General features: G+C 73.7%; 92 protein-coding genes and 4 tRNA genes (1 of these 96 running past the window's edge). 40 read left to right on the plus strand and 56 right to left on the minus strand.

All coding sequences use genetic code 11. From position 1 onward, the window contains the following. The 3 genes from BLT76_RS18750 to BLT76_RS18760 all read left to right on the plus strand — a co-directional run. Positions 1–1,128: HNH endonuclease signature motif containing protein (locus BLT76_RS18750; protein ID WP_090859662.1), on the plus strand; the 1,128-nt coding region annotated here is incomplete at its 5' end. A 187-nt stretch (positions 1,129–1,315) separates the two neighbouring features. Next, a complete protein-coding gene (locus BLT76_RS18755) occupies positions 1,316–2,944 on the plus strand; it encodes a DUF1800 domain-containing protein (RefSeq protein WP_090859664.1) in 1,629 nt (542 codons plus the stop codon). 9 nt (positions 2,945–2,953) lie between these two features. Further along, entirely contained in the window at positions 2,954–4,222 is a 1,269-nt protein-coding gene (locus BLT76_RS18760; protein ID WP_090859666.1) for a DUF1501 domain-containing protein, read from the plus strand. A 296-nt stretch (positions 4,223–4,518) separates the two neighbouring features. Here the strand turns inward: BLT76_RS18760 and BLT76_RS18765 are convergent, their stop codons facing one another. Both BLT76_RS18765 and BLT76_RS18770 read right to left on the minus strand, forming a co-directional pair. Beyond that, positions 4,519–4,755, minus strand: a complete 237-nt coding sequence (locus BLT76_RS18765; RefSeq protein WP_090859668.1) for a hypothetical protein — start codon at positions 4,753–4,755, stop codon at positions 4,519–4,521. A 71-nt stretch (positions 4,756–4,826) separates the two neighbouring features. After that, a complete protein-coding gene (locus BLT76_RS18770) occupies positions 4,827–5,309 on the minus strand; it encodes a thioredoxin family protein (protein WP_090859670.1) in 483 nt (160 codons plus the stop codon). 53 nt (positions 5,310–5,362) lie between these two features. Here BLT76_RS18770 and BLT76_RS18775 point away from each other — a divergent pair, with 53 nt between their 5' ends. Beyond that, the gene (locus BLT76_RS18775; RefSeq protein ID WP_090859672.1) at positions 5,363–5,563 is read left to right on the plus strand and encodes a hypothetical protein; all 201 of its coding nucleotides are present in this window, start codon (positions 5,363–5,365) and stop codon (positions 5,561–5,563) included. Positions 5,564–5,589: 26 nt separating this feature from the next. On the opposite strand, the gene BLT76_RS18780 is transcribed toward BLT76_RS18775, so the two are convergent. The 12 genes from BLT76_RS18780 to BLT76_RS18830 form a co-directional block, all read right to left on the minus strand. After that, complete coding sequence (locus tag BLT76_RS18780; RefSeq protein ID WP_090859674.1) at positions 5,590–6,156, minus strand: hypothetical protein; 567 nt, start codon at positions 6,154–6,156, stop codon at positions 5,590–5,592. Then, entirely contained in the window at positions 6,153–6,740 is a 588-nt protein-coding gene (locus tag BLT76_RS18785) for a phage tail protein (protein WP_244509483.1), read from the minus strand. Before BLT76_RS18785 ends, BLT76_RS18780 begins: the two co-directional genes overlap by 4 nt. Continuing rightward, positions 6,737–8,689, minus strand: coding sequence for a putative baseplate assembly protein (locus BLT76_RS18790; protein WP_090859675.1), 1,953 nt, complete (start codon positions 8,687–8,689; stop codon positions 6,737–6,739). The genes BLT76_RS18785 and BLT76_RS18790 overlap by 4 nt, the downstream gene beginning before the upstream one ends. A 13-nt stretch (positions 8,690–8,702) precedes the next feature. Further along, positions 8,703–9,140 (minus strand): GPW/gp25 family protein, encoded by a 438-nt coding sequence (locus BLT76_RS18795; protein ID WP_090859676.1) that lies wholly within the window; start codon positions 9,138–9,140, stop codon positions 8,703–8,705. Further along, a complete protein-coding gene (locus BLT76_RS18800; RefSeq protein ID WP_090859678.1) occupies positions 9,140–10,900 on the minus strand; it encodes a phage baseplate assembly protein V in 1,761 nt (586 codons plus the stop codon). Before BLT76_RS18800 ends, BLT76_RS18795 begins: the two co-directional genes overlap by 1 nt. Beyond that, entirely contained in the window at positions 10,900–11,556 is a 657-nt protein-coding gene (locus tag BLT76_RS18805; RefSeq protein WP_090859680.1) for a CIS tube protein, read from the minus strand. Before BLT76_RS18805 ends, BLT76_RS18800 begins: the two co-directional genes overlap by 1 nt. Continuing rightward, positions 11,556–15,719, minus strand: a complete 4,164-nt coding sequence (locus BLT76_RS18810) for a hypothetical protein (RefSeq protein WP_090859682.1) — start codon at positions 15,717–15,719, stop codon at positions 11,556–11,558. Before BLT76_RS18810 ends, BLT76_RS18805 begins: the two co-directional genes overlap by 1 nt. Before the next feature lie 65 nt (positions 15,720–15,784). Further along, positions 15,785–16,261, minus strand: coding sequence for a phage tail protein (locus BLT76_RS18815; RefSeq protein ID WP_090859684.1), 477 nt, complete (start codon positions 16,259–16,261; stop codon positions 15,785–15,787). After that, entirely contained in the window at positions 16,254–16,427 is a 174-nt protein-coding gene (locus tag BLT76_RS25835) for a DUF6760 family protein (RefSeq protein ID WP_170867144.1), read from the minus strand. The genes BLT76_RS18815 and BLT76_RS25835 overlap by 8 nt, the downstream gene beginning before the upstream one ends. A gap of 11 nt (positions 16,428–16,438) precedes the next feature. Next, entirely contained in the window at positions 16,439–16,972 is a 534-nt protein-coding gene (locus BLT76_RS18820) for a hypothetical protein (protein ID WP_244509484.1), read from the minus strand. Between the two features lie 45 nt (positions 16,973–17,017). Beyond that, the gene (locus BLT76_RS18825) at positions 17,018–17,488 is read right to left on the minus strand and encodes a phage tail protein (RefSeq protein WP_090859686.1); all 471 of its coding nucleotides are present in this window, start codon (positions 17,486–17,488) and stop codon (positions 17,018–17,020) included. Positions 17,489–17,520: 32 nt separating this feature from the next. Further along, the gene (locus tag BLT76_RS18830; RefSeq protein WP_090859688.1) at positions 17,521–19,092 is read right to left on the minus strand and encodes a phage tail sheath family protein; all 1,572 of its coding nucleotides are present in this window, start codon (positions 19,090–19,092) and stop codon (positions 17,521–17,523) included. A gap of 169 nt (positions 19,093–19,261) precedes the next feature. On the opposite strand from BLT76_RS18830, the gene BLT76_RS18835 reads away from it, so the two are divergent. Next, entirely contained in the window at positions 19,262–20,260 is a 999-nt protein-coding gene (locus BLT76_RS18835) for a helix-turn-helix domain-containing protein (RefSeq protein WP_170867145.1), read from the plus strand. 3 nt (positions 20,261–20,263) lie between these two features. Here BLT76_RS18835 and BLT76_RS18840 read toward each other — a convergent pair whose 3' ends face one another. Genes BLT76_RS18840 through BLT76_RS18850 form a run of 3 tightly spaced genes read right to left on the minus strand, consistent with a single transcriptional unit; the run spans position 20,264 to position 21,747 of the window. Next, complete coding sequence (locus tag BLT76_RS18840; RefSeq protein ID WP_090859692.1) at positions 20,264–20,653, minus strand: DUF4280 domain-containing protein; 390 nt, start codon at positions 20,651–20,653, stop codon at positions 20,264–20,266. A 33-nt stretch (positions 20,654–20,686) separates the two neighbouring features. Continuing rightward, positions 20,687–21,175: a septum formation family protein gene (locus BLT76_RS18845; RefSeq protein WP_090859694.1), complete on the minus strand. Its 489-nt coding sequence runs from the start codon at positions 21,173–21,175 to the stop codon at positions 20,687–20,689. Beyond that, positions 21,172–21,747: a Pvc16 family protein gene (locus BLT76_RS18850; RefSeq protein ID WP_170867146.1), complete on the minus strand. Its 576-nt coding sequence runs from the start codon at positions 21,745–21,747 to the stop codon at positions 21,172–21,174. The genes BLT76_RS18845 and BLT76_RS18850 overlap by 4 nt, the downstream gene beginning before the upstream one ends. Before the next feature lie 249 nt (positions 21,748–21,996). Here BLT76_RS18850 and BLT76_RS18855 point away from each other — a divergent pair, with 249 nt between their 5' ends. The 5 genes from BLT76_RS18855 to BLT76_RS18875 all read left to right on the plus strand — a co-directional run bounded on the left by BLT76_RS18855 (position 21,997) and on the right by BLT76_RS18875 (position 41,628). Then, the gene (locus BLT76_RS18855) at positions 21,997–24,399 is read left to right on the plus strand and encodes a carboxypeptidase-like regulatory domain-containing protein (protein WP_090859698.1); all 2,403 of its coding nucleotides are present in this window, start codon (positions 21,997–21,999) and stop codon (positions 24,397–24,399) included. Position 24,400: 1 nt separating this feature from the next. After that, the gene (locus BLT76_RS18860; protein ID WP_090859700.1) at positions 24,401–27,097 is read left to right on the plus strand and encodes a carboxypeptidase regulatory-like domain-containing protein; all 2,697 of its coding nucleotides are present in this window, start codon (positions 24,401–24,403) and stop codon (positions 27,095–27,097) included. Next, entirely contained in the window at positions 27,090–33,269 is a 6,180-nt protein-coding gene (locus BLT76_RS18865) for a carboxypeptidase regulatory-like domain-containing protein (protein ID WP_090859702.1), read from the plus strand. Before BLT76_RS18860 ends, BLT76_RS18865 begins: the two co-directional genes overlap by 8 nt. 44 nt (positions 33,270–33,313) lie before the next feature. Then, entirely contained in the window at positions 33,314–41,383 is an 8,070-nt protein-coding gene (locus tag BLT76_RS18870; RefSeq protein WP_090859704.1) for an Ig-like domain-containing protein, read from the plus strand. 62 nt (positions 41,384–41,445) lie between these two features. Beyond that, a complete protein-coding gene (locus BLT76_RS18875) occupies positions 41,446–41,628 on the plus strand; it encodes a hypothetical protein (protein WP_090859706.1) in 183 nt (60 codons plus the stop codon). Between the two features lie 18 nt (positions 41,629–41,646). On the opposite strand, the gene BLT76_RS18880 is transcribed toward BLT76_RS18875, so the two are convergent. Further along, positions 41,647–41,940, minus strand: coding sequence for a hypothetical protein (locus BLT76_RS18880; protein ID WP_090859709.1), 294 nt, complete (start codon positions 41,938–41,940; stop codon positions 41,647–41,649). A 255-nt stretch (positions 41,941–42,195) separates the two neighbouring features. Between BLT76_RS18880 and BLT76_RS18885 the strand changes: the two genes are divergently transcribed. Together BLT76_RS18885 and BLT76_RS18890 are read left to right on the plus strand one after the other, a co-directional pair. Next, positions 42,196–43,776 carry a sensor histidine kinase gene (locus BLT76_RS18885; protein WP_170867147.1) on the plus strand — a complete coding sequence of 527 codons (1,581 nt, stop codon included), beginning with the start codon at positions 42,196–42,198 and terminating at the stop codon, positions 43,774–43,776. Positions 43,777–43,905: 129 nt separating this feature from the next. Next, positions 43,906–45,504 (plus strand): sigma-70 family RNA polymerase sigma factor, encoded by a 1,599-nt coding sequence (locus BLT76_RS18890; RefSeq protein ID WP_170867148.1) that lies wholly within the window; start codon positions 43,906–43,908, stop codon positions 45,502–45,504. Between the two features lie 30 nt (positions 45,505–45,534). On the opposite strand, the gene BLT76_RS18895 is transcribed toward BLT76_RS18890, so the two are convergent. The 3 genes from BLT76_RS18895 to BLT76_RS18905 all read right to left on the minus strand — a co-directional run bounded on the left by BLT76_RS18895 (position 45,535) and on the right by BLT76_RS18905 (position 52,350). Then, complete coding sequence (locus tag BLT76_RS18895; protein ID WP_090859714.1) at positions 45,535–47,685, minus strand: helix-turn-helix domain-containing protein; 2,151 nt, start codon at positions 47,683–47,685, stop codon at positions 45,535–45,537. A gap of 129 nt (positions 47,686–47,814) precedes the next feature. Continuing rightward, entirely contained in the window at positions 47,815–51,870 is a 4,056-nt protein-coding gene (locus BLT76_RS18900; protein WP_090859716.1) for an Ig-like domain-containing protein, read from the minus strand. Between the two features lie 177 nt (positions 51,871–52,047). Continuing rightward, positions 52,048–52,350, minus strand: a complete 303-nt coding sequence (locus BLT76_RS18905; protein WP_211753069.1) for a MoaD/ThiS family protein — start codon at positions 52,348–52,350, stop codon at positions 52,048–52,050. A gap of 84 nt (positions 52,351–52,434) precedes the next feature. On the opposite strand from BLT76_RS18905, the gene BLT76_RS18910 reads away from it, so the two are divergent. After that, positions 52,435–53,181: a response regulator transcription factor gene (locus tag BLT76_RS18910; RefSeq protein ID WP_090859718.1), complete on the plus strand. Its 747-nt coding sequence runs from the start codon at positions 52,435–52,437 to the stop codon at positions 53,179–53,181. 50 nt (positions 53,182–53,231) lie between these two features. On the opposite strand, the gene BLT76_RS18915 is transcribed toward BLT76_RS18910, so the two are convergent. Continuing rightward, on the minus strand, positions 53,232–54,182 hold the full coding sequence (locus tag BLT76_RS18915) for a type IV toxin-antitoxin system AbiEi family antitoxin domain-containing protein (protein ID WP_211753071.1): 951 nt from the start codon (positions 54,180–54,182) through the stop codon (positions 53,232–53,234). A gap of 126 nt (positions 54,183–54,308) precedes the next feature. Here BLT76_RS18915 and mshD point away from each other — a divergent pair, with 126 nt between their 5' ends. After that, positions 54,309–55,109: a mycothiol synthase gene (gene mshD / locus BLT76_RS18920; protein ID WP_244509486.1), complete on the plus strand. Its 801-nt coding sequence runs from the start codon at positions 54,309–54,311 to the stop codon at positions 55,107–55,109. 51 nt (positions 55,110–55,160) lie between these two features. Here mshD and ygfZ read toward each other — a convergent pair whose 3' ends face one another. The 3 genes from ygfZ to BLT76_RS18935 are packed head-to-tail and all read right to left on the minus strand — an operon-like array spanning position 55,161 to position 57,036. Then, a complete protein-coding gene (gene ygfZ / locus BLT76_RS18925; protein WP_090859722.1) occupies positions 55,161–56,120 on the minus strand; it encodes a CAF17-like 4Fe-4S cluster assembly/insertion protein YgfZ in 960 nt (319 codons plus the stop codon). Next, a complete protein-coding gene (locus BLT76_RS18930; protein ID WP_090859724.1) occupies positions 56,117–56,530 on the minus strand; it encodes a Fur family transcriptional regulator in 414 nt (137 codons plus the stop codon). Before BLT76_RS18930 ends, ygfZ begins: the two co-directional genes overlap by 4 nt. An 11-nt stretch (positions 56,531–56,541) precedes the next feature. Further along, entirely contained in the window at positions 56,542–57,036 is a 495-nt protein-coding gene (locus tag BLT76_RS18935) for a heme-binding beta-barrel domain-containing protein (RefSeq protein ID WP_090859726.1), read from the minus strand. Between the two features lie 22 nt (positions 57,037–57,058). On the opposite strand from BLT76_RS18935, the gene BLT76_RS18940 reads away from it, so the two are divergent. After that, entirely contained in the window at positions 57,059–57,421 is a 363-nt protein-coding gene (locus BLT76_RS18940) for a DsrE family protein (RefSeq protein WP_090859728.1), read from the plus strand. A gap of 41 nt (positions 57,422–57,462) precedes the next feature. Further along, the gene (locus BLT76_RS18945; RefSeq protein WP_139175685.1) at positions 57,463–59,241 is read left to right on the plus strand and encodes a CotH kinase family protein; all 1,779 of its coding nucleotides are present in this window, start codon (positions 57,463–57,465) and stop codon (positions 59,239–59,241) included. A gap of 18 nt (positions 59,242–59,259) precedes the next feature. On the opposite strand, the gene BLT76_RS18950 is transcribed toward BLT76_RS18945, so the two are convergent. Next, the gene (locus BLT76_RS18950; protein WP_090859731.1) at positions 59,260–61,545 is read right to left on the minus strand and encodes a carboxypeptidase regulatory-like domain-containing protein; all 2,286 of its coding nucleotides are present in this window, start codon (positions 61,543–61,545) and stop codon (positions 59,260–59,262) included. A 199-nt stretch (positions 61,546–61,744) separates the two neighbouring features. Here BLT76_RS18950 and BLT76_RS18955 point away from each other — a divergent pair, with 199 nt between their 5' ends. Together BLT76_RS18955 and BLT76_RS18960 are read left to right on the plus strand one after the other, a co-directional pair. After that, positions 61,745–64,522 carry a hypothetical protein gene (locus BLT76_RS18955; protein WP_139175687.1) on the plus strand — a complete coding sequence of 926 codons (2,778 nt, stop codon included), beginning with the start codon at positions 61,745–61,747 and terminating at the stop codon, positions 64,520–64,522. Positions 64,523–64,532: 10 nt separating this feature from the next. Then, entirely contained in the window at positions 64,533–65,249 is a 717-nt protein-coding gene (locus BLT76_RS18960; RefSeq protein WP_090859735.1) for a YdcF family protein, read from the plus strand. Here BLT76_RS18960 and BLT76_RS18965 read toward each other — a convergent pair. Next, positions 65,227–66,249 (minus strand): alpha/beta hydrolase, encoded by a 1,023-nt coding sequence (locus tag BLT76_RS18965; protein ID WP_244509487.1) that lies wholly within the window; start codon positions 66,247–66,249, stop codon positions 65,227–65,229. The genes BLT76_RS18960 and BLT76_RS18965 overlap by 23 nt on opposite strands. 68 nt (positions 66,250–66,317) lie before the next feature. Between BLT76_RS18965 and BLT76_RS18970 the strand changes: the two genes are divergently transcribed. The 3 genes from BLT76_RS18970 to BLT76_RS18980 all read left to right on the plus strand — a co-directional run bounded on the left by BLT76_RS18970 (position 66,318) and on the right by BLT76_RS18980 (position 70,208). Beyond that, positions 66,318–68,477 (plus strand): RNA degradosome polyphosphate kinase, encoded by a 2,160-nt coding sequence (locus BLT76_RS18970; protein WP_090859737.1) that lies wholly within the window; start codon positions 66,318–66,320, stop codon positions 68,475–68,477. A gap of 89 nt (positions 68,478–68,566) precedes the next feature. Next, on the plus strand, positions 68,567–69,184 hold the full coding sequence (locus BLT76_RS18975; RefSeq protein WP_090859739.1) for a DUF47 domain-containing protein: 618 nt from the start codon (positions 68,567–68,569) through the stop codon (positions 69,182–69,184). A gap of 4 nt (positions 69,185–69,188) precedes the next feature. After that, complete coding sequence (locus BLT76_RS18980; protein WP_090859741.1) at positions 69,189–70,208, plus strand: inorganic phosphate transporter; 1,020 nt, start codon at positions 69,189–69,191, stop codon at positions 70,206–70,208. A 73-nt stretch (positions 70,209–70,281) separates the two neighbouring features. Here BLT76_RS18980 and BLT76_RS18985 read toward each other — a convergent pair whose 3' ends face one another. The 6 genes from BLT76_RS18985 to BLT76_RS19010 all read right to left on the minus strand — a co-directional run bounded on the left by BLT76_RS18985 (position 70,282) and on the right by BLT76_RS19010 (position 76,514). Continuing rightward, positions 70,282–71,175, minus strand: a complete 894-nt coding sequence (locus BLT76_RS18985) for a hypothetical protein (protein WP_218856841.1) — start codon at positions 71,173–71,175, stop codon at positions 70,282–70,284. 262 nt (positions 71,176–71,437) lie between these two features. After that, complete coding sequence (gene pstB, locus BLT76_RS18990) at positions 71,438–72,217, minus strand: phosphate ABC transporter ATP-binding protein PstB (RefSeq protein WP_090859745.1); 780 nt, start codon at positions 72,215–72,217, stop codon at positions 71,438–71,440. Positions 72,218–72,235: 18 nt separating this feature from the next. Further along, complete coding sequence (gene pstA, locus BLT76_RS18995; RefSeq protein WP_090859747.1) at positions 72,236–73,294, minus strand: phosphate ABC transporter permease PstA; 1,059 nt, start codon at positions 73,292–73,294, stop codon at positions 72,236–72,238. Beyond that, positions 73,291–74,253: a phosphate ABC transporter permease subunit PstC gene (gene pstC, locus BLT76_RS19000; protein WP_244509488.1), complete on the minus strand. Its 963-nt coding sequence runs from the start codon at positions 74,251–74,253 to the stop codon at positions 73,291–73,293. The genes pstA and pstC overlap by 4 nt, the downstream gene beginning before the upstream one ends. A 105-nt stretch (positions 74,254–74,358) precedes the next feature. Further along, on the minus strand, positions 74,359–75,471 hold the full coding sequence (gene pstS, locus BLT76_RS19005) for a phosphate ABC transporter substrate-binding protein PstS (RefSeq protein ID WP_090859751.1): 1,113 nt from the start codon (positions 75,469–75,471) through the stop codon (positions 74,359–74,361). Between the two features lie 170 nt (positions 75,472–75,641). Beyond that, on the minus strand, positions 75,642–76,514 hold the full coding sequence (locus tag BLT76_RS19010; RefSeq protein WP_090859753.1) for an NUDIX hydrolase: 873 nt from the start codon (positions 76,512–76,514) through the stop codon (positions 75,642–75,644). 19 nt (positions 76,515–76,533) lie between these two features. Here BLT76_RS19010 and BLT76_RS19015 point away from each other — a divergent pair, with 19 nt between their 5' ends. Further along, positions 76,534–77,577: a hypothetical protein gene (locus BLT76_RS19015; protein WP_139175689.1), complete on the plus strand. Its 1,044-nt coding sequence runs from the start codon at positions 76,534–76,536 to the stop codon at positions 77,575–77,577. Positions 77,578–77,601: 24 nt separating this feature from the next. On the opposite strand, the gene BLT76_RS19020 is transcribed toward BLT76_RS19015, so the two are convergent. From BLT76_RS19020 to BLT76_RS19045, 7 genes are all read right to left on the minus strand, one after another. Then, positions 77,602–79,770: a heavy metal translocating P-type ATPase gene (locus BLT76_RS19020; protein ID WP_090859757.1), complete on the minus strand. Its 2,169-nt coding sequence runs from the start codon at positions 79,768–79,770 to the stop codon at positions 77,602–77,604. Continuing rightward, entirely contained in the window at positions 79,754–80,653 is a 900-nt protein-coding gene (locus BLT76_RS19025) for a hypothetical protein (RefSeq protein WP_090859759.1), read from the minus strand. Before BLT76_RS19025 ends, BLT76_RS19020 begins: the two co-directional genes overlap by 17 nt. Before the next feature lie 5 nt (positions 80,654–80,658). Continuing rightward, a complete protein-coding gene (locus tag BLT76_RS19030; protein WP_090859761.1) occupies positions 80,659–80,865 on the minus strand; it encodes a heavy-metal-associated domain-containing protein in 207 nt (68 codons plus the stop codon). 23 nt (positions 80,866–80,888) lie between these two features. Further along, positions 80,889–81,182 carry a metal-sensitive transcriptional regulator gene (locus BLT76_RS19035; RefSeq protein WP_090859762.1) on the minus strand — a complete coding sequence of 98 codons (294 nt, stop codon included), beginning with the start codon at positions 81,180–81,182 and terminating at the stop codon, positions 80,889–80,891. 72 nt (positions 81,183–81,254) lie between these two features. Further along, entirely contained in the window at positions 81,255–81,419 is a 165-nt protein-coding gene (locus tag BLT76_RS25840) for a hypothetical protein (protein WP_170867149.1), read from the minus strand. A gap of 239 nt (positions 81,420–81,658) precedes the next feature. After that, positions 81,659–81,862, minus strand: a complete 204-nt coding sequence (locus BLT76_RS19040) for a cold-shock protein (RefSeq protein ID WP_056863399.1) — start codon at positions 81,860–81,862, stop codon at positions 81,659–81,661. A 294-nt stretch (positions 81,863–82,156) separates the two neighbouring features. Then, on the minus strand, positions 82,157–82,942 hold the full coding sequence (locus BLT76_RS19045; RefSeq protein WP_090859764.1) for a hypothetical protein: 786 nt from the start codon (positions 82,940–82,942) through the stop codon (positions 82,157–82,159). A gap of 105 nt (positions 82,943–83,047) precedes the next feature. Here BLT76_RS19045 and BLT76_RS19050 point away from each other — a divergent pair. Next, a tRNA-Lys gene (locus tag BLT76_RS19050) sits at positions 83,048–83,123 on the plus strand. Positions 83,124–83,138: 15 nt separating this feature from the next. Here BLT76_RS19050 and BLT76_RS19055 read toward each other — a convergent pair. Further along, positions 83,139–83,480, minus strand: coding sequence for a hypothetical protein (locus BLT76_RS19055; RefSeq protein ID WP_090859766.1), 342 nt, complete (start codon positions 83,478–83,480; stop codon positions 83,139–83,141). 105 nt (positions 83,481–83,585) lie between these two features. Then, entirely contained in the window at positions 83,586–84,665 is a 1,080-nt protein-coding gene (locus BLT76_RS19060; protein WP_170867150.1) for a hypothetical protein, read from the minus strand. A gap of 63 nt (positions 84,666–84,728) precedes the next feature. On the opposite strand from BLT76_RS19060, the gene BLT76_RS19065 reads away from it, so the two are divergent. Beyond that, on the plus strand, positions 84,729–85,916 hold the full coding sequence (locus tag BLT76_RS19065; protein ID WP_090859768.1) for an acyl-CoA dehydrogenase family protein: 1,188 nt from the start codon (positions 84,729–84,731) through the stop codon (positions 85,914–85,916). On the opposite strand, the gene BLT76_RS19070 is transcribed toward BLT76_RS19065, so the two are convergent. After that, the gene (locus BLT76_RS19070) at positions 85,894–88,152 is read right to left on the minus strand and encodes a SpoIIE family protein phosphatase (protein WP_170867151.1); all 2,259 of its coding nucleotides are present in this window, start codon (positions 88,150–88,152) and stop codon (positions 85,894–85,896) included. The genes BLT76_RS19065 and BLT76_RS19070 overlap by 23 nt on opposite strands. Before the next feature lie 98 nt (positions 88,153–88,250). Beyond that, positions 88,251–88,406 (minus strand): hypothetical protein, encoded by a 156-nt coding sequence (locus BLT76_RS25845; protein WP_170867152.1) that lies wholly within the window; start codon positions 88,404–88,406, stop codon positions 88,251–88,253. Between the two features lie 218 nt (positions 88,407–88,624). Here BLT76_RS25845 and BLT76_RS19075 point away from each other — a divergent pair, with 218 nt between their 5' ends. Beyond that, positions 88,625–89,296: a PaaI family thioesterase gene (locus BLT76_RS19075; RefSeq protein WP_090859773.1), complete on the plus strand. Its 672-nt coding sequence runs from the start codon at positions 88,625–88,627 to the stop codon at positions 89,294–89,296. 12 nt (positions 89,297–89,308) lie between these two features. Here the strand turns inward: BLT76_RS19075 and BLT76_RS19080 are convergent, their stop codons facing one another. Then, the gene (locus BLT76_RS19080) at positions 89,309–90,805 is read right to left on the minus strand and encodes an NAD(P)/FAD-dependent oxidoreductase (protein WP_090859774.1); all 1,497 of its coding nucleotides are present in this window, start codon (positions 90,803–90,805) and stop codon (positions 89,309–89,311) included. 385 nt (positions 90,806–91,190) lie between these two features. On the opposite strand from BLT76_RS19080, the gene BLT76_RS19085 reads away from it, so the two are divergent. From BLT76_RS19085 to BLT76_RS19095, 3 genes are read left to right on the plus strand one after another with little or no spacing between them, the layout of a single operon-like run. Beyond that, positions 91,191–92,057, plus strand: coding sequence for an ATP-binding protein (locus BLT76_RS19085; RefSeq protein ID WP_244509489.1), 867 nt, complete (start codon positions 91,191–91,193; stop codon positions 92,055–92,057). Then, complete coding sequence (locus BLT76_RS19090; RefSeq protein WP_090859777.1) at positions 92,054–92,431, plus strand: fluoride efflux transporter FluC; 378 nt, start codon at positions 92,054–92,056, stop codon at positions 92,429–92,431. The genes BLT76_RS19085 and BLT76_RS19090 overlap by 4 nt, the downstream gene beginning before the upstream one ends. Further along, positions 92,428–92,760, plus strand: a complete 333-nt coding sequence (locus BLT76_RS19095; RefSeq protein ID WP_090859781.1) for a fluoride efflux transporter FluC — start codon at positions 92,428–92,430, stop codon at positions 92,758–92,760. Before BLT76_RS19090 ends, BLT76_RS19095 begins: the two co-directional genes overlap by 4 nt. On the opposite strand, the gene BLT76_RS19100 is transcribed toward BLT76_RS19095, so the two are convergent. The 3 genes from BLT76_RS19100 to BLT76_RS19115 all read right to left on the minus strand — a co-directional run bounded on the left by BLT76_RS19100 (position 92,751) and on the right by BLT76_RS19115 (position 93,490). Further along, a complete protein-coding gene (locus BLT76_RS19100; protein ID WP_090859783.1) occupies positions 92,751–93,107 on the minus strand; it encodes a metallopeptidase family protein in 357 nt (118 codons plus the stop codon). The genes BLT76_RS19095 and BLT76_RS19100 overlap by 10 nt on opposite strands. 59 nt (positions 93,108–93,166) lie before the next feature. Continuing rightward, positions 93,167–93,243: transfer RNA gene (locus tag BLT76_RS19105), tRNA-Asp, on the minus strand. Between the two features lie 174 nt (positions 93,244–93,417). Beyond that, positions 93,418–93,490, minus strand: a tRNA-Glu gene (locus BLT76_RS19115). Between the two features lie 98 nt (positions 93,491–93,588). Here BLT76_RS19115 and BLT76_RS19120 point away from each other — a divergent pair. Continuing rightward, positions 93,589–93,662 (plus strand) — tRNA-Phe (locus BLT76_RS19120). Positions 93,663–93,836: 174 nt separating this feature from the next. Then, positions 93,837–95,306, plus strand: coding sequence for a hypothetical protein (locus BLT76_RS19125; protein ID WP_090859785.1), 1,470 nt, complete (start codon positions 93,837–93,839; stop codon positions 95,304–95,306). Position 95,307: 1 nt separating this feature from the next. On the opposite strand, the gene BLT76_RS19130 is transcribed toward BLT76_RS19125, so the two are convergent. Continuing rightward, complete coding sequence (locus BLT76_RS19130) at positions 95,308–96,228, minus strand: LysR family transcriptional regulator (protein WP_090859787.1); 921 nt, start codon at positions 96,226–96,228, stop codon at positions 95,308–95,310. A gap of 115 nt (positions 96,229–96,343) precedes the next feature. Between BLT76_RS19130 and BLT76_RS19135 the strand changes: the two genes are divergently transcribed. Continuing rightward, a complete protein-coding gene (locus tag BLT76_RS19135; RefSeq protein WP_139175691.1) occupies positions 96,344–96,649 on the plus strand; it encodes a CBU_0592 family membrane protein in 306 nt (101 codons plus the stop codon). 7 nt (positions 96,650–96,656) lie between these two features. On the opposite strand, the gene BLT76_RS25850 is transcribed toward BLT76_RS19135, so the two are convergent. From BLT76_RS25850 to BLT76_RS19150, 3 genes are all read right to left on the minus strand, one after another. Then, positions 96,657–97,649: an ROK family protein gene (locus tag BLT76_RS25850; RefSeq protein WP_280139655.1), complete on the minus strand. Its 993-nt coding sequence runs from the start codon at positions 97,647–97,649 to the stop codon at positions 96,657–96,659. Then, complete coding sequence (locus tag BLT76_RS19145; RefSeq protein WP_139175693.1) at positions 97,583–101,767, minus strand: glycoside hydrolase family 97 N-terminal domain-containing protein; 4,185 nt, start codon at positions 101,765–101,767, stop codon at positions 97,583–97,585. The genes BLT76_RS25850 and BLT76_RS19145 overlap by 67 nt, the downstream gene beginning before the upstream one ends. Positions 101,768–101,934: 167 nt before the next feature. Then, positions 101,935–103,101 (minus strand): ROK family transcriptional regulator, encoded by a 1,167-nt coding sequence (locus BLT76_RS19150; protein WP_090859794.1) that lies wholly within the window; start codon positions 103,099–103,101, stop codon positions 101,935–101,937. A gap of 304 nt (positions 103,102–103,405) precedes the next feature. Here BLT76_RS19150 and BLT76_RS19155 point away from each other — a divergent pair, with 304 nt between their 5' ends. After that, the gene (locus BLT76_RS19155) at positions 103,406–104,155 is read left to right on the plus strand and encodes a hypothetical protein (protein WP_090859796.1); all 750 of its coding nucleotides are present in this window, start codon (positions 103,406–103,408) and stop codon (positions 104,153–104,155) included. Between the two features lie 13 nt (positions 104,156–104,168). After that, a complete protein-coding gene (locus tag BLT76_RS19160) occupies positions 104,169–104,978 on the plus strand; it encodes an Fpg/Nei family DNA glycosylase (RefSeq protein WP_090859798.1) in 810 nt (269 codons plus the stop codon). A 113-nt stretch (positions 104,979–105,091) separates the two neighbouring features. On the opposite strand, the gene BLT76_RS19165 is transcribed toward BLT76_RS19160, so the two are convergent. Together BLT76_RS19165 and BLT76_RS19170 are read right to left on the minus strand one after the other, a co-directional pair. Next, entirely contained in the window at positions 105,092–105,874 is a 783-nt protein-coding gene (locus tag BLT76_RS19165) for an SDR family oxidoreductase (protein WP_090859800.1), read from the minus strand. A gap of 10 nt (positions 105,875–105,884) precedes the next feature. Further along, positions 105,885–106,484, minus strand: a complete 600-nt coding sequence (locus BLT76_RS19170; protein ID WP_170867154.1) for a TetR/AcrR family transcriptional regulator — start codon at positions 106,482–106,484, stop codon at positions 105,885–105,887. A gap of 90 nt (positions 106,485–106,574) precedes the next feature. Between BLT76_RS19170 and BLT76_RS19175 the strand changes: the two genes are divergently transcribed. Genes BLT76_RS19175 through BLT76_RS19195 form a run of 5 tightly spaced genes read left to right on the plus strand, consistent with a single transcriptional unit; the run spans position 106,575 to position 111,392 of the window. Further along, the gene (locus BLT76_RS19175) at positions 106,575–107,330 is read left to right on the plus strand and encodes an SDR family NAD(P)-dependent oxidoreductase (protein WP_090859805.1); all 756 of its coding nucleotides are present in this window, start codon (positions 106,575–106,577) and stop codon (positions 107,328–107,330) included. A gap of 31 nt (positions 107,331–107,361) precedes the next feature. Continuing rightward, entirely contained in the window at positions 107,362–108,699 is a 1,338-nt protein-coding gene (locus BLT76_RS25855; RefSeq protein WP_090859807.1) for a MurL-like N-terminal domain-containing, read from the plus strand. Beyond that, positions 108,696–109,988: a UDP-N-acetylmuramoyl-L-alanine--D-glutamate ligase gene (gene murD, locus BLT76_RS19185; protein ID WP_090859809.1), complete on the plus strand. Its 1,293-nt coding sequence runs from the start codon at positions 108,696–108,698 to the stop codon at positions 109,986–109,988. Before BLT76_RS25855 ends, murD begins: the two co-directional genes overlap by 4 nt. After that, positions 109,981–110,754 carry a purine nucleoside phosphorylase YfiH/LACC1 family protein gene (locus BLT76_RS19190; RefSeq protein WP_090859811.1) on the plus strand — a complete coding sequence of 258 codons (774 nt, stop codon included), beginning with the start codon at positions 109,981–109,983 and terminating at the stop codon, positions 110,752–110,754. The genes murD and BLT76_RS19190 overlap by 8 nt, the downstream gene beginning before the upstream one ends. Further along, entirely contained in the window at positions 110,751–111,392 is a 642-nt protein-coding gene (locus BLT76_RS19195) for a hypothetical protein (RefSeq protein WP_090859813.1), read from the plus strand. Before BLT76_RS19190 ends, BLT76_RS19195 begins: the two co-directional genes overlap by 4 nt. A gap of 8 nt (positions 111,393–111,400) precedes the next feature. On the opposite strand, the gene BLT76_RS19200 is transcribed toward BLT76_RS19195, so the two are convergent. Next, the gene (locus BLT76_RS19200) at positions 111,401–111,784 is read right to left on the minus strand and encodes a hypothetical protein (protein ID WP_090859815.1); all 384 of its coding nucleotides are present in this window, start codon (positions 111,782–111,784) and stop codon (positions 111,401–111,403) included. Positions 111,785–111,842: 58 nt separating this feature from the next. Here BLT76_RS19200 and BLT76_RS19205 point away from each other — a divergent pair, with 58 nt between their 5' ends. Beyond that, positions 111,843–112,655: a glycosyl hydrolase gene (locus BLT76_RS19205; RefSeq protein WP_211753073.1), complete on the plus strand. Its 813-nt coding sequence runs from the start codon at positions 111,843–111,845 to the stop codon at positions 112,653–112,655. On the opposite strand, the gene BLT76_RS19210 is transcribed toward BLT76_RS19205, so the two are convergent. Then, entirely contained in the window at positions 112,648–113,130 is a 483-nt protein-coding gene (locus BLT76_RS19210; protein ID WP_090859819.1) for a hypothetical protein, read from the minus strand. The two genes, BLT76_RS19205 and BLT76_RS19210, sit on opposite strands and share 8 nt — an antisense overlap. 107 nt (positions 113,131–113,237) lie before the next feature. Here BLT76_RS19210 and BLT76_RS19215 point away from each other — a divergent pair, with 107 nt between their 5' ends. Beyond that, a protein-coding gene (locus BLT76_RS19215; RefSeq protein ID WP_170867155.1) for a hybrid sensor histidine kinase/response regulator crosses the window boundary here: on the plus strand, positions 113,238–115,343 show its 5' portion. The gene runs 1,068 nt beyond the window's last position; only the first 2,106 of its 3,174 coding nucleotides appear in the window; it begins with the start codon at positions 113,238–113,240; its stop codon lies beyond the right edge, outside the window.

Below are 115,343 nucleotides of genomic sequence, written 5' to 3' on the forward strand. Positions count from 1 at the left end.
GAGCTGCGGCTGCGAGTCGCCGCGGACGCCTGCGACGTGGCCGAGGAACACGGGGCACGCGACGTCGGGGCCTGGACCGCGCACGCCGTACGACGCCGGCGGGCGGACTGTGCGCGCGAGCTGCGGCTCGCGCTGGCGCTGGCCGACCGGCCGGTGCTCGCGGCCGCGGTGCGTGAGGGGGCGGTGAACCTCGATCAGGCCCACGTGATCGCCGACGCCCTCGCCGCGCTGCCGGGTGACGTCGACGCTGAGGTGGTCGACCGGGCCGAGGTGGCGCTGGTGGGGTACGCCGCGGACTTCGACCCCACCGACCTGCACCGCCTCGGCAAGCGGATCCTCGACGTCGTCGCACCCGAGATCGCCGAAGCCGTCGAGGCGCGGCACCTGGCCGACCTCGAAGCCTCCGCCCGGCAGCGGATGCGCCTCGGACTCCGCGCCTGCGGGGACGGGACCACCCGCATCAGTGGGCTGATCCCGGACGCCTCCGCGGCCCGGCTCGCGACCTACCTCCACGCGTTCACCAACCCCCGCCGAGACGCCGACCCCTCGGTGGTTGAGGAGCGAGCGCCGAAAGCCGGCGAGCCGCCCCACCACCGCACCCCCTACGGGCGCCAGGCCGCTGCCGCGTTCTGCCAGCTCCTCGAAGCCGTCGACCCCGACCGGCTCCCCCTGCACGGCGGCGACGCGACCACGCTGGTCGTCACGATGACCCTCGACTCGCTCCGCTCGGAGATCGGGACCGCGACGCTGGGCAACCCCGGGCCGGGTGACTCACATGATCGGATCACCGCCGGTGAGGCCCGCCGGTTGGCGTGCACCGCGAACCTCGTCCCCGCCGTCCTCGGAGCGAAGTCCGAGATCCTCGACCTGGGACGTTCCCAGCGGCTCTACAACCGGTCCCAGCGCCGGGCGATGGGACTCCGCGATCGGGAGTGCCGTGCCGAGGGGTGCCATGTCCCGGCGCCGTGGTGCGAAGCGCACCACCTCACACCGTGGTCGCGGGGCGGTCGGACCGACCTCGACGACGGCGTACTGCTCTGCAGCCGACACCACCACCACGTGCATGACGTTGGCTACGAGGTCGAGCAGCTGGCCGGCGGGGGCGTTCGGTTCCATCGGCGGGTCTAGGGGGTGGTTGAGGTCGGCTCTCGGGTGCGGGGGTTTCGACACGGTCGCTAGCGCGACCTGCTCAACCACCGGGAGCGCGCGACCTGGTCAACCACCGGAGGGTGCGGGTTCACCCCTGGGGGTGCTCAGGTCGGGGCGGCCGAGGCCGATGGGGTCCGTTGCACGCCATCAGCCACGGAGGGCACCCATGACGAGCAACCTGCTGACCGAGCGCCGGCGGCCGAAGAAGAAGCGGAAGCGGAAGAAGGACGAGGGCAGGAAGCCCGCCAAGTCCAAGAAGCCGAAGAAGCCGAAGCGGCCGACCAAGGCCAAGCCGAAGCCGACGCCGACCCCCGCGAAGCCGACTCCCGCGCCGAAGCCGTCCCCGGCGTCGCCGTACGCCCCGGGGTCCTTCCCGGCCACGCCGGTCCTCGCGACCGCGGCCCGGCACCTGGTCAACCGGTTCAGCTACGGCATCACCCCCGCTCTCACCGCCGAGGTGCGGGCCGCGGGCGGGCACCTGGCCTGGTTCGACAAGCAGCTGGAGCGCACGCCGAGCGCGGACCCGTACGCCGAGTGGTGGCCGGACCTGACCCTCGACGCGAAGACGATGTACCAGCGCCAGGTCGACCAGGTGCGCGGCACCTGGGAGGTCAGCTACGACATCGGCCGGCGCACGATGATGCGACGGATCTGCTCGACCGACCAGGTGCTCGAGGTGATGACCGAGTTCTGGGAGAACCACCTCCACGTGCCGACCAACGTCGACAACATCGCGGTCTACCGCGCGGCGTACGGCGAGGTCGTGCGGGCCGGGGCCCTGGGCCGGTTCGCCGACCTGCTGCCCGCGACGGTGCTGCACCCCGCGATGCTCTGGTACCTCGGCAACACCTCCTCGACCAAGAAGCACCCGAACGAGAACCTCGGGCGCGAGCTCCTCGAGCTGCACACCGTCGGCGTCGGCCACCACACCGAGGACGACGTGAAGAGCTCGGCGCGGATCCTCACCGGCTACCGGGCCAAGACCTACGGCACCTGGGAGCCCTACTACAGCGCCACCGACCACTGGACCGGCACCGTCACCGTCAAGGAGTTCACCGACCCCAACACCGCCACCGACGGCCGCGACCTCACCCTGCGCTACCTCACCTTCCTGGCCCGACACCCCGACACCGCACGACGAATCGCCACCAAGCTGGTCCGCCAGTTCGTCACCGACAACCCGCCCACCGCCCTGGTCGACAAGCTCGCCGCCGTCTACCTCGCCCACGACACCGCCATCAAGCCGGTGCTGAAGGCCCTGGTCCGCTCGACCGAGTTCGCGGCCTCCGTCGACACCCGGCTGCGCGACGCCGACGAGGACGTCGCGGCGACGTACCGGATCCTCGGCTCGGTCCCGCAGCGCCCGGCCAGCGGCAACTCGTCGGCCAACCAGCTCTACTGGCAGGTCGGCACCCTCGGACTCAACCCGTTCACCTGGCCCCGCCCCGACGGGCAGCCGGTGCGCAACACGGCGTGGGCGTCCCCGACCCGGGCGCTCGCGTCGCTGTCGCTGCACTGGAACATGGCCGGCGGCTGGTGGCCGAAGGCCGAGATGACCTACCGGGCGCCGACGACGTACCTGCCCACCGCGAAGCTGACCTTCCGCGACCTCGTCGACCACCTCGCCCGCGTCTTCCACCAGCGCCCGTCGAGCGAGGCGCTGCTGAAGGCCTGCTGCCTCGCCGCCGAGCAGAGCCCGACCACGGTCGTCACCGCCACGTCCGACGTCTTCACCTGGCGCTGGCCCCGGCTGTGTGCGGTGTTCCTCGACAGCCCCGACTTCTACTACCACTGAGGATTCGCGATGACGCTCACCGAAACCGCCGCCTGCGGCTGCCCGGAGGGTACGGCGCTCGCCGCCACCCGGCGCAGCCTCCTGGGCGCAGGTGCCGTCGCCGGGGCCAGCGTGGTCTTCGGCTCGACCGTGCTCACCACCATCGGGGGCGGCGCCGCGGCGGCCGCACCCGCGACCGGCGCGCCCGTCGTCGTCGTGGTCTCGCTGCGCGGCGCGGCCGACGGGCTCTCGCTCGCCGTGCCGTACGGCGACCCGGCGTACTACGCGGCCCGCCCGGGCATCGCCGTACCGAAGTCGGCACTGCTGGCGACCGACGGGTTCTTCGGCCTGCACCCGGCGCTCGCGCCGCTGGTCCCGCTGTGGAACGCCGGCAAGCTCGCCGCGGTCCAGGCCACCGGTCTCCCGGTCGCCAACCGCTCGCACTTCTCCGCCATGGAGGAGCTGGAGGACGCCGCCCCCGGGTCCGCCGCCCGGGTCGGCTGGCTGAACCGGATGATCGGCGCCGACCAGATCACCGGCCGACTCCAGGCCGTCGCCGTCGGCAGCTCGCTGCCCACCTCGCTGCTCGGCCCCGAGACCGTGATGTCGTTCCGCACCCTCGAGGCCGCCGTCGTGGCCGGCGCCGACAAGTGGGACACCAACGGCACCCGGACCCGGTCGCTGAACAGCCTGTGGGGCGCCGGCGGCCGCGAGATGGGCACCGGCATGCGCACCGCCCTCGGGGCCGTCGTCGACCTCGACGCGGCCAAGAAGCAGGAGGACCGCGCCTCGACGTACCCGAACAGCGAGCTCGGCAGAGCCCTCGCCTCGACCGCGCGGACGCTGCGCGCCGACCTCGGCGTCACCGCCGTCACCATCGACACCCAGAGCTGGGACATGCACACCGGCCTCGGCTCGGCGACGTCCGGCTGGATGGTCCGCAACGCCACCGAGCTCGCCTCCGCGATCGCCGCGTTCTTCACCGATCTCGGCCCCGTCGCCGACCGGGTCACGCTGGTGACCATCAGCGAGTTCGGCCGCCGGGTCCAGGAGAACGCCAACCAGGGCCTCGACCACGGCTGGGGCAACGTCATGTTCCTCGCCGGCGCGGGGGTGAAGGGCGGGAAGTACTACGGGACCTGGCCGGGGCTGCAGAACACGCTCGACGCCGACCTCAAGGTCACCACCGACTACCGCAGCGTGCTCGCCGAGGTCGTCGCATCCCGTACGACGGCCTCCACCGCCACAGTCTTCCCCGGGTTCGCCCGCGAGCGGGTCGGGGTGATGGTCGGGCAGTAGCCCTGCCGGTGGTCGAGCAGGAAGGCGCCCTGGCCCACCCGGAGGTCGAGCAGGAAGGCGCCCTGGCGCCTGACGATGTCGAGACCCCCGCAGCCCACACGCCACCTCCACCGGCGTCACCTGTCGGCTGCGGGGGTTTCGACACGGTCGCTAGCGCGACCTGCTCAACCAACGGTGGGAGCCCCCGGAGGTCGAGCAGGAAGGCGCCCTGGCGCCTGACGATGTCGAGACCCCCGCAGCCCACACGCCACCTCCACCGGCGTCACCTGTCGGCTGCGGGGGTTTCGACACGGTCGCTAGCGCGACCTGCTCAACCAACGGTGGGGCTCGGCCACCGGGCTCGCGGGCTCCCAGGCGCGGCGGTGGGCGGCGTTGCGACAGCCGCAGTCGTTGTCACCCGGGTAGCCCAGCGGGTCGTGGACCAGGGTGTGGCAGCAGGGGTCGCGCCAGACCAGCGGCTCGAGGAGCCGGGCGAGCAGGCCGGTGCCGGGGTGCTGGCAGGACGGGCAGGGGCGGGGACGGATCGGGGCCATGACCCATTGACCTCCCCGGCCCGCGGGCCGGACGGGCGCGGCCGTCGTACATCCCCGAGATCGGGTATCCGTCAGGGCAGCGCGCTGAGCACCTGCTCCTTGCGGGGCGCGCCGGCGGCCCGGGCGACCACGTGGCCGGTGCCGTCGAGGACCAGCGTGGTGGGGGTGCGCAGGATGCCGAGCTCGCGGACCAGCTCCAGGTGGTGCTCGGCGTCGACCTCGAGGTGGACCACCCCGGGGACGACGTCCGCGACGTCGGCGAGGGTACGGCGGGTCGCGCGGCACGGCGCGCAGAAGGCGCTGGAGAACTGCAGCAGGGTGGCTCGCTCGCCGCGCTGCGCATCGGGGATCGCGGCGAGGACGGCGGACCAGAGGTCGGCGGTCGGATGACCGGGTTTCGAGACGGGACTTCGTCCCTCCTCAACCACCGGGAGGGGGGCCGCGGCCGGCGGCGCGGACCGGGAGCGGAAGCGGCCGTCGGCGTACTGCCGGTAGAGGCCGAAGGCCACCGCCACCACCACGGCGGCGAGCGCCACCCCCAGACCGAACGTCATGCGGGGACAAGGCCGGGCGGGGAGCCGGTATTCCGCCGCCCTAGGATCGGAGGATGCGCCGGGAGCTCGCGATCGTCGTCGCGGCGTGCCTCACCGGACTGATGATGCTGCTCATCGCCGGCCACGGGCCCTGGGCCGGCAGCGTGATCTGGCGGGTCAGCCCCGGCCACGGCCTCAACAACGGCGACCTGCCCGTGCTCGGGCTGTGGGTCGTCGGGATGGGCGCGGTCGTGCTGTTGGCGCGGAGGGACTGATCGTCCCTGTCGGCGTTGCTCGTGGGCTACAGGACGAAGTAGAGGATGAGCGCGATCGCGAGGAGGACCGTCAGGCCGACGCCGACGTAGAGCAGCCACGGCGTGCTCTTCTCGGGCACCGGCTCGGGCTCCGGCGGCGGGGCCAGGACCGCGGGCGGGGGCGGGGCCGGCGGGAGGACGGGGTGCAGGTCGCCCTGGCAGCGCAGGCAGCGGGTCTCGGTGACCGGGTTGGACTCGCGGCAGTGCGGGCAGTCGAGCTTGCCGACGGTCACCCGTCCGGCGGTGCCGGGCAGTCGGCGCAGCGCGTCGGAGGAGGGACCGCTGGAGGTGTCGAGCACGATCGCGGCCGGCGTCCAGAAGAGCGGGAAGTCGCAGCGGCGGCAGAAGTCCTCGGCCTCGCGGCGGTTGACGGTGATGGTCGCGACGGTGCCGCACTCGGGGCACACGACCTCGCGGCGCGCGCCCTTGGTCTCGGCGACGACGATGGTCGGCTGCTCCTCCGGCGCGGGCTCCGGGACGGGCGTGAGCGCGGTGGTCTCGTCGGGGTCCCCGGCGTCACCGAGGTGCTTGCCAGCACTCATCGTGTCGCTCACCAGTCCTCGTCCTCCTCGGAGCTCCACACGCGCTCGGAGCCGACGTACAGCTCGGCCCGCACGTGCGCTGGAACCTCATCCTTCACCATGTCGACAAACGCGTCCCGCTCCAGGGACCCGGTGTCCGCGACGCTCATCGAGACCCAGGCCGTGTCCTCCGGGACGTCACCGGCGCGCCAGACGCCACCGCCCTCCCGGACCTCCGCCGGACCGCCGCTGAGCAGCTCGAGGAAGGAACGCAGACCGTCCACCGTGCCCCGCGTCGCGAGGGTGTGGGCGGCGGTGGCCACGATACGGCGCCGCAGCGCCGCCGGCATGGAGTTGTCGAGACTGTCCACGCCGATCCACGAGCCCAGCCACGCGATCGAGTCCTCCGGCGCGACCGACAGGTCGGCGACGTGGTCGACGTTGTCGGCGTCCTCGAGCAGCGTGGTGCCGATCTCCTGGAAGATCGAGACGAACCGGACGAAGAAGTCCTGGCTCAGCATCTGCACCGGCAGCTGGCGCAGCAGCCAGTCGTCGGCCCGGCGGGGCTGCCGGTGGCCGCTGGTCAGCGCCGCGGACGCCCGGACCAGGGAGGTCACCGCACCACCACCTGGTGCACGGCCGAGAGGAACAGCGACTGCCGGTCCAGCCGGATGACGTCCTTGGCGGCGCCGAGGCGGCGGCCCGAGCGGAGGTCGTACTCGAAGAGCAGCGCCTCCTCGACCCGGTCGACGCCCTCGACCGACTCCAGGATCTGGGTCACCGTCGCGACGTTGAGATCGGCGTCGAAGGGCCAGCCGGTGCCGTCAGGGCCGCCCACGAGCGGGTTGACGTAGCGGTTCAGCGCGTCGACCGCGCGCTGCCGGACGATGCCGGGCGGGCGCCCGGGAGCGCCGTACACGCGGGCGACGACGGAGACGCCCTGGTAGAACGGCGTCGTCACCTCGACGGCCGTCCCGATCACCCGGTGCCGGTCGAGGTGGTCGGAGATCTCCTCCATCAGCGGCTGCGAGATCGCGTAGTCGTCGATCTGGTGGCCGCCGACGTCGCCGCGGGCGTGCGGGACGACCAGCAGCTGCACGGTGCCGTTGCCCCGACCGGCCGAGCGGCAGCGGGCACGGGCGACCTGGGGCGAGGCCTCGAGGGTGAGCCGCTCGTAGTCGCCGGCGGTGACCGCCCGCCGACCGGTGCGCAGCGACAGCGGGCCGCGGACCTTGGCCTCGGCGACGCTCTCGGCGTCGACACCGCCGGTGGCCGCCTCCAGGTTCACGACACCGCTGACGAACGGCAGCGTCGAGCGGAGCAGGCTCAGGGTCCGGGCGCCGACGTTGCCGCGCGTGCCGCCGCCGTGGCGGTACGACGTGACCTCGATCCGCGCGCCGTCGCGCGGGATGGCGCCGTGCTGACGCACCGAGCCGTCGGGGTAGCGGACTCGGGGACCGAAGTGGACGGTGCCGGTGCCGCTGTCCCAGACGTAGTGCTGGTCGCCGGCGTGCGACTCCGAGAAGTCCGCGACCTCGGTCCAGGCGTACCCCTGGTCACCGTCGACGACGCGCACGACCTCGTCGGCCCGGCGCGGCAGGACCGGCGTCCGGGAGACCCCGAACACCTGGCCGGCGCCGCCGTCGCTGCGGCCGATGACCTCCCCGGGAGCGGTCTCGGCGTGCTCGGCGCGCACCGTGCCGCCCAGCGCGGCGACCTCGATGCTCTGCACGCGCGGCGAGGCCTTGTACGTCGGCTGGCCGCTGGCCGGCGACAGCAGCCGGGCGCGCAGCCAGTACGCGGAGGTGTTGCCGACGCTCATCGGCACGTGGACCGTCGGGACCATCAGGACGATCTCGCCGGCCCGGTTGAGCCCGCCGGTGGTGTCCTCGTAGACGTCGGTCGCGATCCAGGCGTCGCCGTTCCAGACCTCCCAGGCGAGCGGGGGCCGGCGCGGGTCGACGCCGATGCCCTCCGCCTCGGCGGCCACCGAGATGCGCAGCACCATGCCGGCGAGCGAGTCGTGGAAGCCCAGGCAGAACGCGTCGCCGGGGGTGAGCTGGTCGGAGGCGAAGATCGCGACCCCGGCCGGGTTGAACCGGAGGTCCTCCCAGACGTCGCGGGTCCGGCCGTCGCTGACCGTGACCACCTGCGCCGACTCCAGGACCGGCGGCGCGATGACGAGCTCGGTGTCGGTGCTGAAGACGACCGCGTCGGCCCGCTCCGCGGCACCGGCGACCGTCATCACCTCGGTGTTCGCGGGGACCACGACGGGCGAGTCGAGGACGGCCGAGAGCCAGAAGGTCAGGTCGGTGCTCGCGACCGCGGGCGGGAACGGCTCGATGCCCACCATGTTGAGGAAGTGCGTGTAGAGCCGCTCGGGCACCTGGTTGACGCGGAAGAGCACCATCTCGCTCATCCAGGCGAACAGCTCGATGAGGGCGACGCCGGGGTCCGAGACGTTGTGGTTGGTCCACTCGGGGCAGTACCGCGGGATCAGCCGCTTCGCCTCGTCGACGATGTCCTGGAAGGTCCGGTCGTCGAGGCCGGGGGTCGGCAGTGGCATGGGGGCTCGCTCTTCACTCGGCGTCGTGCGGGATGACGTAGAACGGGTAGACCAGGTTGCGGCGGTCGTTGGTGGCGCGCACCCGGTAGGTGATGCCGATCCGGACCAGGGAGGGGTTGTCCGCGTCCGGCTGCGGGTCGACGTCCTCGACGATCACCCGCGGCTCCCACTGGGCCAGCGCGTCGCGCACCGCCTGGGAGATCAGGCCGAGGAGGTTGGCGGTCACCGGCTCGAAGAGCAGGTCCCAGATCCGGCAGCCGAACTGCGGGCGCATCAGTCGCTCGCCCGGCGCGGTCATCAGCACGATCTCGATCGAGCGGTCCAGCTCGGGGATGCCGTCGGAGAGCCGGATCGAGCCGGTGTGGTCGACGCCCAGGGGCCAGCCGAACCCGCGGCCGACGAACAGGCTGCTGTCGCCGTCGTTGCTGCCGGGCAGCGCGATCTCGGACATCAGTTGATCGCCACCATCGCGCCCTTGATGGTCAGCGGGCCGCCCGCCTCGACCTTGCCCATGCCGTCGGCCTTGACCTCCACCTGGGCGCCGCCGAGGGCCGCCTTCGTGGTGCCCTTGATGCCGACCTCGGTGCCGCCGGAGATGTCGACCTTCTGCTTGGCCTTCAACGTGATGTTGTTGCCCTCGATGGTGACGTCGCCCGAGTCGCTGAACTTGATCGTGGCCTGGCCGTTGGTGATCGTCACCGGCTTCTTGTCGATCTCGATGTCGAACTTGTCCTCGCCCAGCCGGATCTTGTGCTTCTTGCCCTTGAGGGTGATCAGGATGTGCTGCTCGGCGGGCTGGTCGCCGTCGGCGAGCTCGATCAGGTGGCCCAGCCGCGAGGTGATCCGCCGGTACTTCACCTTGTTCTGGTCGACGTCGTCGGCGGTGGGCAGGCCCTTGTTCTTCGAGAACAGCCCGCCCAGGATCACCGGCCGGCGGGTGTCGCCCTGCTCGAAGGCGATCAGCACCTCGTCGTTGACCTCGGGGGTGAAGACCATGCCGCGCTTGTCGCCGCCGCCCAGGGTCACCAGGCGGGCCCAGTGGGACTCGACGTCGCCGGAGATGGTCGTGTACTTCACCTTGGCCCGGCCGATCTTGTCCGGGTCGGCCAGGTCGGTGACCAGGGCCGGCAGCACGCCGCTCATGGTCAGGCCCGGGTCGCGACGGCCCGCGCCGAGCACGTCGACCATGTCGGCCGGCCGGTGCGGACCGGCGGTGAACTTCGTGAGGAAGCCCTGGCTGTGGTTGTAGGTGTGCTCGACCTTCGAGACCAGGTAGCTGCCGGACGTGGGCCCGGCGTTGGCGACCGTGACCGTCACCCCGGGCGCGATCGCGCCGTTGGCCTGTCCGGCACCGCGGGCCAGCACCCCGGCGGCGCGCACGTCCGCCAGGAACGACTTGGCGAGCGTGGTGGCCTCGGCGGAATTCAGCGGCGGCGGGTCGGCCACCAGGGCGTCCTTGCTCCATCCACGCGAGCCCGCTCCGCTGCGGCCGGGGACGTGGGTGACGAAGTCGGACTCCGCCGAGGACTTCACCTCGGACTCGCCCTTGATCGCGGCCTGCTGCGACTGGTCCCACCCGGTCACCGACACCTTGTCGGGTCCGGCGGCCGAGGCCTTGACGGAGAACGACCACAGCTCCGTCGTACCGAGCTCGAGGGTGACCGTGGCGCTGGAGGTGCCGGCGGCCTGGACCTTGAGGCTGGTGCCGTCGACGAACCAGACCAGGCCCCCACGGGAGACCAGCGCGTTGAGGTAGTCGAGGTCGGAACCGGCCTGGAGGAGGTAGGGGTGCGAGCCGGTGGCCCCGCTGACCGAGGCGCTCAGCCCGGTGCCGGCGACCAGCTTGGAGATGATGTCGCTGTAGGTCTGGTTGAGGAAGGCCCGGCTCTTGACGCTGCCGCCCATCCGGTGCGCCTTGTCGTCGACGGTGACGATGAGCTCGGGGGTGTGCAGGCCGTCCTGGTCGAGGGCGATCCCGGTGACCTCGCCCTTGAACAGCGACTTCGTCCCGGCGAGGATCTCCACCTCCGCGCCCACCTTGAAGGCCGCCGAGGTGGCCAGCGCGTAGCCGTTGTCGACGAACCGCAGGGTCGAGCGACCGACCAGGCCGAGCGCGCGCTCGACCCGGACCGACATCAGGTTCTCCAGCCACTTCTGCGCCAGCGACGCGCCTTCGAGCTTGATGGACGGCGCGGTCAGCACGGCCGGCATCAGGCCTCCAGCCGCGGGATGTCCAGGAGCGCGCCGGCCTTGATGGCCAGCGGGTCCTCGAGGCCGTTGGCGCTGGCCAGCACCCGCCAGCGGGTGGCGTCGCCGTAGTAGCGGGCGCTGATCCGGTCGAGGGTCTCCCCCGGCTGCACCCGGTGCACCCGGCTCGGGTTGGGGGTGCCGGACGTCGGGTTCTGCGGACCGAACGCGTTGGACCGCTCGTACTGCATCAGCTCCAGGTGCAGCTGCGCTCGCAGCGGCACGCCGGTCGAGGAGAAGTAGGTGAAGGTGAGTCGCAGGTCCTGGACGACGGCCTTGAACGAGTGCAGGTCGCCCCAGTGGAACGTCACCGTCGGCGGCCGCGCGTTGTTGGTGGTCTCGTCGGAGCCGGGCAGGCTCGGGTCGACCTCCATCAGGCCCAGGATCTTGCCGGTGTGGGCGGTGACCGCGGTGCCGACGTCGGTGGTGTCGAAGATCAGGTCGAGGGCCATCCAGCCGGAGCTGGCGCCGGCGTACTGCAGGGTCGGGACGCCCTTGCCGGGCATCGGGTTGGACACCCAGTTGTTGCGGCGCCCGATGCTCAGGGTCTCGGGGTTGTAGAGGCAGGGCACCCGGGTGCCGTCCTCGGTCTCCAGGAACGCCTTCTCGAGCTCGGCCATCAGAACGCCGCCCAGTCCTGGCGCCGACCGCGCCGCTCGAGCTCGTCGATGACGCGCTGCTCGACCCGCTCGACGACCGCGTCGACCAGGCCCTCCAGGGCCCCGCCCGGCTGCAGGGCCTCGCGGAAGCCACCGTCGCCGCCGCTGGAGATGGCGGTGGGGCTGGACTCCTCGAGCGTCGACAGGGAGCGACGGATCACCGGTCCGGAGGACGACGGGCCCCCGGCCGACCACGAGTGCTGCTGGTGACCGGACATGGAGGATCCTCCCTCGTCGAGGAGACGTCGTACGACGCCCTCGGGGACCGAGCTGAACAGGTGGGCGGTGGACTCGACCAGCGACTGCGGGGCGCCGCTCGGGCTGGTCGGGGAGGTGGACGGGCTGCTGGTCGCGCTGCTCGCCGGGGCGCTGCTCGCCGGGGTGCGGCGGGCGACGTCCGGGACGGGCGGCGCGTCGGACGCACCGTCGACCCGCGACGGGCTGATGCTGATCCGGGGCGGGGCCACGGTCATCCGGCTGATCCGGCCCGCCGGGGCCGCGCCGGGTCCGCCGGTCGGACCGGCTCCGGGCGGGGCGATCAGGCCGACGGCCGGGACCGGAGGGGCGGAGTCGACCGAGCGGAGGACGGTGCCGGGGACCGTGACGGGAGCGGGCGTGACCCCGACGGTCGGGGTCGCCGGCGTCCACGGGCCGGCGCTGCTGGCCGCCGGGGCGGACGGCGACCCGGCAGGGGTACGGCGCAGCACCTCGCCGCCGCGGTCGGCGCGCGCGAGCAGGCCGGGGACCGGGACGCCGCCCGGGGCCAGCGGCGCGGCGTACGACGTCCGGCCGGCGCCGAGCACCGGTCCGCCGGCCAGCGACGCGGAGGCGCTCGCGGCCGTGGAACCGGGGGCGCTGGGGCGGGCCCAGCGGAGCACGGTGGTCGGCGAGGCCGCCGGGGTGGCCACCTCGCGGGGCGCGGCCGGGATCGGGTAGACCGGCGCGGGGGCGGCCGAGGCTGCTGGGGCGGTCGCCGCGGTGGCGGCACCGGCCCGGCTCGCCACGGCCGGGGCGGCCTGCGGGTTGAGCGAACGTTCGATCAAGCGCGCCGGAGAGGTCGCGGCCGGAGACGGGACCGGGGCGGCGGCCTGCGTCGACGCCGGGATCGCGGTGGCGGGCGCTGCCGTCGCGGCCGCCGGTGCCGTCGGGCGAGCAGGTGCTCCTGCCGGGACGCCGGCGGGACGGGCCGTGGGAGCGGTGGCGCTGCGGCGCAGCGGCGCGGCGCTCGCGGCGGCCGCGGTCCGAGCGGGCGCCGCACCGGAGCGCGGGGTCGGGGTGGTCAGCGGCCGAGTGGCCGCGCCGGAGGTGGTCGCGCCGGTGACGGGCCGGATCGCCTCGGCGCCGGCGAAGCCCGACGCCAACGAGCGGCGCGCGTCGACGCCGAACGCCGTCCGGCGCCGCACGGTCATCAGCTCGGGCATCGCGATGGAGCCGCTGGTGGTCGCCGTGGCGGGCGAGAACGACCCGGACAGCAGCGAGGCGACCGGACGAGGCGGCTCGCCGACCTGCTGGGTGGTGACGCGGCGGATCTGGTCGGGCGCCTGGTCGGGCGACGGCGCGGGCGCCTGCTCGGGCGACGAGGTCGCGGCCGCAGATGCTGCGACCGGGGTGGGCGTCGCGGTGGTTCCCGGCGTCGCGGCGGAACCGACGGCCGGGCTGCGGCGGACCTCCCCCGCGGTGGCCGGGCTGGGCGGAGCCGGGCTCGCGACGGCGGGACTCGACGACCCCGGAGCGGCCGGTGGCGCGGTCGGCGAGGTGCTCGACGAGGTGGCAGCGGTGGGCGCAGCCGACGCTGCCGGGGCCGCTGCCGGCGAGGTGGCCGGCGAGGGACCGGCGGAGGCGGGGGTACGGCGTACCTCGGAAGGGGCGACGGCGGCCGTGGGGGTGCTCGTGCGGGCGGCCGAGCTGCGGGAGCCCGGCGCGGGCGCGGACGGTGACGTCGTCGGGGCGGACGCCGCAGCGGCGGCGATGCCCGGGGCGACCGCGGAGCGGCGGACCTCGGTGGCGGGCCGGATCGCGGTGTCGGCGACCTCGGGGCTCCACATCCGGCGGATCGAGCGGGCGGTGGTGCGGAACAGGTTGCCGGGTGCGCCGCCGAGCGGGGCGGCCAGGACCTCGCGCGCGCTCCGCAGCAGGGTCGGGCCGGTCGCGGGCTCGGGCACGGGCGGCGACGCCGACGGCGCGGCCGGGGCGGTCGACGCGGCGGCGGTGCCCGGGACGGTCGCGGACGCCGCCGGCGACGGCGCGGACGCCGCGGCCCGCGCTGCCTCGGCCGCGGGGACGGGGGCCGAGGGGTCGGCCGGCAGTCGGTGGATGGTGGGCCCGACGGCGGGGGCAGCGGTCGCCCCGGACGGCGCCGGGGGCGAGGCCGAGGGCGAGGGCGAGGCCGGAGCGGACGGCGCGGCCGGGCTGCTGCCGGCGACCGACGGGCCCGAGGTCGGGTCGGCGGCCCCGGACGGCGCGGCGGGGGCGGGGGTCGCCGACGGAGCCGGGGCAGACGCGGCGGTCGAGCGGCGGACCGGGCTCACCGGCGCGGAGGAGGGACCTGCGGCGGCCGAGGACGCCGGGGCCGCGTTCGGACGCGCGGTGGCGGCGGGCGCCGTGACCATGGGCGCCGCGGCGGCAGCCGCAGCGGCCGCCCGGCGCGTCTCGGCGGCCTGGCGCATCACCACGCTGGTGGCGCCCCAGAGGTCGCGCCGCGAGGACGGAGCGGCGGCGTGGGAGCGGGAGATCAGGTCGGAGCCACCGGCGCGGATCGCCACCGGCGTCGAGACGCCGCTCGCCAGCGAGCGGTCGCCGGTGCTGGTCGACGCGGTCGCGAGCTGGTCGAGGGCCTGCGGGCCGCGACCGGCGACGGGAGCCCGGCGGACGACGCTGCTGAAACGCGGCCGGGACGGCGAGAGCTGCCAGGCCGACCGGCGGACCGGGGTCGTCGAGATGACGGGCGCCGGCGCGGACATACCTGACGTGCCGGACGCGCCCGACGCGGTCGGGACCGCGCTCGCGGACGGACCGCCCGCGGCGGGCGCCGAGGGCGCGGCCGGGCCGACCGGGGCGGCCGCGGCAGCGGGGGCAGCGGGGGCAGCGGGGGCAGCGGGCGCGGCCGAGGGGCCGGCGCTCGGCGTGCGTCGTACGGCGGGAGCCGGACCGGCCGGGGCCGACGGCGCGGACACCGATGCGCCAGCAGCGGAGCCGGACGGCGCCGACGCGGTCGGAGCAGGCGGGACCGAGGGCGCACCGGGCGTCGACGACAGCGGAGCCGTCTGGGTGGGAGCCGTCGGGGTTGGAGCCGTCGGGGTGGGAGCCGCGGGACCGGCGGTCGGACCGCCGCGCTCACCCTCGGGGCCGGACCCCGAGTCACCTGCGCTCGCCCGCGGACCGGAGGGACTGCCGCCGCCCGGCGACCGGGGGGCGGCCGGGGGCGTGGCGGGGCTGGGGGCGGGCGCCGACGCCGCAGGGGTACGGCGGACCGGGGCCGGCGGGGGCGCGGACGGGCGGGCGGGCGCCATCGAGGCCGGGGCGGAGGCGGCGGCCTCGGCGTTCTTGCGGGCGACCGTGGCGGCGTGCAGCCGGGCCTGGTCGGCGGCCATCAGCATCGGGCCGGCCGCCACCGTCTCGGTGTGGCGGCGGACGTTGGCGACCTCGGCCTGCAGCCCGCCGACGATGCCGCCGGGACTCCAGCTCTGCTCGTTGGGGACCGACCGCGCGGCGCGGGGCAGCTCGCGGCCGCCCAGTTGCTCGACCGGCACCGAGCGCGACGGCGCGAGCCAGCTCGGGGTCGACGACGCGGCGGCGACCGCGCGGCGCAGGCCGACGGCCCGGCCGGGTGCGGCCGGTGCGGAGGCGGCGACCTCCGGCGAGGCCGGCATCGGGACCCACCAGCGCGGCGGACGGACGTAGCCCTCGAGCGAGGCGGTGGGATCGGGGCCGGCCAGCGCGCGTCGTACCTCGACCGGGCGGGAGGTGGCGGCGGCGAACCGGCTCACCCCGGAGGCCAGGCTGCCGATCCGCGACGGGAGCGGGCGGCCCAACGGCGGGCCGGGCATCCGCATGCGACGCACCGCTGCCGCGCCCAACCAGTGGCTGGGCGCCTCGGGGGCGGTCTCGATCGTCGTGTCGCTCATGGTCACGCACAGCCTGCCACGGTCGGGGGTCCCAGGTCTGCGAACTCGGAAAGGTCCCGGACCGGCTAGGACTGGGTCTTGGCCCGGAAGCCGTGGTGGGTGATCTCCAGCTCCTCCTCGAGCGCGTCGCGGCTCTCGACGGAGAACTCGGGACCCTTCCAGCGCACGGGGAACACGTCGATCAGCTCCCAGGCCCGCAGCCGGGTGCCGTCGCCGCCGAGGGCGGTGATCGCGCCGGTGGACCGGGTCAGCTTGTTGCTCGACGCCGCGAAGCCCTCGCCGGAGGACTTGTTGAGCCAGTCGAAGAGCGCGTTGCTCTGGGTGATGCCGCGCTTGAAGACCACGTTGGGCCAGGTCATCCGGCCCGGGACGCGGTGGCTGAAGCCGTTCTGGCCGCCCTCGCGGAACTCCTCGACCCCGACGGTGACCTGCAGGCCGTGGATCTCGCGGAAGATGCCGAGCTCGACCCCGTCGAGCTCGAAGAGGAAGCGGGCAGCGGTCGGCAGATCACCGCCCAGCATCTGGGTCGCCGGGTCAGCCATGGTCACGCACCACCTGCCATGCTCGCTCGTTCAGGGAGACGACCGCGCGCACCATCCGCACGCGGTCCATGTGCTCGAGGTCGAGCAGCTCGTCGAGGCTCCAGTGCAGGTGGTACGCCAGGTAGGCGATCTCCTGCCACAGGGCGTCGGTCGGATAGCGCAGCATCCGCCCGGCGCCTACTGCGTCCGCCGCGGGAGCTCCTCGATGCCGCGACGCATGTGGGGCCGGGAGACCGTGGGCGGCGGCGTGGCCGCCGCCCCCGGCTCCTCGTCGAGCCCGTCCGGCGCGCCGTCGGATGCACCGTCGGCGGCCGGCTCGGGCTCGGGTGCCGGCGTCGCTGCCGGGGCCGCCGCGGGGGCGGTCCCGAGCAGCGCGCTCGACTCCTGGGCGTTGATCAGGGCGTCGTACTCCTCCTGGCTCCCGAAGTTGATCACTCCGTAGAAGTCCTGGAGGAACGCGAGGTCGACGGCGAAGAGGCCTTCGATCTCGTGTGCGGTCACCATCTCGAGGCTGCCGAGCTTCTGGACCACCCGCGTCAGCACCAGGATGGTGAGGCGCGGGTCGTCCGGGCCGGTGATGCGCGGGTCGCGCAGCGGCTCCAGCTCGTCACGGGCGGTCGCCAGACGCATCGTGCCGGTCTTGTGCAGACCGCCGTCCTGGTCGACGTAGCCGCGCGGGAGGGTGAACTCGTACGACGTCTTGAGGGTCACGAACCCAGTATCACTTCTTCGTGGTGGTCCCCGAGGGGAACTGGCTCACTTGACCCGCTGGAGGCGCTCGATCACCAGGGTGATCGTCTCCTTCAGCGGGTCGTTGGAGTCGGCGGAGACGCCGTCGGTCGCGATCTTGCTCGGCCAGGCGCTGAAGAAGTTGAAGCGGCCGACCTCGGTGCCGACGACGTCGTACAGCACGATCGAGCCGTTCTTGCGGTTGTTCGTGCGGTCGGCGGCCGCGAAGCCCTTGTCACGGACGTCCGTGAACCACTTCCAGATCGGGTCGCTCATGGCGTCCAGCGGAGCCATGCGGGTGATGGAGAGGTCGGCGACCTTGGTGGCGGTGCCACGGGTCTTGACCAGCTCGCTCATGCCGTTGGCGCCCACCTGGGTGGTCTCCACGACGTCGATCTCCTGCTCGAAGCCCGAGACGCCGGACAGCACGATCGCCACGTCGTCGATCTCGAGGAAGAAGTTCTGGGATACGACCGGGTCGGTCGAGATGAGGCTCATCTGTGTTCCTTATCTGTGAACAGGGGCGAAGGTCAGGAGGACTGCTTGTGCTGGGCGATGCGGAAGACCACGAACTCCGCGGGCTTCACCGGGGCGATGCCGACCTCGACGATCAGCATGCCGGCGTCGACCGACTCCGGCGGGTTGGTCGAGGCGTCGCACTTGACGTAGAACGCCTGGTCGGCGCTCGCGCCGGACAGCGCGCCGGCGGTCCACAGACCGCGCAGGAAGCCGCTGACCGTGCGGTTGACGCCCTCCCACAGGGTGACGTCGTTGGGCTCGAAGACGGCCCACTGCGTGCCGCTGAGGATGGCGGTCTCCACCATGTTGAACAGGCGGCGGACGTTGATGTAGTTCCAGTCGGTGTCCGAGGCCAGGGTGCGGGCGCCCCAGATGCGGATGCCGCGGGTGCCGAACGGGCGGATGCAGTTGATGCCGATCGGGTTGAGCAGCGACTGCTCGTTCTGGGTGACGCTGCGCTCGATGTCGAGCACGCCGCGCATCGTGTCGTTGGCCGGGGCCTTCCACACGCCGCGGGTGTCGTCGGTGCGCGCCCAGACGCCGGCGATGTGGCCGGACGGGGGGATCAGGATCTCGTTGTCGCCGTTGGTCGGGTTCGGGTTCTCGACCTTGATCCAGGGGTAGTACAGCGCGGCGTAGGCCGAGTCGTACATCGCGACCTCGGAGCGCCACTCCTTGATCTGCTGCGGGTTGAAGCCCGGAGGAGAGTCGAGGATGGCCATCCGGTTGCCGTTCTGCTCGCAGTGCGAGATCAGGGCGGTCTGCACGGCCTTCCAGAGGCCGAGGTCGATCGACCCGTCCTCCTTGGTGGCGGCGGTGATCAGGTCGGGGACGACCACGATGGTGACGTCGTCGGCGACGGCGAGGCCGTTGATGCCGGCGCGGGCCGACTCGGAGCCGGCGAACTTCCGGCCGGTGACGGGGACCGGGACCGGCGCCTCCTTCTCCAGCGGGTAGACGCCCGGCTTGACGAGCTCGAGCTGGGCCGACAGGTCGGCGTCCTCGTCGAGGTTGAGCTCGATCTTGACCTTGGTGGAGGTGGCGTTGACCTTCGTCGCGACGTTGGAGTCGCCCTTGCCGAAGTCGAGGCCGGAGTACTCCTCGACGGGCGAGCCGCCCTCGAGGATGGTCAGCGTGAAGGTGGCGGCACCCTCGTCGTCGCTGTCACCGACGTCGTCGGTCGAGATCGCGATGGCGATGTCGGCGTCGGGCTCGATGCTCTCGACGGCGACGGGCAGGCCGAGGGCGCGGTCCGAGGCGGGCAGCGCGGCCTTGGCGGGCGCACCGGCGGGCTCGGTGTTCGGGACCCGGCAGATGTAGGCGATCGAGCCGCCGTTGGCGAAGTAGCCGTAGACCGACAGCGGGAGCACGCAGCCGGGGGCGAACCCGCCGTACAGCGCCTCGAACTGGGTCCAACTGGTGACCAGCCGCGGGGCCAGGCCCTGCGGGTCGTTCGCGTCGTCGGTGGGGAACGTCTCGGTGAAGCCGACGAAGGCGGCGACCGCCGTCGGGGCCGCGCTGAGGATCTTCTGAGAGGAGGCGACCTCCTCGATGTACACGCCCGGGGCGGTGTAGGTAGGCATGGGATCTCCGCTTGTCGAAAGGAAGGGGTGGAGCAAGAAGTTCTGCCGGACCAGATCCTTGATCCCCCTGGGGCCGTCCGGGCGAGAACGGCGCAACGTAGTCCGAAGTGACCACCCTTTTGTCCCGAAAGTCCTTTGCCGCGCCGCTTGGTGCGCGAGGATGCGGAGCGTGCTCACCGGCTCTCCGTCCGCCCCCCTGGACGACGCGGCCCGCGCCGACCTGGACGCGCTCGCGACCTGCGGTCGACCCGCGCTCGAGGTGCGCGCCCGGATCGTGCTCGCCGCGGCCGGTGGGGCCGGCGACGCCACCGTCGCCGGGACCCTCGGGGTGAGCCGGCCGACCGTCACCACCTGGCGACGCCGGTACGACGAGGGCGGGATCGACGCGCTCCGCGACCGGCCCCGCGCCGGCCGTCGCCGGCACCTCGACGAGCGGGCCATCGTGACCGCGACGCTCGAGCCGCCGCCCCGGATGCTGCGCGCGACGCACTGGTCGGCGCGGCTGCTGGCCGGCCAGCTCGGCGTCGGGCACAGCACGGTGGCGCGCGCGTGGGCGTCGTACGGCGTCCGGCCGCACGGGAGCGAGACCTACCGGTTCGCCACGTCGCCCGAGCTGGTCGCGCACGTCGCCGACGTCATCGGCGTCGCCGTCACCCCCGACGCCCGGATCCTCGCCCTGCGGGTCCACCCGACCGGCCGGCAGGGCCGACACGTCCAGCGCGAGGCGGCCCGGGCGACCGGCATGGGCCCGATCGGCATGTACGTCGCACTGCGCGCCGCTCTCGACGACCCCGCCGCCCACGCCGCCCAGCCCTCCCCCGACCTCGGCCGGTTCCTGCAGGTCGTCGAGCGGGCCCACCTGACCGCCGAGCAGCGCGGCCCGACCCTGGCCCTGGTCGTCGACGACCCGGCCGTCCTGGAGCGTCCCGACCTCGCCCCGTGGGTCGCCGCCCACCCCCGCGTCGCCCGCCACCACGCCTCCGGCGCCGACGCCTGGCTCGACCTGGTCGAGGTCTGCCTGACCATCGTCGAGCACCCCGCGACCCAGCGCGGCGCCGACGGCTGCGTGCCCGAGCTCGACGAGCTGCTCCGCGGGGTCTCGCAGGACGGCGCGGGCCTCACCGCGCCGTTCGTCTGGACGTCGCGGATCCGGCCGCTGCGACGCTGAGGCTCAGCCGGCGGTGGTCCTCACGGCGCCGGTCATCGTCATGCTGACGACGCCGCCGAACGCGCAGTTGCAGGTCGCGCCCGAGGTCAGGGCGGGCTTGCCGCCGATGGTGGTCTTCATCGCCCCGGGCTTCCAGGGGCCGGCGATGGTGGGCATGCACGGCATCGGGGTGAGCACCCCGAGGGCGGCGGAGGTGGCGGCGGCGACCGTGGGGTTCGAGAGGCTCGTGCACATGCCGAACGGCATGACGTTCACCCCGGGGGCGATGTCGGCGATGGTGCCGGCCGGGCGACCCTCGATCATCACCTTCGGGGTCGGCAGGAAGTTCAGGGACGACGGGGCGACCCCGAAGGAGCACATCGCGAGCGCTCCGGTGACGGTGGCGGTGCCCATGGGGGCCTCCTCAGGTCGGTGGTGCGGGCTGGGTCACTGCTTCGTCCCCTTGACCGAGCCGGTCAGCTTGGTTCCGGCCGAGGTGACCAGGCAGATCACCGAGCGGTCGTCCTCCTGCCAGCTGCGCGGGGACGGGGTCAGGTAGGTGTAGAAGAGCGAGGAGTCGAGGTAGTCGACGCCGACGTACCCGCCGAACTCCTCGGCGCAGGCACCGTCGGCGAACTTGGTGAGCGCCTCGTCGCCCGGGAACTCCCCGGACCCGTCGACGTCGGCCTCCTCACCGGGGGCGCGGTAGGGCACCACGGCGTACGCCTCGTGGTCGTGCTCCTTGCGGCAGTCGACGCGCTCGAGGTCGGAGATCTGGGCCTCGACCTCGGACGGCGCCAGGAAGCACTGGCCCGGCTTGATCGAGAACACCGAGCCGTCCTCCTCGTCGTCGCCCGAGCACGCGCCGAGCGCGAGCGGCAGAACGACGAGCAGCGCGCCGGCGCGGGCGACGCGGCGGCCTCTCGCACCGGTCATGAGTCCGCCCGACCTGCCCGGTCCATCCGGTCGGCCATCGCGACGACCCGCTCGACCGACGGCGGCGCCTCGGTCCACCCGAAGGAGTCGGTGCCGACCGTGACCTGCAGCGTCGTCGAGGCCTTGAGCTGGCCACCGGCCGCGGTCCACAGCTCGCGGGGCAGGCTGCGCTCGTCCCCGAGCGCGAGCGTGACCGACGTGGTCATCGGGTTGGTGAAGTACTCGGCCGGCACGTGGTCGGCCGCCGCGAAGAGGCTCACCAGGTCGCCCAGCAGCTGGTGCTCGTCGCGCGGGCTGCCGGCCCAGGCACTCACCAGGTAGCCCAGCTGCACCATCGGCTGGGGCACCCGGCGCTGCGGCGCCCCCTGGTCGGGCGTGCGGCTCATCTGGGAGCGCGACGGCTGGTTGCTGCGCTGCACGTCGTACAGGAAGAAGTTGACCGTGATCCGCGACAGCTGCGCGGACCAGTTGCCGGTGGGCGCCTCGAAGGCCACGTCGCCGATCTCGTCGGGCAGCGGGAGCTGGGCACGGACCAGCTTCTCCAGCCCGGAGTCGACGTTGCTGATGAACACGTGCGCGAGTCTGGCACGGACCGCGGGCCACCACCCGGAAAACCCGGGGAGCGACCCCAGAGCCGGCACCACCCGGGTGGACTAGACACGAGTTTCCGCATTCCGCCACGCAGCCCCCGAACGCGCTCCTAGGCTGAGCCCGCTCTTACCACGACAGGCACCCCTCGGCAGGTATCCCGTGCACCGTATTTCCCGCGACCTCCACGCGGTTCGGCGCACCCCTCGCGAGGGGCAGGAGAGGAGACGACCGTGCGGGTAGCCACCGAGCACCGCGTCGTCCCCGCGGAGCCCGGCTCGACCATCGAGCTCGTCGTCGACGTCGTCAACACCAGTGACCTCATCGACGGCGTCACGGCGAACCTGATCGGTCTGCCGGCCGCCCAGGTCGAGGTCGAGCCCAAGGTGCTCCCGCTCTTCCCCTCGGCGCAGGGCCAGATCACCCTCGCCGTCGAGGTGCCCTCGACCCAGCCCGCCGGGTCGCACCCGATCACCGTCGAGGTGGTCTCCCACGGCGCCGGCGCCGTCACCCAGCACGTCGACATCGACCTGTCGGTCTCCGCGCGGCCCGCCGTACGCCTGGGGCGTACGCCGCACACCGTGCGGGGTCGGCGCTCGGGCCGTTTCGTCCTCGACGTCGAGAACACCGGCAACACCGCGCTGGACGTCGAGCTCGAGGCCCAGCTCGAGGACTCGCGTACGGCGGCCCGCTTCACGCCGCGCACGCTCCGGGTCGACCCGGGGGTGACGACGCCGGTCATCCTGGTGCTCAAGGGCCCCCGGATGTTCACCGGCGCCGAGGTCGACCGGACCGCGGCGATCAACCTCTCGGCGAAGCGCACCAATGTCATCTCGGCGATGCAGGAGGCCGAGACCGAGGCGGCCCTGCAGGCCGCGACCACGGTCGTCCTGCGGCAGCGCCCCACCGTCAGCCGCGGCGTGCTGACCGCCCTGGTCCTGATGACGATCATCGGGCTGTGGGCGGCGGTGTTCCTGCTGGGCGTCACCCAGGTCCTCTCCGGCGACCCGCTCACCAAGACCGCTCCCGCCTCCTTCTTCCCGGTGAGCGCCGAGACCGCCGCCGAGGGCGGAGCGGGGACGGACGCCGCCGGAGGTACGGCGGGCGGCGCTGAGGCCGCCGGCGGGGCCGCGGCCGCCGGCGGGGGCACGGCCAGCGCCGAGCCGGCCGGCGCGATGCCGAAGGACGGGACGCTGCCCGCCGGTGTGGGCGGCACCATCGAGGGCACGGTGTTCGCGACCAGCAACAAGCTGCCGGTGGGCCGCATCCTCGTCGAGGCCTTCCGCGACGGCCGCCAGGGCCGCCAGCTGGTGAGCTCGGCCGCGACCCAGGCCGACGGCACCTACTCGCTCGCCGGGCTGTTCCCGACGTCGTACACCCTGCGCTTCAGCGCCAAGGGCTACGACCCGATCTGGTACAAGTCCGCGACCGGGGCCGGCAAGGCCGACCGGGTCTCCGTCAAGCCGCAGAGCACCAGCGACGGCATCAACGCGACGGTGACCGGCGACCCCGCGACCATCTCCGGCCGCCTCGACCCCGGCAACTCACTCGTGCCGCCGACCGCGACGGTCACGGCCCGGCCTCTCGACATCCTGACCCCCGACGGCCAGCCCGCCGGAGTGGTCGCTCGGACGACGACCGACGCGAGCGGCTCCTACACGCTGCGCGACCTGCCCGCGCCGGCGTCGTACGAGGTCAGCATCGTGGCGGAGGGCTACTTCGCGAAGAAGGTGCTGACGGCCGTCTCCGGCGGCGAGCAGCGGCTCCAGCCCAGCGTGGTGCCGAGCGCCTCGGCCGGCGCCATCTCCGGCACCGTCACCGACGGCAAGGACCCGCTCGGCGGTGTCGTCGTGTCGACGACCGTCAACGGCGAGGCGATCTCCGTCATCACCCCGACCGTCGGAGCCGTCGGCAGCTTCACCCTGGGTGACCTGCCGACCCCGGGCACCTACCTGCTGACCTTCTCCGCCGAGGGTCACGGGTCCACGACCGAGATCGTCGGCCTCGCGGCGGGCGCCACCGACAACACCGTCAAGATCACGCTGGTCGAGGGCACCGGCAGCGTCCAGGGCACGATCAGCGACCTCGACGGTCTGGGCATCGGCGGCGCGACCGTCACCGTCGGTGGCGCCGGGGCGGCTGCTGCGGACGGCACCACCCCGCCCACCGGCACGACGATCCCGACGACCACGACCCTCACCGAAGGTGAGAGCAGGGGCAGCTTCACGATCAGCGGCCTCCAGGCGCCGGGCGAGTACACCCTGACCATCACCAAGGAGGGCTACAGCCCCCAGTCGGTGCCCGTCGTCCTGGGCGCCTCCGGTCCGGCCAGCTCCGTCGACATCACGCTGACCGACCAGCTCGGACGGCTCGTCGGACGGGTCGTCGGCCCGGACGGCAAGGCGTACGTCGGGGCGACGGTGACGGCGACCAACGGCCTGAACTCCTGGACCGCGACGAGCGGCGCCGAGGGCAACGGCGGCCTGGGGGACGGTGGCTACCGGATGGACGGCCTGCCACCCGGCACCTACTCCGTGACCGTGCGCGCCGACGCGATGCTGCAGCAGACCGCGCTGGTCAGGATCCTCCCGGGCGTCCGCAGCGAGCAGGGCCTGCGTCTGGGCGAGGTGGGCTGACGTGCACGTCGACATCTCGCCCCGCCGCTTCGAGCTGGTCCCGGGCATCCCCCAGCCGGTCTACGTGACCATCAGCAACAACGACACCGTCATCGGCGGGTACGCCGTGCGCGTCCTCGGCGCCGACCCGTCGTGGATCACCGTCGACCAGGCCGACGTCTCGCTGTTCCCCGACGAGAGCCGCACCGTCACGGTGCTGGTCTCGGTGCCGGAGGGCATGACGGCCGGTGAGCGTCGACTCTCGGTGCAGGTCCGCGAGCTGACCCCGCCCGAGGCCTCGGTCGTCGAGGAGGTCGTCTTCACCGTCCCGGAGGCGCCGGCGGTCAAGCTGCGCGTCGATCCCCTCGCGGTGACCGCCGGGCGTACGGCGCGCCTCAACCTGCTGCTCGACAACACCGGCAACACCCGGATCGACCAGCGGCTGCACGGCCAGGACCCCGAGAGCCGCGTCCGGTTCCGGTTCGACCCGCCCGTGGTGACCCTCGAACCCGGTGAGCACGCCCTCGTCGACGTCCGGGCGACGGCCAAGCAGCCGTTCCTCGGCAACCCCGTGGTCCGCCCGCTGGAGCTGCGCCTGGTGCCGCGCGACTACGTGCCGGCCCCGCCCCCGCCACCGAAGAAGGACGAGAAGAAGGACGGCGAGAAGAGCCTCGCGGCGCCGTCCCTGCGGCGCCGGCGCAAGGCACCGGTCCCGCGGATCGACGACGAGGCCGTCCCGGTGCTGGCCAACGCCACCTTCATCCAGAAGCCGATGGTCTCCCGCGGCCCCGTGTCGCTCCTCGGGCTGCTGCTGGCGGTGACGGTGTTCGCGATCGTGATCACCCTCGCGCTGTCGCGGATCGTGGGCCAGTCGGCCGCCGACCGCAACCTGGCGCTCGAGATCGCCGCCGCCCAGCAGGGCGGGTCCTCCTCGGGCACGTCCAGCATGGGCGGCACCGTCACGCTGCTGACGTCCGGAGCCCCCGTCGAGGGCGTGGCCGTCAGCGTCTTCGACGCCGGGGACACCGAGGCCCCGCTGGCGACGACCGCCACCGGCCCGACCGGGACCTGGAAGGTCGGGAAGCTCGCGGCGGGCGACTACAAGGTGACGTTCCGCGGCGCCGGCTTCGTCCAGATCTGGTTCCCCAAGGCGGTCGATGCCGCGGACGCCGAAGCAGTCACCCTCGAGGCCGGCAACCAGCGCGCGGGCCTCGACGTCGCCCTGGGCGGGGTGCCCGCCTCCATCGCCGGCACCGTCTCGGGCGCCGATGTCTCGGCCTCGACGCTCACGCTCAAGGCCCCGCTGAGCGGCATGAGCCCGACCACGAGCACCTCCGGCAGCACCAGCGACACGGGGACCGCGGGGACCGCGGGCTCCGCCTCCGAGGTCGCCACGGCCCAGCAGGGCGCGACCGTGATGTCGGTGCCGGTCGGCGACGACGGCACCTTCGTGCTGGAGAACGTCCCGTCCCCCAGCGTCTACGACCTGATCGTCGAGAAGCCGGGCTTCGCCACCTCCACCCAGCGCATCGATGTCGGCGCCGGCGAGGAGCGCACCGGCGTCGAGATCACCCTGCGCCAGGGTGACGGGGTCATCAGCGGCCAGGTCCGGTCGCCGGCCGGGCCCCTCGGCGGCGCCACCGTGGTCGCGACCTCGGGCCAGACCACGGTCACCGCCATGTCGCTGACCGAGGGCGCCGTCGGATCCTTCACCCTGCCCGGTCTGCCCACGCCCGCGTCGTTCACCGTGGTGGTGAGCATGCCCGGGCACGCCACGCAGACGCTCCAGCTCGTCCTGGGGGCCGGCCAGCGCTACACCGGCGTGGGGGTGGACCTGAACAGCTCGTCGGGCGTCCTCTCCGGGTCGGTCACGACCGCAGCCGACGAGCAGCCGGCGCCGGGCGTCCTGGTGTCGGTCACCGACGGCCGCAACGTCATCCAGACCGCCACCTCGTCCGACGAGAAGAACCCGGGTGGCTGGCAGCTCACCGGCCTCCCCCTGCCCGGCGACTACACCGTCACCTTCAGCCGGTCCGACCTCGCCCCGCAGACCGTCCCCCTCTCGCTCGACCCCCGGGGCGGCATCGTCTACGACGGGAAGGGGTCGACGGTCACCGAGGAGCGCGGCATCACGGTGGCGCTGGTCTCGGCCACCGCCGTCGTCTCGAGCGCGGTGCGCCAACGACTCCCCAACGGCCGGACGGTCGCGATCGGCGAGGCCCAGGTGACGTTGAGCTCCAACTCCAGCGACCTGACGTACTCCGTCACGACCGCGAGCGTGCCCAGCCACAACGCCGGCGAGTTCCGGCTCGACACGGTCCCGCCCGGGACCTACACGCTGAGCATCAGCCGCAACGGGGTGAGCCCCGTGTCCAAGGGCCTCACGCTGGCCGCCGGCCAGGTGTGGAACGAGCCGACGGTGCTCCCGGTCGCCGCGGCCATCACGGGTCGCGTGCTGCTCTCGTCCGGTCAGGCCGTGCGCGCGGGCTGGTACGTCGACCTCTACCGCAGCAAGACCTACGACACGGCGCTCGAGCCGTACCGCCAGGTCCGTACCGACAAGAACGGGCGCTTCACGTTCCCCGACCTCGACGCGCCGGAGGCCTACCTCATCGAGGTACGGCGGACGCGGGGCGCCGATCCGAGTCCCTCCACCCCGATCAAGATCGACGCCAGCGAGCAGGCGAGCGTCGACGTGAGACTGAGATCCAATGAGTGAGCGTCCCCTGGGCTCCGAGCCCGCCCCGCTGCTCGGCGTCGACGCCCAGTTCGCGACCGGGGCCGCCGCGACCAGCGTCCTGCGGGTCGCGGTCCGCAACGCGGCGAGCGAGCCCCGCGTGCTGTCGGTCGCGGCGCTCGGCATCGACCCCGCGTGGGTCGACGGCGCTCAGCGCACCGGTGTGCTGGCGCCCGGCGAGACCGGCACCGTCGAGTTCCGGGTCACGCCGCCGCTCGGCACCCTGCCGGCCCGCTACCCGCTGATCCTCGCCGCTCAGGCTCTCGACCCCACGACCGGCCGCCCGACCTCGACGAGCACCGGTTCGGCGGAGTCCGTGCTGGTGGTCAATCCGCGATCCCAGCTGACCCTCGAGGTGACCCCGCGCGACCTGCGGATGATCGCGGCCAAGAAGTTCACCGTCGAGCTCCGCAACCAGGGCACCGTGCGCTCGAAGGTCGACCTGCTCCTCCAGTCGTCGTCCGGTGTCGTCTTCCGTCTGCCCCGGCAGGTGAGCGTGCCGCCGGGGAAGACGGTCAAGCTCCGCGGGAGCGTCCGGGCCCGCCGGCCTTACATGGTCGGCGCCAAGATCTCCCACAGCTTCACCCTGACCGCCCGCGGGACGGAGTCGGTCAAGCACGTCGACGGCCAGGTGGTCCAGCGCGCGGCCATCGGGCCGTCGATGCTCAAGGCCCTGATGCTCGCCCTGGTGATCGTGGTGTGGGTGGGCGCAGCGGTCGTCTTCATCCCCGCCCTGGCCCAGAAGGTCCGCTCGTCCTCGGAGGAGTCGGCCGCCGCGAGCGCACCCGGCGCCGACGGCGGGGCGGAGGCCGAGGCGGCCGGCGGCGCCGGCAGCGGGTCCGAGGAGGAGGCCGGTGCCGAGGGCGGGGGCGAGGGCGGGGACGCCGACGCCGGCAAGAAGGACGAGCTCCAGCTCACCGGGACGGTCGGCGGTACGGCTCCCGAGGACGTGACCGTACGTCTCGAGCCCACCTCCCTGGTCGACGAGCAGGCCCAGGGTGGTGCCGGCGTCGGCGTCGACAACGCCGCGCTCGAGCGCACCGGCATGCGCCTCGCGTCGGCCACGGTGCGTGGCAAGGCGCGCGACCGCGAGATCCCCGAGCGGTCGGTCGTGACCGCCGACGACGGCTCCTGGGCCTTCCCGGCCGTCCGGACGCCGGGCTACTACCTCGTCTCGTTCACGAAGCCCGGCTACCAGACCCAGCGCTTCGTCGTCGACTCCAGCAGCGAGGCCGCCGCCGAGCCGCTCGAGTTCGAGCTCGCCGCCGGCCAGGGGTCGATGTCGGGCCGGATCACCGGCCCCGGCGGCAAGGCCGTCGGCGGTGCCACCATCACGATCAGCGATGGCACCAACACCGTGACCACCAGCAGCAACTCCCAGGGCGACGTGGGGGCCTGGGCGATCACGGGTCTCTCCTCCCCCAGCACCTACGTCGTCACCGCCACCACGCACGGCATGAGCAGCGAGTCGCGGGTCGTCACCCTCGCCGCCGGGGCGAGCGGGTCGGCCGACCTCAAGCTGGTCGCGGGCGTCGCCACGCTGACCGGCCTGGTCCGGGTGCCCGGGCTGCAGAACAACAAGCCGGTCGGCCTCGGAGGCCTCACCGTCGGCGTGGACGACGGCAAGGGCCAGGTGCGCACGGCCACCACCTTGACCGTGGCCGGGGACGGGCGCGGGACGTACTCCATCCCGGCTCTCCCCGCCCCGGGGAACTACACGGTCACCTTCAGCGGGGACGGCTACCAGTCGCAGACCCGGCGGCTCTCCCTCGCCGCCGGCGACGCCGGGGCCGTCCGGAACGTCACGCTGAACCCGGCCACCGGCAGCCTCAGCGGCAAGGTCTACCTCGGCAACCGCCGGACCGGCCTCGAGAACGCCGCCATGACGCTGGAGAACGCCGACCACACCTACAAGACCACCAGCACCCAGACCGCGACCTCGACCGGCGACTACGCCTTCAGCGGAGTGGCGCCGGGCACCTACGTGCTGACCACGCGGTACTTCGGCCAGACGACCGACCACGTCAGCGTGAAGATCGAGGCCGGCGTCCCCGAGAAGTCCTTCGATCGGATCCTGCGGCCCGAGACCGGCTCGGGCCTGCCTTCGGCGTCCTCCCTCACCGGCTCGGTCATCGACGCCCAGAACGGCCAGGACCTCGCGGTGTGCGCTCGCGTCCCCGACGAGACGGACGTCTTCGAGCGGTGCCTGAAGGCCGAGGTCGACGACCCGGGCGTGACCCGGGGCGGCAAGACCGACCCCGCCGATCACTACGAGACGACGTTCGCCCCGAACGAGGCCTACGAGCTCCCGGACCCCGACACCCATGCCGGTGCGGGGCTCCGGCCCGGCCTGCACACCGTCACCGTCACCGCCCCCGGCTACGAGTCCGGGTCGGTCGACGTCAGGATCGGCCAGGACGCTCCGGTCGTCGCCCCGATCATGCAGCTCAACCGTGCACCGATCGTGACCGGCACGATCTCCGGCTCGGCCCCCGCGGACCCGGACCTGTTCCCCTCGCCGGTCGTCGACAGCTGCGTGTGGGTGCTCGACGGGGTCGCCACCCAGGACCAGACCGACGCGCTCGACGACTGCGCGAGCTCGATCGAGACCGGCGACTGCGCGCCCCTCAGCGCGCCGTACGACGGCAGCCAGACGAGCGCCGCGCGCGGCAAGTGGTGCGCCGCGGTCACCGACACCGCCCGCGACTTCAGCGTCCAGGTCCCGAAGAGCGGTCGCTACACCCTGTGGATCGAGCCGCTCAACCCCGAGTGGGCCTCCCCGCCCGCGCGCGAGCTCGACCTGCAGGCCGGTGAGACCGAGGACCACGACTCGACCCTCAACCGCTACGGCCTGCTCCGCCTCACCGTGCTGGCGCCGAACGACGCCGATGCCCTGGTCGCGGGCACCAGGCTGCCCGTCACGGTGCGGACCGGGACTCTGGCGAGCGGGCTGACGATCCCGGACACCGACGCGACGTCCGGCACCACCGTGGTCCGCGGACTGCAGAACCTCGCCCAGTACACGTTCGGGTCGGCGTCGACCGTGCGGGTCGACCCGAACGACCCGGAGGCGGGCTATGCGTCGGTGACCGGCACGGTGACCGTCAACGTCGCCTTCAACGAGATCCGCAGCGAGACCCTCCGGCTGACCGACAAGGTCCCGTACTTCCTCGGCCGCGTCCGCGGGAAGTTCGACCTGGACCGGGTCAACGTGCCCGGCGCCCGGGTCGTCATCAAGGCAGCCTCGTCGTTCAACAGCAACGACGAGCCCGACTACCCGGCGGCCCGGATCGACGTCCGCACCGACAAGGTGGCCTGCTTCGGCGTCCGCTCGGACGAGGACGCCAACCGGGGCACGACCCCCTGCCACGCGCCCACGGAGCTGGACCTCGACGCACCCGGCACACCTGCGCTCACCGGCACCTACTGGCCCAGCGGGACCTCGCACAACCAGACGTTGCGCACCGCGTTCGCCAACGAGGTGACCGTCACCGCCGACGGGTACGACGACCTCCACGTGACCCGCAAGGCGTTCCAGACCAAGGGCATCACCGACTTCGTCCTGGTGCCGTCGTACGTCGACTTCGGCGCAACGGTGGCGCTCAGTCCCCGCCCGGCCGGCGCCGCCACGGGTGGTGACCCGACGTGGAGCGACGGCACCGTGGAGGTGATCGGCCAGCCCGCCGACACGGGCACGATCACCGCCCAGCTGCAGCTCGGTTCCGGTCCCCGCGAGGGCGCCATCACCTGGAACGACAGCCGAGCGGGCAGCACCGGCAAGGTCCGACCCGGCACCTATCAGATCCGGGTCTCGGGCGTCACCGGCTGGGAGGCCGACACCGGCACCCTGTCCTGCCGGACCGCGTCCACCTGCACCTGGATCGAGCCGGTGGTGCTCGTGGAGCAGGGCACGGTCAAGGTCACCGTGGTCGACCCCGAGGGGGTGGCCGTCGACAAGGCGGCCGTCACCGAGAACAGGTCGAAGCTGCGCGTCGAGACGCCTGCGTCCGGTGTCGCCACCTTCCGCAACCTCTCGCCCGCGACGGGCACGGTCGCCGACACCCGCACCTTCCGGGTGCAGGCGCCCGGCTTCCGCTTCGGCACGACCTCGGCAACCAACGGACCGAACGACGTCGTCGAGATGCGGTGCGCCGCCCCGGGCCAGACCGGGGGCCCCCGGACGCCCCTGCTGGCGATCGGCTCCGGGCTGGAGACCTCCTGCACGATCACGCTCCACGAGCGCCTCACGACCATCAAGGGCAACCTGACCGGCGTCCTCGACGCCGAGCCGGCGCAGCCGCAGGACACGGCGCCGGACGCCGCCACCGAGCGCCTGGGCGGCTACGAGGTCCAGCTGACCCGCTGCACCACCGGCACCTGCGTCGGCGCGGACCTCGAGACCGCGACCACGATGCGCCAGACCACCCCGCTCGGCGCGGCCACGCTCGGGTCGTTCACCTTCACCGGCACCAACGAGAAGGAGAACCTGACCGGGGGCACCTACCTGCTCCGGGCCACCCAGGTGCCGCCGGGCTACCAGCGGCCCACCGGCCCCACCGGCGGTCGCGTGATCGTGGTGGCCCCCGATGTCGACGAGAGCTCCGCCGACCCCGACCAGAGGCGCGGCATCCGGCGCGTCGACGCCCTCGTGTACGCCGACCTCGTCACCTTCGACGTCCGGGTGACCGACCAGCACAACCGTCCGGTCACCGATGCGACGGTGCGGGTCGCGCGCACCCTGGAGGAGTCGAGCACCGGCGGTCGCGCCCCCAACGACCTCTCCCAGGTCGCGAACGGGATCTACCGCTACACCGGCATGCTGCCCGGTCGCTGGTACGTCCGGGCCACCGCCGACGGCATGCAGACGACGTCGTACTCGCTCAACACCGTGAGCTCCGGCGGCTCGGTGGTCGACTTCAAGGTCACTCGCACCGCCGCCAAGGTCTCCGGGACGACGTACGTCACGCCGACCACCGCCCTCGGCGGCGTCGTGGTCACCCTGACCTGCCGCACCGACGGGTCGAAGCCGCCGGCCGCGGCCGGCTGCCGGGGGAGCGCCCCGGCCCTGTCGACCACAGGCGACGAGCTGCGGACGACGACCGCCGAGTCCGGCAGCGGCCGCCCCACGGGCAGCTACTCCTTCGGGTCCGTCCCGGCCGGCGACTACGTCATCACCTTCACCAAGCCGGGCCACACGACGTACACCGACGCCGCGCTGACCCTCGCCGACGAGCAGCAGAAGACCATCGACCCGCAGATGCCGATCGTCGTGCGCGACGTGAGGGTGCAGGTCCAGCCGAGCCACTCGGCGCCCGAGCTGTCCGGCCTCAAGGTCGAGCTGCGGCCCATGCCCGGCACCGTGGCACCCATCCAGCAGACCACCCCGGACTCGACGTACGTCGCGCAGTTCTCCCAGGTCCCCTCGGGCTGCTGGGAGGTCGTCGTGCTGCCGCCGAGCGGCCATCGCGGGACCGCGGGCACCGTGTCCGGTTCGCCGAACGTCCCTGAGCTCGGTTGCCCGGCGGGCACCACGCTGCAGGTGCCCGCGGTGTCCGACACCGCACCGCTCGAGCTGACCGTGCCGTTCGCGGAGAGCCTGCTGGCCTTCTCGCAGCGGGTGCAGACCTCGTGGTCGGGGCACGTGCCGCCGACCCCGACCTACACCGTCACGCGCGTCGGCGGCCCGGCCCTGAGCCTGACCGTCACGGCCACCTCCGGTCGCCTCTGGCTCCCGCCCGGCACGTACGACGTGGCCTTCGGCCTGCCGACCGGCGAGGACGCGTTCTGGACGCTGCCGAGCACCCAACGCGTCGAGCTGCTGCCGTCGACCACTCCTCCCCTCGAGTTCGTGGTCGAGGAGAAGGACTTCGAGGTCACCGTCTCGATCCCGTCGCTGCCGGCAGGCGAGACCGGCCGCATCCTCATCAGCCCCGGCGACGGCCAGACCGCGTCGTACCCCTACGACGCGGACGAGTTCGACCTCGCGGTCCCGCCCACCGACCCCCTCGCCGGCGGGACCAGCGGCGGCTCGCTGCGGGTGACGCTCCCGCGCGGCAACTGGATCATCCGGGGCTCGTGGAGCACCGGCCCGGACGGCGACGAGTTCGACATCCAGGGTCCGCGGACCGTCACGCTCGGCAACGCCGTCCCGTGAGCCCGACGCGGTCGCCCCGCCACACCGTGCACGGAAGGCCTCCGGTGAACCGATCCCTGCCCCGCCGTTCGCTCAGCGCGGTCCTCTCGGCCGGACTGCTGGCGGGCGGCCTCCTCGCCGTCCCGGCGGCCGCAGCCGACCCCGAGCCGCCCACGCCACTGCCGACGACGACGGTGCTGTCCCCGATCCCCGACGCCGTCGTCGACGAGGGCCTCACCCTGAGCGCGACGGTCGGCACGGGCGGGCAGGGCGTCCCCACCGGAACCGTCGAGTTCCGCCCCGCCGACGACCTCGACGGCGATCCGGTCGCGAGCGCCCCGCTCGTCGACGACGGGGTCGGGAGCACCGACGACGCCGTCGCCACCTCGGTCGGCGACGTCACCGTGGGCCGGGTCGGCACGCCGTCGTACGTCGCGACGTACGTGCCCGACGCCGCGACCTGGGAGGGCAGCGAGTCCGACCCCGTCCAGGTCACGGTCACGGGACTCCCGGTGACCGTGACGGTGACGCTCGACCGCGTGGAGGCGGCCGTCGGTGACACCGTCACCGCGACGGTGACCTCGACGGCCAGCGACGGTGCCGTCGCGGCCGACCCGAGCAGCAGCACCATCGCCTTCGGGTCCGACGCCGCCAGCGCGTGGGGCGCGGGCGTGACCTCCCCGTCCGTGACGGCGACGGTGGCCGGCACCCACCAGGTCACGGTCGACGTCGCCCCCGCCGACCCGACCCGGTACGCCGACCCCGCAGCACAGTCGGCCACGGTCAAGGTCGGCGTCCCGACCACCACCACCTTCGACCCGATCCCGCCGGCGTCCCCGGACGCCGGGGGGTCCCTGACCCTCACTGCCGTCGTCGCCACCCAGGGAGCCGGCCGACCCGCCGGCACCGTGGTGTTCTCGAAGGTCGACGGCAGCACCGTCACCGACCTCGGCAGCCCCGCCGCGGTCGCGCTCGGCCCGGTCGCGGGGAACGCCGACCGGGCGACCGCGTCGAGGACCATCCCGGCCCCGGCCTCGGACGCGGTGTCCTACCGGGCCCGCTTCGTCCCGACCGACACCGCCGCGCACGCCGCGAGCGTCAGCACCGACCACGCCGTGACCCCGCAGAAGCGGACGGTCACCGTGACCGTCGTGGCGCCCTCCGCCCCGGTCCCGCGCGGCGGGAACGCCACCGTCACCGTCACCGCGAAGGACGGCGCGAACGGGGTCGCCCAGGACGGCAGCACCGTCACGGTCACCGTCGGCGACGGAACGCCCCAGGCCCTGACCGGGGTCGCGTGGTCGGCGGACGGGTCCGCCACGATCAGCGTCCCGACCGCGGCGGCCGGGAGGCACACCGTCTCGGTCACCTTCGTCCCGGACGACACGGCCGTCTACGCACTCCCGGACGCGCAGACCGCGACCTTCGAGGTCGCCCGCCCCACGACCACCACCCTCACCGGCCCGTCCACCACGCTCGTGGTGCAGGACGACGTGCCGCTGCAGGCCCGGGTGTCCTCCGGGGGCCACGGCATCCCGTCCGGCCGAGTGGACCTCTACACGGTCGACGAGGACGGCGACCCCAGCGCCAACCCGGTCGACACCGAGGTCCTGCCGACCTCGGGAGCCGGCACGACCGCCGACTCCGCGGAGGTGTCGTTCATCCCCGAGGCGGTCGACGGCACGACGACCTACCGCGCCGTGTTCGAGCCGACCGACGACGCGGACTTCGCCACCAGCGAGGACGACGCCGAGGTGACGGCGGAGCAGGCCCAGGTCGACGTGGCGATCGGTGTCGCGGCGACGATCCCCACCACGGCGTCCACGTTCACGATCCGCGCCACCGAGGTCGGCGCCGGCACCCCCGTGAAGGCCGCCAGCCTCGTCGTCAAGCTCGACACCACGACCCTCCCGGCGAGCGCCGTCACGTGGAACGCCGCCAGGACGGTCGCGACGGTCACGATCACGCCGGGCACCGCCGGGTCGCACACGGTGGAGGCGACCCTGGTCCCCGACAACGCCGTCCGGTACGACGCCCCCGGGCCGGCGTCCAGGAGCGTCGTCGCCAAGCACCCGCAGACCATTCACGCCTCGGTCACCGGCCCCTATTACGCCGACGGCGACCTCGCCGTCGGCGTGACGGACAACCAGACCGCCGCGTCGGCGGTGTCCACGACGCCCCTGACCTGCTCGGCGAGCACGCTGACGGTCAGCCTCCTCGCGCCCGGTGCCTGCCAGCTGACGGTGACGGCCGTGGAGGACGGGACGCACCTGGCGGGGACCACGGTCGTCGACTTCACCGTCGTCAAGCGTCCGGTGGGCGTGGTGCTCGACGTCGACCCCGGCTCGCCGGTCTACGAGGACGACGTGGTCATCACCGCCACCGCGACCGGCACCGGCAAGACGGCGTCGCTGCCGGGCGAGGGCACGCTCACCGTCACCCGGGAGGACGAGACCGAGCCGGTCCTGACCCGCACCTATCACTTCGGGGCCACCCCGCAGGAGACGATCACCCTCCCGCAGCCGGAGGTCGGCACCTACCAGGTCGCCGTCGACTTCACGCCCGGCACCGCCGCGCTCCGGGCGACCTACGAGGACGGCTCCGACAGCGAGTCGCTCGTCGTCGGGCTCGGGACGCAGGCGGTCGACGTCGAGGACGAGGACGACCACCTCTTCGTCGGCAAGACCTGGATCGGACCCGCTTCGGGCTCGAAGTCGGGCACCCCGGCGACGCTCGAGGTCCTGCCGCTCCCGGGCGACCCCGTCGGCGCGCCGCTGCACTGCGCGGCGACCGGCACCGACGGCCACGACCTGAAGATGCTCTCGGAGGGCAGCTGCCGGGTCCGGATGACGGTCGCGGAGACCGAGCGCTACGCGAAGGTCGTCCTCGTCGACACCTTCGACGTGGCCCTGCGCTCCATCGACCTGCAGGTCACCGCCGCTCCGACCGACACCACCGACACCGCGACGCGCTACCGCGAGCCCGTCACGATCAAGGTCGTCGCGACGGACGGCGACGCCGATGGCACCCCCGGCCCGGTGTCCGGCCACGGGACGGTCACCGTGAAGTCGCCGGCGGGCACCCTCACCCAGCGGGACCTCGTGCTCGTCGCCGGCACGGGCGAGGTCACCTTCCTCCCCACCGAGCTGGCGGGCCACGAGGTCGTCGTGTCGGTCGAGGAGCCCGACCCGGTCGCAGGCACGGCGACGTACGCCCCGCTGGCCGCCCCCGCGACCGCCCAGGAGACCTTCGACGTCGAGAAGGGCCGACAGCCCATCACCTGGGGCCCCGCCGACGCTTCCGCGCCGGACGGTCCCTACCTGGTCGACGAGACCTGGGTCCCGTCGGCGATCGGGGGCGGGAGCCCCCACGCCGTCGGGCTCACCTCGAACACCCCGAGCACCTGCGCCGTGGACGGGACCACGATCCGGGTGATCGCCGCCCCGGCGCCCGCCACCGTGGGCACCCCGGTCGTCTGCACGATCCACGCCCACCAGGACGGCAACGAGCTCTACCTCGACGGTGACCGCGAGGCGACCTTCGTCGTCACGCCGCGACCCGTCACCGTCACGCTCGACTGGACCGCCGACGCCGGGTCGGCCGGGGTCTTCGGCGACGACGTGACCATCACCGCAACCGCCACCGACGACACCGACGACACCCCGGTGCCGGACGTCGAGGCCACCGACGACGACCCCGCCGAGGTCTCGGGCACGGGCGTCATCATCGTCGACGGGCACCGGTTCCCGGTCACGTTCCACGACGGCGTCGCGACCTACTCCTGGACCGCCGACACCGTCGGCGACCACCTGCAGGTGTCCGCGGAGTTCGACCCCACGCGCGAGGACGTCTTCGCCGTGGCGGTGACGGACCGCAACGACCTGAAGATCACGAAGCGGCACCCCGGCCGACTCGACCCGGCCGAGGAGCCGCCCACGGCCCCCAACATCGGCGACGTCTGGAAGCCCCGGGCCCCGAGCCTCGGGTCGAGCCAGCCGGTGACGATCACGGCCGGGCCCTCCGCGGTGTGCGAGGTGCTCGGTCAGCCGACCGACGTCGGTGGCCAGTCGATCCGGTTCCTGTCCCTCGACGAGTGCGCGTACTCGATCACCCAGGCGGGCGACCACCACTACCTCGCGGCCACGCCGTACGACGGCTCGGTCGAGGTCGTGAAGGTCGCCGTCCGTCTCGTCCCGACGCCGCCCAGCGGCGCCGTGTACGGCGACGAGGTCGCGGTCGGGTTCACCGCGACCGACTCCAAGAAGGGCGACGAGCTCGCCGGCGACCTCGACCTGGCGGTCACCGACGAGGAGACCGGCGACGTCACCCACCACGAGCTCCAGGCGGCAGACGGCGCGTTCACGCTCCAGTTCGATGACCCGCTGCTGCTCGCGGGCGACTACACCGTCGACGCTTCGTTCGAGCCGGAGAACTCCGAGGACTACGCGCCCCAGGACGCCACCACCACGTTCGCGGTCGCGCTGCACCCGCAGACCGCGGCGCTCGCCCCGGCGGGCCAGGACCTGGCCGCGACCCAGGAGATCCACGCGACGTGGAAGCCGAGCTTCGCCCTCACGGACTCGAAGGAGCCGGTGCAGCTGGTCGTCGTCGCCTCGGGCAGCGCGGCCGAGACGCAGGCGGAGTACGAGCCGGGCGGCCGCTTCCACGGTGACGACTCGCTGGACCCCGTCGCCGAGCGGTGGGTCGCGAAGCCGCTCTCGTGCGTCGTGTCGACCGACCGGTCCACGGTCACCTTCGTCGCCGAGGGGCCGTGCCGCCTCCAGGCCGTCGCGCCCGCCGTCGAGCGCAAGTACGCCGCGTCGCCGCCCGCGTTCACCAAGGTCGTCCGCGCCGAGCGCACGCCCCAGAGCCTGAAGATCACGCCGCCCGAGGGCCAGCCGACGGTCGGCGTGCGGCTTCGGGTCAAGGCCGATGCCCGGATCGGGAACCCCGGCGTCCGCGCGGCCGCCGGCCGCGGGCCGCTGACCGTCCTCGACCCGACCGGCGCCGAGGTGCCCGGGTCCCCGTCGGCGAAGGTGAACTGGTACGGCGGCGGCCAGGTCTTCAACTTCACCCCCCGCAAGGCGGGCATCTACAAGATCGACGCGGCGTTCCGGTCGACCGACCGCTTCGCCTACGACTGGGTCGGCGTCGATCCCGACGACCACACCTTCGAGGTCCTGCCCGGCCCCCAGGACCTCCGGCTGGTGACCGCGCCCCCGAGCAGCCAGCTGGTCGGGCAGAGCTGGGTCCCGGACGTCGCTCCGACCGCCTCCGGCCAGCCGGTCGACGTCCGCCGGAAGAGCGGCCCGTGCACCGTCCGGGCCGCCACACCCGGGGACGCCGAGACACCCGCGACGCCGCGCACCGTGACGTTCGACGGCATCGGCCCGTGCGTGCTCGAGCTCCACGCCGCCGCCACCGCCGACTACGTGGAGACCACCGTCACCCTGCCGACCATCCAGATGGAGCAGACGGCGGTCGACGTGACCGTCCGGTCCGGTGACCTGCAGGTCGGCTCCCCGGCCACGATCTTCGTGACGGCCACCTCGGCCACCGACGGTCGGGCCGTCGACGGCAGCGGCACCGTCCTGCTCACCGTCGGCGGCACGGCCGTTCCCGAGGGCGAGGTCGTCCGAAGCGCGTGGACGAACGGGGAGCAGCGCCTCTCCTGGACGCCCACGACGGCCGCTCACGACTTGAAGGTCGAGGTCGACTTCGATCCCGCGACCTCGTCGTACACGCCGGTGCGGAACGCCACGCGGACGCTGGGCGTCGCCTCGGGCGCGCAGTGGGTGCGCGTCGGGACCGAACCCGACACGGCGGTGCACGTCGACGAGACGTGGAAGCCGTCCCCGAGCGGGGCCGGTGCCCCGGGCGCCGCGGTCACGGTCACCGCCACACCGGCCTCCGTGTGCGTCGTCGACGGGACCGGCGACGACACCACGATCAGCTACCGCGCCGCCGGCACCTGCACCGTGACGACCTCCCTGCCGCAGCGACCCGCGCATGTCGCCGCCGGGGTCCGCCCGGACTGGGTCGGCGCCCAGCGGGTCGACGTCATCCGGGTCGCCGCGCACCCTTCGACGCTGTCGCTCACCCTGCCGCCGCAGGACGAGCTCCTCTTTGGCCGGCAGCTGGTGCTCCGGGCCCAGGTCGTCGGCCGGGTCGGCAACGCCGGCACGCCCGAGCCGGTGGCGGGCACGGTGCAGTTCACCTACGACGGCGAGGTGCTCGAGCCCGACACCGACCCCGACACCGTCCCGCCGGCGGACCCCACCCGGATCACGCTGGTGGACGGGTGGGCCGAGATCCGGGTGACCCTGACCGAGGAACACGTCCTCGACGGGGAGCTGTCCTACCGGCACGAGTTCGGGGCGGTCTTCACCCCGACTGCGGACCAGGAGGACTACTGGATCTACGAGCCCGACGGGATCGACCCCGTGGCCGCCTCGGTCTCGCTGCAGCAGACGGAGGTCGCCACGACCACGGCGCCCGCGGCGCTGCGGATCGGGCAGACCTGGACCACGGGGGTCGAGCTGCCCGGACGCGACCTCGACGACCTGGTGATGAGCCTGCGACCCGGGGACGAGACCGCGTGCGCGATCGACCCGGACGAGCACACGCTCACCGTGCTCCAGGTGACGTCCACCGACCAGCAGTGCGAGATCCGCTATCACGCCGAGACCGACGGCCAGTGGGCCGCCGCCCGCGAGGTCCGGCAGCCGGTCCGGATCGTGCGCCATCCCACCAACGTCACCGTCTCCGCGACCAACACCCCCACCGCAGGCGGTCCCCTCGGGCTCCAGGCCGTCGTGCTCTCGCCCGGGGCCGAGGCGACCGCGACGACCACGGGCGTCGAGGCGAGGATCCCGACCGGGAACGTCGAGTTCTTCGTGGGCGACGACAGCGTCGGGACCGCTCCGACCATCGACGGGCGGGCGACGCTCGCGGTGCCGGTGGCCCCGCGGGCCGGGAACCTGCCTCTCAAGGCCGTCTTCGTTCCGACCGGCGGCGCGGCCTCGCCGTACGCCGGCGACGACTCACCGCCGACCACCGTGCCGGTCGCCCCCGCGCCGACCACCACGGGCACGGTCACCATCCTCGACGGCCGGCTCAGCGCGAACGTCAGCCGCACGCTCCAGCCCGTCCCCCCGATCACCGGGGAGGTCGAGTTCAGCTACCAGGCGCTCACCGCCGGTTCCCCCTGGACCGCGATCGGCCGCGCCGACGTGACGGCCGGCACCGCCGTGCTCGCCGCGATGCCGCCCGCGACCGAGGCGGTCCGCCTCCGCGCGGAGTACGTCGGCGACGGTCACCACCTGGGCAGCACCGGTGCGACCACCGAGCGCCTCCTGCCCACGATCACCTGGAGCCTCACCTCCGGCTCCAGCACCGGCTGGAACGGCCAGGCGGTCCGGGTCGTCTACAAGTGCACCCCCCCGATCGGGGTCCAGCTCGACGGCACCTGCCCGCCGTACGAGTTCACCCGCGACGGGCGCGACCAGTCGGTCACCGCGACCGTGAAGGCCCGCAACGGCGGCCAGGCGTCGGTGACGGTCTCCGGCATCAACGTCGACCGGACCGCCCCGACGGTGAGCATCGGCGGTGTCGCTCCCGGCGTCCGCTACCGCGGCACCACGCCGCGGGCGCTCTGCCGCGGCCGAGACGCCCTGTCCGGGGTCGCGTCGTGCACCATCACCCGCAGCCCGCTCGGCGGGGACCGCTACCGCGACGTCGCCGTCGTCGTGGACCGGGCCGGCAACCGGGGCACCGCCCGGGTCGACTTCGAGATCCTCGACGAGTGGGTCCGCAACGCCCCGCTGGTGCAGGGCGGCTTCCAGGTCAAGCGCGGGACCAAGCAGCGGATCGTGGTCCGCACCGACGGACCGCAGCCGCAGCTGATGCTGCCGGACAAGAAGGGCCGGCTGCGCCCGAGCAAGGTCCTGCGGGCCAGCGACGTCACTGAGGGCTACGTGACGTGGTTCGTCGACGTGACCGTCCCCCAGTCGGTGCGCAACGGCCGCAGCTGGCGGATCGGCTACCGCCTGGTCGAGGACCGGAGCGTCCAGGAGGTCCGGATGCGCCTCGACGTCGTCCGCAAGCCCGCCGCCGGCGACCGACGCCGGCGGTGACCGCCTGAGCCGTGGTCCAGACCACGGCTCAGGCCGCCGCTCGGGCGGCCGATGGGGGTCCCATGATGCTCGTGATCGCGCTCGTCATCGTGTGCTGGATCATCCTCCCGCTGCCCGTCGCGGTCGCTGTGGGCCGGTCGTTCAACGCCGGGAACCGTGGGCCGGTCCCGCCGTCGTACGGGCCCGACGGGGTCGACGCGGCCGCCGGCGGTACGCCGGACCGCCCCGGCGACCTCGCGGCCTGATCCTTCCCCGGCGTGGGCTCAGCCCACGCGCGCAGCCGGGCGAGCTGCCGGGCGCACCGGCTTGGGGGCCGTCCGACCCGCGGCGAGGCGGGCCAGCAGCAGGAGCACCGCGGCCTCCTGGGGCTCGCGGCCGCCCTCGTGCGGGGTGGTCAGCAGCAGCCGCTGCAGCCAGTTGCGGAGCTGGGTCTCCCCGATCTCCATCTCCACCAACACCGCACCCCGGTCGTCGTGCAGCACCAGCCGCCGGCGCCGGGCGTCGAAGACCGCCCGACCCTCACTGAGTCGCTGGATGTCCTTGCCGATCTCCGCCATTCACGTCCCCTTGGTCCGATGTCTGCGACGGGTGGACGTCGGTGTCCGGGATCCATTACGCCCGGGCCGACCCGGTCCAGACCGGCGGATCAGGGTGAACACGCGGGTGATTCGTCGCGGTGGATCGTCGTACCGCGCCGGTTCGAAGGGCGTACCGGCGGGTACTCGTTCGTCTACGCTCAGGCCCAGGCGACCGATACGCCTTCAGGGACGAGCCCCCCACGCAGACTCTGGTGACAGGTGACGATGGCGCGATTGCTGACGCTCAACCCTGCGGGTCGTCGTCGCTGGTTCCTCATCTGGCAGGCCCCCGTCCTGTTCCTGGTCGCGCTGCTGACCCTGGCCCTGGCGATCACCGCCCCGGGCCTGCTGACGACCCCCTCGACACTGGCCGGCGCCGCGGCCCTGGCCCTGGGCGCCGCGATCGCGCTGCCGCTGCCCGTCCGCTTCCTGGCCGTGGTCCCGGTCCTCGACATCGTCGCCATCGCGGTGATCCGCTCGCAGGACGTCGGGACGCTGATCTCGATCAGCTCGATCGCGCTGATCCCGATCCTGTGCCTCGGCTTCCACTTCGGCCGGTCCGGGGTCGCGCTCGCGTCGTGCGGAGCGGTGCTCATCACCGCGCTCCCCTACCTGCGCGCCTCCGAGGCACCCCACGCGACCCAGTGGATCGGCCTGCTCGCGCTCCCGACGGTCTCGGTGATGCTCGCCCTGGTCGCCCAGCTCGGGTCCTCGATCCTGGCCGACCGGTCCGAGAAGCTGAGCCGGGCCTTCGCCCGGTCCTCCGAGCAGCTGGAGATCACCCGCTCGCTGATCGAGGTGCTGCCGGTGGGGCTGGCCTACCACGGCCCCGACGGCGAGCGCCGGCTCGCCAACCGCCGGGCGTTCGAGTTCGCGCTGCTCGCCGGCATGGACGTCGAGAACCCCGACCGCCCCGGCACCTCCGTGTGGCGCGAGGACCGGATCCGCCGGGTCCCGCCGGAGGAGCAGTTCGTCACCCGCGCCCTCTCCGGCGCCGAGATCGAGGCCGAGCTGGTCTGGCTCGGCGAGCCGGGCTCCCAGGCGGCGGTCGCCGTCTCGGCCCACCAGGTCACCTCCGCGGCGGGCGATCCGCTCGGCACCGTCGTCGTCTCGCTCGACGTGACCGAGCTGGTCGAGTCGGTGCGGGTCCGCGACCAGTTCCTCGCCACGCTCTCCCACGAGCTGCGCACGCCGCTGGTCTCGGTCGTCGGCTACCTCGACATCATCTCCGAGGAGCTCGAGGGCGGTGACCCCGAGCTCGTCGAGATGCTCGGTACGGCGCGCCGCGGCGCCCGGACCCTCACCGACCGGATCTCGCACCTGCTCGTCGCCGGCTCCCAGGACCGGCTCACCCTCGACCTGGACCGGGTCGACCTCAGCGAGCTCGTCGGCACCGTCGCCGAGCGACACCGCCACTCCGCCGGCACCCGGGGCGTGCAGCTGAGCTGCGACCTGCCCCCCGTGGTCACCACGGCCGACCCCCACAAGATCGAGCTGGTCGTCGACAACCTGGTCTCCAACGCCGTCAAGCACACCGCCATGGGCGGGTCGGTCGAGATCAGCCTGCGGTCCGGGCCCCAGATCATGCTGATGGTCGGCGACACCGGGTCCGGTCTGGCCCGGCACGAGCGCGAGCGCGCCTTCGACCGCTTCTACCGCACCGACTCCGCCCGCCGCGACGCCGTCCAGGGCCTCGGGCTCGGGCTGAGCATCTGCAAGGCGGTCGTCGAGGCGCACGGGGGCGAGATCTCCATGGTCACCAGCCCCGGCCAGGGCACGACCGTCACCGTGGTGCTGCCCGCCCTCACCGGCTGACCCGAGCCGGACCAGACCGGGGTGAGGGCTCGGGTGATTTCCACCCCAGGCTGCGGGGAATCGTCAGCGGGGGGCTTCGCGATCCCCGATCATGGGACGTCGTACCCGTAGACCTGGAAGGTGGACCTGGTGACGGCGTTCCTCGAGCCGGACTCCGCCACGAGTGACCTCGACCTCATCGTTCGGGCCCGCCAGGCCGACCGGGACGCCATCGAGGAGCTCTACCTCCGCCACCGCGAGCCCGCACTGCGCTACGCCCGCTCGCTGACCGACCCGGTCACCGCCGAGGACGTCGTCGCCGAGTCCTTCGCCCGGGTCCTGGAGACCCTCCGCGCCGGCGGCGGCCCCACCCTGGCCTTCCGGCCCTACCTGCTGCGGACGGTCCGCAACGTCCACGTCACCCACGTGCGCGGCGACAGCCGGTTCGTCTGGGTCGAGGACGAGGCCGTCCCCGACGACCCGCTGCCGCGCGACGAGGCCGCCGAGCGGCAGGAGTCGACGGTGCTGGCGAGTGCCTTCTCCTCGCTCCCCGAGCGGTGGCAGGCGGTGCTGTGGCACACCGCGGTCGAGGACGACGACCACGCGACCGTCGGCCGACTGCTCGGCATCAAGGCCAACGCCGTCGCCGCGCTGGGCTTCCGCGCCCGAGACGGGCTGCGGAAGGCCTACCTGAGCGCCCACCTGGCCGCGGCCCGCGACGAGGCGTGCCGGCCCTACCGCGAGCAGCTCGCGCCGTACGTCCGCGGTCGGCTGCGCCGTGAGGCCCGTGCCGAGGTCGAGCTGCACCTGGACGGCTGCGCCGACTGCAGCGCGGGCGTGCTCGAGCTCGGTGCCCTCAACTCCCAGCTCGGCGCCGTCCTGGCACCGGCACTGCTGGGCGCCTCCGCCACCGGGTACGCCGCCACGGTCACCGCGGCCGCCACCGGAGGCTGGGCCGGTCTGGTCGCCTCCGTCGGTCGCCGGTCCCAGCGGTTCACCAACCCGGCCGTGGCCGCCGGGGCCGCCGCCGTCGCGGCCGTCGCGGCCGTCGCCGTGACCGCGGTGGTGGTCACCAGCGCCCCCGAGGCACCGCCCGAGGCCGCGCCGCCGCCCGCGGCGAACGCCAGCCCGACGGCGGTCCCGCCTCCCGCCGATCCGGCGCCCGCCACCACGCCGCCGCGGACGCGCCCGGAGCGCCCGTCGCCGACCGCGGCCGTCGTCCCGGTCGTCGACCCCGAGCCGCCCGCCCCGGCCACCACCTCCGCGAGCCCGACCCCGAGTCCCACCCCGAGCCCCACTCCGACCAGGTCGCCGAGCCCGAAGCCCACGCGCAGTCCCACGCGCCCCGACGTCCCGGTGCCGACCCCGACCGCGAAGCCGTCCCCCTCGCCGACGTACGCCTCGACCGAGGACCTGTCGCTGACCGCCGGACTCTTCGAGTACTTCGGGCCGCACCACCACGTCGAGATGGTGGTCACCGCTCCGATCGCGGCGGTGGTGACCCTCGACGTGCGCGGCTACCAGAGCCACACGATGCACACCGACGTCGGCTTCCCGACCGCCACCTGCACCCCCGGGCCGACCGTGGACGACCGGACGGTCCTGACCTGCCCGCTCGAGCCCGGCACCGGCGTGCTCGCGGTCGACCTCGTGGTCAGCACCCGGCTGGACCTGCGCGCCCGGATCACCGCGCCGGGCAACGGCGACCCCCAGCCCGAGAACGACACCTGGACGTACCTCGAGGGGTGAGCCGCGCCGTGCGGGTTGTCCTACGCCGCGTCAGTCCAGCAGGCCGAGCGCGTAGGCGCGGGACACCGCCTCCTCGCGGGTCGTGGCGCCGAGCTTGCGGTAGAGCGCCTGCAGCTGGGTCTTGACCGTGTTCGTGGAGACGAACAGCGCGGCCGCGATGCTGTCGCGGGGCAGCGGTCCCCGCAGCATCTCGAGGATCTCGCGCTCCCGGCTGGTCAGCTGCACCACCTCGACCGACGCCGGGTGGACCGGGCCGCCCGGCACCAGCTCCAGCAGCCGCGGCCAGGGTGCCCGCAGGGTCAGCTCGTCGCCCGCCGTCCGGGCTGCGGCGGTGCGGTCGGCCCGGCGGTGGGTCTCGGCGGTGAGCAGCAGCGCCTCCATCCGCAACCGGCGCGGGCTCGTGGGCGGGTGGGCCACCGCGGCGAGCTCCGCGCCCGCGACCTCCAGGTCGCCGGCCATCAGCGCCAGCCGCCCCCGCACCAGCCGGGTCGCCGCACTGTCGGTCATCCACTCCAGGACGGTCGCGGCCTCGGTCGCCCGGCCGGTGGCGAGCAGCAGGTCGAGCTCGGCGGTGTCGAGGGTGCAGCGGGCCATCGAGCCGACCGGCGCCCGCAGCGCGTGCTCGGCCCGCTGCTGCCGGAGCACGTGCAGGGCCTCGGAGCGCGCCGGGGTCATCAGGGCCAGCTCGGCCCCGACGGCGGCCACCAGGTACCAGAGGTCGCCCGCCAGCCCGGTGCGGGCCACGGCCGCCAGCTCCCGACCCGCCTCGGCGAGCTCGAGCCGGTCCAGGGCCCCGATGGCGCGAGCCAGCCGGTGCGCGTCCGACTCGTCGTGACCGGCCCAGCCGCTCCAGCTGGCCAGCGCCTGATGGTCGGCCTCCAGCGCGGCGGCCAGCGCCAGCAGCGCCGCCGCCTCCGTCTCCCCGGCCAGCGCGGCGTGGGCTCGCAACCACCACCGACGAGCGGACTCCACGTCGCCGGCCTCGAAGCAGGCCAGGCCGGCCTCCAGCGCGAAGCGTCGTACGACGGCCGCCTCGGGCCGGCCCGCCGTGGTCAGCGCCTCCCCCCGCCGTACGGCGTCGCGAGCACCCGGGAGGTCCCCGCGGCGCCGGCAGGCGAGGACCCGGACCGTGCAGGCCGCGAGGTCCGGCCGGCTCGTCCCGGGCGCCGGCTCGACCGCCGGGCCGACGAGGCCCTCGACGCGCAGCTGGGTGGCCAGCGGACCGGCCTCGACCGGATCGTCCGCCAGCGTGGTCAGCAGGTCCGCGAGCAGGGCGGGGTCGTCGCGCAGCAGCTCCCACCACCGCAGCCGGAGCACCGCCCCGACCAGGTCCGCGCCCCAGGCGTCCAGGCCCACCCGGCGGCGCAGCACCTCCCGGAGCGCGGGCGCGGTCCGGACCAGCAGCCCGTCGTCGGCCACCTCGACCGACCCGACCTGCTCGAGGTCCGCGAGCGGGTCGCCGTCGAGCTGCGCCAGCAGCGGGGCCAGCGTCGCCGACGGGACCGCCGAGCCCGCCACGGTGGCGAGCACCTCGAGCCCGAGCCCGCTCCCCACCTCGTCGAGGCGTACGCCGAGGGCGGCGCGCGCCCGCTCCCGCGACCAGCCGCCGCCGGCCCCGGGCAGCGGCAGGCCGCTGACGACGGTGCCGACGTGACCGTCGGTCCAGGCCAGCAGGTCCTGCGGTGCCGGAACGTCGACCAGCTGCAGCAGCTCGTCCGCGTCCAGGGCGAGGTCGGCCCCGGTCAGCACCTGGCTCTCGACCTCGGTGCGCAGCCGGAGCACCGAGGCGTGGCCGGCCCGCAGCGCCACCACCAGGTGCAGCGACGACGACCCGCGGACCCGCTCGACCAGGGTCCGGAGCCCGCCGGGTCCCAGGGCGTCGGCCCGGTCCACCACCAGCGCGGCCCGGCGACCGCTGCCGACCAGCGCGGACGTCAGGGACGCGAGAGCGGCGGGGTCCACTCCGCCGGAGGCGGCGTCGTACCACGCGACGCTCTCGCCGCGCCCGCGCGCGGCCGCCGTCCACTGCGCCGCCAGGGTGGTCTTGCCGGCTCCCCCGGGCGCGTGCAGGACGGTCAGCGGGAGCCACCGGTCCAGCCGCTCCAGGAGCCGGGGTCGGGCACGGGCCGACGGCGGGAGCCGCGGCAGATCGGTCAGCTGGTCGGGGGGCAGCTCGCTCACGCAGCACAGACGGGCTTCGGGCGCTGGGCTTACGCGGCGCCTCGACCGGTCTGGTCCACCGGTCCGGACGCGACGACGGGCGGGAGGCCCCGAGGCCTCCCGCCCGTCGTCGTCACGCCTTCCCGCGGGCTACTTCAGGCGGACCGTCCGCGCCGGCGCGGAGCTGGACGCATAGCTGCCGGTCGCGGTGAAGGACACCGTCACCGTCAGCTTCCTGCCCTGCGCCCGCGCCTTGGTCGGGACCTTCAGACTGACCTTGCCGGAGGCCGGCAGCGTCACCGTGCGGGTCAGGCTGGCGCCGCCCCGGACCTTGACGGTCAGCTTGCCGGTGACCGGCGTACCGGCGACCGCACCGCTGACCGACGCGACGACGGACAGCTTCCGGCCCGCCTTCACGGACGAGGCGACCTTGACGGCCGTCCGGGTCGCCTTCCGGGCGACCGTGTACGGCGCCGACGCGACCGCGGACGCCTCGGCGTCGGCGGAGCCGAGGTACTGCGCCGTGACGGCGTAGGACCCGGCGGGCAGCGTCGCCGGCAGGCGGTACGACGCCCGCCCGGACCCGTCGACCGGCACCGTGACCGTCCGTCCGCCGAAGGTCAGCCGGACGTCGCCGCCGACGGCGTTGGTGACCGCGACGCTCGCGGTGACCGCGGAGGCCCCGAAGGTCGCGGACCGCGCACCCAGGCTGAGCGCGACGGTGCTGGCGACCTTCTTGACCTCGTACGGCGCCGACGCCACGGTCGACGCCTCGGCGTCGGCCGAGCCGAGGTACTGCGCGGTCACGGCGTACGAGCCCGCCGACAGCGTGTCCGGCAGCGTGTACGACGCGTGCCCGCTCTCGTCCAGAGCGACCGAGACGGTCGTCGAGCCGAAGGTGATCTCGACGTCTCCGCCGCCGACCGCGCCGCCGACGGCGACGTCCGCGGTGACCGCCGACGAGCCGAAGGTGCCCGACGCCGCGCCCAGGGTGAGCGCCACGGTCGGGGTCGACTTCGCCAGCGTGAACGCGACCGGCGCGGAGGCCGAGGACGTGCTCACGGCGGTCTGGGCGAAGCTCGCCGACAGGGCGTGCGCCCCGGCGCCGAAGCCCGGCACCGGGAGGCTGGCCACGCCCGCGACCGTGTCGGCCGTGCCGAGCACGGTCTCACCGTCGCGGAACGTCACCGTGCCGGTGGCGTCGCCGCCGCCGACGGTGGCGGTGAGGGTGACCGGCTGCCGCAGCGCCGGGACCTCGGGCGAGACCGTGAGCGTGGTCGTGCTGGTGTCCCGGACGCCCAGGGCGCCGGTCGCCACGCGACCCGTGGCCGCCGCGGTGGCGGTGACCGCGAGGGCGCCGCGGGCGACGTCGGCAGGCACGGCCATGGTGGCGGAGACCGCCCCGGCCGGGTCGGCCGTCGCGACGACCGGCGCGAGGCCGGCGCCCGTGAACGTCACGGCCTCGCCGGCCCGGAAGCCGGTGGCCGAGACCGTCGCGTCGGTGCCGGGCACCGTGGTCGCAGCCGTGGCGACCGCACCACCGGCGCGGACCCCGGCCAGCTCGGCGCAGACCGCACCGGGCGTGCCGTACGCCGGCAGCGGGCCCGCGGACGCCGTCGTCCCGTCGTCCTCGCGGACCGAGAGCCAGCCCACGGCCTTCTTGCCCTGCACGGCGCCGGCCACGTCGATGACGCTGTACTTGATGTTCGTGCCGTTGGACGAGCTGGTGGCCTTGTCACCCTGCAGCGGGGCGGTGACGACCTTGCAGGTCTCGCCCGGGGCGAAGGTGACCTTCTCCATGGCGATGCCGGCCCGGCCGTTGGTCGCGCCCAGGAGCGAGACGTAGCCCGACACCGGGGTGGCGGCGGCCTGGTTGAGGTAGACGGCCAGGTCGACCGTGCCCGGGCCGTTGCCCTCGTCGATGCCGGGGGCGAAGACGTCGATGACCGGCTCGGTCTTGATCACGGCGGTGCCGACCGACGAGGTCTCGAAGGCCAGGTCGGAGAGGTAGACCCCGCCCGTGGGCAGCGCGTCCGCGCCGGGGGCCGCGGTGAAGCGGACCTCGCGCACGTCGGCGGTGTTCAGGCCCGCGGCGGCCAGGGCGGCGACCGGGACGTTGACCTGCTGCAGCACGACCTTCTTCAGCGTGCTCGTGGCCGAGCTGCTGGTCGAGGTCGGCATCCGCACCAGGGCGTACGGGTTGAGCGCCGAGACGAGCGAGGTCCAGGTGACGCCCTCGTTGTCGACCACCGTCATCGTCAGGTCGGTGCCCGTGGTGACGGTCTCGTCGGCGGCCACCTTGACCGAGAGCCGCTCGAAGCCGCTCGCGTTGCGCTTGCCGACCGGCACCGAGACCCGCACCTCGCCGGTCGCGCTGGTCCAGGTCATCCGAGTGACCGGGGTCGCCGGGACGTTGCCGCCGTTGGTGGCGGGCGTCCAGTGCGGCAGCTGCGACGAGGCCATCGTGGTGGTGCAGAACGGCAGGCTCTGCGGCGCCGTACGGCCGCTCATGCTGGCGCACGGGTTGGCGGTCGCCGTACCGAAGGAGCGGACCAGGGAGGTCGCCTCCTCGAAGCTCGCGAGCGTGGCCCGCTTGCTCGACGGGGCGGTCGCGACGGTGCGGACGTCCTCGCCGTTCAGGGCGGCGGGGACCGAGCCGGAGCCGTCGAACATCGGCAGGAACTGCTGCTCGCCCCCGAGGGTCAGCCGGAACCAGGCCGTCATGTACGACGTGCCCTGGGCGTACTGCTCGTCCGCCGTCATCCGGATCGAGGTGGCCGCGACACTGGCGTCCGTGCCGCAGGTCGGCTCGGTACGGCGGGCGGTGCTGTTGCTCCAGTCGTCGCTGACCGAGTTGAGGTACTTACCCGGCGTCCAGACGGTGTTGTAGAAGTTGTGGTTCGAGCCCATCACCCAGGTGCCCGAGCGCAGCACGTCGTCGCCGAACGCGTAGCGCGAGTCGTCGAGCATGTGCTGGCCCTGCTGGTTCGAGACGTCGCCGTCGCAGTAGGGCAGGATCACGTTCATCGGGACGTTCGGGACGGTCATCCGGGCGAAGTCGACCGGCGCGAGCGGCAGGATCGACTTGATCGCCCACGGGGTGGCCAGCGCCTGGTTGAGGGTGGCCGCCGAGGTGACGCCCTCGCCGCCGCGAGAGTGACCCATCAGGCCGATGGTCCGCAGATCGAACTTGCCGACCAGACCGGCGGCGGTGACGGTGTCGAGCTCCGGCGCACCGCCGACGAAGCCGTCGGCGCGGGTGGCGTACGACGCGGTGCCGTCGACCAGCGCCTGGTCGAGGGTGCGGTCGCGCTGCTGCCAGGCGTCGTAGTAGACGACGGGCTCACCCTTGGTGGCCTTGTCGAGCATGGTCAGGGTGTCGAGGATCAGCTGGCCGCGGGCCTGGGCGCCTTGGTCGGCGGTGAGCTCGGCGTCGTTGGAGTTGATCGCGTTGGCCGAGATCGACACGACCGAGTAGCCCTGGCTGGCCAGCGCCCGCGCGGTGCCGTCGTACCCGGCGTAGCTCGGGATGGATTTGCGCAGCTCGTTGGTGGGCGCGGTGGCGCAGGGCCAGCGCAGCGGGTTGGTCGGGTTCGGCCCATAGCAGGACGTGTGCCGGCCGTGCAACAGGATCACGGTCGGGCGGGCCCCGCCGGTGGTGGGCAGGTAGAGCTTGCCCTCGAGCTCGCCCCGGATCCCGCCGATCGCCGCGAGCGGGATGGCCTGGTCCCCGAACTTGTAGATCGACTCGGTCCAGTCGTAGCTGCCCGGCGCGGCCGGGTCGGTCTCGAGGGCGGCCGCCGCGCGCGCCACCTCGGGCACGCTGACGGCCCGGCTCGGCGTCCCGTCACCGGCGACCGACTGGCTGGCCCAGCCGGCGTCGGCCTTGCCGGCCGAGGCGACCTCCGGGTCGGTGGTGAAGACGCTGAGGGACTTGCCGTCGGCGGCCTGGGTCGCCAGGCCGACGGTCTCGCCATCGACGACGATCGTGGGGGCGTCCGACTTCATCGGCAGCGGCCGGTCGAGATCGACGGTGACCAGGTAGCCGCCAGGGGCGCGGCTCACGGTCCAGTCGTCGCCGGCGGCGACGGTGCCACCGGTCGGGTCGGCCGCTGAGGCGGGGGCCGGCAGCAGGCCGGCGAGCGGGGTGGCGAGCAGGGCGGCCGAGAGGCCGAGCCCTACGCGCCGTCGGGCGACGTGGCGCACGATGTGGCTCCTGAGGAGTCCGGTCGCCGCTCGGTTCGCGGCTGCTCTGACGCGGACCCGACGGCGAGGAGAGAGACGGGCGCCGTGAACCTAAGGAGGTCTCTTTACGACGGCGCGTCGATCGTGCGTCGGCCATGTTTCGGGTTGTCAGGTTGTATGACAATCTCCGACGGGCGCTCAGCCTCCGGCGAACGGCGGCAGCAGCTCGACCGAGGAGCCGGGCTCGACCAGCAGCGTCTCGGGGTCGGCGGAGCCCACCGGCCGGTCGTCGACCAGCACCGAGCAGGCCCGGACGACCTCCCCGAGAGTCGTGCCGGGGTGCAGGTCGACCACCCGGCGGACCAGCTCGGCCAGCCGGACCGGACCGCTCACCGGCAGCTCGTCCTGCGCCACGCCGGCCGCCGCCTTGGCCGCGGCCCAGTAACGAACGCGAATGAGTTCGGTCTCATTTGACCCAACTCCACCCGATGTGTCCGTCACGTTTCGGTATTCTTCCCTACAGCATCAAGACCGAGGCCCAGCGTTGCGTTTCGGTTCCCGCCCCATTGTCGGGAGGAAACCCAGATGAGCACCCTGCTTCTGCTGACCAGTGCCCTGCAGCCCTCGGCCGAGGTCCTGCCCGGTCTCGCCCTGCTGGGCCACCAGGTCAAGATCCTCCCCGCCGAGGGGAGCGCCCTGCTGGAGGCCCCGGACTCCGACCTGCTGCTCGTGGACGGTCGTCAGGACCTGGCCCACGCCCGCGACCTGTGCCGGCTGATCCGCACCACCGGCACCGACGTCCCCGTCCTGCTCGTCGTCACCGAGGGCGGCCTGGCCGTCGTCAGCCACGACTGGGGCATGGACGACGTCGTCCTGCACACCTGCGGCCCCGCCGAGCTGGAGGCCCGCATCAAGCTGGCCATCGGGCGGCTCAACGCCCGCCGCGAGGCCGCCGACCCCGACGCCCACGTCATCCGCTCCGGCGAGGTCGTCGTCGACGACGCGACCTACACCGCCAAGGTGGGCGGTCGCGCCCTCGACCTGACCTTCAAGGAGTTCGAGCTCCTGAAGTTCCTGGCCCAGCACCCCGGTCGCGTCTTCAGCCGCCAGCAGCTGCTCCAGGAGGTCTGGGGCTACGACTACTTCGGCGGCACCCGCACCGTCGACGTCCACGTACGCCGCCTCCGCGCCAAGCTCGGCCCCGAGAACGAGACCCTGATCGGCACCGTCCGCAACGTCGGCTACCGGTTCGTGCTCCCGACCAAGGAGACCGCCAAGGCCGAGGCCGACGCGCGCAGCACGACCCCGGCCGGGGAGTCCGTCGACGCCTGATCCATGATCGTGGAGCCGCGCACGCACCTGGTGCGTGTGCCACTCCACGGTCATGCGGCCTCCCCCGCGGTGCAGTCAGGCCCGCACGCCTGCACCTCGCCCGCCCAGCCGTGCCTCCGGAACAGGCGGGCGAGCCTGCCCGCGGTCCGGCACGGCCGGTCGAAGACCTGGGCCCAGCGGATGCGGACGCTCTCATCGCCCTCCACCCGAGCGTCGAGATCCCGGTCCGCATCCCGACCGGCGCCCTGCCATCCGGCGTGGCCCAGCTGTCCGTCCAGCTCGACCACCACACCGAGGTCGTCGTAGGACGCATCCCGGTACTCGACGCCACCATCGCCTCTCCGCGGCGCCTGGCGTCGCGGGGTCGGCAGGCCGTGCGGTCTCTCGACCAGGTTCCAGAAGCCCTGCTCGAGGACCGAGCAGGCGCCGCCCTCGAGGTCGTCGAGCACCGCCGCGACCCAGGCTCGTCGATTCATCCGGGCTCGTGCGACGAGCTGGGCCCGCAGACGCGGCGCCGTCGTACGACGCGAGCCGACGGCGTCGCTGAGCAGGCGGATGACCTCGCTCTCCGACCCGGCCCGGTCGACCCGCTCGAGCACGTTCGGCTCCACCCGCAGCCGCGGCGGACTGGTCGTCCAGCGCACCAGCTCCTGCAAGCCGACCATCCGGTGGATCCGCACGTCCGGCGCTCCCGACACACGTCGGGTCCGGTCCACCGCGACGTGGATCACCGCGTCGGGGTCAGGATCGGACTCCGCCGACTCCAGGCAGAGGGCCGCTGGGCCGGCGTGCAGCACCGCGGCCCATGCGCGCTGGGACCAGGTGAGCGGGCCGGTGTGGTCGACGTACACCCTCCGGTGGACCCGGACGATCTCGCGCCGCCGCAACATCCGGTCGAGGTCGTGACGCTGCAGACCCGCAGCCCGCAGTTGCGACCAGGTCGCCACCCCGTCCTGGCCCACGAGCACCGCTCGCACCTCCGCCCGTGTCTCAGCGTCCACCGGATCACCTTGTCCGGACCGGCCGACCTCAGCCACCGTGGACGGCCGGCCTGTGGATGACCGTGGAGTCCTGCGCGCACCAGGTGCGTGCCCCGCTCCACGATGCGTCCGCCTAGGCTCGCGGACGTGAGCATCGAGGAGATCGCCGCCGAGGCCGAGGCGTACGACGGCGCCGCGCCGCTGGACGAGGCCACCCTGCTGACCCTGCGCCACCACCCCGAGCGGGTGCGCGCGCAGGAGGACGCCGACGGGTTCGCGCTGCTCGTCGACCGCGAGCTGAGCCTGGTCGTGCGGCCCGAGGCCCGCGGGCGGGGTCTGGGCCGGGGGCTGCTCGAGCGGGCGCTGGCCGACGCCGGGGACGGCGAGCTGCTCGCCTGGTCGCACGGCCACCACCCGGCCGCCGCGGCGCTCGCGTCGTCGTACGACTTCACGCAGGTGCGGGACCTGTGGGTGATGCGCCGACCGCTGGGCGACCTGCCGCCGCTGCCCTCGTCGGACGTCGAGGTCCGCGGCTACCGGCCGGCGGACGCGGCGGACGTCGTCCGGGTCAACGCCGCCGCCTTCGCCCACCACCCGGAGCAAGGCGCGATGGACGAGGCCAACCTGGCCGAGCGGATGGCCGAGGACTGGTTCGACCCGGCGGGGCTGCTGATCGCGGAGCGCGACGGCGCCGTCGTCGGCTTCCACTGGACCAAGCACCACACCCCCGCGCTCGGCGAGGTGTACGTCGTCGGCGTCGACCCGGCCGCCCAGGGCGGCGGGCTCGGCAAGCTGCTGACCCTCGCCGGGCTGCACCACCTCGCGACCACCGGGCACACCGAGGTGCTGCTGTACGTCGAGTCCGACAACGCGCCGGCCGTCCGCGTCTACTCCGGCCTGGGCTTCACCCACGCCCCCGCCGACACCCACGTCCAGTACCGCCGATAGTCCCTGACCGTCGGCAGGTCCCGGACCTGCGGAAGGTCAGGGACTATCGACTCAGCGCAGGCGCGGGCGGACGTGCAGGCCGACCTCGGGGTCGACCACGACCTCCTGGGCGGCGACCAGGCCGTCGACCTCGAGCGTCGCGTCGAGGGCCACGTTGCGCTTGACGAGCGCGAGGGCGATCGGGCCGAGCTCGTGGTGGCGGGCGGAGGTGCCGACCCGGCCGATCGCCTTGCCGCCGGCGTCTCCCGCCAGGACCAGGTCGGAGCCGACCGCGGGCAGCCGGTTCTCGGAGCCGTCGAGGTGGAGCAGGGTCAGCCGACGGGGCGGGCGGCCGAGGGTGTGCACCCGGGCGACCGTCTCCTGCCCGCGGTAGCAGCCCTTGTCGAGGTGGACCGACGGGCCGATCCAGCCGGCCTCGTTGGGAATCGTGCGGGCGTCGGTGTCGAGGCCGTGGCGCGGCTCGCCCCGGGCGATCCGGAGCGCCTCGAACGCCCAGGTGCCGGCGGCCGGCCCGGCCGCGTCGGCGTACGTCGCCAGCTGGTCGCGCGGGATCAGCTCGTAGGCGTCGTACCAGCCGGTGCCGGTGGTCGACGACGGCCGCCAGGTGACCGCGAGGTCCTCCACGAGCGTGACCTCGACGCGCATCATGAACCGCATCCGGTCCAGCCAGGCGACCAGGGCCGCGCCGGTGCCGGGCTCGGTGTGGGCGGTGAACGACTCGCCGTCGTCGACGCCGACGAAGGCGTGCTCGACGTGCCCCTGCGGGCTGAGCACCAGCGCCCCGGTCCACTGCTTCGGACCGAGCGCGTCGAGGTGCTGGGTGGTGAGGGAGTGCAGCCAGGTCAGCCGGTCCGGGCCGGTCACGCGCAGGACGTCGCGGTGGGAGAGGTCGACGAACCCCTCGCCGGCGTCGAGCAGCCGCTGCTCGCCGTACAGGGAGCCGTAGTGGGCCGCCACGGGCGCGTCGATCCCGTCACCGGCCACTGCTCCGGGAAGGTCGAGCAGGGTCATGACGGGCACTCCTCGCAGTCGCCGAACACGGTCAGGTGGCCCACGTCGGCCACGAACCCCTTCTGGGACCGCAGCGCCTCGACGAACGGCTGCACCATCTCCGGGTCAACCGACTCCACGCGCCCGCAATTCCGGCAGACCAGGTGGAAGTGGGTGTGCCCCGTCACCGCGTGGTACGTCGGGGCGCGGTCCGAGAGGTGCGCGTGCCGCACCAGGCCGAGCTCCTCGAGGACCTCGAGGGTGCGGTAGACGGTGGAGATGTTGACCGCGGTCGAGTGGGTGCGGACCTCGGCGTACACCTCGTCGGGGGTGGCGTGCCGCAACGTCTCGACGGCACCGAGGATCAGCTCGCGCTGGGGGGTGAGCCGGTAGCCGCTCCCCCGCAGCCGGGACCTCAGGTCGTCGCTCATGGCCGGTCCCCTCAGGCCCGCTGCAGCCGAGCCCAGGTGTGCGGCTGCAGCTCCTGGCCGGCCATCTCGACGTCGTTGGCGTAGAGCAGGTCGCCCTCGACGTTGCCGTACATGCGGTGGGCGGAGGTGACCTCCTTGGCCGTCTCGGTCGAGCCGATCCCGGCCGTGCGCAGCTCGATCTTGCCACCCTCGGCCTGGCCGTACCAGATCTCGCTCAGCCCGGTGTTGTGCGTCAGCACGACCTCCAGCTTCCCCCCGGGCAGGGCCCGCCAGAAGCCGGTCTCCAGGGCGCCCTCGCGGACCTTCTCGCCCTGCTCGTCGATGATCCAGGAGCGGGAGAAGTAGTGGAAGAACGGCCGCCCGTCGTGGGTGAAGATCAGCTCCTGGCCGAACTGGAAGCCCTCGATGGTGGGGTAGTCGCCGTGCCCGTTGCCGCGCCAGGTGCCGAGCAGCCAGGCGATCGGGCCGCAGTCGGGGTGCAGGTTCTCGGGGATCTCGAACGGCATGGACCCAGTCTAGAGTCGCAGCGTGGTCCGTCCTCTTCTCGTCAAGGTCACCTGCGGCGCCGACGACCCCGAGCGCGCCAACCAGGGCTTCACGGTCGCCTCGCTGGCGGTCGCCGCCGGCGCCGAGGTGTCGCTCTGGCTCTCCGGCGAGTCGGTCTGGGCGGCGGTCGCCGGCCGCGAGGACCCGTTCACCCTCGAGCACGCCGCCTCGCCCCGCGCGCTGGTCGCGGCGGTCCGCGCCGCCGGCACGGTGACGGTGTGCAGCCAGTGCGCGGCCCGGCGCGGCATCACCGAGGCCGACCTCGACGAGGGCGCCCGGATCGCCGGCGCCGCGGTGTTCGTCGAGGAGGCGCTGCGCGCGGACGTCCAGGCGCTCGTCTACTAAACGACGTACGGCGGCCTGCCGATGACCCCACCATGGTCCTCGTGTCCTCGCTCCGCGCCGCCCTGCTGACGGCTCTCCTCATCCTCGCCGGTCTCCTCGTCCCCGCCCCGGCCCACGCGGCCGCCCCGGCCCGGCTGGCGGTCGCCCCGGCCGCACCGGTGGCCGGCGAGCGGGTGGTGGTGACCGGCACCGTCGGCAGCGCCCGGCCGGTCCGTCTCCAGGCCCGGGCCGGCCGCGGCTGGCGGGTCCTCGCGACGGGCCGCAGCTCGCGGGCCGGCCGGTTCACCGTCACGACGACCCTCGCCGCGACCAGCACCCTGCGGGTGCTCGCCCCGCGCAGCGGGCGGAGGAAGCAGGTCGTGACCGCGGAGCGCGTCGTCCCGGTCGCGGCCCAGTCCGCCCGGCTGACCCTCATCGGCACCGGCACCAGCGGTACGGCGACCGCCGCCATCAGCCCGGTCCGCGCCGGCCGGCCGGTCCTCCTCGAGGCGCTCTCCGGGGGCGCCTGGCGCACCGTCGGTGCGGCCGCCGGCCAGTCGGCCCGCGGCGGCGTCAGCTGGTCGCTGAGCGGGCTGCCGCGCGCGGAGTCGCGGTCCTACCGGGTCCGGGTGCCCGCCTGGCGCGGCATCCCGTCGTACACGGGCGGGGTCGTGGGATTCCGTCCGACGCCGGTCACCTGGGCCGTGCCGCAGGAGGTCGAGGCGCTGGCCATCGACACGACCGGCGGCGCGCCCGTCGAGAGCAAGGACACCTATGTCGCCGGGGCGATGACCCTCGACGGGGCCACGCGTCCGCTGAGGATCAAGGGGCGCGGCAACAGCACCTGGGGCTGGCCGAAGAAGCCCTACCGGATCAAGCTCGACAGTGCCGCGTCGCTGCTCGGGCTGCCGGCCGAGAAGGACTGGGCGCTGCTCGCCAACCACGGCGACCCCAGCCTGCTGCGCAACTGGGCGGCCTTCGCCCTGGCCGACCGGACCCGGCTGGGCTGGAACCCGCACGGTCGCTTCGTCGACCTGACGCTGAACGGCGTCGCGCTGGGCAGCTACCTGCTCGTCGAGGTGGTCGAGCGGGCCCCGCAGCGGGTCGCGCTGCCGGAGGACGGGCTGCTGCTCGAGGTCGACGAGCGCTACAGCTGGTCCGGCGAGCCCGGCTACACCACCGAGCGCGGCATGCCGATCGCCTACAAGGACCCCGACGACCCGACCGCGGCGCAGGTCGCCGAGCTGACCGCCCGCCTCGAGGGCTTCGAGGACGTGCTGGCGTCGATCGGCGAGGACCCGGAGGCCGACTGGTCGTCGTACGTCGACACGGCGTCGTTCGTCGACTGGTACCTCGTGCAGGAGCTCTTCAAGAACCTCGACGCCGACTTCTACTCCAGCATCTACCTGACCTGGCAGCCCGGTCAGCCGTTCCGGATGGGCCCGGTCTGGGACTTCGACCTGAGCAGCGGGTTCGACGGCTGGTTCGGCGAGGAGTACGGCGCCCCCACGGGCTGGTACATCCGCGGCGACGGGAGCGCCGGACCGGGCGACCACGCCCGGCACGACACGCACTGGCTGACCCGGCTGCTGGACGACCCCGCGTTCGCGGCCCTGGTCGAGGCCCGGTGGGCCACCTTCGCCCCGATCGCCCGGGACCTGGTGGCCCAGCTCCCCGCGGCGAGCGCGGTCATCCACGACTCCGCGGCCGCCGACCTGGCGCGGTGGCCGGACCGGCCGTGGGGCGGGATGGTCCACGGGGCGGACCACCCCGAGGAGGTCGCCTACCTCGCCGGCTGGCTCGACGCCCGGATCACCTGGCTGGACGGTCAGCTGTCCTGACCGCCCAGCCGGTGACGGCTACCTGACCCGGACGGTCGCCGAGGCGCTCGCGGGCAGCACCGCCGTGGTGCCGGAGTACGACGCCGTGTAGGTGCGCTTGCCCCTCTTCGGCTTCCGCACCGTGACCTTCGCGACGCCCCTCACGAGGCGCACGCCGGCCTTGGCCGTCCGGCGGCCGTCGCGCACCGTCACCGTGCCGGCCGGGCTCGCCGTACCCGGCACGGCCACCCGGACCGTGATCGTCACGACCTTCTTCCTCGCGCTGTACGACGCCGTCGCGCTCGCTCGGGAGGTGTTGCGCACGACCGCGGTGGGGGCCGAGCTCGCGGTCCCGGAGCGCTCGTAGGAGCTGTCGCCCGACGGGACCGACATGGGCATCTCGTGGAGGAAGCCGCTGGCGTCGATGTTGGTCACCCGGACCGTCAGGCGGCTGCCGGCGTCGGCGACGGTCGGGCGGTAGGTCCGCCCGTTGCCGACGACGGTGCCGCCCCGCAGCCAGGCGAAGGACCAGTCCGACCCGGCGCTGAGGTTCCAGGTGCCGGTCGTCGCCGTGAGGGTGCCGCCGACGACCGGCCGTCCGCCGATCGTCGGTGCGGTGAGGGCGGTCACCTGGTTGGTCAGCACCGCGCTCACGTCGCTGGCCCACTCCCCGCTGCGCCCCACGATCGGGGTCGCAGTGGCGAAGCTCGCGCCCCGCTTCCACCAGGAGCTGATCAGGGCGTGCTGGAGGCTGTTGTCCCAGCCCTGGAACTCGACGCGGTAGCTCCGTGCGGGGAGCAGGTCCTCGAACCGGTAGCTGCCGTCGCGCCTCAGCGAGGCGTCGTCGACGACGCGCCCGTCACCGTCGTAGAGACGGACGGTCCCGTCGTCGAGCGGCCCCTGGATGCCGGAGAGCGTGCCGCGGATGCCGGCGTGCTGCTGGAGGGTCGTGGTGGGCGCGGACGCGGTCCCGCCGGCAGGCACCGTGACGGTCGCGCTGCGGGGGAAGCTCTGGCCGCCCCCGAGGTAGGTCGACACGTACCTGAGGTCGTCGTCCGCGACGCCGGGACCCTCGAAGAGGATCCGGAAGGTCGAGAGGCCCGGGTTCCTGCCGTCCGCCTCCAAGGAGGCAGGGTCCAGGCCGGTGAACCGGTAGCGACCGTTCCGGTCGGTCATGGCCGAGTCGAGGTGCTCGAACCCGCTCGCCACCGTGGGATCGATCGCCGAGACGTACACGCCGCGCACCGGCTTGCCCGCGACGTCGACGACCGTCCCGGTCAGGTCGACACCCTGGAGCTCACCGGTGGTGCGCGGTGCCAGGACGACGTCACGCCCGGTGACGTCCTGGTCGCGGCCGACGACGATCTTGGTCGAGCTCTCCAAGTTCGGAGCGTCGTTCCAGAACTCCGGCAGGAACTGGTCGCTGTAGTCGTAGAAGCTCACCGCGTAGCTGCCGACGGACAGCCGCGGAAGGGAATAGCGGCCCGCCCGGTCGGTCCGGACGTTCCCGCGATAGTCGCCGGCCTCGTCGAAGAGCTCCACGCCGACCGAGGAGAGAGGGGCACCGGCCGGGTCGGTCACCCGGCCGCTGATGGACCCACCCTGCGACAGCCGCACCTCGCCGATATCGACGACCTCCTGGCCGTCGTGGTCGATGACGGCCGCGCCCTCCGCGGTGGGCTTGTCGTCGTACCACTCCGTGGCGTAGTCGCCGCGCTCGTCCTCGAACTTCAGCACGTACTCGCCGGCGATGGGGCGGAGGTCGAAGCGACCGTGCTTGTCGGAGTACGTGCTGTAGCGATAGATGCCTCCCGGCGAGGCGGCGTCGTAGGCCAGCACCCGGACGTCGCGGACCGGGCGGCCGACGGCGTCGGTCACCCGACCGGTGATCGTCTGCTCGAGGTCGAGCTCGATCTCGTCGAGGACGACGGCCGCCCCGTCGACGACGATCTCCTCGGCGGTCGCCTGCGACGCGGCGTCGTCGTACCACTCGGTGCGGTAGCGGCCGTTCGACCAGTCCTGCACGGAGAGCTGGTAGACGCCGTTCGGCACCGGTACCGAGAAGCTGCTGCTGGACCCGTCGAGGTACAGCGTCCGGTAGTGCTGGAAGGTCACTCCGCCGTCACCGTCCGGCGCCTGGCGGTGCAGCTCCAGGCGGGCGCTGAGCGGCTGTCCGTCGGCGGTCACCGTCCCGCTGATCGGCACCCACCCGGTCGCTGCGGTCGCAGGGGCGGCGCCCGCCGTCAGCGACCCCGCCACGAGGGCCCCGGCGAGGGACCACCCCGCGATCCGTCGTCCACTCAGCCCGACTCTGTGTTGCTGCACTTCTCACTCCTGAGGTTGTCCGGTCCCCCCGTATTGAGAGGGGAACCTAGAACGGCGGAGGTCACGGCGGGGGCGATTTCCCGAGTCCGCCCGACCCACGCCGGCGTCGGTCCAGACCAGTCGTCGGCGTACGACGGACGGGCGCTCACCCCTCGCCCGTCGTCACCGGAGCCCGCGCCGACCACTAGGCTCACGCCCCATGAGCGGCGAGCAGCACCCCGGTGACGACGGAGCCGGACGACGCTGGCGACGCCGGCAGTCGCCCACGTCCGCGACCCCTCCGCCGGCCGTTGCGCCGCCGTCCCCGGAGGAGTTCGCCGGACTGATGCGCGAGGCCACCGCCGCCGCCGAGCAGGCCACGGCGCTGCGGCGCTCCGCCGAGCTCGCCGCGGCCGAGGCGCACGCCGAGCGGCTGGTCGCCGAGGACGCCGCCCGCGAGGCGACGGCGGCGCGCGAGTCGGCCGAGCGGGCGCTGGCCGACTACCGGGCCTCCGTCGAGGAGGCGTACGCCGTCCGCACCGCCGCCGAGGAGGCCACGGCCCGTGCGGTCGAGGAGCGCGGGTCGGCCGAGAACGCGGCCACCGAGGCGGTCCGGCTCCGCGAGGAGGCCGAGCAGGCCGCTCGCGAGCAGGCCGAGGCCGCCGCCGAGACCGCCCGGCTGCGCGAGGAGGCGGAGCGCGCAGCGACCGCGGCGGCCGAGGCCCGCCAGGCGGCCGAGGACGCCGCCCGTGAGCAGGCCGAGGCGGCCGAGGGCGCGCACCAGGCCCGACTCGCGGCCGAGGACGCCGCCCGTACGGCGGGCGAGACCGCGCAGGCCGCCGAGGAGGCGCGACTGGCTGCCGAGGAGGCGGCCCGTGGCCAGGCCGACGGCGCCGAGGCCGCCCACCGCGGCCGCTCTGTCGCCGAGGAGGCGCTGCGCGAGGCGGTCGCCGCCGCCACGACCGCCGCCGAGCAGCACGCCGGGCTCACCCGGGCCGCGACCGAGCAGCGCGAGGCGGCCGAGGCCGCCGCCGCGGAGCAGGCCGCCGCCCGCGAGGCCGCCGACGCCGCCGCCGCGGAGCAGGCCGCCGCCCGCACCGCCGCCGACGAGGCCGCCGCCGCCCAGGCCGCCGCCGCCCAGAGCGCCCACGAGGCCCGCACCGCCGCCGAGGAGGCCGCCCGGGTCGCGGCGACCGACGCCGAGGCCGCCGCGGTCGCCCGCCGCGAGGCCGAGGAGGCCGGCCGCGAGCAGGCCGCCCGAGCGGGGCAGGCCGCCGCCGCCGAGCACGCCGCCCACGCCGCCGCCACCGAGCAGGCCGAGGCCGCCCGGGTCGCCCACGACGCCCGGGCCGCCGCCGACGCCGCGGCGGCCGAGCAGGCCGCCGCCCGCGAGGCCGCCGAGACCGCCGCCGCGGAGCAGGCCGCGGCCCGCACCGCCGCCGACGAGGCCGCCGCCGCCCAGGCCGCCGCCGCCCAGAGCGCCCACGAGGCCCGCACCGCCGCCGAGGAGGCCGCGCGCGCCGCCACCGCGGACGCCGAGGCCGCGCAGCGCTCCCGCGAGGCCGCCGAGGACACCGCCCAGGAGCAGACGGTCGCCGCCGCCCAGGCCGCCGCCGCCGAGCACGCCGCCCACACGCTGGCGTCCGAGCAGGCCGAGGCCGCGCGGGTCGCCCACGAGGCGCGGGCCGCCGCCGACGCCACCGCGGCCGAGCACGCCGCCGCGGCCCAGCAGTCCGCCGACGCCCGGGCCGCCGCCGAGGCCGCGGCCACGGAGGCCTTCACCGCCCGCAGCGCCGCCGACGAGGCCGCCCGGCTCCAGGCCGAGGCCGCCGAGCGGGCCCACGCCGACCGGACGGCTGCCGAGCAGGCCGCCGCCGCCTCCGCCGTGGTGAGCGAGCAGTCCCACACCGCCCGCACGGCCGCCGAGCAGGCGGCCCGCGAGCAGGGCGAGAGCGCCGGCCAGGCCGCGGCCGCCGAGCAGGCCGCCCACGCGGTGGCCGCCGAGCACGCCGAGGCCGCCCGGGTCGCCCACGAGGCCCGGACGGCCGCCGAGACGGCCGCGAGCAAGCTGGCCGCCCAGGCCGAGGCGGCCCACCAGGGCCGGGCCGAGGCCGAGGCGGCCGCCGCGGCCGCCGTCGAGGCCCGCACCCGGGCCGAGGCCGACGCCCAGGCGCACGCCGAGCTGGCCGCCCAGGCCCGGGCCGCGCTCGCCGAGGCCGAGCAGCGGCTGGCCGAGCAGGCCGACGCCCTCACCGCGGCCCTGGCCGCCCGCGAGGCCGCCGAGGCCGATGCCGCCGAGCACGCCCGGCTCCGGGCCGAGGTCGAGGACGCCGCCGAGCAGCGGGCCGTCGAACGCCAGGCCGTCGAGTCGTCGGTGCGCTACCAGGCCGAGCTGGCCCAGGGCGCGCTCGAGGAGCGGCTGGTCGCCGAGCAGCGGGCGGCCGACCTGGCCCACCAGCTCGCCGAGACCCGGGCCCACCAGCTCGGGGTCGAGCCCGGCACCAAGCGCGGCAAGCGGCCGACCCCGACCGCCGGCGAGACGACCACCGCGCCCGCCGTACCGGCCGAGCCATCGGGTCCGGTGACCTTCAAGCGCGGGCGTGGCCGCCGGGTCCTCTCGGCGCTGCTGCTCCTGGCCGCCCTCGCGGGCGCGGCCGGGACGGCGTACGTCGCCACCGAGGGCGACCTGCTGAAGCCCCTCGGCATCGGGCTCTCCGCGGCCACCGTCGTCCTGGTGCTGCTGGGCCTGCTGGTCCGGCCGCGCGGCCGGACGGTCACCGTCGACGCCGGCGTCGTGGTCATCGCCGACGGCGACAACCAGCACCGCTTCGACCTGACCAGCGACCGCACGGTGGTCGAGGTCCAGGGTTGGCCGGGCGACCGCGACTGGCGTCTCGACTTCGTACGGCGGAGCCTGCCACCGGTCAGCGTCGACCGGCGCTCGGTCGACCCCGAGGAGTTCCTCCGGGTGCTGCGCCGGTGGCGCCCCGACCTGTGAGCAGCGTCGTGTGACCGGTCAGGGGCAGGCGGACCTCGACCTCGTCGGTCGCTACCTCGCCCGCCGCGACCCCGGCGCCGACACCGAGCCGGCCGACGTGCTGGTCCTCTGCGGCAGCGCCGTGCTCGCGTCCGTCGACGTCGTCGCCGACCTGTGGCGCCGCGGCGTGGCCCCCACGATCGTGGTCACCGGCGGGGTCGGCCACTCGACGTCGTACCTCCGCGCCGCCGTCGCGCATGCGGTCGACGACGTCCCCATCGCAGGGCGGAGCGAGGCGGCGGTCCTGGGCGAGCTACTCGCCCGCGCGGGGGTCCCCGCAGACGCGGTGCGACTCGAGGAGGAGGCGACCAACTGCGGCGAGAACGCCCGGTTCACCCTCGACCTGCTCGGTCCGGGTCCGGGCACGCTCCTCGTGCTGCAGGACCCGACGATGCAGCGTCGTACCCATGCGTCGTTCGAGCACCTCGGTGCGCGGGTCCGCAGCTGGGCGCCCCTGGTCCCGATCGCTGCCGCCCGCGCCGGGGTCTGGAGCGAGGAGCGGTTCCGGTCCCTCGTCCTCGGAGAGGTACGACGGCTGCGCGACGACGAGCACGGCTACGGCCCGCGCGGCGCCGGGTTCATCGGCCACGTGGACGTCCCGGGGGACGTGCTCGCGGCCGCCGACCGGCTGGCCGCGGCCCACCCCGGGTCGGTCAGGGCCGCGGTCACGGATTCAGGGCAGCCCTGAGCCGGTCCGCGACCCAGTGGTTCGCCGCGAGCGCGCTCCGGCCGACGCCGACGATGTTGAAGAAGCCGTGGATCTGGTCCTCGAACCGGCGCAGCTCGACGGTCGCGCCGGCCTCCTCGAGGAGCCGCGCGTAGGCCTCGCCCTCGTCGCGCAGCGGGTCGAAGCCTGCCGTGACGACCAGGGCCGGCGCGAGGCCGGCGGGCAGCTCGGCGTACGCCGGCGACGCCCGGGGGTCGTGCACCTCGCCGCCCGGCAGGTAGCTGCGCGAGGCGAGCTCGCGGAACGGCGTCGAGAGGTAGAACCCGTCCGCGAACAGCCGCGAGCTGAGCGTCGCGCGGTCGTTGTCGGTCACCGGGTAGACCAGCAGCTGGAAGGCGACCGGCAGACCGTCGCGGGCCGCCTCGATCGCGACCCCGGCCGCGAGGTTGCCGCCGGCCGAGTCGCCCCCGACCGCCACCCGGTCGGGCGTCGTCCCGAGGTCCGCGGCATGCTCCAGCACCCAGCGGTACGCCGCCTGCGCGTCGTCGTACGCCGCCGGGAAGGGGTGCTCCGGCGCCAGCCGGTAGTCGACCGCCAGCACCCGCACCCCGGACCGCTCGGCCAGCAGCCGACAGGGGGCGTCGTGGGTGTCGAGGTCGCCGAAGAAGAAGCCGCCGCCGTGCAGGAACACCAGCAGCGGACCGGTCGGCGCGGCGCCGCTCGGGACGTAGAGGCGCGCCCCGAGACCGGCGACCCGCAGGTCGCGGACCGACCCGACCGGCTGCTCGCCGCCCGCGAGCCGGGTCTGGCGGACCGCCAGCGCCCGGCCCTGGGGGATCGGCAGCCGCCCGACGTCCGGCTGCCGGCTGACCCGCTGCAGGCGCAGCATCAGCTGGGTGTCGGCCGCCAGGGTCTGGCCGTCGAGGCGGACCGGTCGACCTCCCAGCCGCCGCTGGGCGGCCTCCGGGAGCGCCATCGCCGCCGCCAGGACCCGCTTCTCGACCTCGAACCTGATGTCCACGGCAGTGACCCTAGCGAGGCGGGCGGCGAGGACACCTCCCGTTCACCCTCCGGTGCCACACTGGCGGCATGTCAGCCGAGATCGTCCCGGCCCCCTCGAGCGAGGCCCCTCCCGAGGAGCCGTTCGACGTGGAGCCGCCGTACGTCCCCGACCACGAGGCCCTCGCCGCGGTCGAGAAGTACGACGACCGCTTCCTCGACCGGGAGCTTTCCTGGCTGCACTTCAACCAGCGGGTGCTGGAGCTCGCCGAGGACCCCGCGCTGCCGCTGCTGGAGCGGGCCCGGTTCCTGGCCATCTTCACCAGCAACCTCGACGAGTTCTTCATGGTCCGGGTGGCTGGCCTCAAGCGCCGGATCGCCGCGGGCCTGGCCGTGCGCGCCGCCTCCGGGCTGATGCCGCGCGAGGTGCTGGAGAGCATCTGGTCGACGACCCGTGGGCTCAGCGAGCGGCACGCCCGGGTCTTCCGCGACGACATCGTGCCGTCCCTGTCGGAGGCCGGCATCGACCTGGTCCGCTGGGACGACCTCGACCGCGAGGAGCAGAAGGCCTGCAAGCGGCTGTTCAAGGACCGGGTCTTCCCGGTCCTCACCCCGCTCGCCGTCGACCCGGCCCACCCGTTCCCCTACATCTCGGGGCTCTCGCTCAACCTGGCCGTGCTGATCCGCAACCCCAAGACCGGCAAGGAGCACTTCGCCCGGGTCAAGGTGCCGCCGATCTTCGCGCGCTTCGTGCCGCTCGGGAACCAGCGCTTCGTGCCGCTCGAGGACGTCATCCGCGAGCACCTCAAGCGGCTCTTCCCCGGCATGGAGGTCCTGGAGGTGCACACCTTCCGGGTCACCCGCAACGAGGACCTGGAGGTCGAGGAGGACGACGCCGAGAACCTCCTCGCCGCGCTCGAGAAGGAGCTGCTGCGCCGCCGCTTCGGCCCGCCCGTGCGCCTCGAGGTCGAGGAGTCGATCTCCGACTCGGTGCTGGAGCTGCTGAAGGAGGAGCTCGGCGTCCGCGAGGAGGAGGTCTTCCGCCTCCCCGGCCCGCTCGACCTGCGCGGCCTGCACGGCATCGCCGACCTGGGGCGCGAGGAGCTGAAGTACCCCGCCTTCGTGCCCACGACCCACTACCGGCTGGCCGAGGTCGAGTCGGCCGCGCCCGTCGACGTCTTCAAGGCCACCCGCCGCAACGACGTGCTCCTGCACCACCCCTACGACTCGTTCGCGACCTCGGTGCAGCGCTTCATCGAGCAGGCCGCCGCCGACCCGCACGTGCTCGCGATCAAGCAGACGCTCTACCGCACCTCCGGCGACAGCCCGATCATCGACGCCCTCATCGACGCGGCCGAGGCCGGCAAGCAGGTGCTGGTGATCGTCGAGATCAAGGCCCGCTTCGACGAGCAGGCCAACATCCGCTGGGCCCGCAAGCTGGAGCAGGCCGGCTGCCACGTCGTCTACGGCCTGGTCGGCCTGAAGACCCACTGCAAGCTCGCGCTCGTGGTCCGCGACGAGGGCGCCAGCGGCGGCGGCATCCGCCGCTACACCCACATCGGCACCGGCAACTACAACCCCAAGACCTCGCGCATGTACGAGGACCTCGGGCTGATCACCACCAACGAGACCATCGGCGAGGACGTCGCCCACCTGTTCAACAACCTGTCGGGCTGGTCGCGCAACGCGTCGTACGACGAGCTGCTGGTCGCGCCCGACTCGGTGCGGACCGGGCTGGTCGACCAGATCCACCGCGAGATCGCCCACCACGCCGCCGGCCGGCCCGCCCGGATCCGGATCAAGGCCAACTCGGTCGTCGACGAGGCGGTCATCGACGCGCTCTACCTCGCCTCGCAGGCCGGCGTACCGGTGCAGCTCCTGGTGCGCGGGATCTGCGCGCTGCGGCCCGGCGTACCGGGGCTGTCGGAGACGATCGAGGTGCGCTCGGTGCTCGGCCGGTTCCTGGAGCACAGCCGGGTGTCGTGGTTCGAGAACGGCGGCGAGCCGGTCGCCTGGATCGGCTCGGCCGACATGATGCACCGCAACCTGGACCGCCGCGTCGAGGTGCTGGTGCGGCTGCCCGGCGAGGACAGCATCGGCGCGATCGGCGAGCTGCTCGACCTCGCCTTCGACGCCGACACCTCCGCGTGGCTGCTCGACAGCGACGGGGAGTGGACCCGCAACGACGGCTCGGTACACCTCCAGGAGACGCTCATCGAGCAGCAGCGACGCCGCCGGCCGAGTGCGTGAGGGGCGCCTGAGGGCTGCCTGACTTGCGTCGTTCGGGACGCCACCCCCTAGCATGATGGCGTTCTGCACCTCCTCACCAGGAGTTCTCCGTGGGTTTGCGTTTCCGACCGGTCGACACTGCGTTCTACGACCTCTTCACCGAGTCGGCGAATCACCTCGTCACCGGCGCTGCTCTGCTGTCCGAGATGCTCGCCGAGGGCGCTGACCACGCCGACGTCGCACGTCGCATGCGCGAGGCCGAGCACGCCGCCGACGAGACGACGCACCGCCTCTTCCGCAAGGTGAACTCGACGTTCGTCACGCCGTTCGACCGCGAGGACATCTACTCGCTCGGGTCGGGACTCGACGACGTGATGGACATGATGGACGAGGTCGTCGACCTGATCCTGCTCTACGAGGTGAAGGTGCTGCCGCCGGAGCTGTCGACGCAGGCCGAGATCCTGCAGCGCTGCGCCGAGCTCACCTCGGCCGCGATGCCGCAGCTGTCCTCGCCGGGCTCCCTCGAGGAGTTCTGGATCGAGATCAACCGGCTCGAGAACGCCGGCGACAAGAACCACCGTCGTACCCTCGCGAAGCTCTTCAGTGGCGAGTACAAGACGATCGAGGTCCTGAAGCTGAAGGACATCGTCGAGTCTCTCGAGGAGGCGATCGACGCGTTCGAGAAGGTCGCCAACATCGTGGAGCAGATCGCGGTCAAGGAGTCCTGAGGGCGTGGACTCCACCCTCGCGCTGGTCGTCGCGGTCGTCACCGTCGCCCTGGTCTTCGACTACACCAACGGCTTCCACGACGCCGCGAACGCGATCGCGACCTCGGTCTCGACGCGCGCGCTGACCCCCCGCATCGCCCTCGGCATGGCCGCGGTCATGAACTTCATCGGCGCCTTCCTCGGCCAGGAGATCGCCAAGACGGTCCAGGGCGTGATCAGCATCGACTCGAGCTCCGGGCACGAGAACCATGCGCTGGTGATCGTGATGGCCGGCCTGCTCGGCGCGATCACCTGGAACCTCATCACCTGGTACTACGGCCTCCCCTCGTCCTCCTCGCACGCCCTCATCGGCGGCTTGGTCGGGGCGGCGCTGGCCTCCGGCACCACGGTCAAGTGGGACGTCATCGTCGAGAAGGTCGTCCTCCCGATGATCGCCTCGCCGCTGTTCGGCTTCGGCGCCGCGTTCCTGGTGATGCTGGCCATCATGTGGATCTTCCGCCGCCGCAACCCCCACCGGGTGCAGCGCGGCTTCCGCTTCGCCCAGACCATCTCCGCCGCCGCCATGGCCCTCGGCCACGGCCTCCAGGACGCCCAGAAGACGATGGGCGTGATCTTCCTGGCCCTGGTCGCGGGCGGGTACGCCGGCGCCGACGACGGCCTCCCGGTCTGGGTCATCCTGGCCGCGGCCGCCGCCATCTCGGCCGGCACCTGGGCCGGCGGCTGGCGCATCATGCGCACCCTCGGCCGCCGGATCATCCACCTCGACCCCGCTCGCGGCTTCGCCTCGGAGACGGTCGCCGCCGGTGTCCTCTACACCACCGCCTTCGTCTTCGAGGCCCCCATCTCGACGACCCACACCATCACCTCCGCCGTGATGGGCGCCGGCGCGACCAAGCGCTTCTCCGCCGTCCGCTGGGGCGTCGCCAAGTCGATCGTCGCCGCCTGGATCCTCACCTTCCCCATGGCCGGCGCCGTCGCCGCGTTCCTCTACTTCGTCTGCCACGTCATCTTCCAGCTGCCCTGACCCCGATAGTCCCTGACGGTCTGCAGGCGGCCGACCTGCAGAACGTCAGGCAACAGAACATCAGGCAACGGGATCAGCTGGCCTGGTAGCGCAGCCAGATCGCCCGTTCGGTGGCGTCCAGGGACCGACGCCGGGCGACGGTGTGTGTCGCCACCCACGAGGTCGGCCGCTCCAGGGTCCACCTCCGGTCGGAGGCCGGACGACGGGCCGCACGCGCGTACGCCGTCCGTACGCGCTCCAGGTACGGTCCGGGATCCCGCACGTCGGCCGCGACCATGGTGACCTGCTCGAGCCCGCACGCCCGGTAGTCCTCCTCGCGGCGGAGGTCCTTGGCCCGCCTGCTGCCCGTGAGGTGCAGGTCGCTGTCGTACTCGCCCACGACTCCGGCGACCGGGTCGACGAGGTCCGGGGTGGCGATGTGCCGGCCCTCGGGGTCGAAGATCGGCCGGTTGGTCAGGACCGACCCGCCCGGCCAGTCCAGGCGCATCCCGACCTCCATCGGTGACCAGGCGTTCTCGTCAGCCAGGAGTACGGCGGCCCGGGCCTGCTCGATGCCCGTGTAGCTCGGGTGCCCGTCCACCCAGACCCGCACCTCGTCGATGCTGACCAGGTCGTGGAAGCAGGCCATGTCCAGGGCGACGACCGCATCGCGGAGGCTGCGTGCGTACCGCATCGCGAAGGCCGCCGAGCGGACGGCCGAGGTCACCCGGAGGCCGTCGACCAGCGTCGTCTCCCGCAGTGAGAACCGCTCCTCGCAGATCAGCATCAGCGGCTGCGGGCGGATGCTACGGCGGGGCAGCGCGATCGGCACCGGCAGCGGAGTCTGACCGTCGCGGGCCAGTCCGGAGAACCAGTGCCCGCCGTACCAGCTGAGGGCGCCCCACCCCGTGACGGCACCGACGGGTGGCAGCAGCACGCCCGCCTCCAGCACCCGCTGGACCGGCGTCGGCTCGACGCCGGCCGGCACGTAGAGCCCCTGGCTCGACCGTCGCCACCCGGGCCCCGCGGCCGCCCCGCGAGTCGGCCCCTGTGTCCCGGCAGGATCGGTCCGCACGGGTGCGACCGCCCCGTGCTCGCTCCCGGCTGGTCCCGTCGTCGGCACGACAGGAGCGTGCCTGGGCCGACTCCCTGCCTGCAGCCGTCATCCACAGGCCCCGAGAGCGCCGATAGTCGCTGACCTTCTGCAGGCTCGCGGGATGCAGAAGGTCAGCGACTATCGGAAGGGTCGATCAGCCGAAGCGACCCGAGATGTAGGCCTCGGTGGACGACTCGTCCGGGCTGGAGAACATCTTCTTGGTGGCGTTGAACTCGACCAGGTGGCCGGGCTCGCCGGTGGCCTTGAGGTTGAAGAAGCCGGTGTCGTCGGAGACGCGGGCGGCCTGCTGCATGTTGTGGGTGACGATGACGATCGTGTAGTCGGACTTCAGCTCGTGGATGAGGTCCTCGATCGCGGAGGTCGAGATCGGGTCGAGGGCCGAGCAGGGCTCGTCCATCAGCAGCACCTGCGGCTCGACGGCGATCGCGCGGGCGATGCAGAGGCGCTGCTGCTGGCCGCCCGACAGGCCCATGCCGGGCTTGCCGAGGCGGTCCTTGACCTCGTTCCAGAGGTTGGCGCCCTTCAGCGACTTCTCGACGATGGTGTCGGCCTCGGACTTCTTCATCCGCTTGCTGTTGAGCCGGTTCCCGGCGAGCACGTTGTCGTAGATCGACATCGTCGGGAAGGGGTTGGGCCGCTGGAAGACCATGCCGATCTGGCGCCGTACGGCGACCGGGTCGACCGAGGGGTCGTAGAGCGACTGCCCGTCGACGACGACCTTGCCCTCGACACGGGCGCCGGGGATCACCTCGTGCATCCGGTTCAGGGAGCGCAGGAAGGTCGACTTGCCGCAGCCCGACGGGCCGATGAACGCGGTGACGGCCCGCGCGCGGATGGTCATGTTGACGCCCTCGACGGCCTTGAAGCTGCCGTAGTAGATGTCGAGGTCGGAGACGTCGATGCTCTTGGCCATGATGGTTTCCTTGCTCCCTCAGCGCCCGGTCTTGGGGGCGAAGATCTTGCCGATGATGCGCGCGACGATGTTGAGCGCCATCACGATGACGATGAGCACCAGCGCACCGCCCCAGGCGTAGCTGAGCCCCTGCGCGGTCGAGGCGGTGTACTGGGTGTAGATGAACACGGGCAGGGTCATCATGCGCCCGTCGAACGGGTTCATGTTGACCGAGCTGGTGAAGCCGGCGACCACCAGCAGCGGCGCGGTCTCGCCGATGACCCGCGAGATGGCCAGCACGACGCCGGTGACGATGCCGCCGACGCAGGTGGGGACGACGACCTTCAGGATGGTGCGCCACTTCGGCACCCCCAGGGCGTACGACGCCTCCCGCAGGTCGTCGGGCACCAGCCGCAGCATCTCCTCGGTGGAGCGGACCACGGTCGGGATCATCAGCAGCGACAGGGCGACCGAGCCGCCGAAGCCGAGCCGGACGGCGGGGCCGAAGATCAGCACGAACAGCGACAGCGCGAACAGGCCGGCGACGATGGACGGGATGCCGGTCATCACGTCGACCAGGAAGGTCAGGATCCGGGCCATCCGGCTCTTCGCGCCGTACTCGACGAGGTAGACGGCGGCGAGGATGCCGACCGGCACCGAGATCAGGGCCGCGAGGCCGGTGATCAGCAGGGTGCCGATCAGGGCGTGGTAGAGGCCGCCCTGCTCGTTGCCGAGCACGCCGCGCATGTCGTAGGTGAGGAACTCGGGGTTGATCGTCGAGATGCCGTTGGAGACGACGGTGACGATCAGCCAGACGAGCGGGACCAGGGCGACGAGGAACGCCGACCAGACCAGGCCGGTGGCGAGCCGGTCGATCGCCGCGCGGCGGCTCTCGACCACGCCCGACCAGACCGGCATGACCACCAGGTAGGCGACGACCGCCACCAGGACGGAGAGCGCGGTGTTCGCGCCGATCAGCCAGGCGAGCGCGCCGAGCGCGGCGGCGACCGCCAGGACCAGCAGCGGTGCCCACTGCGGCAGCCGGGGCTTGGAGAGCCGGGTCTCGGGCCGCTCGGGGCGGGTGTCGAGCGCGGTCATCGGGCCATCCTCCGCTGGCCGCGGCCGGCCAGGTAGCGGGCGAGGAAGTTCACGCCGAAGGTGAAGGCGAAGAGCACCAGGCCGGTGGCGATCAGGACCGCCTGGCCGTCGGGGCTGGCCTCCTTGTAGTTGGAGGCGATGTTCGAGGCGATGGTCGCGGGGCTCTGGCCGGAGATGATGTTGAGGGTCACGACCGGCGAGGCCGACAGGATCATCGCGACCGCCATCGTCTCGCCGAGCGCGCGCCCGAGGCCGAGCATCACGGCGGAGACCATGCCGGAGCGGGCGTAGGGGAAGACCGCGGTGCGGATCATCTCCCAGCGTGTGGCGCCGAGGGCCAGCGCGGCCTCCTCGTGCAGGCGCGGGGTCTGCGCGAAGACCTCGCGGCAGATCGCGGTGGTGATCGGCAGGATCATGATCGCGAGGACGACGGCGGCGGTCAGCATGGTGCTGCCGCTCTTGGCGGCCGGCCCGGCGAAGAGCGGGATGAACCCGAGGTGCTCCTCGAGCCAGACCGAGGCGCCGCCGATGTGCTGGGCGAGCTCGCGACCGCCCCAGAGGCCGAAGACGACCGAGGGGACGGCGGCGAGCAGGTCGATCAGGTACGCCACGGGTACGGCGAGCCGCCGCGGCGCGTAGTGCGAGATGAAGAGCGCGATGCCGATCGCGAACGGCACCGCGATCACCAGCGCGATGACCGCGGCGAGGACGGTGCCGAAGAGCAGCGGGCCGGCGTACCCGAGGAACGTCGTCGCGGGGTTGTAGAAGTCCTCGTCGACGCTCAGGCCCGGGTAGCCCTCGAGCGCCAGGAAGATGAACACCCCGGCGAGCGCCACCATGATCAGCGCGCCCGAGCCGACGGACAGGGCCTTGAAGACCCGGTCGCCGAGGGCGAGCGGGGGCTTGGCGTCCGGTTCGGCCTCGGGCCGGGGATCCGGACGGGTCGCGGTGCTGGTCACGCGCTCTCCTGGTTCGGGCTGGTCAGACATGGGTCCGGGCCGGCACGCTGGCCGGCCCGATCGTGGCGGTACGACGCCGCGCGGGGCGTCGTACCGCCACGGAGGTCACTGCGCCGAGATGCTCTCGACCGCGGCCTGGGCCTTCGAGGCCACCTCGGCGTCGAGCGGGGCCGAGCCGGCGTTGTCGGCGGCGGCCTGCTGGCCCTCGTCCGACAGGACGTACTCGAGGAAGCCCTTCACCTTGTCGGCCTCGTCGGCGTCGGCGTAGGTGGGGCAGGCGAGCAGGTAGGAGACCAGGAGCACCGGGTAGGCGCCGGACTCGGTCGTGTCGCGGGCCAGGTCGATGGCCAGGTTGGTCTCGGAGGCGTCCTCGGCCGGCTCGGAGATGGCGACGACCTTGGCCGCACCGTCCGGGGTCGGGGCGTTGAACTCCGAGCCGACGCCCACGGCGACGACACCGAGCTCGGTGTCCTTGACCGCGCTCTCGTCGGCGTAGGCCACGTAGCCCTCGTTGTCGGTCACACGACCCACGACGCCCGAGGTGCCCTCGGCCGCCTCGCCGCCCTTGATGCTGGTCGGCCACACGCCGTCGGGCTCCTCGGCCCAGCCACCGGCCGCCTCGAGGTACTTGGTGAAGTTCTCGGTGGTGCCCGAGTCGTCCGAGCGGTGCACGGGGACGATCTCGGTGGACGGCAGGTCGGCGTCCGGGTTGTCGGCCGCGATCTTCGCGTCGTCCCAGGTCTTGATGGTGCCGTTGAAGATGCCGGTGATCGTGGTGGGCGCCAGGTTCAGCGTCTCGATGCCGGGCAGGTTGAACGCCACGGCGATCGGGCTGACGTAGGCCGGGACCTGGATCACGGACTCGCCGCCGCAGCGCTCGATGGCCGCGTCGAGCTGGCCCTCGTCGTTGCTGAGCGCGGAGTCGGTGCCCGCGAAGGAGTAGGCCTCGTTGATGAAGTTCTCGCGCCCGGTGCCGGAGCCGACCGGGTCGTAGTTGAGGGTGACGTCGGGGTTGGCGTCCTGGAAGCCGGCGGCCCACGCGGCCTCGGCCTTCTCCTGGGAGCTGGCGCCGCCGCCGTTGAGCTCGCCCGACAGGCTCGACTCGCCGTCGCCGGAGCCGCTGTCGCCGCTGTCGTTGCCCGCACCGCAGGCGGTCAGGGCGAGGGTGAGGACGGCGATCCCGGGGACGATCGCCCGGCGGATGGAAGTGCGCTTCACTTCGGAACTCCTGATGTCTCTACGTTGATGACATCAGCGAAGGTAGGGAGCCGAGGTGTATGGATCCGGGGCCGTCGGTGAACGAGGGGTGAACTCGAACCGGCCGGTCGGAGTCGCGCGGCTGCCGGGGAGACGGCGATCACGTGAACTTGCCCGGGTTCTGCTTGACGTCAGGGCACCAGGTGCCGTTCGGTGGAACGGACTGTGCCCTTGCGCAGGTGGACGACGAGCATCTCCCCGGGGTCCAGCGCGGGGTCGTCCACGCCGAGGCGCTCGAACACCCGCGGCAGCACCGGCCGGTGCGTGCAGAGCAGGCCGCCGGCCCCGTGGGCGTCCATCCGGGCCAGCAGCCGGTCGACGCTCCGGCCCACCGACGCCTCTGTCGCGGCCTCCTCGCTGAGCCCGTCGGTCAGGCGCAGCCGCGCCCCCGACGCACGCACGTACGGCGCGACGGTCTCGGCGCAGCGGATCGAGTCGGAGCTGACCACCCGGCGTACGTCGTACGCCGCGAGCACGGGGCCGAGCCGATCGGCCTGCTCGCGCCCGGCCGCGAGCAGCGGCCGGAGCGGGTCCGCGGAGCGCCAGGTCCTCCGCGCGCGGGCCTTGGCGTGCCGGAGCACGACCAGCGGCAGGGTGCGGCGACGCCGGTCGAGCGCCTCGTCGAGCGTCCCGCGGTCGTAGTCGTAGCTCAGCCGCTCGCGCGCGTCCGCCACGTCGACCCAGGCCACGCCGTCGATCTCGTCGTTCAGCGCGTAGCGGCTCACGTCGTCGTCGCCCACCACCCGCCCGGTCCAGTAGTGGACCGTCTTCATCCGGTCCTTCACCGGATAGCGCTGGTCCCCCAGGGGTACGCCGAGCCGCACCCGCAGCCCGGTCTCCTCCTCGAGCTCACGGACCGCGGCGGCCGTGCGGTGCTCGCCGCGGTCGAGCTTGCCCTTCGGGAAGGACCAGTCGTCGTACCTCCCGCGGTGCACCAGCAGCACCTGACGACCCGGCCGGAAGACGACGGCACCTGCGGAGACGACATCGGGGGGCTGACCCATGCGGCTAGTCTCACACCCCATGGGTGGACGGCGGCGGACGGTGGCCCTCGTCCTCGCCGTCGCGCTGGTCGCGGCCGCCGCCGTCGTCGGCGTCCGCTGGTGGCGCGCCGAGCACCGCACGGAGCTGCAGCGGGCGCTCGACCTCGCCCCGACGGACGTCGAGCGGATCTCGTGGACCGCCTGGGCCGACGTACGGCGTGAGCTCGGCACCGGCGCCGACCTCGACACCCTCCTCGACCAGGGGTACGACGCCGACCTCACCTCGGCCTCCGCGCTGGTCGGGTCGGCACCGCTGCTGGCCGACGAGTTCGGCTGGTCGCCGGCGACGGCCGAGTGGGAGCTGTTCGCCCAGTCCGAGGCCGGCGCGGCGGTGGTCGTGCGGATGCCCGACGACGTCGACCTCGACACCCTCGGCGACCGGCTCGACGCGCTCGGCTACACCCGGCCGACCGACGACACCGGGGTCTGGAAGGGCGGCGACGAGCTGCTGGCGCAGATCGCCGAGGGCCGCGGCTCCACCCCGCTGCTGCAGTACGTCGCGCTCGACACCGACGCGCACCTGCTCACGCTGGGCGACCGGGCGTCGTACCTGGAATCGGTGGTGGAGGACCGCGGCGACGGGGACCCCGACGACGACCTGGCCGAGGTGGTCGAGGCCGTCGGCGAGCCGCTCTCCGCGTCGGTGTTCCGCGGCGACTACGCCTGCTCGGCGCTGGCCATGAGCCAGGCCGATCCCAGCGACCAGGCCACCGCCGACCAGCTGCTCGCGGAGGCCGGCGAGGTCAACCCCCTCACCGCCTTCGCCATGGCCGTCCGGCCCGACCGCGACGTGCTGGTCGCGATGTCCTTCGAGAACGACGACCAGGCCCGCACCAACGCCGACAGCCGCGCGGTCCTCGCCGCGGGACCGGCCCCCGGCCAGGGCGGCTCGTTCAGCGACCGGTTCACGCTCGGCGACGTCACCGCCGACGGCCCCGTCGTGACCCTGCCGCTGAAGCCGGTCGACGGCGCCTACGTGCTCTCCGACCTCAGCACCGGACCGGTCCTCTTCGCCACCTGCTGACCCGCCTGTGTACGACTCCGCCGATCAGCGGAAGGCCCGCAGCCGCAGGCTGTTGGTCACCACGAAGACCGACGAGAGCGCCATCGCGGCGCCGGCCAGCATCGGGTTGAGCAGCCCGGCGGCGGCGAGGGGCAGCGCGGCCACGTTGTAGCCGAAGGCCCAGAACAGGTTCCCGCGGATCGTCGTCAGCGTCCGCCGTGCCAGCCGTACGGCGGTCGCCGCGACCCGCAGGTCGCCCCGCACCAGGGTCAGGTCGCTCGCCTCGATGGCGACGTCGGTGCCGGTGCCCATCGCGATGCCGAGATCGGCCTGGGCGAGCGCGGCGGCGTCGTTCACCCCGTCGCCCACCATCGCCACGACCCGGCCCTCGGCCTGCAGCCGGCGTACGACGTCGACCTTGCCCTCCGGCAGCACCCCGGCGACGACGTCGTCGATCCCGACCAGGTCCGCGACGGCGCGTGCGGCGCGCTCGTGGTCGCCGGTGAGCAGCAGCGGCCGCAGGCCCAGGGCGCGCAGCTCCCGGACCGCCTCCGCCGAGGTGTCCTTCACCCGGTCGGCGAGGTGCAGCCACCCCACCGCGACGCCGTCCCGCTCGACCTGGACGACGGACCGGCCGGCCGGCTGCTCGACGTCGGCCGGCGCCCGACCGACGCGGACGTCGTACCCCTCGACGGTGCCGGCGACCCCGGTGCCCGCGGTGGCCCGGAACCCGGTCACCACCGGGAGCTCGCCGAGCCGCTCGCGCGCCCCGGACGCCACGGCCCGGCCGACCGGGTGCTCCGAGGCGTCCTCGACGGCAGCCGCCAGGCGGAGGACGGCGTCGGGGTCCTCGCCCTCGGCAGCCACCACCTCGACCAGGGTCATCCGGCCCGTCGTCACCGTGCCGGTCTTGTCGAGGACCACCGTGTCGACCCGCCGGGTCGACTCCAGGACCTCGGGGCCCCGGATCAGGATCCCGAGCTGGGCGCCGCGGCCGGTGCCGACCATCAGCGCCGTCGGCGTGGCCAGGCCCAGCGCGCACGGGCAGGCGATGATCAGCACCGACACGGCCGCGGTGAACGCGGTCGCCGCCGAGCCGCTCGTGCCCAGCCAGAACCCGAGGGTCGCCACCGCCAGCGCGACCACCACCGGCACGAAGAACCCGGAGATCCGGTCGGCGAGCCGTTGGGCCTGGGCCTTGCCGTGCTGGGCCTCCTCGACCAGCCGGGCCATCTGGGCCAGCTGCGTGTCGGCGCCGACCCGGGTCGCACGCACCTCGAGCCGGCCGCCAGCGTTGACGGTGGCGCCGGTGACCGCGTCCCCGGGTCCGACCTCGACGGGCACCGGCTCGCCGGTCAGCATCGACGCGTCCACCGCCGACGTCCCGCTCTCCACGACCCCGTCGGTCGCCACCTTCTCCCCCGGCCGTACGACGAACCGGTCGCCCACGACCAGCTCGCCCGCGGGCACCAGCACCTCGGCGCCGCCGCGCAGCACCGCCACGTCCTTGGCCCCCAGGGACAGCAGCGCCCGCAGCGCCGCACCCGCCCGCCGCTTCGAGCGCTTCTCGAACCAGCGACCTGCGAGCAGGAACGTGGTGACCCCGGTCGCGGCCTCCAGGTAGATGTTGCCGAGACCGTCGGTCCGCTCGACGGTGATCCGGAACGGGTGGGTCATCCCGGTCTCGCCGGCCGTGCCCCAGAAGAGGGCCACGAGCGACCAGCCGAACGCCGCCAGCACGCCGAGCGACACCAGGGTGTCCATGGTCGACGTGCCGTGCCGGGCGTTCAGCCAGGCCGCCCGGTGGAAAGGCCAGGCGCCCCAGACCGCCACCGGCGCGGCCAGGGTCAGCGACAGCCACTGCCAGTGGTCGACCTGCAGCGCGGGCACCATCGCCATCGCGACGACGGGCACGCTCAGCAGGGCCGAGACGACCAGCCGCTGCCGCAGGGCGTCCAGCTCGGGGTCGGCCCCCGCGGTCTCGGGCTCGGGCCCGGCCGTGGGCAGCGCTGCGCCGTACCCGGCGGCCTCGACGGTCGCGACCAGGTCGTCGGCGCTCAGCGTCGCGGGGAAGGTGACCCGCGCCTTCTCGGTGGCATAGTTGACCGACGCCGTCACGCCGTCGAGCTTGTTCAGCTTGCGCTCGATCCGGTTCGCGCACGACGCGCAGGTCATGCCGGTGATCGCGAGCTCGACGTCAGTGTCCGTGCTCATGCCCGCCCCCCTCTCCCTCGGCCGCTCCGTCGACCTCGACCGTGAACACCGCGGTCCGGACCACCCCGTCGTGCTGGAAGTCCAGGAACAGCCGGTAGGTCCCGGCGCTCGGGAACGCGGTGTGGAAGCGGACGACCGGGCCGGGGCCCTCCTCCGGGTGGACGTGCAGGTAGCCGAGGTCACCGGCCCGCAGCGCGACCAGGTGCCCGGACGCCCCGAGGTACGGCTCCAGGTCGTCCACCGGCTCGCCGCCACGCTGGACGGTCAGGGCGAGCTCGGTCTCGACCCCGGCCCGCAGCAGCCCGCCGAGCGTCACGTCGTACCCGTCGACGGAGGCGGCGAGGGTCTGCTCCCCCAGCGGCACCGGGGCGAAGTCCCCCGCGACCATCAGGTCGGCGCCCAGCACCACGGGGTCGGCCCCGGTCGGCGCCGTGTCGGCCAGCACCCGCCACACGCCCGGAGTCAGGTCCAGGTCGACCGACCAGGTGCCGTCGGCGGCGCGCTCGGGGTGCACGTGCTGGAAGCCGGTCAGGTCGCGCCGGACGACGACGAGGTGCAGCTCCTTCTCGTGCTGCACGTCGTACGACGTCACCGGCGTGCCGTCCGGTCCCGTCACGTGGAACGCCAGCCGCTGCCGCCCGGTCCCCAGCCGGTCCTCGACGAGGTGCAGGGCGTAGCCGCCCGCCGCGGTCTCCAGCCCGGCCACGGCCGTCGCGCCGTGGTCCGCCTCGTGGCCGGCGTCGGACTCCGCGTCGTGGCCGGCGTCCTCGTGAGCCACCGGCTCGGTGTCGACCGGACCGACCAGGCGGCCGAGGCCCAGCCCGGCCCCCAGCACGAGGGCCAGGATCCCCAGGAACGCGGCGACCCGCGCGAGTGTCCCCATGGCCCTCACCCCAGCCGGTAGCCGGCTTCCTCGACCGCCGCGGCCACGGCCGCCGGGTCGAGGGGGCCGTCGCTGGTGACCACGACCCGACCGGTCTCGTGGGACGCCTCGACCGCGGTGACGCCGGCGAGCTCGCCGACCTCCTCGCGGACCGACGCCTCGCAGTGCCCGCAGGTCATCCCGCTGACGGTCCAGGTGCTCTGCTCGCTCATGCGTCTCTCCTCAGTCGTGGTGGTCAGGACCGGACCAGGCGGGTGATGGCCTCGAGCGCCTCGGCGACCTTCGCCTGACCCTCGGCCTCGCCGGCGCGCGCCGCGTCGACCACGCAGTGGTTCATGTGCTCCTCCAGCAGGCCCAGCGAGACCGCCTGGAGCGCCTTCGTCATGGCGGCCACCTGGGTGAGGATGTCGATGCAGTACTGCTCCTCCTCGACCATCCGCTGCAGGCCGCGGGCCTGGCCCTCGATCCGGCGCAGCCGCTTGAGGTAGTCGTCCTTGCGGTGGATGTAGCCGTGCTGGTGCTCTGCCATACCAAGGACCCTACCCCCCTAGGGTATGAGCCTCAAGACATGACGGTACGACGCCGACTGCGTCCGGGTCGGTCAGCTCTCGGCGCGCGGAGAGGGCACGACGCCGAGGATCTCGTCGATCTCGGCGGAGGAGAGGTGCTCGTCGGCCTCACTGGCCGCGATGATCAGGTTGGTGGTCAGCTCGACCTCGCCCAGCAGGTCGGCGTCCTCCAGCGTCACGTCGAACTGATCGTGCACGCTGGCCTCCCCAAGTCTGATCGTCGAGCGCTGGCGGTGACGCAAGCCGGAGCGGACGCGCGTTCCGGGAGTACGTTCCCCACCCAGGGTACGACCAAACCGAGGCGCCGGACATGGCCCGCGCGGGTGGCACGTCGCGCCGGACGGAGGAGTCCGGGAACGACACGAGGCCCCACCCGTGACGGGTGGGGCCTCGCAGTGGCTGTGGTCAGACAGGTGCCGGACCGGTGCCGGTCTGATCAGACAGGGCGAACGTTCTCCGCCTGCGGGCCCTTCGGGCCCTGGGTGACGTCGAACTCGACCTTCTGGTTCTCGTCCAGGGACTTGTAGCCCTGGGTCTGGATCGCCGAGTAGTGCACGAAGACGTCGTCGCCGCCGTCCTCCTGCGCGATGAAGCCGAAGCCCTTCTCAGCGTTGAACCACTTCACGGTGCCTTGAGCCATGTGCTCGTTACTCCTGATATCGGAACGAGAGGCCATCACGTCGACGGCCCCACACCAGATGCGGTGACACGTCGCTCCGACTCGTGATTGGTAAGACCACAAAGCAGAAACGCCGTTGGATCACAAACTCCGCGGGCGTCAGACCAGCTGGAACTTGCACCTGTTGCAGGAAAGACACTACCAAGCAACTCCGTCAGGCAAACCCCCTGGACCGCGGCTTTGTGGACGGCGGCCGTGAAGGTTCTGCAACACCCGTGTGACAGCGCGGGAAACGGGCACGCGCGCGAGGCAGGCTCAGCGGCAGCTCTCACCGCCGCCCGCCGTGACGCACGAGGTACGGGCCCTGGTCGCCGCGGCCCGCGCGATGGGGGCGAGCCCGCGGTGCACGACCGTGGCCGTGAGCAGTCCCGGGATCCCGCTGGTGGCGCTCCCGCCGCTGACGCCCGTGGAGCAGCCACCGACGAGCTGGGCGACGTGGTCTCCCGGGGCGACCGACCCGGCGGTGGCCCCCGTCAGGTGGATGCTGGGGAATCCCGCGTAGGTGAAGTCGATCGCGGCGGCCTCGCCGAGCTGCATCCGACTGCTCAGGACGGGCTCGCCGTCCAGCCGGATCCACCAGTGCACGAAGCTCGAGGACGGGCACGTCAGCTGCCCGCTCCCGGTCAGGTCCAGGACCAGCCGCCCGGCGGTCCGGGTCGTGAAGCCCACCGCCGAGGTCGAGACCCCGACGGCCGGCAGCGGCGTCGTGGTGGGGGTGCCACCGGCCTGGACGACCTCGTCGGCCTCCCCCGCCAGCAGGTACGACGACCCCGGCCGGCCGGCCAGCCGGGCCGCGTCGGGGGCCCGCGCGATGATGTTGTCCGGCAGCCGCCCGGTGCGCCTGCTGGTCGCGACGAGCTTCCCGCGGCGGGCCTTGATCGACGCCCCCGAGCCGACGGCGTGCTTGCCGTCGACCGTGTGGGCGTTGAGCGCCTTGGCCAGGGCCGGACCGCCGGCGATGCCGGCGGACGTGACGAGTGCGGCCGCCGAGAGGGCTACGGCGAGCCGGCTCCCGGTGCGAGGTGCGGTGAGGATGGACATCCCTTCACCATCCTCGCCCACCCCGGCCGAGGAATGACCCGTTCAGGCGATTGCGCCGGCGCACCGAGGACGTCTGCCATGATGTCCGCCGGGCTGACCAGCCCTGGGCCCCTAGCTCAATTGGCAGAGCAGAGGACTTTTAATCCTTGGGTTGTGGGTTCGAGTCCCACGGGGCCTACCACCGTCGTACCGACGCTCAGGTCTCCTCGGTACGACGCGAGCGGCGCAGCATCTCGCCGATCAGGTCGACGACGCCGTCGACGTCGCCGCGTCGTACGCCGTCCGCGGACTCCAGGCGGGCGATCGCGAGCTCCTCGGGCAGCCGGACGCCGGTCTGCAGGACGTAGACGGTGTCGTCGAGGGTGAAGGCGATGTCGGTGACGGCGGCGGCGTGGTACTCGCCGTCGGCGTCGACGATGACCAGCTCCTCACCGGGCTCCAGGCCACGGGTGAGGGACGTGTGGGAGTGGTGGAGCGGGAACGTGCGCGTAGGGCCGACCACGAGTCGGGTCGGCAGCGCCACCTCGACCAGCTCCATGCGCTCACCCCCATGAGTCTCTCTCTGCATCGTTCCCCATGGAAGCCGCGTTTAGCGACTCGGCCACGCCCCGGTCAAGACCGGTCGTCGATCCGATCCGTGGGTTCAGGCGGCCGCGACGGCCGCGCGCACCTGGTGCACGGGCCGCCACCGGTCGTGCAACGTGGTGATCAGGCTGATCAGCGAGAGGAAGAACATCGTGTCGTAGCCGTCGAGGCGGGCCTCCCCGCCCGGCAGCAGCTCGTCGGCCACCAGCACGAGGACCACGTTCACCAGCAGTCGTACGACGAACGCCGCGCTCAGCGAGACCGTCGTCCAGCCCCGGCGGGCCACGACCAGCGTGACGGCCGCGTTCAGCACCACCACGACGGCGGTGCCGATGAAGAGGTCGGTCGAGGTGCCGGTGAAGTCGGGCAACTGCTGACCGAAGACCACGGCCAGCAGGCCGACCAGCACCACCTTCTCGAGCGTCGCCCAGGACAGCACCCGGTCGTGCTCGGCCCGCCAGGCCGCCTGCTCGTGGGCCTCGTCGATCTCCTCCGGGAGCGGCTCGGGCCGCAGCCGCCAGTCCCAGTCCGCCCGCGGCAGGCGGGGGCGGACCACCAGCTGCAGCACCGCGCCGAGCAGCAGGACCAGCACGAACAGCAGCACCGGCGCCCAGCGGTACTCGATCAGCAGGTCGGTGACGTCGAGCTGAGCGATGTGGATCCACCACTCCTGAGGCAGCTTGACGACCACCCAGATGGCGGCGGCGGCCCCGATCCACCAGCTCAGCGCGAGCGCGAGCGGCGACCACCGGGCGCGCAGCGTCTCGTAGGCGATGAAGAAGTACTCGAAGGTGTTCGGGAAGACCAGCAGCAGCGCCCGAGCCTGGGTCAGCTCGAAGAGGAGCACGCCGATGAGGCGGTAGAAGTAGAGGAAGAAGCCGACCTCGACGGCGGCGACGCTGGTCCAGTTCCGCAGCATCGCGAGGTAGGCGATGGCCAGGTAGTAGACGTCCATCGCCTTGTCGTAGCCCTGGTAGCCCGGCGGGTCGTACCCGAAGGCCTGGAAGATCGTCTGGTCGACGCCGTCGAGGACCAGGCAGGCCACGATGCCCGGCAGCGGGAAGAACGGGATCGTCAGGGGCAGCAGGAACCGGGCGCCGACGACCGCGACGAAGACGATGGCGACGCCGGTGTCCATGGGGCACATCATGGAGGCTGGGGGCGTCGACCCGCATCCCCGTCACCGACCGAAGGGAACCCCGTGAGTGCTCGCCGCGTGCTGCCGTCCGAGGAGGCCGTCGACCTGGTCCGGCTGGTACGGCGGATCGCCGCCGACGAGCTGGTCCCGCGGGCGGCCGCGTCCGAGGCGGCCGGCGAGTTCCCACGCGAGGTGTTCCGCACCCTCGGGCGCACCGGCCTGCTCGGTCTCCCCTACCCCGAGGAGTACGGCGGGGGCGGGCTGTCCTACGAGGTCTACCTGCAGGTGCTGGAGGAGATCGGCTCGGTCTGGGCGAGCGTCGGGGTCGGGGTGTCCGTGCACGCCCTGTCCTGCTTCGGCCTGGTCACCCGCGGGACCGACGAGCAGCGGACCCGCTGGCTGCCGGACATGCTCGGCGGCGAGCTGCTCGGCGCCTACTGCCTGTCCGAGCCGCACGCCGGCTCCGACCCGGCCGCGATGACCACCACGGCCCGCCTGGTCGGCGACGAGTACGTCATCTCCGGCGCGAAGGCCTGGACCACGCACGGCGGCGAGGCCGACTTCTACAAGGTGATGGCCCGTACCTCCGAGAGCCCGGGCGGCCGTGACGGCATCTCCTGCTTCCTGGTGCCCGGCGATGCCACGGGCCTGGCCGCCGACCGCCCCGAGGACAAGATGGGGCTGACCGGCTCCACCACGGCCACGATGCGCTTCGACGGTGTCCGGGTCCCGGTCGAGCGCCGCCTCGGCGGCGAGGGCGAGGGTCTGCGGATCGCGCTCGCGGGCCTCGACTCCGGTCGGCTCGGGATCGCCGCCGTCGCCACCGGGCTGGCCCAGGGCGCCCTCGACGCCGCCGTGGCCTACGCCCAGCAGCGCACCACCTTCGGCCGCCGGATCATCGACCACCAGGGGCTCGGCTTCCTGCTGGCCGACATGGAGGCGGCCGTCGCCTCGGCCCGGGCCACCACCCTGCACGCGGCCCGCCTCAAGGACGCCGGCCTGCCGTTCTCCCGCGAGGCGTCGGTCGCCAAGCTGGTCGCGACGGACCACGCCATGAAGGTCACCACGGACGCCGTCCAGGTGCTCGGCGGCGCCGGCTACACCAAGGACTTCCCGGTGGAGCGCTACATGCGTGAGGCGAAGGTCATGCAGATCTTCGAGGGCACCAACCAGATCCAGCGCCTCGTCATCGCCCGCGGCCTCGACACGACCGACCAGGGCTCGGTCGTCAGCCGGCCGGCGACATCCTGATCGCGAGCACCGTCGTGTCGTCGTCCCGCGCTCCTGGTACGGCGAGCAGCATGCCGTCGACCCACTCCTCCATGCCGGCCGGGCCCGGCCCGCGCCCGGCCAGGTCGGCGAGCAGCGCCAGCGAGGTGGACAGGTCGACACCGCGACGCTCGACCAGCCCGTCGGTGTAGAGCAGCAGCGTCGACCCGGGGGTGAGGACCAGCTCGGTCTCACGGGCCCCGGTCACGCCCAGGCCGAGGACGGGCCGGGTGGCGATCTGGAGCTCCTGGGCCGCACCGCCCTGGATCAGCAGCGGCGGCGGGTGACCGGCGGCCGCCAGCACGACCCGACCCGTGGCGGGCTCGACGGTCCCGACGACAGCCGTGGCGATCACCTGCTCGAACAGCCCGTCCATGAACCGGTCGGTGCGGTCGAGGACCACGGCCGGCGACTCCTCGCCGAAGAGGTGGGCGCGGACCGCGGCCCGCAGCTGGGTCATCGTGGTCGCGGCGGCCACGCCGTGGCCCGCGACGTCGCCGACGACGAAGGCCATCCGACCGCCGGGCAGCTCGAAGGCGTCCCACCAGTCGCCGCCCATCTGGAACGTCGAGGCCGGCAGGTAGCGGGCCGCCATCTCCAGGCCGTCGAACCGGGGGGCCTGGACCGGGATGACGCTGCGCTGCAGCGACTCGGCCATGTCGACCTGCTCGCGCGAGTTGGCGTACAGCAGGCTGGCCAGGTGGCTGGCCAGGGAGACCGCGTGGTCGAGGTGCCAGGGCTGCCAGACCTCGCTGTGGCCGCGCACGACCTGCTGCCACTTCTCGAACGACTTGCGGGGGCTGAGCCGGACCTGCGGGTCCTCGGCGAGCGCCATCTGCTTGTTGGTCGGGTCGCCGCCCCAGTCGACGACCTCGGGCAGCTCGGGGCGGACCCAGCACAGCCAGCGGTCGGGCGCGGAGCCGATCACGAGAGCCCCTGCCGCCGTGTCGGCGACCGCGGCGAGGTCGGGGTCGAGCGCGGCGAGGTAGGAGCTGGACCCCGGCTGGCTCTCCGGTCGCCGCAGGAGCTCGGCGATGCGCCTGATCGACGCGTGGTCGGGCACGGTGCCGAGGGTGGTGAGGTGCCCGTCGAAGCACAGGGCCACCCCGCCGGCGTCCATCAGGTCGGCCAGGGAGCTGATCTGCATCAGGGTCTGCAGCGGCGCCGGGGAGGACGACGTCGCCGCCTGCACCGTCGTGAGCAGCTCCTCGGCGCGGCGCTGGGACTCGCGCGCGTCGGCCCGCTCCCGCTCGGCGACCAGCTGGGAGGCCACCTGGCCCAGGAACTCCGACGCCGCGCGCACGTCGAGGCTGAGCTCGAGCGGTCCGGAGTAGTGGTGGCAGGCGATCAGCCCCCAGAGCTCGCCGTCGATGACCAGGGAGACCGACATCGACGCGGTCACGCCCATGTTGGAGAGGTACTCGACGTGGATCGGCGAGACGCTGCGCAGCGTCGAGTGGGAGAGGTCGAGCGGCGCGCCGGTCGCCGGGTCCAGCACGGGGTGGATCGGCACCGGCGTGTAGAGGATGTCGGCGATCAGCCGGATCCAGTTGACGGTGTAGAGCCGGCGGGCCTGGGCCGGGATGTCGGTGTGGGGGTAGTGCAGGCCGAGGAACGGGTTCAGGTCGGGGCGCCGGCTCTCGGCGATGACCTCACCGTTCCAGTCCTGGTCGAAGCGGTAGACCATCACCCGGTCGAAGCCGGTGAGGTCGGCGATCTCGCGGACCAGACCCTCGGAGAGCTCGACGACCGACGCGGTCCGCGACAGCCGCTGCATCGCGCCGCGGGCCGCGCGGTAGGACAGCAGCGCCTCCCCCTCGGGATCGGCGGCCTCGAGCTCGACCAGGACCCGGTCGCCGGAGCGGTGCACCGCGGCGTCGACGTACGACGGCAGCAGCGCCCCGCGGGCGGCGAGCTCCTCGACGTGCAGGTGCAGGACCTCGGCGCGCGCGCCCTCGACGGAGACCCGGACCGCCTCGGCGGCCTCGGCCCCGAGCAGGGAGGCCAGCGAGGCGCCGGGCACGTCGTCGGGGTCGACGCCGAGCATCGGCCCCGCGTTGGCCGAGGCCATCACGACCTCCGCGAGGTCCAGCCCGAGTGCGAGCAGCGCGCCGTGCGGCTGGATGGCTCCCGGGATGTGGATGGGCTCGCGGTCGCAGTTGGTCAGGTCTGCGGCCGCGTAGGCGGGCGTGTGCGCGGACACGGCCTGCTCGGTCACGGGTACTCCGGGGATGATCGACTCACCGGCTCCTCCCTCAGGAGGAACCGGTCCGGGGGCCATCCAATCAGGTCCCGCCGGTGACGTCCCCTCTTCGGTCAGTCCTGCGCGCGCAGCTGGCGCCGCAGGCGGAGCTCCTTCAGGAGCATGCGGACGTCGTCGACGTCCAGCTCGGTGGCGGCCGCCGGCTCGACGGGTCGTCGCGTCTCCGGCACGTCGCGTGCCGTGAGACGCGTGATGGCTGCGTTGCCCATGATGTCCTCCCCCGACTTCAAGGTAGTGACAAGTTTACGGGCCTTCTCCTCAGGCCCGGAGCGAAAACCGTCGAATGTCGGCCGATTGACGACCGAATCCGTCCCTGGTCCAGACCTTCCGCAGCGGTTCTCGTCACCTTCGGGTCGCCGTCACCTTCCTGCCGCGAGCCTGTCCCGACCGACGGCCGCACCAGTGGAACGTGTTCTAGACTCCGCCCGTGAGCGGCTACGTGCAGGACGACATCTCCGACGCGGAGCTCGAGCGGCAGCGCGGCGTGTACGAGCCCTTCACCCAGGCCGTGCGGGAGCTCGTCGACGCCACCATCCGCACCCTGGTCGACGACGACGAGATCCGCCGCGCCCAGGCCGAGATCGAGGCGGTCACCGCCCGGCTGCGCGAGCACCAGCTCGACGGCGCGTACGGCGTCCGCTTCGGCCGGGCGGGCCGTGGCCGCCCCTGGGGCAACACCGTGGTCGGCCTCCGCAACGCGGCCGCCCCACCGCTGGTGATCGACCACGACGACACGGGACGCGCCTGGGCAGACTTCCACCTCGGCGCCGCCTACGAGGGGCCGCCCGGCCTGGTGCACGGCGGCGTCTCGGCGATGATCCTCGACCAGATGCTCGGCGAGGCGGCCGGCGCCGGCGGGAAGCCGGGCATGACCGGGACGCTCACCCTGACCTACCGGCAGGGCACCCCGCTCGGCGACCTGCGGGCCGAGGCCTGGATCGACCGCGCCGAGGGCGTGAAGACCTGGGCCAAGGGCCACCTCATCGGTCCCGAGGGGGTCACCGTCGAGGCCGAGGGCGTCTTCATCCTGCCGCGCTGGGCCCGCGAGGCGATCGCCGCGCAGGACGACGAGCAGCCGACTCCGTCGTACTTCGAGTAGACGCGGCTCCGGTCAGGAGACCTTCTCACCCAGGTTGGCGCCGCGCTGCCCGGAGTCGGTCAGCCGGGCCTCCTCGGCGGCCTGGGCCTCGAGCTCCTCGCGCCGCGAGGTCTCCAGCAGCTCGCGGGCGGCGTCGTACGCCCCGGGCTGGGAGACCAGATCGGTCGCCCCGCGCTTGAGCCGGGCGAGCGCGCTGCGCGCGAAGATCTGCTGCTCGGTGGTGGTGCGCTCCGAGCGGCCGCGGCCGATGAACGACACGGCCCAGCGGATCAGCGCGGTGACCCGGCTCTTGAAGCCGGTGATGTAGACGAGGTGCAGACCCAGCCACATCAGCCACGCCACGACGCCGGTGATCCGCAGCTTGCCGACCATCGCCACCGCACGGAAGCGGCTGATGATGGCCATCGAGCCCTTGTCGAAGTACTTGAACGGCGGCTGCGGGGCCTTGCCCTTGAGCCGGCCGTCGATCTCCTTGGCGGCGTACTTCGAGCCCTGGATCGCCACCTGGGCGACGCCGGGGAGGTTGTCGAGCGAGATCATGTCGCCGACGACGAAGACCTCCGGGTGGCCCGGGAGGGTGAGGTCGGGGTTGACGCCGACCCGACCTGCGCGGTCGAGCGGCGCGCCGCTCTGCTCGGCCAGGGTCTTGCCGAGCTTGTTGGCCTGCACGCCCGCGGCCCAGATCTTGGTGACGGTGTTGATCCGCTCGACGCGGCCGTCCTTGAACTTCATCTCGATGCCGCGCTCGTCGACGTCGGTCACCATCGCGCCGAGGACGACCTCGACGCCGAGCTTCTCCAGCTCGCTCTTGGCCTTGTCTCCGAGCTTCTGGCCGAACGGCGGGAGCACCTGGGGCGCGGCGTCCACCAGGACGACGCGCGCGGTGCGGGTGTTGATCGACCGGAAGTCGCGCTTGAGCGTGCGGTGGGCCAGCTCGGCGATCTGACCGGCCATCTCCACTCCGGTCGGGCCCGCGCCGACGACCACGAAGGTCAGCAGGTGGTCGACGTTGTCGCCGCGCTGGGCGCCGAGCTCGGCCATCTCGAAGGCGCCGAAGATGCGGCCGCGCAGCTCGAGCGCGTCGTCGATGCTCTTCATGCCGGGCGCGAACTCGGCGAAGTGGTCGTTGCCGAAGTAGGACTGGCCCGCGCCGGCGGCGACGATCAGCGAGTCGTAGGCCAGCACGGTCTCGCGACCCAGGACGTGGGACGTCACCGTGCGCGCCTCGAGGTCGACACCGGTGACCTCGCCCAGCAGCACCTGGGCGTTCTTCTGCCCGGAGAGGATCTCGCGCGTCGGGGGCGCGATCTCGCCCTCGGACAGGATCCCGGTCGCGACCTGGTAGAGCAGCGGCTGGAAGAGGTGATGGGTGGTCTTGGCGACCATCGTGACGTCGACGTCGGAGCGTCGCAGGGCCTTGGTCCCGAAGAGGCCGCCGAATCCGGAGCCGATGACGACGACCTGGTGGCGACGGTCCGGGGTGTCACGGGGGTGGTCAGGCGCTGCCATGACGAGCCTTCCTGCGTTCGATCGAGACGGACCGTGGCCAGCCGGCCGATCCGGTAGTTCCATTGTCGCGCTCGCGGGGGTCGGACCCCAAGCCGGCGCCCTGACTCGTGGGTCACACGAGTGCGGTCGGTCACACGCGGGCGGGACCCCGCCCTCGTCGTACCCATCGATCCCGTCGTCCACCGTCGCCGATCCTGAGCAGATCGGCCGAAAAGACTTCGCCAACTTCCGTGTTTGTTTGCCGGAAAGAGGGGGTACACGAGCCGAGAATGGCGTGTCCCTGTCCTCATCTCGGTCTGCCCCTGGAGCTTCGCCCGTGCCGCTGAACCGGCCTGCCCTGTCGCTGGGCGCTGGCCCCCGTGGCGTGCAGGACGCACGGCGTTGGGTGGTCGAGACGTGCCACGACATCGGGCGGCCCGAGCTCGCCGAGTGCGCGGAGCTGGGCGTCTCGGAGCTGGTCACGAATGCGCTGCTCCACGGCGCCCCGCCGATCCAGGTCCGGGTCCGCGGCACACGTGAGCACCCGCGGGTGGAGGTCCACGACGGCTCCCGCGAGCGGCCGCTGCTGCCGAGCGCCGACGAGGACGACGAGGACGACGACCTGCTGCTCACCTTCGGTCGCGGGCTGAGCATCGTCGCGCGCTGCTCCGACGCCTGGGGCGCGGAGATCGAGGACGACGGCAAGACCGTCTGGTTCGCCCCCGCCCGCTCCTTCGCCGAGGACGACGGCGTCCCGGGCCTCATCACCGGCGACGAGGACCCGCCCGTCGCGGGTCCCGAGGACCCCGTGCAGATCGTCGTGCGCGGCGTACCGCTCGACCTGTACGTCGCCTTCCAGCGCCACTTCCGCGAGCTGCGGCGCGAGGTCCGGCTGCTCGCGCTCGCCCACGAGAGCGACTACCCGCTCGCCAAGGACCTCTCCGACCTGTTCGCCTCGCTGGAGCGTCAGTTGCGCGAGGGCATCGGCCTCGACCAGCTCGAGAGCGCGGTCGCCGCGGGCGAGTCCGAGACCCAGGTCGACCTCGTGACCTCGCGCGAGAGCACCCGCACCATGGAGCGGTTCATCGAGATGCTCGACCTGGCGGACGAGTTCTGCCGCCAGGAGCGGCTGCTGTCGCTGGCCCGCACCGACGAGCAGCGCCGCTTCCAGCAGTGGTACCTCGGTGAGTTCGTCCGCCAGGGCCGCGGCGAGCCGCCCCTCGCCTGGCCGGACGCCGCCGCGACCCCGGGCCAGCAGAGCACCGTCTCTTGAGCGCGGTCGACCCCCGCGCCCTCGGCGCGGTGGCGGTCGGTGGCGCCCTGGGGGCGGTGGCCCGCTGGGGCCTCGGCGAGCTGGTGCCGGACGGCGCCGGCTTCCCGTGGACGACCTTCGCGATCAACGTCACCGGCTCGTTCCTGCTCGCCGTGGTGCTGGGCCTCGCGGCCGTACGACGGCGTCCGGTCCTCCGGGCCGGGCTCGGCCCGGGGGTGCTCGGCGGCTACACGACGCTCTCGGCGGTGAGCGAGCAGTCCCGCGCGCTGCTCGCGGACGGACGCGCGGCGACCGCGCTCGTCTACCTGGTCGCGACCGCAGTGGTCGCCGTCGCGGCGGTCGCCGTCGGCGCCCGGGTCGGGGCCGGCCGGTGACCGGCCTGCTGGTCGCCCTGGGCGCCGCGGTCGGCGCCCCGCTGCGCTACCTGCTGGCGCAGCGGTGGGACGACCGCCACCCGCGCGGCACCCTCGTGGTGAACGTGCTCGGCTCGCTGCTGCTGGGCCTGCTGTCGGCGCGATCACTCTCCGGGCACGCCACCGCGCTGCTGGCCACCGGCTTCTGCGGCGGGTTCACGACGTACTCCGCGTTCGCGGTGCAGGCCCACGGGCTCGGTCCGCGGCACGGGGCGGCGTACGTCGTCGTCACGACCCTGTCGGCCGTCGGCGCGTGCGCGCTGGGGTTCTGGGTCGGCTCCTACGCGTAGCCGAGGTCGTGGAGGCGGGCGTCGTCGATGCCGAAGTGGTGGGCCACCTCGTGCACGACGGTGATCCGGACCTCCTCGACCAGCTCGTCCTCGCTCTCGCAGAAGTCGAGCAACGGGCCGCGGAAGATGAAGATCCGGTCGGGCAGGTTGAGCAGCGTGCTGCTGTCGCGCTCGGTCAGCGCGACCCCGTCGTACAGGCCGAGGAGGTCGTCGGGCTCGCCCTCGGGCGGCTCGTCCTCGACCAGGACCACGACGTTGCGCACCAGCTGGGCCAGCTCGTCGGGGATGCCGTCGAGCGCGGTGTCGACCAGCTCGTCGAAGCGCTCGGGGTCCATCTCGATCGGCACGGACTCAGCATGCCGGACAACGCAAGACGCCCCGGATCATGATGATCCGGGGCGTCCGATGGCGACCCCGACGGGACTCGAACCCGCGGCCTCCGCCGTGACAGGGCGGCGCGCTAACCAACTGCGCTACGGGGCCAGGTTGTCTTCACCAGATCGTGCGCGGCGAAGCGGTGGAACTCTAACCCACAGGCGGCGACGCGTCACAATCGGCGACGACGCGAGCCTGTGTGGCACCCCCAACGGGATTCGAACCCGTGCTACCGCCGTGAAAGGGCGGGGTCGCCGAGGAGCCCGCCCGCTAGACGATGAGCACCCCCAACGGGATTCGAACCCGTGCTACCGCCGTGAAAGGGCGGGGTCCTGGGCCGCTAGACGATGGGGGCCTTGGACTGCCCGCACAGCATAAGGTCGCCGTCGCGGGCGCCCCAAGACGGCGTGATTCGGTGGGTCCGCTCGTCCCCATGTAAGGTGTCGGTCGCTCGGGCAGGTAGCTCAGTTGGTACGAGCGATCGCCTGAAAAGTGATAGGTCGGCGGTTCGACCCCGCCCCTGCCCACGAGCACCACCGAAGGGCCCCGCCGGCAACGGCGGGGCCCTTCGTCGTACGCCTCCGGACACGGAGCGCGGGGATCGTCAAGACCCCGAAGTGACCATCGTGGCCGGGGGTGCCGCCGGACCAGGGTGATCCGGTCGGCCGCTCGCTCGGGGCGGCCCCGAGAAGGGGGACGCCGTGCGTCGCACCACCCTGCTGGTCAGCCTGCTCACCGCCACCGCGCTCGCCGCGTCCGGCCTGGCCGGCGGAGGGACGGCGAGCGCCGACCCGCCGTCGCCTGCGGTGTCGGCCGCGCCGGCCGAGCGGGGCGGGCCGGGGGTCTGGTCGAAGCTGTCGACCGGCACCGTGGGCACCATCCACGAGGCCAGCCTCTACCGCACCGCGGACCGGGTGCTGCACGTGGTCTATCCGCGCAGCGAGCCCGAGAACAAGGCCAGCCTCGGCCACGCCGCCGTCCGACCGAGCGGGACGACGGCGCTGCAGAACTCGATCCTGACCCCCTGGTCGATCGTGGACGCGACGCCGGCGGTGGTCGGCGGACCGGACGGCGGGCTGCGCGTGCTCTTCGGCGGGCAGCGGAGCACCGTGACGGGCGAGCCCTACAACGAGGGCCAGATGTACCACCTGACCGCGCCGGCGGCGGGCACCACCTGGACCCTGCAGACGTCGACGGTCGGGCAGAGCCACAACGCGTACGCGTCGTACGGGACGGCCGCGACGGCGCTGGCCGACGGGACGCCGATCGCGGCCTACCCGCTCAACTCCACGATCACCTGGCACGTCGGGACCGAGAACGGGCCCGACCAGTCCTTCGAGGTCGCGGGCTGCTGCGCCTACGACCTCGCGATGGTCCGCTCGGGCGGCGACGTGTGGCTGGCCTGGTACGGCAACGGCGGGTCGGCCGCGACGAACGGCACCTTCGTCCGCCGGATCCACCCCTCCCTCGGCCCGGTCCTGAAGGCGCCGGGGTCGAGCGTGGGCGCGGACTCCCTCCAGACCGGACGGGTCGCCCTGGCGGCGCGGGCAGGAGGCGGCGTCTACGCGGCGTACTGCTCGGGCTACCCGACCTGCACGTCCGTCCGGCTCTGGAAGGTCGGCGCGGGTGGCGCGGCCGTCGTACCGGGGAGCGGCGGGGCGGGCACGGTCGGCCTCGGCGCGGCTCCGGGCGGTCGGCTGTGGGTGGCCTGGGGCACGGACCCGGGCGTCGTGCGCGCGGTGCGCACCGATCCGACCGCGACCCGGTTCGGCGCCGTCCGGGCCGTCGGCGCCCCAGCCGGTCGCACCCGCGTCTACGCCCTGGGCGTCGACGGCGGGACGGGACGGGGCGACGTGGTCGTCAACCCCGGCGACGGGTTCTGGCACACCCAGGTCCTGGCCGGACTGACCCTGAAGGCGTCGCCGACCACGTGGCGGGCGGGTCGGAAGCGGGCGGTCCGCTTCACGGTGACCGACGCGGGGAACCGGGTCGCGGGCGCGCGGGTCACGATGGCCGGGCGCGCCTGCACCACGGGCACCCAGGGCACCTGCCGGGTCGTCCTCCCGAAGCGCACCCGCCCGGGCCGCAAGGTGGTGCGGGCCACCCGGACCGAGTACGCCCCGGCCACCGTGGTGCTGAAGGTCAAGAAGGCGAAGAAGAAGCGCCGGTAGGTCAGGGCGCCGCGTCGAACGAGAAGGCCGACGCGGCGTCACGGATCAGCGTCGTCGCGACGTCGACGACGCGCGGGACGCCGCGGCCCTCGTGGCGGCGGAGCACGATGCGCCGCATCCCGAGACCCGGCGCGTCGAGGGTCTCCACGCCGGCCTGGGTGATGCCGCGCAGGGCCAGGGACGGGATGATCGCCGCCCCCTCCCCCGCCGCCACGAACGCCAGCGCGGTCTGGGTCTCGGTGTAGACGTGCGCCGTGGGCACGGCGCTCCCGCTCGTACGACGAACCCGGCGCAGGGCCTGGGCCCCGGCCGCGGTGGGCGCCACGCCGAGCCACGGCAGGCCGAGCCGGGCCAGGTCGACCGACTCCGTCGACGTGATCGTCCCGGCCGGGACGACGACCTTCCACGGCTCGTCGAGCAGCGGGACCTCGGTGACCCGGGCCGGTAGGGCGCGGGAGCTCTCCTCGGCGTCGAGCTCGAGGACCACCGCGTCGAGGTCGCCGGACCGCAGCCGTCGTACGAGGTCCTCCTCCTCGTCCTCGACGACCTCGAAGCGCAGCCGCGGGAACCGCTCGCGCCAGCCAGGGAGGGCCGGCAGCAGGATCACCGACAGGAAGCTGTGGAAGCCGCCGATCCGGACCGTGCCGCTCGGGTCGCCGTCGTCCTCGCTCAGCCGGACCCGCGCCGCCTCCAGGCTGCGCTCGATCTCCTCGGCCGTGTCGGCGAGATCGCGGCCGACCTCGGTGAGCACCGTGCCCGTCGAGGTCCGCCGGACCAGCGAGCGGCCGACCTCGCGCTCCAGGCGGGCCAGCTGCTGCGACACCGCCGACGGCGTCACCCGGAGCTCGTCGGCCGCCGCGAGCACGCCGCCGGCCCGGGCGACGGCCAGCAGGAAGCGCAGCCGCCGCGGGTCGATCTCCATGTTCAGTGATGCTAATTCCCATGTGTAGAGAAGTGCATTTGAACTGAACCCAGACCCGGCCTCACCATCGTTCCGGGACGGCCCCGTCGGGGTCAGGAAGAGGCAGGGCGGGACGATGCTGACGGCAGTGCTGGGCTGGGTGGGCACGGCGGGGACCTTCGCCGCCTACCTGCTGCTGTGGAAGGGCCGGCTGACCTCCGGATCGCTCACCTACGCCGCGCTCAACGCGGTCGGTGGCCTGCTCGGAGGCACGGCGAGCGCGCTGTACGGCGCCTGGCCGAGCGCGGCGTCGAACCTCATCTGGGCCGTCATCGGCCTGCAGAGCGTGGCGACCATCCTGCTCCGGCGGTCGCGGGTCGTCACCGCGCTGCCGGTGCCCGACCTCGCGCCCGACGTGCGCCAGCACGACCTGGCCGCCTGACGCCGGCTCAGCCCACCGGCAGCCGGTCCAGCGCCAGGTCGGCGACGCCGGTCAGCGCCGCGACCGGGCCCAGGACCGAGAGCCGCAGCTCCGGGACGAGGAAGGCCCGGTTCGGACCCAGCCGCGCGGCCAGCACCTGGCGCGCCCGGCCGAGGAAGTGCCCGGCGGAGCGGGCCACGCCGCCACCCAGCGTGACGACCTCGGGGTTCGTCAGCAGGACCAGGTCGGCCAGGCCCTCCCCGAGCGCCTCGCCGAGCCCGGCGAAGCCGGCCAGGGCGACCGGGTCGCCACGGTCGGCCGCCGCCTGGACGTCCCGGCCGGTCCACCCGGCCGCGCCAGCGGTACGACGAACGCCCTGGACCAGCGCGGTCCCGGAGGCGTACTGCTCCCAGCAGCCCCGACCGCCGCAGCCGCAGCCCGCCCCGTCGACCTCGTGGACCAGGTGCCCGACCTCCATGGCCAGGCCGGCCACCCCGCGCACGAGGTGCCCGTCGGCCACGAAGGCACCGCCGAGACCGGTGCCGACCATCACCACCAGGTACGACGAGACCGGCGCGGGGAGCGCGAGGTACTCGCCCCAGCCCGCGGCGTTGACGTCGTTCTCGACGACCACGGGCAGCCCGGTCCGGGCCCGGAGCCGGCCGCCGAGGTCGTGCTCGCGCAGCGGCAGGTTCGGCGCCAGCGCCACCGTCGAGCGGTCGGTCTCGACCAGCCCGGCGACCGACAGCCCGATGGAGGCCGGTCGCCGCCCGGCCGCCCGGGCGGCGTCGAGCGCATCGACCACGGCGTCCTCGATCGCGGCCGCGCCGTCCGTCGGCGTCGGCCGCTCGCCGAGCGGGTGCGTCGTACCGGCCGCGACGACGGCGGCCACGGTCTTGGTGCCGCCGATGTCGAGGGCCAGGACGTCGGCGACGTCCTGGCCCTCGACGCGGGTCAGCGGACCACCCGCGTGGGCGTCCGGGCGGCCCGGGTCCGGTCCGTGGCCGACACCTCCGCCCAGTAGCGGCGCTTCGACCGCGACGGGTCGCGGACGACGAACCGGGCGTCGCCGAAGCCGTCGGCCCGGCGGCTGGCCAGCAGCACCCGCCGGCCGCCGCGCTTCTCGTAGAGCCGCACCGTCGCACCCCGGGCCGCGCTCGGCGCCAGGACCCGCAGCACGTCCCGGGCGCCGGCACTGCGCGCCACCAGCCGGGCGGTGATCCGCGAGGGCTGGGGCTCCGGCTGGGGCTCCGGCTGGGGCTCGGGCTCGCCGACCGCGGGCACCCGGAGCAGGGCCGTGGTGCGGTTGCCGGCCAGGTCGGTCGCCCGGGCCTGGAGGACCGAGGCGGTCCCGCGGGGCAGGGCCACGGCCGCCGTGTACGGCAGCCACTCGCCGGCGTCGACGCGGTACTCCGTGGTCGCCACCTCGGACACCTCGTCCTCGGTCACCAGCGCGACCGACCGGGTGCGGTCGTCGAAGTCGAAGGCCAGCGACGGGGCACTGGGGTCGACGCCGATGGTGTGGACCGTCGGCTCGGCGAGGTTGCCGGCCGCATCGATCGAGCGGACCGCGACGGTGTGCAGGCCGTCCTGGTCGACCAGGACCGGGCCGTCGTACGGCGCCCACGGGCCCTCGTCGACGCGGACCTCCGACGCCGGCGCCGGGTCGACGCCGTCCGTCGCGCCGGCCGTCACCGTCACGGGGACGGGCGACCAGACGTCGGCCGGCTGCGGGGACAGCCCGGTCGAGACCACGGGGGCGGTGAGGTCGTCGACCGCGGCGTCGGCCAGCGTGCCCAGCGACGGGCGGAGCAGGACGTGGTCGACGTTGACGTTGCCGGTGTCCTCGCCGACCCAGGCCAGGGTCGCGGTGTTCGACCCCGCCCGCAGCCGGAAGGTGCCGGCCTGGCTGACCGCCCACCGCTTCCACCGGTCGGCGTCCTGGCCCTGGTTGGCGAACTGCACCTTGGCGCCCGGCAGGTCGTTGAGCAGCAGCGTGAGCTGGCGGTCGAGCGGGGCGATGGTCATGCCGTTGCCGAAGCGCACCGACACGTCGTAGTCGATCGCCGCGCCCAGGTTGCCGGTCACGGTGACCGCCGAGCCGACCTTGGTCAGGCCCTTCACGAAGCCCGTGCCGGTGTAGCCGGCGTGCTCGGTGGTGTTGGCGGCGCCGTTGACCTTGACGCCGTTCTCGGTCTCCAGCCGTACGTCGGCCTGCTTCAGCCCGTCCAGCACCGTCCGCAGCGCGGTCAGCGCCGGTCCGCTGCCGGCCAGGCCGGTGGCCTGGGTGGCCGCCTGGCCGACGGCCGTGCGGGCTGCGCCGTCCGCACCGGTGACCGCACTGGTGGCGGCACCCGCCAGGGTGGTCCGCAGGGAGGCGACCGCCTCGGCGTCGACCTCGCCGGACCCCTCCAGCTCACGCAGCGCCCGGAGCGCCGCGAACAGCCCGGTGGCCTCGCCGACGAACGGCTCGGTCAGCCCGCTGATCGCCGTACCGGCCGCCGGGGAGACGCCGGTGCGCGAGGACCGGTCGGCCAGCAGCCGCAGCCCCTGCATGGCGCGCTGGGTGCCGACGAAGTCGCCCCGGGCCTGCCGGTTCTCGGCGCGGGCGAGGTACTTCCGGGCCGCGTCGGCGCGCTCGGGGTCCAGGCCTCCGGCGGCGACCAGCTCCTGCAGCACGGTCCGGTCGGCCGCGTCGACCTCGGGCAGCAGGTCGACGTCGACGCTGTCGGTCACGGTCCCGAGCCCGTCGCCGACCGAGAGCGTGCTGGTGCCCGGGAAGGGCAGCGCGTCGGCGGCGAGCCGCAGGGTGACGGTGCGCTCCTCGCCGGGTCCGACGCGGGTGGCCGCGGTGGCCGAGCCGCCGTCGACGGTGAAGACCGCCTGGCCGACCGTCGAGCCGCTGTTGCGGACCGTGGCGTCGACGACGACCGTGCGGGAGCGGCCGTCCAGGGAGATCTGCGGGTCGCCGACCAGCTCGGCCGCGGGGGCGTCGTACGCCTCGAGGGCGGCCTGCTGCTCGGGCGTCGCCGGGCGGATCCGCATGGCCTGGCCACCACCGGCGACGAGCGCGGCCGTGACCGTGGTCGCGGAGGTCACCAGGGCCTCGTCCTTGTCCATCGGCAGCGGGTTGCCGCGCCAGGTGGTGTCGGCGGTGTCGGAGTAGATCTCCGCGACGTACGTCGTCCCGGGGTCGAGGAAGTCCAGCGGGATGCGGAGGTTCCGGTCGTTCTCGTCGGTGATCGCGCCGACGTACCAGCTGGTGCCGGAACGGCGGGCGGTGACGGTGCTGTCACCGATCACGGCGTCGACCTCGCTCTCGTCCCAGGTGGCCGGCATCCCCTTCAGGTAGTCGAAGGCCTCGGGGAACAGCGCGTAGTTCTCCGGGGTGTCGGCCAGCATCTGCAGCGGGCTGTAGAAGGCCGTGTAGAGCGCGAGCTGGGTCGTGAGGGTGGTCTGCACACGGGTGTTGAGTGCTGCCGGGTCCCAGGTGACGTTGAGGACGCCCGGGGTGTAGTCGGCGGGACCGCCCATGAACCGGGTGAACGGCAGGATCGTCGCCTGCGCCGGCGGGTTGCCGTTGGCACCCATGTAGTTCTGCATCTCCATGCCCGCGACGCCCTCGCCGGACATCATGTTCGGGTAGGTGCGGTTCAGCCCGGTGGGCTTGATCGCCTCGTGCGCGTTGACGGTGATGCCGTGCGCGGCCGCCGCGTCGATGACGCGCTGGTAGTGGCGCACCGCCTCCTGGTCGTAGTGGCTGCGGTTGACGCCGCCGAGGTTGAACTTGGTGGCGTAGCCGGTCTTGATCGCGTGGATGCCCTTGTCCTCGTAGAAGGAGAAGATCCGCTCGAGGTTCTGGTCGTAGTAGTCCACGAAGCCGCGGGTCTCGTTGTGGGCGATGTAGTTCACGCCCTTCGACGCGGCGTACGAGAGGACCTCGTCGAGGTCGAAGTCGGCCTGCGGGGTGGTGAAGTCCTGGCCGGTCCAGTTGTTGCCGGCGTTGGTGTTCCAGCCCTCGGCCAGGACGTGCTTGGCGCCGGCCTCGGCGGCCAGGTCGATGTACTTCTTGACCCGCGCGGTGGTGGCGCCGTGCTTGGGCCCGGAGAACCAGGTGGTGTCGCGGCGCTGCAGCTCCCACCAGACACCCGTGTACGTCGCCGGCTCGATCCAGTCGGTCGTGTCGTCGACGCCGTCGCCGTCGCTGTCGACGTCGCAGATCGCGCAGGCGTCGTTGAGGTTCTCGACCAGGTGCGAGACCGCGAGGTCGCCGGCCTGGCGCCCGACGGTGAGGGTGCGCCACGGGGTGTCGAAGCCGGTCGTGCCGAGCGGGACGACCGCCTTGTCCTTGTCGGCGCCGGGCAGGGCGATCAGCTCGCTGACGAGCTTGCCGGCCACGGCGTCGTCCCGCTTGAGCGTCATGCTCGGGTAGTCGGTGAGGTCGGCCTCGTGCACGGTCACGAACAGGCCGTCGGCCCGCGAGGTCGTGATCGGCGTCTGCGCCGTCGGGACCTGCGGGAGCGGGACGGTCATGTAGTGCTTCTCGTCGGCGTTCCAGTCCGTGCCGGCCGCGAGGTAGTAGGCCGTGAGGTCGGCCGGCAGCGCGAACTCCGAGGCCTCAGCCGAGACCACGAACTGCGCGCCCAGCGCCGCCTGCTGCGGGAAGTGGTAACGGAAGCCCACGCCGTCGTCGAAGACCCGGAAGACGACGTCGAGGAGGGCGCCGGAGGCCTCGTGGCGGGTGTGCACGGTGAGCTCGTTGGCGTGGTTGCGGACCCGCGAGGCCGTGCCCCAGGCCGGCGTCCAGGTCTCGTCGATCTCCCGGCGCTCGACCGACGTCACGGTCAGGCCCGCGCGCAGGTCGAGGGCCGGCTGGCGCAGCGTGAAGCCGAGCCCGGACGGCGCGACCACGGTGGTGGTCCCGTCCCGCACGACCTCGTAGGTGAGCCGCCCGCCGACCACGCCGACGGTCGCGCGCAGCGTCCCGTCGGGCGAGGCGACCGAGTCGCCCGGGAAGGAGCCGTCGGCCGCGGCGACCGGGGCCGCGGCGACGGGTGCCGCCGACGCCGTGCCGGCGCCGAGGCCGGTGAGCGTCAGGACTGAGCAGACGAGTGGGACGACGAGCCGGGTCAGGCGCACTGGGTTCCCCCGCAATAAGTTCGAGACCGAAGTAATCGCCGCCGAGACTAAGGAGCCCTCTGATGTGACGTCAAGCACTTTCGCCGATATCCGTCAGGTGCCGGTCTGCGGGCGCGACGGAACGGCGCCCAGACGGGGCGCGCGGCCAGGTCGCGGGGGAGGGCCCGTCAGCCGCGCAGGTCGGCGGCGCTGGCGCTGCGCAGGGCGAGCCCCACGGCTCCGAGGACCTCGGCCCGCTCGGCGAGCTCGCCGGTGCGCACCTCGACGTCGTCCGCGGCCGAGCGGACCGTCGCCGCGCGGAGCGCCTCGACCAGCGGCCCGGAGATGACCGCACCGGCGGCGGCGAGCTCGCCGCCGAGGACGACGACCTCGGGGTTGAGCACGTTGCAGACGGCCCCGAGGGCGGTGCCGACGGCGGTGCCGCAGTGCGCCAGCGCCTCGACGGCGCGGGCGTCGCCGGCGCGGGCCAGGGCCAGGACGTCGGCGACCGTGCGGACCTCGGGGTGGCCGATCCGGACCCGGCTGACGACCAGGCCGGAGCCGGTGACCGCCTCGAGGCAGCCTCGCCGTCCGCACCGGCAGATCGGGCCTCCCGGCTCGATCCGGATGTGTCCGATCTCGCCCGCCGTACCGCCGAAGCCGGCGAAGGGCCGGCCGTCGACGATCAGGCCGGCGCCGATGCCGGTGGAGAGCTTCACGTAGACCGCGTGGCTGCTGCCCCGCCCCGAGCCCCACATCCACTCGGCGAGGCCGCCGATGTTGGCGTCGTTGTCGACCTGGACCGACTGGCCGAAGGCCTCGCTCAGCGTCTCCGCGGCGGCCAGGTCGACCCAGCCGGGCAGGATCGTGGAGTCGCCGAGGTGGCCGGTCGCGAGGTGCACCGGGCCCGGGATGCCGGCCCCGATGCCGACCACGGCCGAGCGGTCCGTGCCCAGGCACGCGAGCGCCTCGTCGACGAGCGCACGCGCCCTGGCCACCTGCTCGACCGCGGGCAGATCCGGCTCGTGCCCCACCCACTGCTCGGCGAGGATCTCGTGCGCGAGGTCGGAGACCGCGACGGTGAGGTGGCGCTTGCCGAAGTCGAGCCCGACCGCCAGCCCCGCCGAGCGGTGCAGCGCCAGCCGGGTGCCGGGACGCCCCGGACCGTGGACCGCAGCCCGCTCACCCTCGGTCACCAGGCCCTCCGCCTGCAGACCGGCGACCAGCCCGGTCACCGTCGAGGGAGCCAGCCCGGCGCTGCGGGAGAGCTCGGCACGGGACAGCGGACCGAGGTGGAGCAGCGTGTTCACCACGCGCGCCCGACCGTCGGTCCGGACCTGCACCCCCCTGATCATGCGACGGAACCCTAGATGACGAAGTCCCAGGGGTCGTGCAAGCGAGCGGTGCTCAGCGCGTGCGGTGGCAAGGCGGAGGAGGGAGACATGACGGAGTCATGGCGACCGACGACATCGCCGCCAGCGTGCGTGATGAGCACCGCGGAGCGTGCGAGCCCTGGGACTCAGTCATCTACTGGTCCGGGAGGCGGCGTCGGCGGGTCCCGGACCGGACCAGTCGCCGCCGGCCGCCGCGCCCGTCCCGATCGCTCCCGCTCTGGGTACCGTCGGGGCTCAGTCCCCGTCGTACTCCCCCGGAGGTCCCGTGCCCGAGCTCCGCCCACCCCGCGCCCTCACCGGACCGGTGCAGCGCGGCCGCGACCGCGTCGTGGGGCTGTGGCAGCACCGCTACCCGACCGTCGCGGTCACCGGCATGACCGGCGTGGGCAAGACCGAGCTGGTCGACCACCTCTGCGGACGGCCGGACACGGGCGCGACGGCGGAGTCGGGATCGGCGGTGATGGAGCGGCGGGTGCGCCGCGACCGGCGGCTGCGCGGCTTCCGCTTCCGGGTGGTGCCGGGCGAGAACGCCGCCACCCGGCTCGGCGCCCTCGACGAGGTCTTCCACGACGACCCGGTCGACGGGGTGCTGCACCTGGTCGCCAACGGCCTCGCGACCGGGCGCCGGCCGGCCGGCACGACCGGCACCGCCGTCGTCGACCGCGAGGAGCAGCTCGCGCGCGAGCTGGAGGACTGGACGGTCACCGCGCACCGCATCGCCTCGATGGCGGTACGACGCCCGCGGCCGACCTGGCTGGTCATCGTGGTGACCAAGGCCGACCTCTACGCCGACTCGGTCGACGAGGTGGTCCGCTCCTACTCACCGGGCAGCGGGACGCCGTTCGGCGACCGCGTGGACGAGCTGCGGGCGCTGACCGGTGCCGCGAAGCTGTCCATCGACGTGCTGCCCGCGTGCAGCCACCTCGAGGAGCAGAGCGCGGTCGACGCGGCGACGCGCGACGCCTACCTGGCCCGGCTCGAGGCCCGGATGGCCCAGCTGTCCGGGCACGTCTGAGCGGCCCGCCCTCGTGCCCGAGCTCCCCGAGGTCGAGACCGCGCGGGCGGCGATCGAGCGCTCCGCGCTGGGCCGACGGATCGCCGACGTCGACGACACCGACACCTTCGTCTGCCGGCCACACTCCGCCGGCGAGATCCGCTCCGCGCTGGTCGGGCTCACCCTGACCGAGGCCCACCGGCGCGGCAAGACCCTGTGGTGCACGACCGACGGCGACGCGGTGCTGGGGCTGCACCTGGGCATGTCGGGGCGGATCGTGGTCGACCCGCCCGCAGCCTCGGGCGGATCGACCGACGAGGGCGGCGACTACTGGGGCGACGCCCCCGCGCGGCCGGGGGCGGCCGCGTGGTTCCGGTTCACGCTCCTCTTCGAGGACGGCGGCGCGCTGCGGCTGCACGACAAGCGCCGGCTCGGCCGGGTGCGGCTCGACCCCGACCTGGACGCGCTCGGCCCGGACGCGGCGGAGATCGACCGCGACACGTTCCGCTCGCGGGTCGGCCGAGGACGTACGCCGGTCAAGGCCCGGCTGCTCGACCAGTCCGTGCTCGCCGGGGTCGGCAACCTGCTGGCCGACGAGACGCTCTGGCGGGCGCGACTCGACCCCCGCCGTACCGTCGACACGCTCGACGCCGACGACCTCGACCTGCTCCGTCGCGAGCTGCGCGCCGCCACCCGCCGGGCGATCCGGCAGGGCGGCGTGCACACCGGCGAGGTCATCGAGCACCGTCGGGCCGGCGGCCACTGCCCGCGCTGCGGCGCCGAGATGATGCGCGGCACCGTCGGCGGCCGCACCACCTGGTGGTGCTCGGTCGAGCAGGTCTGAGGGGGCCCGGGGGAGTTTTATCGGCTAGCCGATGAAACTCACGCCGGGACGATGAACCTTCGTCGTCCCGGAAGGAGCTTCGTCGGCCAGCCGATGAAACTCACCGGCCCGCGTCAGGAGTGCGCGAGCCGCCGGTTGATCGCGCGGGTCAGCCAGGCGGGCGAGAACCGGGAGCCGAGCAGCATCGCTCCCGCCTGGCGGCCGACCGGCACGTGGACGCGGCGGGTGAGCCGGTGCAGGCGGGGCGGGTCGACGGCGGCCAGCACCGCGGCGGCGACGTCCTCGGCCGCGAGGTGGATCCCGAGCGAGTCCGTCGTACCGGTGCGGACGCCGTCGAGCATGCCGGTGCGGACGAAGAGCGGCCAGAGGTCGGTCACCCGGATCCCGTGCCGGCGCCACTCGAGCTCGAGCGCCTCGGTGAGGCCGCGGACGTAGAACTTGGTGGCGCTGTAGTTGGCCAGCTCGGCCTGGCCGTAGATCGCCGAGGCCGAGGCCAGGTTGACCACGAGGGCCGAGCCGTGGGCCGCCGCGGTGGCCCGCAGGTGCGGGAACGCGGCGTGCATCCCGTGCAGGACGCCGGTGACGTTGACCGCGACCTCCTGGCGCAGGGCGCCGAGGTCCTGCTCCGCGAACGGGCCCGAGCGGAGCAGGCCGGCGTTGTTGACGAGTACGTCGAGGCGGCCGTGCTCGGCCACCAGGTCGGCCAGCGCGGTGGCGAAGGCGTCGGGGTCGGTGACGTCCAGCGTGCCGGTGCGGACGGTGGCGGGCAGCGAGGCGAGCCCGGCGCCGTCGACGTCGTACGCCGTCACCGCCCAGCCGCGCTCGGCGAAGGCCAGGGCGGTGGCGCGGCCGATGCCGGCGGCGGCCCCGGTGATCGCGACGGTGCGGGTGCTCATGCGGGGAGCACTACCCGGCGGGCGCCTCGACCATGTGGCTCGGCCACCACGCGGGGAGCAGGGCGGCGTACGCCTCCAGCAGCTGGTCGAGGCTCAGCCCGCCGTCGAGCCAGCCCTCGATCACGCCGACGGTCCCGTCGGCGATGAAGCGGACGGCGAGGTCCGCCACGACCTCGTCGGGTACGGCGGGCACCGTGACGTCGACCCGCAGGCGCGCGAGCTCCAACAACCGGCGACTCGTCCCACGGAAGTGCTCGCTGAGCATCGCGTGCAGGCTGCCGCTGCCGCTGCCGGCCCCGAGTCCGCGGCGGTAGATCACGGCGTGCCGCTGGACGTGGCGCAGCACGTCGACGGTCACCTCGCGCACGGCCCGCGGGACGTCGGCCGTGTCGTCGGACAGCAGCCCGGCCCGCAGCAGGTCGAGCTCGGCCACCAGGGCCGCCCGGAGCAGGTCGGCCGGGGAGGTCGCGTGCTCGTAGAACGTCGAGCGGTGCACGCCGGCCTCGGTCGCGACCGCGGTCACGCTCAGGTCGGCCACCGGCCGCTCGGCAGCCAGTCGCAGCACCGCCGCGTGCAGTCGCTCCTGCGATCGGCGCTGTCGTGCGTCCACCGGATCTCCTCCGCGTCGGAATGAACAAGGAGAACTGTAGGTTGTCCTAGTATCCGACATTTGTCGGTTATCTCAATGAGGAGGAACATCATGGCCACCTACGACGTCGCCGGACGCTCGGCGATCGTGACCGGCGCCGGGTCCGGCATCGGTCGGGCCGTCGCCACCCTGCTGGCGGAGAACGGAGCGGCCGTCCTGGTCGCCGACCTGGACGAGGCCGCCGCCGAGCTCGTCGCGAAGGAGATCACCGCCGACGGCGGCACCGCGAAGCCGTTCGTCGGGAACGTCGCCGACGTCGACGTCCAGGCCGCGATGGTCGCGGCCGCCGAGGAGCTCGCGCCGCTGCGGATCGCCGTGAACAACGCCGGCATCGGCGGCGCCAACGCCCCCGTCGCGGAGTACCCCGTCGACAGCTGGCAGAAGGTCGTCGAGGTCAACCTCAACGCCGTCTTCTACGGCGTTCGCGCGCAGGTCCCCGCGATCGCCGCGAACGGCGGCGGCGCCATCGTCAACATGGCCTCGGTCCTGGGCTCGGTGGGCATCGCTGGCTCCTCGGCGTACGTCACTGCCAAGCACGGCCTGATCGGCCTCACCAAGAACGCCGCGCTGGAGCACAGCCGCGAGGGCGTCCGCGTCACCGCCGTCGGCCCCGGCTTCATCGCCACCCCGCTGCTCGAGGCCAACCTCGACGCCGCCACCCAGCAGGCGCTCGCCGACAAGCACGCCACCGGCCGGCTCGGCACGCCCGAGGAGGTCGCCGCGCTGGTCGCCTTCCTGGTCTCGGACGCCGCCACCTTCGTCACGGGCAGCTACCACCTGGTCGACGGCGGCTACGCCGCTCAGTGAGGCTCACCCGCTGCCTCGGTAGGCTGGGCCGGTGAGTCAAGCGGCGAGGCAGCGGGGTCGGGTCTTCTCCTACGAGCGGTTCGAGCTGACCGCCGACGGGGTGCTGACCTGCACCTACTCGCTCGACGACGAGACCTTCACGGAGGTCTTCGCCTTCGAGGCCGGGGACGACGCCGACTTCACCTCGCCGGCGGTGCTCGGCGCCGCCCGGGTGCTGTTCCTGCTGGCCGGCATCTCCTACTACAAGACCGGCGCCCCGCCGCTGCTCGTCGGTCCCGCCGACGGGCTGAGCCCGCGCGAGGCCGACTTCCTGCGCGACGTGCACCTGCACGGGCTGGCCGAGTTCTCCTACCGCAGCGGTGTCGACATCAGCGACCTGCGGATCGAGGCCGGGCCGCGGACGCCCGCCCCGGCCGCGGCCGTCGTACGACGGGGACCGCTGGTGCCCTTCGGCGGTGGCATCGACTCGATCGTCGTGGTCGACGGCACCACCGCCGGCCGCGACGGGGCGGCCCTCTTCGTGGCCAACACCTCCGACGTGCCGTTCGAGCCGATCGAGGACAGCGCCGCGATCACCGGGCTGCCGGTCCGCCGGGTCCGACGGCACCTCGACCCGAAGGTGCTGGAGTCGAAGGCTCGCGGCTACCTCAACGGGCACGTGCCGGTCACCGGCGTGATCTCGGCCGCGGCCGTGGTGAGCGCGGTCGCGCACGGCCACGACCGGGTGGTCATGTCCAACGAGCACTCCGCCAGCGAGCCGACCGGCCTGGTCGCCAACGGCGTCCCGGTCAACCACCAGTGGAGCAAGGGCCTCGACTTCGAGCGGGCCTTCCGCGCGGTGCTCGCCGAGAACGTCACCGGCGTCGACTACTACTCCGCGCTGCGGCCCTTCAGCGAGCTCTGGGTGGCCGAGCGGTTCGCCGAGCTGACCGACTACCACCTGGCCTTCCGCAGCTGCAACAAGGCGTTCTTCGTCGACGCCGGCAGCCGGCACCCCACCTGGTGCGGCCGCTGCGACAAGTGCTGCTTCATCGACCTGATCCTCAGCCCGTACGTCGCCCCGGCCGAGCTCGACGCGATCTTCCGGGGCCACGAGCCGCTGCGCGACGAGTCCCTCGCCCCGGTCTTCGAGTCGCTGCTCGGCCAGCCGGGCTCCGACAAGCCGCTGGAGTGCGTGGGCGACGAGGGCGAGTGCCGGACCGCGGTGACGCTGGCCGTCGCCCGCCCGGACCGCGCCGACACCCCGCTGCTCGCGGCCCTGGCCGCCCACGTCGCCACCCTCGAGCAGGCCGGCAAGCCGGTGCCGTCCGAGCAGGCCCTGCTGCACCGGCAGGGCGAGCACTTCCTGCCGGCGGACGACGGACGGTGATCGGGGCGGGGACCGGGTGGCGCGGCCTGGCCGGCCTGCGGGTCGGCGTCTGGGGCGTCGGCGTCGAGGGGTCGGCGAGCCTGCGCCGACTGGCGGCGGACGGGGTGACGCCATACGCCGTGGTCGACCGGGTCGCGGGCGACGGGGTCCTGGCGCTCGACGCGGGCGGCCTGGACCGGCTCCTCGAGTGCGACGTGGTCGTGAAGAGCCCCGGCATCAGCCCGTACGACGAGCCCGCCCGCACCCTCACGGCGGCCGGCGTCCGACTGGCCGGCGGCCTCGGCCTGTGGCTGGAGGACGCCCCCCGCGACCGGGTCGCCTGCCTGACCGGCACCAAGGGCAAGAGCACCGCGACCGCGATCGCCGGGGCGCTGGCGACCGGCCTCGGCAGCCGGGCGTTCGTCGGCGGCAACATCGGCCGCGCGCCGTGGGAGCCGGGCGTGGAAGAGGCCGACGTCTACCTGGTCGAGACGTCGAGCTACCAGGCCCACGACGTCACCACCGGGCCGCGGGTCGTCGCGGTGACCTCGCTGAGCCAGGATCACCTGGTCTGGCACCACGGGTACGACGGCTACGTCCGCGACAAGCTCTCGCTCTGCACGCGCCCCGGCGTCGAGACCGTCGTCGCACCCGCGGCCGACGCCGAGCTGGAGCGGTACGCCGACCTGCTCGGCCCGCACGTGCTCCGCGTCGCCGAGGCGCCGGCGCCCTGGGCCGACGGACTCGGCCTGATCGGGCGGCACAACCTCCGCAACGCGCTCCTCGCGCAGGCGGTGCTCGCCGCCCTCGGCGTGCCGGGTGCCGAGGACGAGGGCGCGCTCGCGGCGGCCGCGGCGTCGTACACGCCTCTGCCGAGCCGGCTCACCCGCGTCGGCGCGGTCGGCGACGTCGAGTTCGTGGACGACTCGCTGTCGACCAACACGCTGCCGACCCTCGCCGCGGTCGCGTCGTTCCCCGGGCGCCGGGTGGCGCTGCTGGTGGGCGGGCAGGACCGCGGCATCGACTACGCGCCGCTCGCGGCCGGGCTGGCCGACGTACCCGACCTGCTGGTGCTGACGCTGCCGGACAACGGGCCGCGGATCGCCAGCACGATCCGCGCGGTCGCGCCGGGGGTGCCGGTCGAGGAGTGCCCCGACCTGGCCTCCGCCGTACGACGGGGGCACGCGTTCGCCGCGCCCGACGGCGTCGTGCTGCTCTCCCCCGCCGCCCCGAGCTTCGGGGTGTTCCGCGACTACGCCGAGCGGGCCGAGGTGTTCACCGCCGCGATGCGGGCGCTTCCCCATGGATGAGCAGAGCCTCCGCCCCTTCCCGTACGACGGCGCCGCGGTCCGCGCGGTCGTCACGACCCGGGACGGCGGGGTGAGCGCGGGTGTCTACGGCACCCTCAACCTCGGCGACCACGTCGGCGACGACCCGGCGGCGGTGCTGCGCAACCGGGACCTGGTGGCGGCCGCGCTCGGCGTCCCCGCGCTGACCGTGGCCGACCAGCAGCACGGCGCCCGCGTCGCGGTGGTGACCCCGGCGCTCGCGGGCCTCGGGCACGCGGGCGTGGAGGCGTCCCGCGAGCACTTCCCGGCCACCGACGCGCTGGTCACCGACGTGGCGGGTGCGGCCCTGGCGATCCTGGTCGCCGACTGCGCCCCCGTCCTGCTCTGGGACCCGATACGACGCGCCGTCGGGGCCGCCCACGCGGGCCGGCCCGGCGTGGTCCGCGGCGTGCTGGCGGCGACCGTCGCCCGGATGGTCGACGCGTTCGGCACCGACCCCGCCGACCTGGTCGCCGGCGTCGGGCCGTGCGTCGGCTACGACAGCTACGAGGTCGGCGACGCCGAGGCCGACGCGCTCGACGCGGTGCTGCCCGGGTTCACGAGGGCCAGCCGGCCGGGCCACCGATTCCTCGACGTCGGCGGCGCGGTCGAGCGGCAGCTGCGCGACGCCGGAGTCGGGGTCGTGCACCGGATGGGCGTCGACACCCGCACCAGCACCGACACCTTCTTCTCCGACCGCGCCGCTCGTCCGTGCGGGCGGTTCATGGCCGTCACGGTCGTGCGATGACCTTCCTGGGCTGCGGCTACCGGGTCGTCGTCCCGGTGCCGGGGGCCGCCGGGTACGCCGAGGAGCAGGCGCGGCAGGTGCTGGACCGCTTCGGGATCCCCTGGTCGCCCTGGCCCGCGCTGCCCGGCGGGCCGGTCGAGGTCACCGGCGGGGCGTCGTACGACGCGGGACGGCGGGCGTTCGGCCCGACGGTCGTCGACGTGACGCCGCTGGACCCGGCTCCCGCGTCCGGTCCGCTGCGGGCCGTCGACCTGCCCTGGTGGTGGTCCTCCGACGGCCCGCTCGCCGGCCTGCCCGACATCTCCGCACTGGAGGCGACCGTCGCGGAACGGCACCTCGGGCCCGGCACCGTCGGTCTCTGGTGGAACCACCGCGACGAGCTCTGCACCTCCACCGCCGGCCCGCTCCTGCTCCGCCTCGCCGACGGCTGGGTGCACCCGGACGACGCCGCGGGCGCCGTACCGTCCTGGGCCTGGGCGCAGGAGGCCGCCGCCCGCGCCGCCCGACCGGTCCGCGTCGACCGCGCCCTCCTGGCCGCAGCGGCCGAGGTCCTCGCCGTCTCCCCCCGCGGCGAGTCAGCAGAAGTGGTGGGCCGAGTCAGCACCAGTAGTGCTGACTCGGCCCGCAACAAGGGCTGACTCGGCGCTCAGGCCGTGCGCTCGCGGGGGACGTCGAGGCGGGGGATGCCGCCGAGGCCGAGTCGGTAGCGGACGTGGCCGGCGTACCGCTCGAGGGTGTCCCAGAGGGTCTGGTGGGCGGCCCAGGGCAGCGGCTCGGCGCCGTCGTACCAGCTGTCGCCGAAGGCGATCCAGGCCGGCGTCCAGTCGGCCGCGTCGTCCCAGGCGCCCCGACGCGCCATCAGCAGCCGGCGGCGCAGCTGGAAGGCGGCGCGCGGGCCGTCCTCGTAGACCGGTGCCGTCGCGACCGGCCACAGCCGCAGGTCGAGGGCCATCAGGTGCACCTCCAGCTCGCGCAGCACGACGGGGTCGACCAGGACGGTCGCCACGTTCTCGTGGGGAGGGCGCCTCATGGCGGCACGGTGCCTCTCGAGCGGGACGGCGTCAAGGGGTCGTGGTTCCCTGGTGGACATGAGGACCCGCTCGGGGGCGCTCGCCCTGCTCGTGCTGCTGCTGCTCGCCCCCGTCCTGCCCGCGCAGGCCGACTCGTCGCCGGGCGTGGGCGCCTGGCGCGACCGCGGGGTCAGCGAGTCCCTGCGCCGCTCGGGCGCCGACTGGTTCCACACCTGGTCCACCGAGCACCCCGGCATCCGCGCGCCGCGCGGCACCACCTTCGTGCCGACGATCTGGGGAGCGGGCAGCGTCACCGGCGAGAACCTGCGGCGAGCCAGGGAGGCGCGGTCGCCGTGGCTGATGACCTTCAACGAGCCCGACCTCGCCGAGCAGTCGAACCTGACGGTCCGCCAGGCGCTGCGGCTCTGGCCGCGGCTGGAGCGCACCGGCAAGCGTCTGCTCAGCCCCTCCGTCGCGTACGGCGGCGCCGATCCCGGCGGCTGGCTGGACCGCTTCATGAAGGGTGCCGAGCGGCGGGGGCTGCGGGTCGACGCGATCTCGGTGCACTGGTACGGCGGCGACTTCCACCCGCGGCGCGCCACGCAGCAGCTGGCGTCGTACCTCCGGGCGGTGCACGCGCGCCACGACAAGCCGGTGTGGCTGACGGAGTACGCCCTGATGCGCTTCGGACCGACCCGGGTCCCGAGCCCGCGCGTCCAGGCCGCCTTCGTACGGCGCTCCTCCGCGATGCTCGACCGGCTCGGGTTCGTCCAGCGGCACGCCTGGTTCGGGCTGCCCGCCGCCGCCAGCGGCCCGAGCACCGGGCTGTTCCGGCCCGGCGCGCGGATCACCGCGGTCGGGAAGGCGTTCCGCCGCGCGGCGCTCAGCTGAGGTCGGTCCGCCGGGTCCACCAGCGCGGGTCCAGCCGGACCAGCAGCGCGCCCGCCCCCAGGCCGAGCACCAGCCCCACCCCCGCGAGGTACGGCGCCGCCAGCGCCCACGCGAGCAGCGGGCGGGAGTAGCCGGTCAGGGCCAGGTCGTCGCCGACCACGCGGGCGTCCACCGACTCGCCGGCGGCGGGCCGCGGGCCGCCGTACCGGTCGCTGACGTCGCCGGAGCCACCTGGCCAGGTCGCCTCGCAGGTGCGCGGCGACCCCGGAGGCGGTCCGGTCCGGCAGCGGGCGTCGTCGGGGACCGTCGCGACCACCGCCCGGTCGCGCTGCCAGCCGGCGGCGGAGCCGTGCATGAAGATCCACACCGGCCCGCCGACGAGGACCAGCGCGCAGCCGGCCACGACGACGCGCACCAGCCAGCGGGTCAGGCCCGGTCGAGTGCTGGGGCGCAGGTTCAGCGGACGGTCGGACACGGGATCAGCGTGACATCCCGGGCCCGGGATGTGACACGGGTCCAGACCTGGCGAACCGTGCCCGCCGCCGGCGCGAGGCGTGGACAATGGACGCAGAGGAGGCGTGGATGCACGGATCAGCCGATCTGTTCCGCCGGATGGTCGCAGCGAGCACCGACGGACTGTGGCTCGTCGACCCCTCGGGCCGCACCCTCTACGCCAACGACCGGATGGCCGCCTTCCTCGGGCACCCGCCCGAGGAGCTGGTCGGCCGAGACGCCGCCTCGATGCTCGACGACCGCGGGCGGGCCGAGATCGCGCACCGGCTGCAGCGCCTCCAGGCCGGCGACGTCCTGGAGAACCTCGAGACCTCCTTCCGCCGCCCCGACGGCGTGGTCACCTGGAGCCTGGTCAGTCACAGCGCGGTGCGCGACGACGGCGGCCGGCTGATCGGCTTCCTGCACCGCGTCACGCCGTACACCGAGCGCCGTGAGCTGGTCGGGACCCTCCAGCTGCGCGAGCAGCAGCTCGCCCAGGCCCAGGAGATCGCCCGCCTGGGCAGCTGGGACCTCGACCTCGCCACCGACGTCGTGACCTGGTCCGAGGAGCTCTACCGGATCTTCGGCCTCGACCCGGCCACGTTCACGATCAGCCGCGAGAGCTTCATCGAGGCGATCCACCCCGACGACCGGGCCCAGATCCGCGAGGTGGTCGCCGAGGCGGTGGCCGGGCGCGACGAGTTCGCCTGGACCGGCCGCCGGGTGCTCCCCGGCGGCGAGCAGCGCTGGATCCGCGGCCTGGGCGTCATCGAGCGCGGGCCCGACGGGGCCCCGGTCCGGATGAGCGGCACCGCCCAGGACGTCACCGACCTCAAGACCGCCGACGAGCACGCGACCGAGGCGACCCGCCGGCTGCACCTCCTGCAGCAGATGGCGGAGATCTCCAACAGCGCCGGGTCGCTCACCGAGGCCGTCGGCCTGGCCGCGCTCGGGCTGCCGACGAACGCCGACGGGTGGGCCGTGCTGGCCCTCTACGCCACCGACGGCGACGTCCCCGTCCCCGTCGCCGTGTACGACGACTCCCGCGTGACCCCGGACCTCGACCTGGTCGGGTCGGCCGTGCGCCAGCGCCGGGTGGCCATCGGCACGCCGGACCGCCTGGCCGGCACCCACAGCCTGATCGCCGTCCCCGTGGTGGTCGGCGTGGACGTGGTCTCGGTGATCCTGCTGCTGGCCGACGAGGTGCCGCCGGACCACAACTCCCACCAGCTGATCGCCCAGATCGCCGCCCAGCTGTCGATGGTCGCCGAGCGCGAGCGCGGAGCCTCCGACCTGGCCGAGGCCCGCGACCAGGCGATGGAGGCCTCCCGGCTGAAGTCGGAGTTCCTGGCCACGATGAGCCACGAGATCCGCACGCCCATGAACGGCGTGATCGGGCTCAACGAGCTGCTGCTGCGCACCGACCTCGACGACCACCAGCGGCGGCTCGCCGACGGCGTGCAGAGCGCCGGGCTGAACCTGCTGGCGATCATCAACGACATCCTCGACCTGTCGAAGATCGAGTCCGGGAAGCTCGAGCTGGAGGAGGCCGACTTCGACGTCCGCGACGTCTTCGACCGGACCGCCGGGGTGCTCGGCGGCCCGGCGCACGACAAGGGTCTGGAGCTGGTGGTGGCCTGCCACCCCGACGTCCCGGTGTTCCTCCGTGGCGACGTCACCCGCTTCGGCCAGGTGATCACCAACCTGGGCTCGAACGCCGTGAAGTTCACCGCCGCCGGCGAGGTCGTCGTGCAGGCGTCGGTCGACTCGGAGAGCGCCGACGAGGTCGTGCTGCGGGTCGAGGTCAGCGACACCGGAGTCGGCATCGCCCCGGAGGCGGTCCCCGGGCTGTTCGACGCCTTCACCCAGGCCGATCTGTCGACCACCCGCCAGCACGGCGGCACCGGCCTCGGGCTGGCCATCTCCCAGCAGCTCGTCGAGGCGCTCGGCGGCCGGATCGAGGTCCGCAGCACGCCCGACGTCGGCAGCACCTTCGCCTTCACCGCCCGCTTCGGCCGGGCCACCAGCGTCCCCGCCCCGCGCCGGGTCACGCCGGCCCAGCTGCGCGGCCGGCGGGTGCTGGTCGTCGACGACAACGAGACCAACCGGTTCATCCTCACCGAGCAGCTCGCGGCCTGGGACCTGGAGCCGGTCGCGGTCTCCTCGGCCGACGAGGCGCTCGCCACCCTCCGCGAG

It is taken from the genome of Nocardioides lianchengensis (genome assembly GCF_900101465.1).
Taxonomy (GTDB): Bacteria; Actinomycetota; Actinomycetes; order Propionibacteriales; family Nocardioidaceae; genus Nocardioides; species Nocardioides lianchengensis.

Bases quoted from the DNA above. Each gene is read 5' to 3' on its own strand.
- BLT76_RS18755 (WP_090859664.1), top strand. From the start codon at position 1,316: ATGACGAGCAACCTGCTGACCGAGCGCCGGCGGCCGAAGAAGAAGCGG.
- BLT76_RS18760 (WP_090859666.1), top strand. From the start codon at position 2,954: ATGACGCTCACCGAAACCGCCGCCTGCGGCTGCCCGGAGGGTACGGCG.
- BLT76_RS18765 (WP_090859668.1), bottom strand. From the start codon at position 4,755: ATGGCCCCGATCCGTCCCCGCCCCTGCCCGTCCTGCCAGCACCCCGGC.
- BLT76_RS18770 (WP_090859670.1), bottom strand. From the start codon at position 5,309: ATGACGTTCGGTCTGGGGGTGGCGCTCGCCGCCGTGGTGGTGGCGGTG.
- BLT76_RS18775 (WP_090859672.1), top strand. From the start codon at position 5,363: ATGCGCCGGGAGCTCGCGATCGTCGTCGCGGCGTGCCTCACCGGACTG.
- BLT76_RS18790 (WP_090859675.1), bottom strand. From the start codon at position 8,689: ATGCCACTGCCGACCCCCGGCCTCGACGACCGGACCTTCCAGGACATC.
- BLT76_RS18795 (WP_090859676.1), bottom strand. From the start codon at position 9,140: ATGTCCGAGATCGCGCTGCCCGGCAGCAACGACGGCGACAGCAGCCTG.
- BLT76_RS18800 (WP_090859678.1), bottom strand. From the start codon at position 10,900: ATGCCGGCCGTGCTGACCGCGCCGTCCATCAAGCTCGAAGGCGCGTCG.
- BLT76_RS18805 (WP_090859680.1), bottom strand. From the start codon at position 11,556: ATGGCCGAGCTCGAGAAGGCGTTCCTGGAGACCGAGGACGGCACCCGG.
- BLT76_RS18810 (WP_090859682.1), bottom strand. From the start codon at position 15,719: ATGAGCGACACGACGATCGAGACCGCCCCCGAGGCGCCCAGCCACTGG.
- BLT76_RS18815 (WP_090859684.1), bottom strand. From the start codon at position 16,261: ATGGCTGACCCGGCGACCCAGATGCTGGGCGGTGATCTGCCGACCGCT.
- BLT76_RS25835 (WP_170867144.1), bottom strand. From the start codon at position 16,427: ATGCTGCGCTATCCGACCGACGCCCTGTGGCAGGAGATCGCCTACCTG.
- BLT76_RS18825 (WP_090859686.1), bottom strand. From the start codon at position 17,488: ATGAGCCTCATCTCGACCGACCCGGTCGTATCCCAGAACTTCTTCCTC.
- BLT76_RS18830 (WP_090859688.1), bottom strand. From the start codon at position 19,092: ATGCCTACCTACACCGCCCCGGGCGTGTACATCGAGGAGGTCGCCTCC.
- BLT76_RS18840 (WP_090859692.1), bottom strand. From the start codon at position 20,653: ATGGGCACCGCCACCGTCACCGGAGCGCTCGCGATGTGCTCCTTCGGG.
- BLT76_RS18845 (WP_090859694.1), bottom strand. From the start codon at position 21,175: ATGACCGGTGCGAGAGGCCGCCGCGTCGCCCGCGCCGGCGCGCTGCTC.
- BLT76_RS18865 (WP_090859702.1), top strand. From the start codon at position 27,090: ATGAGTGAGCGTCCCCTGGGCTCCGAGCCCGCCCCGCTGCTCGGCGTC.
- BLT76_RS18875 (WP_090859706.1), top strand. From the start codon at position 41,446: ATGATGCTCGTGATCGCGCTCGTCATCGTGTGCTGGATCATCCTCCCG.
- BLT76_RS18880 (WP_090859709.1), bottom strand. From the start codon at position 41,940: ATGGCGGAGATCGGCAAGGACATCCAGCGACTCAGTGAGGGTCGGGCG.
- BLT76_RS18910 (WP_090859718.1), top strand. From the start codon at position 52,435: ATGAGCACCCTGCTTCTGCTGACCAGTGCCCTGCAGCCCTCGGCCGAG.
- ygfZ (WP_090859722.1), bottom strand. From the start codon at position 56,120: ATGACCCTGCTCGACCTTCCCGGAGCAGTGGCCGGTGACGGGATCGAC.
- BLT76_RS18930 (WP_090859724.1), bottom strand. From the start codon at position 56,530: ATGAGCGACGACCTGAGGTCCCGGCTGCGGGGGAGCGGCTACCGGCTC.
- BLT76_RS18935 (WP_090859726.1), bottom strand. From the start codon at position 57,036: ATGCCGTTCGAGATCCCCGAGAACCTGCACCCCGACTGCGGCCCGATC.
- BLT76_RS18955 (WP_139175687.1), top strand. From the start codon at position 61,745: ATGAGCGGCGAGCAGCACCCCGGTGACGACGGAGCCGGACGACGCTGG.
- BLT76_RS18970 (WP_090859737.1), top strand. From the start codon at position 66,318: ATGTCAGCCGAGATCGTCCCGGCCCCCTCGAGCGAGGCCCCTCCCGAG.
- pstB (WP_090859745.1), bottom strand. From the start codon at position 72,217: ATGGCCAAGAGCATCGACGTCTCCGACCTCGACATCTACTACGGCAGC.
- pstA (WP_090859747.1), bottom strand. From the start codon at position 73,294: ATGACCGCGCTCGACACCCGCCCCGAGCGGCCCGAGACCCGGCTCTCC.
- BLT76_RS19010 (WP_090859753.1), bottom strand. From the start codon at position 76,514: ATGGGTCAGCCCCCCGATGTCGTCTCCGCAGGTGCCGTCGTCTTCCGG.
- BLT76_RS19015 (WP_139175689.1), top strand. From the start codon at position 76,534: ATGGGTGGACGGCGGCGGACGGTGGCCCTCGTCCTCGCCGTCGCGCTG.
- BLT76_RS19020 (WP_090859757.1), bottom strand. From the start codon at position 79,770: ATGAGCACGGACACTGACGTCGAGCTCGCGATCACCGGCATGACCTGC.
- BLT76_RS19025 (WP_090859759.1), bottom strand. From the start codon at position 80,653: ATGGGGACACTCGCGCGGGTCGCCGCGTTCCTGGGGATCCTGGCCCTC.
- BLT76_RS19030 (WP_090859761.1), bottom strand. From the start codon at position 80,865: ATGAGCGAGCAGAGCACCTGGACCGTCAGCGGGATGACCTGCGGGCAC.
- BLT76_RS19035 (WP_090859762.1), bottom strand. From the start codon at position 81,182: ATGGCAGAGCACCAGCACGGCTACATCCACCGCAAGGACGACTACCTC.
- BLT76_RS19040 (WP_056863399.1), bottom strand. From the start codon at position 81,862: ATGGCTCAAGGCACCGTGAAGTGGTTCAACGCTGAGAAGGGCTTCGGC.
- BLT76_RS19045 (WP_090859764.1), bottom strand. From the start codon at position 82,942: ATGTCCATCCTCACCGCACCTCGCACCGGGAGCCGGCTCGCCGTAGCC.
- BLT76_RS19055 (WP_090859766.1), bottom strand. From the start codon at position 83,480: ATGGAGCTGGTCGAGGTGGCGCTGCCGACCCGACTCGTGGTCGGCCCT.
- BLT76_RS19060 (WP_170867150.1), bottom strand. From the start codon at position 84,665: ATGGACACCGGCGTCGCCATCGTCTTCGTCGCGGTCGTCGGCGCCCGG.
- BLT76_RS25845 (WP_170867152.1), bottom strand. From the start codon at position 88,406: ATGGGCAACGCAGCCATCACGCGTCTCACGGCACGCGACGTGCCGGAG.
- BLT76_RS19080 (WP_090859774.1), bottom strand. From the start codon at position 90,805: ATGGCAGCGCCTGACCACCCCCGTGACACCCCGGACCGTCGCCACCAG.
- BLT76_RS19130 (WP_090859787.1), bottom strand. From the start codon at position 96,228: ATGGAGATCGACCCGCGGCGGCTGCGCTTCCTGCTGGCCGTCGCCCGG.
- BLT76_RS19135 (WP_139175691.1), top strand. From the start codon at position 96,344: ATGCTGACGGCAGTGCTGGGCTGGGTGGGCACGGCGGGGACCTTCGCC.
- BLT76_RS19150 (WP_090859794.1), bottom strand. From the start codon at position 103,101: ATGATCAGGGGGGTGCAGGTCCGGACCGACGGTCGGGCGCGCGTGGTG.
- BLT76_RS19165 (WP_090859800.1), bottom strand. From the start codon at position 105,874: ATGAGCACCCGCACCGTCGCGATCACCGGGGCCGCCGCCGGCATCGGC.
- BLT76_RS19175 (WP_090859805.1), top strand. From the start codon at position 106,575: ATGGCCACCTACGACGTCGCCGGACGCTCGGCGATCGTGACCGGCGCC.
- BLT76_RS19190 (WP_090859811.1), top strand. From the start codon at position 109,981: ATGGATGAGCAGAGCCTCCGCCCCTTCCCGTACGACGGCGCCGCGGTC.
- BLT76_RS19195 (WP_090859813.1), top strand. From the start codon at position 110,751: ATGACCTTCCTGGGCTGCGGCTACCGGGTCGTCGTCCCGGTGCCGGGG.
- BLT76_RS19200 (WP_090859815.1), bottom strand. From the start codon at position 111,784: ATGAGGCGCCCTCCCCACGAGAACGTGGCGACCGTCCTGGTCGACCCC.
- BLT76_RS19205 (WP_211753073.1), top strand. From the start codon at position 111,843: ATGAGGACCCGCTCGGGGGCGCTCGCCCTGCTCGTGCTGCTGCTGCTC.